At 72.1% G+C, this 112,867-nt stretch carries 104 protein-coding genes and 2 pseudogenes (1 of these 106 cut by a window edge); 61 read left to right on the top strand and 45 right to left on the bottom strand.

Annotated features, from left to right (window positions below; genetic code table 11):
* Positions 1 to 1,122 carry the 5' portion of a hypothetical protein gene (locus tag ACFW48_RS23365; RefSeq protein ID WP_386317518.1) on the bottom strand. It extends 159 nt beyond the left edge of the window, so the window shows 1,122 of its 1,281 coding nt (coding positions 1–1,122); it begins with the start codon at positions 1,120 to 1,122; the stop codon falls past the left edge of the window.
* A 677-nt stretch (positions 1,123 to 1,799) separates the two neighbouring features.
* On the opposite strand from ACFW48_RS23365, the pseudogene ACFW48_RS23360 reads away from it, so the two are divergent.
* Positions 1,800 to 2,021 (top strand): annotated as a pseudogene (locus tag ACFW48_RS23360) (hypothetical protein); the annotation flags it as partial.
* 745 nt (positions 2,022 to 2,766) lie between these two features.
* On the opposite strand, the gene ACFW48_RS23355 reads toward ACFW48_RS23360, so the two are convergent.
* Positions 2,767 to 3,588 carry an alpha/beta fold hydrolase gene (locus tag ACFW48_RS23355; RefSeq protein WP_386317516.1) on the bottom strand — a complete coding sequence of 274 codons (822 nt, stop codon included), beginning with the start codon at positions 3,586 to 3,588 and terminating at the stop codon, positions 2,767 to 2,769.
* 411 nt (positions 3,589 to 3,999) lie between these two features.
* Here ACFW48_RS23355 and ACFW48_RS23350 point away from each other — a divergent pair, with 411 nt between their 5' ends.
* Both ACFW48_RS23350 and ACFW48_RS23345 read left to right on the top strand, forming a co-directional pair.
* Positions 4,000 to 4,905: a glycosyltransferase gene (locus ACFW48_RS23350; protein WP_310872015.1), complete on the top strand. Its 906-nt coding sequence runs from the start codon at positions 4,000 to 4,002 to the stop codon at positions 4,903 to 4,905.
* A 283-nt stretch (positions 4,906 to 5,188) separates the two neighbouring features.
* Positions 5,189 to 8,431 (top strand): BTAD domain-containing putative transcriptional regulator, encoded by a 3,243-nt coding sequence (locus ACFW48_RS23345; protein WP_386317514.1) that lies wholly within the window; start codon positions 5,189 to 5,191, stop codon positions 8,429 to 8,431.
* A gap of 66 nt (positions 8,432 to 8,497) precedes the next feature.
* On the opposite strand, the gene ACFW48_RS23340 is transcribed toward ACFW48_RS23345, so the two are convergent.
* The 3 genes from ACFW48_RS23340 to ACFW48_RS23330 all read right to left on the bottom strand — a co-directional run bounded on the left by ACFW48_RS23340 (position 8,498) and on the right by ACFW48_RS23330 (position 11,715).
* Positions 8,498 to 10,189 (bottom strand): bifunctional 3'-5' exonuclease/DNA polymerase, encoded by a 1,692-nt coding sequence (locus ACFW48_RS23340; RefSeq protein ID WP_386317513.1) that lies wholly within the window; start codon positions 10,187 to 10,189, stop codon positions 8,498 to 8,500.
* A gap of 51 nt (positions 10,190 to 10,240) precedes the next feature.
* Positions 10,241 to 11,002 (bottom strand): Clp protease N-terminal domain-containing protein, encoded by a 762-nt coding sequence (locus ACFW48_RS23335; RefSeq protein WP_386317511.1) that lies wholly within the window; start codon positions 11,000 to 11,002, stop codon positions 10,241 to 10,243.
* A gap of 80 nt (positions 11,003 to 11,082) precedes the next feature.
* Positions 11,083 to 11,715: a LysE family translocator gene (locus ACFW48_RS23330; RefSeq protein ID WP_386317509.1), complete on the bottom strand. Its 633-nt coding sequence runs from the start codon at positions 11,713 to 11,715 to the stop codon at positions 11,083 to 11,085.
* Between the two features lie 85 nt (positions 11,716 to 11,800).
* Between ACFW48_RS23330 and ACFW48_RS23325 the strand changes: the two genes are divergently transcribed.
* Positions 11,801 to 12,967 carry a DUF2786 domain-containing protein gene (locus ACFW48_RS23325; RefSeq protein WP_386317507.1) on the top strand — a complete coding sequence of 389 codons (1,167 nt, stop codon included), beginning with the start codon at positions 11,801 to 11,803 and terminating at the stop codon, positions 12,965 to 12,967.
* A 36-nt stretch (positions 12,968 to 13,003) separates the two neighbouring features.
* Here ACFW48_RS23325 and ACFW48_RS23320 read toward each other — a convergent pair whose 3' ends face one another.
* The 3 genes from ACFW48_RS23320 to rpmB all read right to left on the bottom strand — a co-directional run bounded on the left by ACFW48_RS23320 (position 13,004) and on the right by rpmB (position 14,264).
* Positions 13,004 to 13,480 (bottom strand): hypothetical protein, encoded by a 477-nt coding sequence (locus ACFW48_RS23320; protein WP_386317505.1) that lies wholly within the window; start codon positions 13,478 to 13,480, stop codon positions 13,004 to 13,006.
* A 217-nt stretch (positions 13,481 to 13,697) separates the two neighbouring features.
* The gene (gene rpsN, locus ACFW48_RS23315; RefSeq protein WP_386317503.1) at positions 13,698 to 14,003 is read right to left on the bottom strand and encodes a 30S ribosomal protein S14; all 306 of its coding nucleotides are present in this window, start codon (positions 14,001 to 14,003) and stop codon (positions 13,698 to 13,700) included.
* A 24-nt stretch (positions 14,004 to 14,027) separates the two neighbouring features.
* Positions 14,028 to 14,264, bottom strand: coding sequence for a 50S ribosomal protein L28 (gene rpmB / locus ACFW48_RS23310; protein WP_375921829.1), 237 nt, complete (start codon positions 14,262 to 14,264; stop codon positions 14,028 to 14,030).
* Between the two features lie 71 nt (positions 14,265 to 14,335).
* On the opposite strand from rpmB, the gene rpmG reads away from it, so the two are divergent.
* The 5 genes from rpmG (at position 14,336) to ACFW48_RS23285 (ending at position 16,743) form a co-directional block, all read left to right on the top strand.
* A complete protein-coding gene (gene rpmG, locus ACFW48_RS23305; RefSeq protein WP_044382365.1) occupies positions 14,336 to 14,500 on the top strand; it encodes a 50S ribosomal protein L33 in 165 nt (54 codons plus the stop codon).
* Between the two features lie 7 nt (positions 14,501 to 14,507).
* Complete coding sequence (locus ACFW48_RS23300; protein ID WP_055418647.1) at positions 14,508 to 14,762, top strand: type B 50S ribosomal protein L31; 255 nt, start codon at positions 14,508 to 14,510, stop codon at positions 14,760 to 14,762.
* Positions 14,759 to 15,967, top strand: a complete 1,209-nt coding sequence (locus ACFW48_RS23295) for a CobW family GTP-binding protein (protein WP_386317502.1) — start codon at positions 14,759 to 14,761, stop codon at positions 15,965 to 15,967. Before ACFW48_RS23300 ends, ACFW48_RS23295 begins: the two co-directional genes overlap by 4 nt.
* Positions 15,968 to 15,971: 4 nt before the next feature.
* Positions 15,972 to 16,205, top strand: a complete 234-nt coding sequence (rpsR, locus tag ACFW48_RS23290; protein WP_210962616.1) for a 30S ribosomal protein S18 — start codon at positions 15,972 to 15,974, stop codon at positions 16,203 to 16,205.
* A 295-nt stretch (positions 16,206 to 16,500) separates the two neighbouring features.
* Positions 16,501 to 16,743: a DUF397 domain-containing protein gene (locus ACFW48_RS23285; protein ID WP_386317501.1), complete on the top strand. Its 243-nt coding sequence runs from the start codon at positions 16,501 to 16,503 to the stop codon at positions 16,741 to 16,743.
* A gap of 62 nt (positions 16,744 to 16,805) precedes the next feature.
* Here the strand turns inward: ACFW48_RS23285 and ACFW48_RS23280 are convergent, their stop codons facing one another.
* Entirely contained in the window at positions 16,806 to 17,330 is a 525-nt protein-coding gene (locus ACFW48_RS23280) for an ATP-binding protein (RefSeq protein WP_386317499.1), read from the bottom strand.
* Between the two features lie 355 nt (positions 17,331 to 17,685).
* Here ACFW48_RS23280 and ACFW48_RS23275 point away from each other — a divergent pair, with 355 nt between their 5' ends.
* The 5 genes from ACFW48_RS23275 to ACFW48_RS23255 all read left to right on the top strand — a co-directional run bounded on the left by ACFW48_RS23275 (position 17,686) and on the right by ACFW48_RS23255 (position 22,547).
* Positions 17,686 to 18,510: a helix-turn-helix domain-containing protein gene (locus tag ACFW48_RS23275; protein WP_386317727.1), complete on the top strand. Its 825-nt coding sequence runs from the start codon at positions 17,686 to 17,688 to the stop codon at positions 18,508 to 18,510.
* Positions 18,511 to 18,585: 75 nt separating this feature from the next.
* Positions 18,586 to 20,046 (top strand): aldehyde dehydrogenase family protein, encoded by a 1,461-nt coding sequence (locus ACFW48_RS23270; RefSeq protein ID WP_386317497.1) that lies wholly within the window; start codon positions 18,586 to 18,588, stop codon positions 20,044 to 20,046.
* Positions 20,047 to 20,077: 31 nt separating this feature from the next.
* Positions 20,078 to 20,719: a PadR family transcriptional regulator gene (locus ACFW48_RS23265; RefSeq protein ID WP_386317496.1), complete on the top strand. Its 642-nt coding sequence runs from the start codon at positions 20,078 to 20,080 to the stop codon at positions 20,717 to 20,719.
* A gap of 92 nt (positions 20,720 to 20,811) precedes the next feature.
* Positions 20,812 to 21,753 carry an ATP-binding cassette domain-containing protein gene (locus ACFW48_RS23260; RefSeq protein WP_386317494.1) on the top strand — a complete coding sequence of 314 codons (942 nt, stop codon included), beginning with the start codon at positions 20,812 to 20,814 and terminating at the stop codon, positions 21,751 to 21,753.
* Positions 21,754 to 21,818: 65 nt separating this feature from the next.
* Positions 21,819 to 22,547, top strand: coding sequence for an ABC transporter permease (locus ACFW48_RS23255; RefSeq protein ID WP_386317725.1), 729 nt, complete (start codon positions 21,819 to 21,821; stop codon positions 22,545 to 22,547).
* Between the two features lie 19 nt (positions 22,548 to 22,566).
* On the opposite strand, the gene ACFW48_RS23250 is transcribed toward ACFW48_RS23255, so the two are convergent.
* Positions 22,567 to 23,994, bottom strand: coding sequence for a glutamate decarboxylase (locus ACFW48_RS23250; RefSeq protein WP_386317492.1), 1,428 nt, complete (start codon positions 23,992 to 23,994; stop codon positions 22,567 to 22,569).
* Positions 23,995 to 24,093: 99 nt separating this feature from the next.
* On the opposite strand from ACFW48_RS23250, the gene ACFW48_RS23245 reads away from it, so the two are divergent.
* The gene (locus ACFW48_RS23245) at positions 24,094 to 24,855 is read left to right on the top strand and encodes a MerR family transcriptional regulator (protein ID WP_386317490.1); all 762 of its coding nucleotides are present in this window, start codon (positions 24,094 to 24,096) and stop codon (positions 24,853 to 24,855) included.
* Positions 24,856 to 24,876: 21 nt separating this feature from the next.
* Here the strand turns inward: ACFW48_RS23245 and ACFW48_RS23240 are convergent, their stop codons facing one another.
* A complete protein-coding gene (locus ACFW48_RS23240) occupies positions 24,877 to 25,242 on the bottom strand; it encodes a YbjQ family protein (protein WP_055418637.1) in 366 nt (121 codons plus the stop codon).
* 136 nt (positions 25,243 to 25,378) lie between these two features.
* Between ACFW48_RS23240 and ACFW48_RS23235 the strand changes: the two genes are divergently transcribed.
* Positions 25,379 to 26,260: a DedA family protein gene (locus ACFW48_RS23235; RefSeq protein ID WP_386317489.1), complete on the top strand. Its 882-nt coding sequence runs from the start codon at positions 25,379 to 25,381 to the stop codon at positions 26,258 to 26,260.
* Between the two features lie 26 nt (positions 26,261 to 26,286).
* On the opposite strand, the gene ACFW48_RS23230 is transcribed toward ACFW48_RS23235, so the two are convergent.
* Entirely contained in the window at positions 26,287 to 27,996 is a 1,710-nt protein-coding gene (locus ACFW48_RS23230) for a threonine/serine exporter family protein (protein ID WP_386317487.1), read from the bottom strand.
* A gap of 123 nt (positions 27,997 to 28,119) precedes the next feature.
* Positions 28,120 to 28,611 carry an inorganic diphosphatase gene (locus ACFW48_RS23225; protein ID WP_003975424.1) on the bottom strand — a complete coding sequence of 164 codons (492 nt, stop codon included), beginning with the start codon at positions 28,609 to 28,611 and terminating at the stop codon, positions 28,120 to 28,122.
* 79 nt (positions 28,612 to 28,690) lie between these two features.
* On the opposite strand from ACFW48_RS23225, the gene dacB reads away from it, so the two are divergent.
* From dacB to folE, 6 genes are all read left to right on the top strand, one after another.
* The gene (dacB, locus tag ACFW48_RS23220) at positions 28,691 to 30,295 is read left to right on the top strand and encodes a D-alanyl-D-alanine carboxypeptidase/D-alanyl-D-alanine-endopeptidase (RefSeq protein WP_386317486.1); all 1,605 of its coding nucleotides are present in this window, start codon (positions 28,691 to 28,693) and stop codon (positions 30,293 to 30,295) included.
* Positions 30,296 to 30,703: 408 nt separating this feature from the next.
* Positions 30,704 to 31,831, top strand: a complete 1,128-nt coding sequence (locus ACFW48_RS23215) for a zinc-dependent metalloprotease (protein WP_386317484.1) — start codon at positions 30,704 to 30,706, stop codon at positions 31,829 to 31,831.
* A 192-nt stretch (positions 31,832 to 32,023) separates the two neighbouring features.
* Complete coding sequence (gene tilS, locus ACFW48_RS23210; protein ID WP_386317482.1) at positions 32,024 to 33,082, top strand: tRNA lysidine(34) synthetase TilS; 1,059 nt, start codon at positions 32,024 to 32,026, stop codon at positions 33,080 to 33,082.
* A gap of 95 nt (positions 33,083 to 33,177) precedes the next feature.
* Positions 33,178 to 33,717, top strand: a complete 540-nt coding sequence (hpt, locus tag ACFW48_RS23205; protein WP_238696629.1) for a hypoxanthine phosphoribosyltransferase — start codon at positions 33,178 to 33,180, stop codon at positions 33,715 to 33,717.
* Positions 33,718 to 33,912: 195 nt separating this feature from the next.
* Positions 33,913 to 35,952, top strand: coding sequence for an ATP-dependent zinc metalloprotease FtsH (gene ftsH / locus ACFW48_RS23200; protein WP_386317722.1), 2,040 nt, complete (start codon positions 33,913 to 33,915; stop codon positions 35,950 to 35,952).
* A 70-nt stretch (positions 35,953 to 36,022) separates the two neighbouring features.
* Positions 36,023 to 36,628 (top strand): GTP cyclohydrolase I FolE, encoded by a 606-nt coding sequence (gene folE / locus ACFW48_RS23195; protein ID WP_310871992.1) that lies wholly within the window; start codon positions 36,023 to 36,025, stop codon positions 36,626 to 36,628.
* A 55-nt stretch (positions 36,629 to 36,683) separates the two neighbouring features.
* Here folE and ACFW48_RS23190 read toward each other — a convergent pair whose 3' ends face one another.
* The 6 genes from ACFW48_RS23190 to ACFW48_RS23165 form a co-directional block, all read right to left on the bottom strand.
* Complete coding sequence (locus tag ACFW48_RS23190; RefSeq protein ID WP_386317481.1) at positions 36,684 to 37,172, bottom strand: DUF3180 domain-containing protein; 489 nt, start codon at positions 37,170 to 37,172, stop codon at positions 36,684 to 36,686.
* Between the two features lie 60 nt (positions 37,173 to 37,232).
* Positions 37,233 to 37,844, bottom strand: a complete 612-nt coding sequence (folK, locus tag ACFW48_RS23185; protein WP_386317479.1) for a 2-amino-4-hydroxy-6-hydroxymethyldihydropteridine diphosphokinase — start codon at positions 37,842 to 37,844, stop codon at positions 37,233 to 37,235.
* Complete coding sequence (folB, locus tag ACFW48_RS23180) at positions 37,841 to 38,200, bottom strand: dihydroneopterin aldolase (protein WP_386317477.1); 360 nt, start codon at positions 38,198 to 38,200, stop codon at positions 37,841 to 37,843. Before folB ends, folK begins: the two co-directional genes overlap by 4 nt.
* 236 nt (positions 38,201 to 38,436) lie before the next feature.
* A complete protein-coding gene (locus ACFW48_RS23175; protein ID WP_386317475.1) occupies positions 38,437 to 38,940 on the bottom strand; it encodes a nuclear transport factor 2 family protein in 504 nt (167 codons plus the stop codon).
* Positions 38,937 to 39,827: a dihydropteroate synthase gene (gene folP / locus ACFW48_RS23170; RefSeq protein WP_386317473.1), complete on the bottom strand. Its 891-nt coding sequence runs from the start codon at positions 39,825 to 39,827 to the stop codon at positions 38,937 to 38,939. The genes ACFW48_RS23175 and folP overlap by 4 nt, the downstream gene beginning before the upstream one ends.
* 108 nt (positions 39,828 to 39,935) lie before the next feature.
* A complete protein-coding gene (locus tag ACFW48_RS23165) occupies positions 39,936 to 41,747 on the bottom strand; it encodes a phosphatidylglycerol lysyltransferase domain-containing protein (RefSeq protein WP_386317471.1) in 1,812 nt (603 codons plus the stop codon).
* A 217-nt stretch (positions 41,748 to 41,964) separates the two neighbouring features.
* Here ACFW48_RS23165 and ACFW48_RS23160 point away from each other — a divergent pair, with 217 nt between their 5' ends.
* Positions 41,965 to 43,113, top strand: a complete 1,149-nt coding sequence (locus ACFW48_RS23160) for an alpha/beta hydrolase (protein ID WP_386317469.1) — start codon at positions 41,965 to 41,967, stop codon at positions 43,111 to 43,113.
* 144 nt (positions 43,114 to 43,257) lie between these two features.
* A complete protein-coding gene (locus ACFW48_RS23155) occupies positions 43,258 to 44,574 on the top strand; it encodes a hypothetical protein (protein ID WP_386317467.1) in 1,317 nt (438 codons plus the stop codon).
* A 36-nt stretch (positions 44,575 to 44,610) separates the two neighbouring features.
* On the opposite strand, the gene ACFW48_RS23150 is transcribed toward ACFW48_RS23155, so the two are convergent.
* A complete protein-coding gene (locus tag ACFW48_RS23150; RefSeq protein ID WP_386317720.1) occupies positions 44,611 to 45,885 on the bottom strand; it encodes a PH domain-containing protein in 1,275 nt (424 codons plus the stop codon).
* Between the two features lie 248 nt (positions 45,886 to 46,133).
* Positions 46,134 to 46,664, bottom strand: a complete 531-nt coding sequence (locus ACFW48_RS23145) for a PH domain-containing protein (RefSeq protein WP_386317466.1) — start codon at positions 46,662 to 46,664, stop codon at positions 46,134 to 46,136.
* A 31-nt stretch (positions 46,665 to 46,695) separates the two neighbouring features.
* Here ACFW48_RS23145 and ACFW48_RS23140 point away from each other — a divergent pair, with 31 nt between their 5' ends.
* Positions 46,696 to 47,847 carry an NADH-quinone oxidoreductase subunit D gene (locus ACFW48_RS23140; protein ID WP_386317464.1) on the top strand — a complete coding sequence of 384 codons (1,152 nt, stop codon included), beginning with the start codon at positions 46,696 to 46,698 and terminating at the stop codon, positions 47,845 to 47,847.
* On the opposite strand, the gene ACFW48_RS23135 is transcribed toward ACFW48_RS23140, so the two are convergent.
* Complete coding sequence (locus tag ACFW48_RS23135) at positions 47,812 to 48,924, bottom strand: SAM-dependent methyltransferase (protein ID WP_386317462.1); 1,113 nt, start codon at positions 48,922 to 48,924, stop codon at positions 47,812 to 47,814. The two genes, ACFW48_RS23140 and ACFW48_RS23135, sit on opposite strands and share 36 nt — an antisense overlap.
* 118 nt (positions 48,925 to 49,042) lie before the next feature.
* Here ACFW48_RS23135 and ACFW48_RS23130 point away from each other — a divergent pair, with 118 nt between their 5' ends.
* Complete coding sequence (locus ACFW48_RS23130) at positions 49,043 to 50,245, top strand: sensor histidine kinase (protein ID WP_386317460.1); 1,203 nt, start codon at positions 49,043 to 49,045, stop codon at positions 50,243 to 50,245.
* 61 nt (positions 50,246 to 50,306) lie between these two features.
* Positions 50,307 to 50,981 carry a response regulator gene (locus ACFW48_RS23125; RefSeq protein ID WP_386317458.1) on the top strand — a complete coding sequence of 225 codons (675 nt, stop codon included), beginning with the start codon at positions 50,307 to 50,309 and terminating at the stop codon, positions 50,979 to 50,981.
* A gap of 134 nt (positions 50,982 to 51,115) precedes the next feature.
* Here the strand turns inward: ACFW48_RS23125 and ACFW48_RS23120 are convergent, their stop codons facing one another.
* The gene (locus tag ACFW48_RS23120) at positions 51,116 to 52,222 is read right to left on the bottom strand and encodes a DUF5937 family protein (RefSeq protein WP_386317456.1); all 1,107 of its coding nucleotides are present in this window, start codon (positions 52,220 to 52,222) and stop codon (positions 51,116 to 51,118) included.
* A 161-nt stretch (positions 52,223 to 52,383) separates the two neighbouring features.
* Here ACFW48_RS23120 and ACFW48_RS23115 point away from each other — a divergent pair, with 161 nt between their 5' ends.
* Positions 52,384 to 52,599, top strand: a complete 216-nt coding sequence (locus ACFW48_RS23115; protein WP_386317454.1) for a hypothetical protein — start codon at positions 52,384 to 52,386, stop codon at positions 52,597 to 52,599.
* Positions 52,600 to 52,624: 25 nt separating this feature from the next.
* Here ACFW48_RS23115 and ACFW48_RS23110 read toward each other — a convergent pair whose 3' ends face one another.
* The gene (locus ACFW48_RS23110; RefSeq protein WP_386317452.1) at positions 52,625 to 53,779 is read right to left on the bottom strand and encodes a threonine aldolase family protein; all 1,155 of its coding nucleotides are present in this window, start codon (positions 53,777 to 53,779) and stop codon (positions 52,625 to 52,627) included.
* Positions 53,780 to 54,051: 272 nt separating this feature from the next.
* Here ACFW48_RS23110 and ACFW48_RS23105 point away from each other — a divergent pair, with 272 nt between their 5' ends.
* The 10 genes from ACFW48_RS23105 (at position 54,052) to ACFW48_RS23060 (ending at position 62,559) form a co-directional block, all read left to right on the top strand.
* Positions 54,052 to 55,053: a Rossmann-like and DUF2520 domain-containing protein gene (locus ACFW48_RS23105; RefSeq protein ID WP_386317450.1), complete on the top strand. Its 1,002-nt coding sequence runs from the start codon at positions 54,052 to 54,054 to the stop codon at positions 55,051 to 55,053.
* Positions 55,050 to 56,051: a pantoate--beta-alanine ligase gene (gene panC / locus ACFW48_RS23100; protein ID WP_386317449.1), complete on the top strand. Its 1,002-nt coding sequence runs from the start codon at positions 55,050 to 55,052 to the stop codon at positions 56,049 to 56,051. The genes ACFW48_RS23105 and panC overlap by 4 nt, the downstream gene beginning before the upstream one ends.
* Entirely contained in the window at positions 56,048 to 57,781 is a 1,734-nt protein-coding gene (locus tag ACFW48_RS23095) for an L-aspartate oxidase (protein WP_386317447.1), read from the top strand. Before panC ends, ACFW48_RS23095 begins: the two co-directional genes overlap by 4 nt.
* A 5-nt stretch (positions 57,782 to 57,786) precedes the next feature.
* On the top strand, positions 57,787 to 58,767 hold the full coding sequence (gene nadC, locus ACFW48_RS23090) for a carboxylating nicotinate-nucleotide diphosphorylase (protein WP_386317718.1): 981 nt from the start codon (positions 57,787 to 57,789) through the stop codon (positions 58,765 to 58,767).
* Between the two features lie 5 nt (positions 58,768 to 58,772).
* A complete protein-coding gene (locus ACFW48_RS23085; RefSeq protein WP_121748364.1) occupies positions 58,773 to 59,570 on the top strand; it encodes a type III pantothenate kinase in 798 nt (265 codons plus the stop codon).
* Positions 59,571 to 60,032: 462 nt separating this feature from the next.
* Complete coding sequence (locus ACFW48_RS23080) at positions 60,033 to 60,647, top strand: hypothetical protein (RefSeq protein WP_386317445.1); 615 nt, start codon at positions 60,033 to 60,035, stop codon at positions 60,645 to 60,647.
* A gap of 23 nt (positions 60,648 to 60,670) precedes the next feature.
* Entirely contained in the window at positions 60,671 to 60,850 is a 180-nt protein-coding gene (locus ACFW48_RS23075) for a hypothetical protein (protein WP_055418607.1), read from the top strand.
* A gap of 176 nt (positions 60,851 to 61,026) precedes the next feature.
* Positions 61,027 to 61,437, top strand: a complete 411-nt coding sequence (locus ACFW48_RS23070; RefSeq protein ID WP_386317443.1) for a BlaI/MecI/CopY family transcriptional regulator — start codon at positions 61,027 to 61,029, stop codon at positions 61,435 to 61,437.
* Positions 61,438 to 61,446: 9 nt separating this feature from the next.
* Complete coding sequence (locus ACFW48_RS23065; protein ID WP_121748368.1) at positions 61,447 to 61,956, top strand: amino-acid N-acetyltransferase; 510 nt, start codon at positions 61,447 to 61,449, stop codon at positions 61,954 to 61,956.
* Between the two features lie 267 nt (positions 61,957 to 62,223).
* Positions 62,224 to 62,559: an Lsr2 family protein gene (locus ACFW48_RS23060; RefSeq protein WP_310871971.1), complete on the top strand. Its 336-nt coding sequence runs from the start codon at positions 62,224 to 62,226 to the stop codon at positions 62,557 to 62,559.
* A 38-nt stretch (positions 62,560 to 62,597) separates the two neighbouring features.
* Here the strand turns inward: ACFW48_RS23060 and ACFW48_RS23055 are convergent, their stop codons facing one another.
* Positions 62,598 to 63,329, bottom strand: a complete 732-nt coding sequence (locus ACFW48_RS23055) for an SCO3374 family protein (protein ID WP_386317441.1) — start codon at positions 63,327 to 63,329, stop codon at positions 62,598 to 62,600.
* Positions 63,330 to 63,759: 430 nt separating this feature from the next.
* Between ACFW48_RS23055 and ACFW48_RS23050 the strand changes: the two genes are divergently transcribed.
* On the top strand, positions 63,760 to 66,285 hold the full coding sequence (locus ACFW48_RS23050) for an ATP-dependent Clp protease ATP-binding subunit (protein WP_386317439.1): 2,526 nt from the start codon (positions 63,760 to 63,762) through the stop codon (positions 66,283 to 66,285).
* Between the two features lie 76 nt (positions 66,286 to 66,361).
* On the opposite strand, the gene ACFW48_RS23045 is transcribed toward ACFW48_RS23050, so the two are convergent.
* The 4 genes from ACFW48_RS23045 to ACFW48_RS23030 all read right to left on the bottom strand — a co-directional run bounded on the left by ACFW48_RS23045 (position 66,362) and on the right by ACFW48_RS23030 (position 75,422).
* A complete protein-coding gene (locus ACFW48_RS23045) occupies positions 66,362 to 69,391 on the bottom strand; it encodes an NACHT domain-containing protein (RefSeq protein WP_386317437.1) in 3,030 nt (1,009 codons plus the stop codon).
* A gap of 43 nt (positions 69,392 to 69,434) precedes the next feature.
* The gene (locus tag ACFW48_RS23040) at positions 69,435 to 70,103 is read right to left on the bottom strand and encodes an HAD family acid phosphatase (RefSeq protein WP_386317435.1); all 669 of its coding nucleotides are present in this window, start codon (positions 70,101 to 70,103) and stop codon (positions 69,435 to 69,437) included.
* A gap of 135 nt (positions 70,104 to 70,238) precedes the next feature.
* Positions 70,239 to 72,818 carry an NACHT domain-containing protein gene (locus tag ACFW48_RS23035; protein WP_386317433.1) on the bottom strand — a complete coding sequence of 860 codons (2,580 nt, stop codon included), beginning with the start codon at positions 72,816 to 72,818 and terminating at the stop codon, positions 70,239 to 70,241.
* Positions 72,819 to 72,827: 9 nt separating this feature from the next.
* Positions 72,828 to 75,422, bottom strand: coding sequence for an NACHT domain-containing protein (locus ACFW48_RS23030; protein ID WP_386317432.1), 2,595 nt, complete (start codon positions 75,420 to 75,422; stop codon positions 72,828 to 72,830).
* A 399-nt stretch (positions 75,423 to 75,821) separates the two neighbouring features.
* Between ACFW48_RS23030 and ACFW48_RS23025 the strand changes: the two genes are divergently transcribed.
* Entirely contained in the window at positions 75,822 to 76,499 is a 678-nt protein-coding gene (locus tag ACFW48_RS23025) for a M23 family metallopeptidase (RefSeq protein ID WP_386317430.1), read from the top strand.
* A 9-nt stretch (positions 76,500 to 76,508) separates the two neighbouring features.
* On the opposite strand, the gene ACFW48_RS23020 is transcribed toward ACFW48_RS23025, so the two are convergent.
* Entirely contained in the window at positions 76,509 to 77,108 is a 600-nt protein-coding gene (locus ACFW48_RS23020; RefSeq protein ID WP_386317428.1) for a TetR/AcrR family transcriptional regulator, read from the bottom strand.
* Positions 77,109 to 77,256: 148 nt separating this feature from the next.
* On the opposite strand from ACFW48_RS23020, the gene ACFW48_RS23015 reads away from it, so the two are divergent.
* The gene (locus tag ACFW48_RS23015; protein WP_386317427.1) at positions 77,257 to 78,918 is read left to right on the top strand and encodes an MDR family MFS transporter; all 1,662 of its coding nucleotides are present in this window, start codon (positions 77,257 to 77,259) and stop codon (positions 78,916 to 78,918) included.
* A gap of 64 nt (positions 78,919 to 78,982) precedes the next feature.
* Here the strand turns inward: ACFW48_RS23015 and ACFW48_RS23010 are convergent, their stop codons facing one another.
* On the bottom strand, positions 78,983 to 79,756 hold the full coding sequence (locus ACFW48_RS23010; RefSeq protein WP_386317425.1) for an SAM-dependent methyltransferase: 774 nt from the start codon (positions 79,754 to 79,756) through the stop codon (positions 78,983 to 78,985).
* A gap of 104 nt (positions 79,757 to 79,860) precedes the next feature.
* On the opposite strand from ACFW48_RS23010, the gene ACFW48_RS23005 reads away from it, so the two are divergent.
* The gene (locus ACFW48_RS23005) at positions 79,861 to 80,382 is read left to right on the top strand and encodes a hypothetical protein (RefSeq protein ID WP_386317423.1); all 522 of its coding nucleotides are present in this window, start codon (positions 79,861 to 79,863) and stop codon (positions 80,380 to 80,382) included.
* An 8-nt stretch (positions 80,383 to 80,390) separates the two neighbouring features.
* On the opposite strand, the gene ACFW48_RS23000 is transcribed toward ACFW48_RS23005, so the two are convergent.
* Entirely contained in the window at positions 80,391 to 80,831 is a 441-nt protein-coding gene (locus tag ACFW48_RS23000; RefSeq protein ID WP_386317422.1) for an ATP-binding protein, read from the bottom strand.
* 95 nt (positions 80,832 to 80,926) lie between these two features.
* On the opposite strand from ACFW48_RS23000, the gene ACFW48_RS22995 reads away from it, so the two are divergent.
* Positions 80,927 to 81,775: a helix-turn-helix domain-containing protein gene (locus ACFW48_RS22995; RefSeq protein ID WP_386317420.1), complete on the top strand. Its 849-nt coding sequence runs from the start codon at positions 80,927 to 80,929 to the stop codon at positions 81,773 to 81,775.
* Positions 81,735 to 82,004, top strand: a complete 270-nt coding sequence (locus ACFW48_RS22990) for a DUF397 domain-containing protein (RefSeq protein WP_386317418.1) — start codon at positions 81,735 to 81,737, stop codon at positions 82,002 to 82,004. Before ACFW48_RS22995 ends, ACFW48_RS22990 begins: the two co-directional genes overlap by 41 nt.
* A gap of 17 nt (positions 82,005 to 82,021) precedes the next feature.
* Here the strand turns inward: ACFW48_RS22990 and ACFW48_RS22985 are convergent, their stop codons facing one another.
* Positions 82,022 to 82,495 (bottom strand): hypothetical protein, encoded by a 474-nt coding sequence (locus ACFW48_RS22985; protein WP_386317416.1) that lies wholly within the window; start codon positions 82,493 to 82,495, stop codon positions 82,022 to 82,024.
* 81 nt (positions 82,496 to 82,576) lie between these two features.
* Between ACFW48_RS22985 and ACFW48_RS22980 the strand changes: the two are divergent.
* Positions 82,577 to 82,678, top strand: a pseudogene (locus ACFW48_RS22980) (AraC family transcriptional regulator); the annotation flags it as partial.
* A gap of 61 nt (positions 82,679 to 82,739) precedes the next feature.
* Here ACFW48_RS22980 and cseC read toward each other — a convergent pair.
* The 5 genes from cseC to ACFW48_RS22955 all read right to left on the bottom strand — a co-directional run bounded on the left by cseC (position 82,740) and on the right by ACFW48_RS22955 (position 87,455).
* A complete protein-coding gene (gene cseC / locus ACFW48_RS22975) occupies positions 82,740 to 84,095 on the bottom strand; it encodes a two-component system sensor histidine kinase CseC (protein ID WP_386317414.1) in 1,356 nt (451 codons plus the stop codon).
* Between the two features lie 24 nt (positions 84,096 to 84,119).
* Positions 84,120 to 84,824, bottom strand: a complete 705-nt coding sequence (cseB, locus tag ACFW48_RS22970; protein ID WP_386317412.1) for a two-component system response regulator CseB — start codon at positions 84,822 to 84,824, stop codon at positions 84,120 to 84,122.
* Between the two features lie 202 nt (positions 84,825 to 85,026).
* A complete protein-coding gene (locus ACFW48_RS22965; protein ID WP_386317410.1) occupies positions 85,027 to 85,698 on the bottom strand; it encodes a hypothetical protein in 672 nt (223 codons plus the stop codon).
* A complete protein-coding gene (locus tag ACFW48_RS22960) occupies positions 85,686 to 86,225 on the bottom strand; it encodes a SigE family RNA polymerase sigma factor (RefSeq protein WP_386317408.1) in 540 nt (179 codons plus the stop codon). Before ACFW48_RS22960 ends, ACFW48_RS22965 begins: the two co-directional genes overlap by 13 nt.
* 234 nt (positions 86,226 to 86,459) lie before the next feature.
* Positions 86,460 to 87,455, bottom strand: a complete 996-nt coding sequence (locus ACFW48_RS22955) for an A/G-specific adenine glycosylase (protein ID WP_386317407.1) — start codon at positions 87,453 to 87,455, stop codon at positions 86,460 to 86,462.
* A 119-nt stretch (positions 87,456 to 87,574) separates the two neighbouring features.
* On the opposite strand from ACFW48_RS22955, the gene ACFW48_RS22950 reads away from it, so the two are divergent.
* Together ACFW48_RS22950 and ACFW48_RS22945 are read left to right on the top strand one after the other, a co-directional pair.
* The gene (locus tag ACFW48_RS22950; RefSeq protein WP_386317405.1) at positions 87,575 to 89,239 is read left to right on the top strand and encodes a histidine kinase; all 1,665 of its coding nucleotides are present in this window, start codon (positions 87,575 to 87,577) and stop codon (positions 89,237 to 89,239) included.
* Positions 89,236 to 89,907 (top strand): response regulator, encoded by a 672-nt coding sequence (locus ACFW48_RS22945; protein ID WP_386317403.1) that lies wholly within the window; start codon positions 89,236 to 89,238, stop codon positions 89,905 to 89,907. Before ACFW48_RS22950 ends, ACFW48_RS22945 begins: the two co-directional genes overlap by 4 nt.
* A 4-nt stretch (positions 89,908 to 89,911) precedes the next feature.
* Here ACFW48_RS22945 and ACFW48_RS22940 read toward each other — a convergent pair whose 3' ends face one another.
* Entirely contained in the window at positions 89,912 to 90,571 is a 660-nt protein-coding gene (locus ACFW48_RS22940; protein ID WP_386317401.1) for a phosphatase PAP2 family protein, read from the bottom strand.
* Positions 90,572 to 90,746: 175 nt separating this feature from the next.
* On the opposite strand from ACFW48_RS22940, the gene ACFW48_RS22935 reads away from it, so the two are divergent.
* A complete protein-coding gene (locus ACFW48_RS22935) occupies positions 90,747 to 91,592 on the top strand; it encodes a hypothetical protein (RefSeq protein ID WP_386317399.1) in 846 nt (281 codons plus the stop codon).
* A 78-nt stretch (positions 91,593 to 91,670) separates the two neighbouring features.
* On the opposite strand, the gene disA is transcribed toward ACFW48_RS22935, so the two are convergent.
* Positions 91,671 to 92,795 (bottom strand): DNA integrity scanning diadenylate cyclase DisA, encoded by a 1,125-nt coding sequence (gene disA / locus ACFW48_RS22930; RefSeq protein ID WP_121748391.1) that lies wholly within the window; start codon positions 92,793 to 92,795, stop codon positions 91,671 to 91,673.
* Positions 92,796 to 92,876: 81 nt separating this feature from the next.
* On the bottom strand, positions 92,877 to 94,286 hold the full coding sequence (gene radA, locus ACFW48_RS22925) for a DNA repair protein RadA (RefSeq protein WP_386317397.1): 1,410 nt from the start codon (positions 94,284 to 94,286) through the stop codon (positions 92,877 to 92,879).
* A 235-nt stretch (positions 94,287 to 94,521) separates the two neighbouring features.
* Between radA and ACFW48_RS22920 the strand changes: the two genes are divergently transcribed.
* Complete coding sequence (locus ACFW48_RS22920) at positions 94,522 to 96,342, top strand: hypothetical protein (protein WP_386317395.1); 1,821 nt, start codon at positions 94,522 to 94,524, stop codon at positions 96,340 to 96,342.
* 7 nt (positions 96,343 to 96,349) lie between these two features.
* Here ACFW48_RS22920 and ACFW48_RS22915 read toward each other — a convergent pair whose 3' ends face one another.
* Complete coding sequence (locus ACFW48_RS22915) at positions 96,350 to 97,162, bottom strand: hypothetical protein (RefSeq protein WP_386317393.1); 813 nt, start codon at positions 97,160 to 97,162, stop codon at positions 96,350 to 96,352.
* Positions 97,163 to 97,233: 71 nt separating this feature from the next.
* Here ACFW48_RS22915 and ACFW48_RS22910 point away from each other — a divergent pair, with 71 nt between their 5' ends.
* The 4 genes from ACFW48_RS22910 (at position 97,234) to ilvD (ending at position 101,792) form a co-directional block, all read left to right on the top strand.
* A complete protein-coding gene (locus ACFW48_RS22910; protein WP_386317391.1) occupies positions 97,234 to 98,166 on the top strand; it encodes a Ppx/GppA family phosphatase in 933 nt (310 codons plus the stop codon).
* A 152-nt stretch (positions 98,167 to 98,318) separates the two neighbouring features.
* Positions 98,319 to 99,176, top strand: coding sequence for a sugar phosphate isomerase/epimerase family protein (locus ACFW48_RS22905; protein WP_386317389.1), 858 nt, complete (start codon positions 98,319 to 98,321; stop codon positions 99,174 to 99,176).
* Entirely contained in the window at positions 99,173 to 99,784 is a 612-nt protein-coding gene (locus ACFW48_RS22900; RefSeq protein WP_310871949.1) for a TetR family transcriptional regulator, read from the top strand. Before ACFW48_RS22905 ends, ACFW48_RS22900 begins: the two co-directional genes overlap by 4 nt.
* 154 nt (positions 99,785 to 99,938) lie before the next feature.
* On the top strand, positions 99,939 to 101,792 hold the full coding sequence (ilvD, locus tag ACFW48_RS22895) for a dihydroxy-acid dehydratase (RefSeq protein ID WP_386317387.1): 1,854 nt from the start codon (positions 99,939 to 99,941) through the stop codon (positions 101,790 to 101,792).
* Positions 101,793 to 101,816: 24 nt separating this feature from the next.
* Here the strand turns inward: ilvD and ACFW48_RS22890 are convergent, their stop codons facing one another.
* On the bottom strand, positions 101,817 to 103,952 hold the full coding sequence (locus ACFW48_RS22890; RefSeq protein ID WP_386317386.1) for a serine/threonine-protein kinase: 2,136 nt from the start codon (positions 103,950 to 103,952) through the stop codon (positions 101,817 to 101,819).
* Positions 103,953 to 104,153: 201 nt separating this feature from the next.
* Here ACFW48_RS22890 and ACFW48_RS22885 point away from each other — a divergent pair, with 201 nt between their 5' ends.
* The 7 genes from ACFW48_RS22885 (at position 104,154) to proC (ending at position 109,495) form a co-directional block, all read left to right on the top strand.
* On the top strand, positions 104,154 to 104,495 hold the full coding sequence (locus ACFW48_RS22885; RefSeq protein WP_386317384.1) for an SH3 domain-containing protein: 342 nt from the start codon (positions 104,154 to 104,156) through the stop codon (positions 104,493 to 104,495).
* 150 nt (positions 104,496 to 104,645) lie between these two features.
* Positions 104,646 to 105,305 carry a DUF4232 domain-containing protein gene (locus tag ACFW48_RS22880; protein WP_386317382.1) on the top strand — a complete coding sequence of 220 codons (660 nt, stop codon included), beginning with the start codon at positions 104,646 to 104,648 and terminating at the stop codon, positions 105,303 to 105,305.
* A gap of 80 nt (positions 105,306 to 105,385) precedes the next feature.
* Positions 105,386 to 105,889 (top strand): EamA/RhaT family transporter, encoded by a 504-nt coding sequence (locus ACFW48_RS22875; RefSeq protein WP_386317380.1) that lies wholly within the window; start codon positions 105,386 to 105,388, stop codon positions 105,887 to 105,889.
* Between the two features lie 178 nt (positions 105,890 to 106,067).
* The gene (locus ACFW48_RS22870; protein ID WP_386317378.1) at positions 106,068 to 106,910 is read left to right on the top strand and encodes a class I SAM-dependent methyltransferase; all 843 of its coding nucleotides are present in this window, start codon (positions 106,068 to 106,070) and stop codon (positions 106,908 to 106,910) included.
* A 32-nt stretch (positions 106,911 to 106,942) separates the two neighbouring features.
* A complete protein-coding gene (locus tag ACFW48_RS22865; RefSeq protein WP_386317376.1) occupies positions 106,943 to 107,755 on the top strand; it encodes an ABC transporter ATP-binding protein in 813 nt (270 codons plus the stop codon).
* A complete protein-coding gene (locus ACFW48_RS22860; RefSeq protein WP_386317374.1) occupies positions 107,752 to 108,549 on the top strand; it encodes an ABC transporter permease in 798 nt (265 codons plus the stop codon). Before ACFW48_RS22865 ends, ACFW48_RS22860 begins: the two co-directional genes overlap by 4 nt.
* 133 nt (positions 108,550 to 108,682) lie before the next feature.
* The gene (gene proC, locus ACFW48_RS22855) at positions 108,683 to 109,495 is read left to right on the top strand and encodes a pyrroline-5-carboxylate reductase (RefSeq protein WP_386317372.1); all 813 of its coding nucleotides are present in this window, start codon (positions 108,683 to 108,685) and stop codon (positions 109,493 to 109,495) included.
* Between the two features lie 72 nt (positions 109,496 to 109,567).
* Here proC and ACFW48_RS22850 read toward each other — a convergent pair whose 3' ends face one another.
* A complete protein-coding gene (locus ACFW48_RS22850) occupies positions 109,568 to 110,152 on the bottom strand; it encodes a cysteine hydrolase family protein (protein WP_386317370.1) in 585 nt (194 codons plus the stop codon).
* A gap of 75 nt (positions 110,153 to 110,227) precedes the next feature.
* Here ACFW48_RS22850 and ACFW48_RS22845 point away from each other — a divergent pair, with 75 nt between their 5' ends.
* On the top strand, positions 110,228 to 111,211 hold the full coding sequence (locus ACFW48_RS22845) for a GlxA family transcriptional regulator (protein ID WP_386317368.1): 984 nt from the start codon (positions 110,228 to 110,230) through the stop codon (positions 111,209 to 111,211).
* On the opposite strand, the gene trpS is transcribed toward ACFW48_RS22845, so the two are convergent.
* The gene (trpS, locus tag ACFW48_RS22840) at positions 111,166 to 112,176 is read right to left on the bottom strand and encodes a tryptophan--tRNA ligase (protein ID WP_386317366.1); all 1,011 of its coding nucleotides are present in this window, start codon (positions 112,174 to 112,176) and stop codon (positions 111,166 to 111,168) included. The genes ACFW48_RS22845 and trpS overlap by 46 nt on opposite strands.
* Between the last annotated feature and the right edge of the window lie 691 nt (positions 112,177 to 112,867).

Genomic DNA, 112,867 nt, shown 5'->3' with positions numbered 1-112,867 from the left:
GCCCGCTGGCCGCGTCAGTCCACTACGAGTCAGGACGAGGAGCTGCTTCTCCTCGGCCGCGGCGACGCCATTCAGCCGTTGCACCTCCGAAGTGGACATGCTTCGGGCGGAGTTGTGCCAGGCGATGTGGCGCGAATGTGAGACAAGCGGAGAACTGGAATCGCCCCATTCGACGTCAGCGAGGCCGAATGCCCGGAGCTGGCTCTCTACCCGGCGTACGAGAAGGTCTGGGGGAAGTTCCTGCGGGGCGGCCCGCTCGCCCGCGGAATGGGTGGTTGGCAGGAGTTCTTCCAGCAGGTCAGGGGTGCGCACGCCATCAGGAGCAGCGCGGAACGGAGGAGCGTCAACCGGACTCCACGGGTCGTGGCACTCCCAGCTCGACTCCCTGGTGAGCTCACACGCCAAGTAGGCAATCGCATTAGGCGATACGTCGACGAGGTCGGCGACATCGGGGAGCTTGCCGATACCCTGAGGATCGCCGGCGCCCAGAGGGTCTGCGAGCCGAGCCCACTGCCGTTCACGCGGATCGTAGATGTCAGCCCGCCAGCCGAGGGTCTTGTGGTGGGAGGCGCGGTAGGCGAAGTCGCCGTAGGTGGCGTCGAGGTAGGACCGTGTCCCGGTCCTGGCGATCCCTACTCTCGGATCCCACCATCCATCGGCGTGGTGGTAGAGGAAATAGTGGTTCTTGCCCACAACGTTGTGCACCACCGCGCCGTTGGCGGTCAACTTGTCTGCCAGCTGGACGATCGGCGTGACTTCCGCTTCTCCCCACCTCCAGGGGGACGCGACAGAGCGTCCCTGGACGTGCGCAGATGCGGCGGCGTGCAGGGTATCCACCAGGTTCTCGTCGGACATCCCGTTGAGGGGCAGGATGATCGGCCGACTGCTGATGCCCGGGGCTGTCACGGCCCAGACGTGGATCCCCCCGATCTTCGTGATGGCGAGGAGAGCGCCTTGAGTGTCTCCCAGGTCGATCTTGACGTAATGAGGTGGGATGTCCGGGACCGAGACCGTCGACGTGAGGTCAGGGTGTCTCATTCTGAGGAGGTCGGCCAGGCTCCTGAACTTCAAGTACATGCCGAATGAGGCGACTACGTCGCCGGGCGGGAACTGCAAGGACATCCCCCGGGAGATTCGCAACCACGTTGATTCGTACGGAGATCATGTCACGAGGGCCCTCATGGGGCCCGGGGCAGGGAGATGACTTGTGGGTGCATTGTCGTGCTGATCGCCCATCCCGCGAGAGAACGACGGGCCACCCGTACAACTGTTGGTCCCAGTGGCCCCCGACAGCGCCGGGTGCTCGCGGGAGCGGCTGATCGAACTTGCCGCCGGCGGGACACAGACTTCGACAGGGCCGGTCTGGCTCAGATGCTGGCCGGTGTCGGTAGATTCAGCCATCAGCTGTTCCTGGCATACGGGGTGGATCAGGTCCGGGTTGACGGCGTCCGCGCGCAGTTCGAGGTCTGGCGACAATCACTTCTGAGCCCGGACTCGGAGGGCGCGCGTGCGGCAGGGTCCCGTGCTTCACCCTCACAGCGATCAGGGCCCCCGGATTCAACTGCGCGTTCCGGTCAAGTACCCCCGGTGGCTTGCGCGTCCAGCCGGAACCTCCGAGCCTTGGGGCCCCGGCGTCGCCGGGTCTGCTTTGCGGCAGACGATCACAATCGGTTGCGACCACTCGTACGGGTGAATCTCTTGTTCTGGGAGGTTCTTTCCGAGTGCCTATGGATGACGCTGGTGATCGGCCAGGGGGCGTAAGAGGCTGCGGTATCGATCCGTGTCATGGGGAGGGTGCGGTGACAGAGCGACTCGGGGCGAGCGGCGGTGCGGCCCTCACCCGTGAGGACCTGGTGGCCTTGCCACCTACGGTGGATCTACAGACAGCGAACAGAGTCCTCTCAATAGGGAGGTCTACCGGCTACGGTCTGGCGAAGCGGGGTGAGTATCCGTGCAAGGTGCTGAAACTCGGCAACGCCTACCGGGTAGTGACCGCCGACCTCCAGCGTTTGGTGGGGGTCGAAGACACACCGCAGGAACCGGCGCTCGCGGCACCGCCGTCGGACCGGGGGAAGGCCGCCAGCGGGTATGAAACAAGAACACGACGTTGCTGCTGTCACTGCAGTTGCTGTTCCCTGCGGGACGCGTAGGGGTGCCACGCCCTCAGTGCTGCCTTGTAGGTTTGCAACAGCCAGTGCGGCGAACAGGCGAAGGTAGCACCACTCGTAAGCGAGACGCTTGTGGCGGGCCGCCCAGTGGCCGGAGTCACCCCTACCGGTGGACGGCCGGTGGACAGACGCCTTTGGACAGCGCAACACGAGGTGGCGCGGGACAACTTGCTGCACATGCTCTGACCAGCTCAAACGCTACTTCGCAGCACAGTTTGGCAGCGGTCGGCACAAGCCTTCTCGGTCTCGTAATGCGTAGGTCTCGGGTTCGAATCCCGAAGGCGGCTCGGATCAACCCCAGGACTCACTCGCCGTGACCTGGGGTTTTTCTATTTCGTGACCAAGGGTGCCGATGGGGGCTTCGGCTTGGTCGTTTCAGCCCAGCCGCCGTCGCCAACCTGCGCCAGGCGAGCGGCTTCGACGCCGGACGCCGAGCAACTCCTCTGCCAGCGGGAGGCGGGCCCGTCCGGCTCCGCCGGGCAGTGAGTCCCGCGGCCCGCCCCCGCACAAGGGGAAGCGGCAGGGAAAGCGGCACTGGACTCGCCTGTGCCTTCGGACCGGACCCCCGCTCAGCCGAAGACCTCGCGCGCACCGCAGCTCAGGCCGCGGGAAAATCGGCTGCCAGGCAGGCCAACAGCCGGCCCGGCGCGTCTTCCTGGAGAAGGTGGCCGGCGCCCTCGATCCAGTGCAGCTCCGCGTGCGGAACGCGTTCGTGCAGCCACTCGGCGTACTTCGGAGGAAGAATGCGGTCCTCGCGGCCCCAGACGAGCCGCACCGGCAGCGACATACCGGCCAGCAGGTGCTCGTACGCGACGGTGTCCGCCTGCCTGATCTGGCTGTATTGACGGTAGAACGCCGCTTGCCCCGAGTCCCCCCGCCACGGTGCGAGGAACGCGTCGAGAACTCCCGGCCGGAAGCCGACGTGCGTGGCGTGCCGCAGGTGGCTGGCGACCAGCGCTTCGTGCGCGTACCCCGGAAGCTTTTGGAAGACCTCCTCGTGGTCCAGGAAGAGCTGGAAGAGTCCTCGCTCCCACTCGCCACCGCTCACCGCGTCGAAGAGGGTCAGATCCCGGTAGCTCTTCTCCTCCAACAGCAAGGTCCGAAGCGCCACCGCCCCGCCGATGTCGTGGGCGACAACGCTGGGGCGGGACAGCTCCCAGTGGTCGAGGAGCCGGGCGAAGTTTCTCGCGTGAGCCGCCAGGCTGAGGTCCTGGCCCTCGCGCTGGTCCGACTGGCCGAAGCCGAGATGGTCGAAAAAGTAGACCTTGCGGGTACGGGCGAGGGCCGGAGCGATGTCCCGCCAAAGAAAGGAAGAGTACGGCGTGCCGTGCACCAGCACGATCGGGTCTCCGCTGCCCAAAGTCCCCCACCGCACCACCCCTTCAGGCGTCTCAAATTCCTCGCCAAGTGGCCAGTCCATCACTGGACTCCTCTCCTGCCTCATGAACAACACCTTCCACTTATTGGCGTTCGGAGAATGGATGTGACGCCAAGTCGGTTCTGAGGCCGGCTGGACCGGGCGGCATGCTGTGCCCGACAGCATGCCGCTGACCAGTGGGAACAGGTCGTGGCGGCCCCGCCCGGCACCCGCCGTCACGATCTTGCGAGCCCTCGTCATGCGTAGGTCTCGGATTCGGGTCTCCAAGGCGGCTCCACACGAAACCCGTAGGTCAGGTACCTGATCTGTGGGTTCCTTGGTTCTCCGTACCAGTGACCGTGGCCACACGGCCAGTGCGGCGAACCGCGGGGCCACGGGCGGGCGTACGCCCGGGATCACGGTCGTGAACGGCTAGCATCGCGCACACGTTGTCGGCCGGAACGAGGTGAGGGCATGGGCGAGCACACGGGTGGACCGAGGATCGCCGTCGCCGTGGTGACCATGGGGAACCGGCCCGCCGAGGTCGACGCCCTGCTGGAGTCCGTGGCCAAGCAGGACGTTCCGCCCGCGCGGATCGTGATCGTCGGCAACGGCTGCCCGCTGCCCGAGTTCGCCGCGCGGCTGTCGCTGCCCGGCGAGGTCACGCCGATCGAGGTCGACGAGAACCTGGGCTGTCCCGGCGGGCGGAACGTGGCGCTCGCGCGATTGCGGGAGTTCGGCGACACCGACGTGGTCGTGGAGCTGGACGACGACGGGCTCCTCGTGGACGCCGATGTGCTGCGTCGGGTGGGGGAGCTGTTCGCCGCCGACGACCGGCTCGGCATCGTCGGCTTCCGGATCGCCGACGAGCACGGCGAGACACAGCAGCGGCACGTCCCCCGGGTCGGCGCCTCCGACCCCATGCGGGGCGGGTACGTCACCGGGTTCCTCGGCGGCGGGCACGCGCTGCGGTCGGCGATGCTCGACGAGGTCGGCGACTGGCCCGCCGAGTTCTTCTTCGCGCACGAGGAGACCGACCTGGCCTGGCGCGCGGCCGACGCCGGGTGGCGTATCCTCTACGCCCCCGAACTGCTGCTCCAGCACCCGAAGACCTCGCCCGCCCGGCACGCCGTCTACTTCCGCGTCAACGCCCGCAACCGGGTCTGGCTCGCCCGCCGCCGGCTGCCACTGCCGCTGATCCCCGTCCACCTCGGCGTGTGGATGCTGCTCACGCTGGCGCGCAACCGGTCGCTCGGCGGGCTGCGGGCCTGGTTCGGCGGGTTCGCGGAGGGTCTGCGCAAGCCCGCGGGGGAGCGGCGGCCGATGCGCTGGCGCACGGTGGGGCGGCTCACCCGGCTGGGACGGCCGCCCGTCATCTGAGCAGGACGAGAGCCCCGGTCGTTCACCTCTGACGAACGGGGCCCTCATACGTCCCCGGACCCGGCCGCGGCGGCGACACTCCCCCGAGCTACGCGTTCTACGCGCGCACCCCCGGGCCAGATCCGATGATGTGATCACATCAGATCTTGCCAACGGATCGCTAACATGTGGCCAACGGTTCTCCGTTGACGAGGGGTCGCCGTGACGGAGGCGGCCGTGGCGGAGGCGACCGGGACGGAGGCGGCCGTGGCGGAAAGTCGCCGTGAGGAAGGTGGTAGGGGGCGTGAAGCGGTACCGCCTGCGGTTCGGACTACTGGGACCACCGGTCCTGTACGCCGCCGACGCCGGCGTCCCGCTGGGCGACGCCGCTCCTGTCCCCGCACCCATCCCCGTCGCCAGTCCCAAGGCCCGGGCCCTGCTCGCCGCGCTGCTGCTGGAGGCGGGGCGGTCCGTGTCCGTCGAGTCGCTCGAGGACGCGCTGTGGGGCGGTGCACCGCCGGTGTCCGCGCGGGCCTCGCTGCACAATCACGTGACCCGGCTGCGGCGGCTGATCGACGAGCCCGGCCGGCTGCACACCGTACCGTCCGGCTACCTCCTGCGGGTCGAGGAGGGCGAGGTGGACGTGCACGTCTTCGAGGCCGCCGCGAGTGAGGCGCGCGCCGCGCACGCCGTCGGCGACTGGGCGCGGGTCGTGCGCTCGGGCTCGGCCGCACTGGCGCTGTGGCGGGGCGCGCCGCTCGCCGGGCTGCCGGCCGAGGTGGGCGGGTACGCGTTCGCCCAGCGGCTCCAGGAGACGCGGCTCCTGCTCACCGAGTGGTGCTACGACGCCGAACTGTCCCTCGGCGGCGCGCGGCTGGAGAGCCTCGTACCGGAGCTGTCGGCGCTCACCGTCGAGCATCCGCTGCGGGAGGCGTACCACCGTCAGCTCATGCTGGCCCTGCATCGCACCGGACGGCGGGCGGAGGCGCTGGCCGTCCACCGCGATCTGCGCGCCCGCCTCGCCGAGGACCTCGGCATCGAGCCGGGCCCTGCCGTGCGGGCGGCGCACGTGGAGGTGCTGCGGGGGGCGGCCGCGCCGCCGAGCGAGGCCGCGCAGAGCCCGGCGTCGCGCAGCGCCGCGCCACGGAACTCGCGGAGCGCCGCAACACACAGTGCCGGGACAGAGAACGCACGGAATGCCGCGCCGCAGAACTCACGGAATCCCGCACCACAGAACGCCGCCTCCCGCGATGCCGCCCCTCGCGGCCCCGCCCCCCGCACCCCCGTACCGCGCGTCGACGTCCCGCCCGTCCGTCCGGTCCCGGAGCAGGCGGCCTCCCCTCCGCGTCCGGCACAACTGCCCGCCGCGCCACCACACTTCATCGGCCGCGGCACCGTACGGGGGGATCTGGTCCGCGCCCTCGCCCCTGGCTCGCATCCCCGCGTAGCCGTCGTCAGCGGTATGGCCGGTGTCGGCAAGACCGCCCTCGCGCTCCATGTCTCGCATGGGATGAAGGAACGTTTCCCCGATGGGCAGCTCTACCTCAACCTGCACGGCGCCACCCCCGGAATGTCCCCGCTGACCCAGGAACAGGCGCTCACCGCACTGCTCCGCGACCTCGGCGCCGATCCCCGACTCGTCCCAGAACGGAACGACGCCGCAGCCGCGTTGCTGCGCTCGCTGCTCGCGCCGACACGTACGCTCATGCTCCTGGACGACGCCGAGAACGCCGCGCAGGTACGTCCGCTGCTGCCGGCCGGCCCCGGCTGCGCGGTGATCGTCACCAGCCGGTCGCCGCTCACCGCACTCGACGGCGCCCACCGCTTCCCGCTCGCGCCGCTGTCCGGGGCGGAGAGCGCGGCGCTGCTGCGGGTGGCGTCCGGGCGCGACAGCCCGTACGGACCCGACGCCGGCCATCCCCTCGTCGAGCTCACCGGCCGTCTTCCCCTGGCCCTGCGTGTCGTCGCCGCCCGCCTGGCCGCCCGGCGTGCCCTCACCCCCGATGCGCTCGCCGGCCAACTGGCCGCCACCGAAGGGCGGCTGAACCACCTGGAGTACGACGACCTGAGTGTGCGGCGTTCCCTCGCCGTCGCCCACGACGCGCTCGCCGCCTCCGACCGCGAGACCGACCGGGACGCGGCCCTCACACTGCGCCGCATCGGCGCCCTCGATCTGCCCGCGTACGGCGCAGCGCTGCTCGCCCGTCTCATGGGCGTCGACGAGGGCCGCGCCGAGGCCGCCCTCGACCGCCTCGTCGACGTGGCCCTGCTGGAGGAGACCGCGTACGGCCGCTACGCCCCCCACGACCTGGTGCGCGAGTTCGCCCGGGAGATCGCCCGCGGCGACGACAGTACGGATGACGTCGCCGCGATCACCCTGCGCTGGTACGCCGCCGTCGCCGAGCGCGTCCTCACCGCGATCGTCGAACCCGGTATCGACCAGGACGACCGCCGCCGCCCCACCGCCGCACAGCCTCCCGAGCACGCGACGGAGGTCGCCTCGGTCCCGCCCTTCGCCCGCTCCGAGGACGCCTTCGCCTGGGGGGACCTGGAGTCGGAGAACGTCGTCGCCCTCGTCGAGCGCCACGGCGGCGGCGGTGGCGGCGGCGGTCATGGCGGGGAAGGTGGCGGGGGAGGTGGTGATGGCGGGGTCCGTCATCTCGCCGTTCTCCTCCGGCTCCTCTTTCCCTACGCCCAGCGCAGCGGCCGGGTCGCCGAGATGGAGGTACTGGGCCGGGGCGCCCTCGACCTCGCCCGGCTCCACGGTGACGAGGCCGCCGAGGCCTACGCGCTGGGCGACCTCGCGGGCCTGCACTTCCTGACCGGCCGGCTCAGTGACGCGCTCGCGCTCAACGACCGTTCGCTGGCGGTCTGGCGGCGGCTCGGCACGGTCAGCCGGATCCGCCGCTGCCTCAACAACCGTGGCCTGCTCCTCGAAAACCTCGGCCGACACGACGAGTCGGCCGAGGCGCTGCGTCAGAGTCTCGCGTACTCACAGCGGCTGAACGACCCGTGGGGCGAGGCGATCACCCACAGCCATCTCGGCAATCTCTACGAGCACACCGACCCACGGGCGGCGATCGAGCAGCACCGGCGTTCGCTCGCCATCGGCGACGAGATCGGCAACGTCATCGTGCAGCACTCGGCGCACTGCAACATCGGCTATGCCCACCTCACGCTCGGCGAACCGGCCGCCGCCGCATCGCACTTCGAGGAGAGCATGCGCATCCTGGGCGGGCACGGTGACTGGCACGGCGAGTCCCAGACGAGGCTCGGCCTCGTCCGTGCCCTGCGCCTGCTGGGCCGTACCGAACGGGCCGCGGACGAGTGCGCGGAGCTGCTCCGCCGCGCCGACGCCCGCGCCGACCGCTACACCGGCGGTCTCGCCCGGCACCAGCAGGGGCTGCTGCTGCGGGAGCGGGGGCGCGACCGGGAGGCGTACGAGCAGTGGCGGGCGGCGCTGGCGGCGCTGGACGGGACGGATGCGAAGACGGTGGCGGGGGAGTTGCGGGAGCTACTGGCCGACGCCACCCCCACCGACTGTTGAGACGCACCGACTGGTTGAGTCGCACCGACTGTTGAGACGAACCGGCTGATGAGACGCATCGTCTGATCACTTGGCGTCCGCGTAGCACTCCACCACCGCCGTCGTGAACGGGAACCGCACCGGCGTCCGGCCGAACGTCAGCCGTCCCGCCAGCTCCGCCGCTTCCCGGATCGCCGCGACGACGGCGTCCGCCTCCTCCTCGGGGCAGTGCACGATCACCTCGTCGTGCTGGAAGAAGACCAGCTCCGCCGACTTGTCCGCACAGGCCTGCCGCAGCGCGGCGAGCAGCAGCAGGGCCCAGTCGGCGGCGCTGCCCTGGACGACGAAGTTGCGGGCGAAGCGGCCTCGCGCGCGGGCGTTGGTGGAGGCGTAGCCGGGCACCCACTCCTGCGCCTGGCCCGGCGCGTCGGAGGGGTCGTCCTGCGGCAGACCCGCCTCCTCGGCACCGTCGGCCGCCCCGGCCGCCGGTGGGCAGGTGCGCCCCAGCCAGGTCCGCACGAGCCGCCCCTCCTCGCCCGCGCGTGCCGCGTCGTCGACGTACGCGACCGCCCGGGGGAAGCGGCGTCTGAGCGCGGCGAGGTTCTTCAGGCCGTCGCCGGAGGTCTGGCCGTAGACCGCGCCGAGGACGGCGAGTTTGGCCTGGGCGCGGTCGCCGGAGAAGGCGCGGTCGGACACCGACTGGTAGAGGTCGGTCTCGCGGCCGGCCACCTCCATCAGGCCGGGGTCACGGGAGATCGCCGCCAGCACGCGGGGCTCCATCTGGTCGGCGTCGGCGACGACCAGCCGCCAGCCCGGGTCGGCGACGACGGCCCGCCGGATCACCTTGGGTATCTGCAGTCCGCCCCCGCCGTTGGTCACCCAGCGTCCGGTGACGGTGCCGCCGGCCAGGAACTCGGGGCGGAACCGTCCGTCGCGCACCCAGTCCTGGAGCCAGGACCAGCCGTGGGCGACCCAGATCCGGTACAGCTTCTTGTACTCGATCAGCGGTTTCACGGCCGGATGGTCGACCGACTCGATCTCCCACCGGCGGGTGGAGCCGACCTTGATCCCGGCCCGCGCGAACGCCTTGACCACGTCGGCGGGCAGATCGGGCCGCACCCGGCGCCCGAACGCCGCGGACACCTCCTCGGCCAGCTCGGCCAGGCGGCGCGGCTCGCCCCCTCCCGCGTACCGCTCGCCGAGCAGGTCGTGCAGTACCTCCCGGTGCACGTCGGCCCGCCAGGGCAGCCCGGAGCGGTTCATCTCGGCGGCGACCAGCATCCCCGCCGACTCGGCGGCCGTCAGCAGCCGCATCCGGTCGGGGTGTGCGGACCGGTCGTGGCGGCGCTGCTGCTCGGCGTAGACGGCGAGCAGGTCGTCCAGCGGCAGGTGGACGGCCTGGGGCTCGAAGAGCGGGGACTGCGCCCCGGGCTCGGCGGAGCGCTGTGGCGGGTCGGGCGGTACCGGGTCGCCGCGCAGCCTGGCCAGGGCCGCCGCGGCCGAGCGCGGTTCCCCGTACCGGCCCTCGTGGCCGAGCAGGAGGGTTTCGGCGGCCTCCACGTCGTAGCACCGCTCCACCCGCACCCCCGCGGCGAGCAGGCGCGGAGCGGTCTCGGCGGTGGACCGCCACACCCAGCGCGCGACGTCCGGCCTGCTCCGCACGGCCTCGGCGAGGCCGGCCTCCCGCCGCACCGGTCCGGCGGGCAGCCCGTCGGGGCCGAGGGGAGCGACCTCCACGCCACCGTCCTCGGCCTCGGCGAGTGCCCACCGGTCGGCCATGTCGCGAGTGTCGCAGGAGGGACTGACAACGCCCCCTCGGCGGGCCGGGCCTCAGCCCTCTCCCCGCCCGGGCTCCGTCTCCTCGGTCTTCCCGGTGACCTCGATGAACTCCGCCAGCACCTCGGTGACGTACCGCTCGGTGGCCTCCTTGTCGAGTCCGAGCCCGCTGAGTACGCCCTCGCCGTGCTCGTGCTCCAGCAGGGCGAGCAGGATGTGCTCGGTGCCGATGTAGTTGTGGCCGAGGCGCAGGGCCTCGCGGAAGGTGAGTTCGAGGACCTTCTTGGCCGCGGGGCCGTAGGGCACCAGCTCGGGAACCTCCGCGGCGCCGGGCGGGAGGGCCGCGGTCGCCGCCGCGCGGACCGCGTCGAGGGTCACGCCCTGGGCGGCGATCGCCTTGGCGGAGAGGCTCTCGCGTTCGGTGAGCAGGCCGAGGACGAGGTGCTCGGGCACGCCCTCGGCGTTGCCCGCGGTCTTGGCGGCGTTGTGGGCGGCCATCACGGCGTTGCGCGCGCGGGGCGTGTAGCGGCTGAAGCCCTGGCTCGCGTCCAGGTCGGCCGACTCCTTGGGCACGAAGCGCTTCTGCGCCGCCTGCCGGGTGACGCCCATGCTCTTGCCGATGTCCGTCCAGGACGCGCCCGAACGCCGGGCCTGGTCCACGAAGTGGCCGATGAGGTGATCGGCCACCTCACCGAGATGCTCGCCGGCGATGACGGCGTCCTGGAGCTGTTCGAGGGGCTCCGGGTGCACCTTCTTGATCGCGGTGATGAGTTCGTCGAGTCGTACGGATGACGTGATGCTCGGGTTCGTCGTCATGTGTCAACCGTAGGTTGCGCTGGGAGAGGGTGTCAACCGTTGGTTGACAGTCGTCTTCAGTTTTCTCGACGGGCCTCCGGCTACTTCGGCGACGCCACCACCAGCCGCACCGCAAGCCCCGTGAACACCGTCCCGGAGACGATGTTCAACCAGCGGTTCACCCGGGTGCTGCGCCCGAGGAGGCCCGCCAGCCGCCCGGACAGCAGCCCGACGAAGCCGTCCCACAGGAAGCCCATCACCACGAGGGTGCCGCCGAGCAGCAGCAACTGGCCGGGGACGTGCCCGAGCGAGGGGTCGACGAACTGCGGCAGGAACGCCACGTTGAAGAGGATCACCTTGGGATTGAGCAGGTTGGTGATCGCGCCCTGCCAGAAGGCCCGCCGCATTCCCGCGCCCCGGGGCGCCGCGTCGTCCCCACCGGGCACCGAACGGTCCCGGAAGGCCTTCACCGCCAGGTACAGCAGGTAGGCGGCACCCGCCCAGCGCAGTACGTGGTACAGCGTCGGCAGCGTCGTGAACAGGGCCGACAGCCCGAGCGCCGCGGCGACCGCGTGCACCAGCATCGCGCAGGCCACCCCGAACGCGGCCATCACCCCCGCCGTGGGGCCGCCCCGCCCGCCCATCGCCACGATGAACATCATGTCGGGCCCCGGGGTGACGCACAGCGCGAAGGCGGCGACGAGGAACGCCGCGTAGAGAGTCATGTCCACCATGCGCGCCATGCTCGACGCCGGGCGGTACGGCCTCGGCCGAATTCCACGGAGTGAGACGGGCCGGGGGCCGTGGCACCATCGCCGGGTGAGTACGCCCCGCACCGTCGACCGTGCCTTCGAGACCGCCCTGTACGACGCCGCAGACGACGCCCTCGACACCGCCGCCTCGCTGCTCGCCGCCGACCCGGCGGCGGACGCGGAACTCGCCCGGCGCGGGGCGGAGTTCGTCGCTGCGGCCTGGCGGCGCGGCTGGCAGCCCGCCGACCTCGTACGGATCGTGCGGCGCGAGCTGGGCGACGTCCACGTACGGCTGGTGGCGGCACTGATCCGGGCCCAGGCGCCGTACGACCGCCCGCGCGGCCCCCGTTGGACCGCGCAGCTCGACGACATGCCGGACCAGGCGCCGCCCCGCACCGACCGCTTCTCGCACGCCACCGCCGTACTGGAGCTGTACCGCCTGCTGCTGCGCCTGCCCACGCTCGAGCCCCTGGAGCCGGGGGAGCCGGGGACGGCGGGCGTGCCGGGCGCCACGGGTGAGGCGTCCCGTCGGGAGAACCGGCCGGAGTCCCGCGCCCTCGCCCGCATCCGCGCGCTGCTCGCCAAGGCGGAGGCGACCGGGTATCCGGAGGAGGCGGAGGCGCTCAGTGCCAAGGCGCAGGAGCTGATGGCCCGGCACAGCATCGACAAGGCGCTGCTGTCGGCCCACGCGCCCTCGCCCGACGCCCCGGGGGCCTGCCGGATCGGGGTGGAGCCGCCGTACGAGCAGGCCAAGGCGGTGCTGCTGGACGCGGTGGCCGACGCGAACCACTGCCGGGCCGTGTGGAACGAACCCCTCGGCTTCTCCACCGTCGTCGGCTTCGAGGCCGACCTGGAGGCGGTCGAACTCCTCTACACCTCCCTGCTGGTGCAGGCCGAGGCCGCGATGACGAAGGCGGAGGCCGCGCAGCGCGCCGGCGGGCGCAAGCGCACCAAGACCTTCCGTCAGTCGTTCCTCGCCGCCTACGCCCACCGCGCGGGCGCCCGGCTCCGGGCGGCGACGGACGCGGCCACCGCCGAGTCCGGCACGACGACGGACGTGGACCTCCTGCCGGTCCTCGCCTCCCGAGAGGTCGCGGTCACGGACCGTATGGAGCGCATGTTCCCGGAGACGACGACGACCCGACTGCGCGGCGCCGGCGACGCGGCGGGCTGGACGGAGGGCACCCGCGCGGCGGACGACGCCCGGGTCGACCGCCGACGGCCACTGGCGTAGCCGCCGCCCCGCACTGCGCGGGGCCAGGGGCGCGGGTCAGGAGCCGAGGCCGGCCGTCGGCAGTCCGGGCGGCAGCGACCCGCCCTCCGACTTGGTGTACGCCTCCTCGCCGAGGCCGCCCTGCCACGTCACCTTGAGGGATGTCCCGTCGACCGACTCGACGGTGCCGGTGGCCCGGTCGTCGCTGCCGTCGGTGCACTTCAGACGGATCGTCCGGGTGCCGGAGTCCTCGCCCGTGGTGCCGCTGCACACGGTCCCGCCCGTGGCGAAGAGGGCGGCCTTGTCGCCGGTGACCATCAGCGCGACGGCCTGGCCGTCGGTGGTGGCCAGCCAGCTGCCCTCCAGTTCACCCGCGGGCGCGGACGGTGATCCGCCGCTGCCGCCGCCGGGGCCCGCGCTCGCGGAGGCGCTGGGCGCGGCCGAGGACTTGTCCCCGCCCGAGCCGCCGTCGTCGGAGTCGCCGCCGTCGGTGCACGCGGTCAGCGCCAGTGCGCCCACCAGCCCGACGGCCACGGCCGCGGCCCGCGCGGACCGCCGCGCCGTCCACCCGCGCGGCCCGCGCGCACCCGCGGCCGTACTCGTCGCGTCCGCGGTGCTCGCCGTACTCTCCGCAGTCGCAGTCGCAGTCGCAGTCGCAGTCGCAGTCGCAGTCACCAGTGTCACCGGAAGCTCCAAGCTGTAGCCGGACGGCCGGGTCGGCCCCAAGACAGCCGCAAGCTACCAGGACGACCTACCAGGACGACTTGCGAACTCCCGGCAGATGTCCGGCGTGTGCCTGCTCACGCAGGTTCACCCGGGACAGTCCGAAGACGCGGAAGTAGCCGCGTGGGCGCCCGTCGACCTGGTCGCGGTTGCGCACGCGCGTGGGGCTCGCGTCGCGAGGTTGCCGGCGCAGTTCCCGCTGGGCGGCGAGCCGTTCGGCCTCCGTGGAGGACGGCCGGCGGACGATCTCCTTCAACTCGGCCCGGCGCGCGGCGTACCGCGCGACGGTCTCCTGGCGCTGCTCGTTCTTCGCGATCTTGCTCTTCTTCGCCATCGGCTCCTCAGCCCCTCAGTCCTCTTAGACCTTCACCCCGCGCGCGCGGATGCGCGCCACGGCCGCCTCGACGCCGATCGCGTCGACCGTCTTGATCGCCTTCGTGCTCAGCCGCAGCCGTACGTGCCGGCTCTCGCTCGGCAGCCAGTAGCGCTTGGTCTGGATGTTGGGGTCGAAGCGGCGGGAGGTCCGCCGGTGGGAGTGGGAGATGCGGTTGCCGAAGCCGGGTCGGGTGCCGGTCAGCATGCAGTGGGCGGACACGGTGACGTACCTCTCCTTCGGACCGGACGGTCCTAGCTGTTAATGGAATTCATTTTCAGTAAGATACCAGCATGGCACGCAACGAACTCCGTCCGGTCATCAAACTCCGGTCCACCGCCGGGACCGGCTTCACCTACGTCACCCGCAAGAACCGCCGCAACGACCCGGACCGGCTGACCCTGCGCAAGTACGACCCGGTCGCCGGTCGTCACGTCGACTTCCGAGAGGAGCGCTGACCCCGCCATGCGCAAGGGAATCCACCCCGAGTACCGCCCGGTCGTCTTCCGCGACCGCGCCGCGGACTACGCCTTCCTCACCCGCTCGACCATGACCAGCGAGCGCACCATCGAGTGGGAGGACGGCCACACCTACCCGGTCGTCGACGTCGAGATCTCGAACGTCAGCCACCCCTTCTACACCGGCACCGCCCGCGTCCTGGACACGGCCGGCCGCGTGGAGCGCTTCGAGCGGCGGTACGGAAAGCGGGACGGGGCATGAGCGGGCCGGACCACCCGGACCACCCCGGCCGCCCGGCCCTGCCGGTGGTGATCGTCGGCGGGCTGCACGCCGACGCCCGCAGGGCGGCCGTGGCGCGGCTGCTGGCCGACGTGCCCGGCAGCGTCGTCCTCCACCACGACCTGGCGACGGCCGCGGCGGGCACGGTCGTCCGTACCGTCCGGGACGCCACCGGCGTCCTGTCCGCCGGTGAGGCGCCGCTGGTCAACGACTGCGCCTGCTGCGCCCTGCGCGAGGACCTCGTCCCCGAGCTGGAGCGGCTCGCGGACGCCGGAGGCACCCCGCTGGCGGTCGTCGAGCTGTGGGACTCCGTCGAGCCCAAGGCCATGGCGGAGGTGGTGACGGCCGGCGGCTTCACCGTCACCGGCGTGATCACCGCCGTCGACCCGGCACTGGTGCTGCCGTACCTCGGCAACGGCGACGACCTCGCCGAGGGCGGCCTCGCCGCCGCGGCCACCGACCAGCGCACCGTCGCCGACACCTTCGCGCGCCAGCTGGAGTACGCCCCCGTGCTCGCCCTCGCCGACTCCCTCCCCGGCGCCCCGGAGGCCGACGAGGAGGACCGCGAGCTGCTGGCCCAGCTCCATCCGACGGCCCGCCGGGTCCCGATCGGCCACGGCGACTGCCCGGCGGGCACACCCGCCGCACCCTCGGAGCTGGCGCGGGCCGCCCTCGCCGGCTTCGACGTGGAGGCCGCGGCGGCGGCCCAGCACCCGGCCTGCGCCCTGCTGCCTGCCGAGGCCGACGCGCACGGCGTCGCCACGCTCGTCTGGCACCGGCGCCGCCCCTTCCACCCGGAGCGGCTGTACGCGGCGCTGGAGGACCTGACCTGTGCCGCCGCCCGCAGCCGGGGCCGGTTCTGGCTCGCCGGCAAGACGGACACGCTGCTGCACTGGGACGCCGCGGGCGGAGCCCTGTGCGTGGAGAGCGCGGGGCCCTGGCTCGCGTCGCTGCCCGACGCCGCCTGGGAACTGGTACCGCCGGTGCGCCGCGCCGCCGCCGCGCTGGACTGGCACCCCGAGCACGGCGACCGCTGCCAGCACCTGGTCTTCACGTCCCCCGGCCTCGACCGCGACGGCCTGGCACGGCTCCTGGAGTCCTGCCTGCTGACCGACGCCGAGTACGCCGCGGGGCAGGCCGCCTGGGAGCGGCTGCCGCCCGCATTCGACACCCTCCTGGAGGTCTGACCCCATGCCACGCAAGAGCGACCGCAAGCCCGCCGGGAAGCGGCCCAACCCCCTGGACCAGGCCGGAGTGACGTACATCGACTACAAGGACACCGACCTGTTGCGGAAGTTCGTCTCCGACCGAGGCAAGATCCGCAGCCGCCGCGTCACCCGTGTGACGTCCCAGCAGCAGCGGCAGCTGGCCAGGGCGATCAAGAACGCGCGCGAGATGGCACTGCTGCCGTACGGCACGCGCTGACGCCTGACCCGCGCGCACCGGGGGCCCGCTCACCGTGAGCGGGCCCCCGGTGTTGTTGCATGTTGTCGCATGTTCTTGGAATCCGGGGGCATACGCGGGAACGACTTCTCGGGAGCGGGCGTCAAAGAGGGCAAGGGCTTTCGGGTAAAGCGGCCGTCAAGGCTGTAACCACGGGAACACCGCGCGTGCACGTGCATTTGCTCGTGCATCTGCACGTTGAACAGGGTTATGATCCGGATCAGTTGACCACTGCATCAATGGCCACATCAGCCAGTGCACCACCGGGGAGCGACCTGTGGACCACGACGTGTACAACGGCATGGCCGCCACGCAGTTGCACGACGTGGCCTGGCAGAAGAGCCGGCACAGCAACTCGCAGGGATCCTGCGTGGAGTTCGCGCGGTTGCCCGACGGCGGCGTGGCGGTGCGCAACTCCCGCTTCCCCGACGGCCCCGCGCTCGTCTACACCCGCGCCGAGATCGAGGCCATGCTGCTGGGCGTCAAGGACGGCGAGTTCGACCACCTGATCACGAGCTGACACGCGTAGACGCGAGCTGACACGCGTAGAACCGCGGCGCGGGCGGGCGTCGCGGCTCGTCGTCACTCGTAGGTGGGCCGGTCCGTCATGTCGTCGGGCTTCTGGAGCCGGAACAGCGCCCAGACCACCTTGCCGTTGAGCGTCCCGGCGAGCGGGTGCCAGCCCCAGCTGTCGCTGAAGGAGTCGACGAGGAACAGGCCCCGGCCCGACTCCGCCGAGAAGTCGTCCGTCTCGCGGGCCACCGGACTGTCGTGGCTGGGGTCGCGCACCGCGCACACCAGGCGCTCGGTCCAGCGCATCAGATGCAGCCGGACCGGGCCGTTCTGCTCGCCGTGTCGCGGCGTGTCGGCCGGCAGCGCGTGCCGCAGGGCGTTGGTGACGAGTTCGGAGACCACCAGGCAGACATCGTCGAAACGGTCACCCGTGTCCCAGCCGTCGAGCGTTCTGCGGGTGAATCTCCGGGCCTCGCGCACCGCTTCGTAACGCGGCGGCAGGGCGCAGGAGGCGGCGTTGGACACGGCCGCGGGGTCGAGTGGCGGAAGGCCCTGCCGTAACGGCTCGAGCATGGTCGATCCATTCGTCCCCATGCGAGGCACTCCCGGGAATTCGCGGTCGTAGCGATGCGGCGCGGTGGTGCGGGACCATGTTTTCGGATGCGTACCGCAGATGCAAGGGCAGATGCACGTGCACGTGACCGAAATAGGCCTGCCCGTACCGCTTGTTGGTCAATTTTTCCGTCATCTTCGCCCCCTCTTCATCTCGCGGGGCGGCCACTTCCTGGCCGCTCCGCGCATGATCCCGAGCGTTTCCTTTGGCTCGATTCCGTTTCCGTAACCGGACGAGTACTGCTCGGAGTGTTTTAGTGGCAGACTTCGGCCCCTGAAGACGGTTGGGGAGGCGGCGAACGTGAGCGCGGGAGAGCCCGGATCGGTGGTGCGGCGCATGCTGCTCGGATCACAACTCAGGCGACTGCGTGAGACGCGGGGGATCACGCGAGAGGCGGCGGGCTACTCGATCCGCGCCTCGGAGTCGAAGATCAGCCGGATGGAGTTGGGCCGGGTGAGCTTCAAGACGAGGGACGTCGAGGATCTGCTGACGCTGTACGGCATCACGGACGAGCAGGAGCGCGCCTCCCTGCTGTCCCTGGCCAAGGAGGCCAACGTCGCCGGCTGGTGGCACAGCTATTCCGACGTACTGCCCAGCTGGTTCCCCACCTACGTGGGCCTGGAGGGCGCCGCCTCGCTGCTCCGGGTCTACGAGGTCCAGTTCGTGCACGGCCTGCTGCAGACCGAGGAGTACGCCCGCGCGGTCGTCCGGCGCGGCATGAAGGGCGCCGGCGAGGCGGACGTCGAGCGGCGGGTGGCGCTGCGCCTGGAGCGGCAGAAGCACCTCGTCGCCGAGAACGCGCCCGAGTTCCACATCGTCCTGGACGAGGCCGCGCTGCGCCGCCCGTACGGCGACCGCGAGGTGATGCGCGGGCAGCTCCAGCACCTCATCGAGATGTCCGAACACCCCAACGTGCGGCTGCAGATCATGCCGTTCGGCTTCGGCGGGCACTCCGGCGAGAGTGGCGCGTTCACGATCCTCAGCTTCCCCGAGTCCGACCTGTCGGACGTCGTCTACCTGGAGCAGCTGACGAGCGCGCTGTACCTCGACAAGCACGAGGACGTCACCCAGTACGAGACGGCGCTGAAGGAACTCCAGCAGGACAGCCCGGGCCCGGACGAGAGCCGGGACCTTCTGCGGGGACTCCTCCAACTCTCCTGAAACGTAAGTACGATGACGCTCGATCAGGCGGCTCGCTCGCGGCGGCTGCGGCAGCTAAGGGGATTGAGGGATCACATGTCGTCGTACTTCACCGACCTCGCCCAGCAGTACATCGACGGCGAGTGGCGCCCGGGCACCGGTTCCTGGGACATCATCGACTTCAACCCGTACGACAACGAGAAGCTGGCCTCGGTCACGATAGCCACGGTCGAGGAGGTCGACGCCGCGTACCGGGCCGCCGAGCGCGCGCAGAAGCAGTGGGCGGCGACGAACCCGTACGCGCGCCGCGCGGTGTTCGAGAAGGTGCTGCGCCTCGTGGAGGACCGCGAGGCGGAGATCAGCGAGGCGATCATCGCCGAGCTGGGCGGCACCCGCCTGAAGGCCGCCTTCGAGCTGCACCTCGCCAAGGAGTTCCTGCGCGAGGCGGTCCACCTGTCGCTGCGCCCCGAGGGCCGGATCATCCCCTCGCCGGTCGACGGCAAGGAGAACCGCGTCTACCGGGTGCCGGTCGGTGTCGTGGGCGTCATCAGCCCCTTCAACTTCCCCTTCCTCCTCTCCCTGAAGTCGGTCGCCCCGGCCCTCGCCCTCGGCAACGGCGTCGTCCTCAAGCCGCACCAGAACACGCCGATCGTCGGCGGCACCCTGATCGCGAAGCTCTTCGAGGACGCCGGCCTGCCCGGCGGCCTGCTGAACGTGGTCGTCACCGACATCGCGGAGATAGGCGACGCCTTCCTGGAGCACCCGGTCCCGAAGGTGATCTCCTTCACCGGATCCGACAAGGTCGGCCGCCACGTGGCCACCGTCTGCGCCGCGAACTTCAAGCGCTCGGTCCTCGAACTCGGTGGCAACAGCGCCCTGGTGGTCCTCGACGACGCCGACGTCGACTACGCGGTCGACGCCGCGGTCTTCAGCCGCTTCGTCCACCAGGGCCAGGTCTGCATGGCCGCCAACCGCGTCCTGGTCGACCGCTCGGTGGCCGACGAGTTCACCGAGAAGTTCGTCGCCAAGGTCAGGACCCTCAAGGCCGGCGACCCGCGCGACCCGTCGACCGTCATCGGCCCGGTGATCAACTCCTCGCAGGCGGACGCCATATCGGGCGTCGTCGAGCAGGCCGTCGCCGAGGGCGCCACGGCCCTGGTGCGCGGCACCGTCACGGACAACCTCGTCGAGCCCTCCGTCCTGACCGGCCTGCCCGCCGACTCCGCCCTGCTCCAGCAGGAGGTCTTCGGCCCGGTCGCCTTCCTCGTCCCGTTCGACGGCGAGGAGGAGGCCGTGCGCCTCGTCAACGACACCCCGTACGGCCTGAGCGGCGCCGTGCACACCGGGAACATCGAGCGTGGCGTCGACTTCGCCAAGCGGATCGACACCGGCATGTTCCACGTGAACGACGGGACCGTGCACGACGAGCCGATCGTGCCCTTCGGCGGCGAGAAGCACTCCGGCATCGGCCGCCTCAACGGCGACACCATGCTGGACGCCTTCACCACCCAGAAGTGGATCTCGGTGCAGCACGGCCGGAGCGGGTTCCCCTTCTAGTCCGGACCCCGGGTCGGCCTAGGCTGGACCCATGTCAGTGATCCGTCTCCTGGTGCTCGGCGCGGTCCGCCAGCACGGGCGGGCCCATGGCTACCAGGTGCGCAACGACCTGGAGTACTGGGGCGCGCACGAGTGGTCCAACGCCAAGCCCGGCTCGATCTACCACGCGCTGAAGCAGATGGCCAAGCAGGGCCTGCTGCACGCGCACGAGATCGCCCCGTCGACCGCCGGCGGCCCGCCGCGCACCGAGTACGAGATCACGGAGAAGGGGACCGAGGAGTTCTTCGGCCTCCTGCGCGCGTCCCTGACCGCCTACGACCAGAAGCCGGACGTGCTCTCCGCCGGGCTCGGCCTGATGGTCGACCTCGAACGCGACGAGGTGCTGGCGCTGCTGGAGGAGCGGATCCGGGCCATCCAGAAGTGGCGCAGGTCCGTCACCGAGTACTACACGCCCGAGGAGGGCCCCGGGCAGCTCGGCCATATCGGCGAGATCATGAACCTCTGGGTGCACTCCGCCGACGCCGGCGCCGAGTGGACCCGCGCGCTGATCGGGCGCATCCGGGGCGGGGCGTATACGTTCGCCGGGGAGGGCGAGCCGTTCGTCGGCGTCCTGGGTGAGGGCGAGGAGAACCCGTTCGGTGCGGGGGAACCGCATCCCGGAGATCAAGACTGAAGCGTCGGATCGATTAATCAAGTTTGACTAACTGTCTCGGTGGGCATACGCTCCTCCGCTGGTAGTCAAGTTTGACTAATGGAGGAGTCCCAGTGACCGACACGGCGATCACCGTCGAAGGGGCACGCAAGAAATACGGCAGCAAGGACGCGCTGGACGGACTCGACCTCACGGTCACGCGCGGCACGGTGCACGGCGTACTGGGCCCGAACGGCGCGGGCAAGACGACGCTGGTCCGGATCCTGTCCACCCTCCTGCGTCCCGACGCGGGCCGGGTCGAGGTGGCCGGACACGACGTCCTCACCCAGGCGTACGCCGTACGGCTGCGCATCGGCCTGCTCGGCCAGCACGCGGCGCTCGACGAGGAACTCGGCGGCCGGCAGAACCTGGAGATGTTCGGCCGCCTCCACCACCTTGGCGCCCGACGGGCACGCGCGCGTGCCGACGAACTGCTCGCCCGCTTCGACCTCGCCGACACCGGGCGCAAACCGGTCGGTGCCTACAGCGGCGGTATGCGGCGCCGCCTGGACCTCGCCGCGTCCCTGATCACCGAACCGGAGGTGCTCTTCCTGGACGAACCGACCACCGGCCTCGACCCGCGCGGCCGCGCCGAGGTGTGGGACTCGGTCCGCTCCCTGGTCGACGGCGGTACGACGGTCCTGCTCACCACCCAGTACCTGGAGGAGGCCGACCAGCTCGCCGACCGCATCTCGGTCGTCGACGCCGGCCGGGTCGTCGCCGACGGCACCGCGGACGAACTGAAGGCCGCCACCGGCGGCGACCGCGTCGACGTCGTCCTGCGCGACGCCGGACAACTGACCGCCGCGGCGGCCCTGCTGCCCCTCACCGGCGTCCGCGTCGACCCCGACCGCCGGCTGCTCAGCGCGCCGGTCACCGACCGCATGGCGGCGCTCTCCGGCGTCGTACGGGCGCTGGAGGTGGCCGGTGTGGAGGCGGAGGACGTGGCCCTGCGCCGCCCGACCCTGGACGAGGTGTTCCTGCACCTCACCGACCGCACCAAGGAGGCCGTGTGAGTACGAGCACCGTCACGAACACCGTCACGAGCACCGCGACGTACGCCCTGACCGACTCCTGGACCATGACCCGCCGGGAACTGGCCCGCTGGGCGCGGCAGCCGGTCGCGGTGGTCGTCAATCTGGTCTTCCCGGTGATGCTGCTGCTGATGTTCGGCTACCTGGTCGGCGGCGGCCGGGGCGTCAGCGGCGACTACCTCGACTACCTGATGCCCGGGATGCTGGCCCTCACCATGGCCTTCGGCCTGGAGGGCACGATGGTCGCCGTCACCCGGGACGTCGACAAGGGCGTCGTCGACCGCTTCCGTTCCCTGCCGATGGCCAACGGAGCGGTGCTGGTGGGCCGTTCGGCCGCCGACATGCTCCAGTCGGCGCTCGGCCTCACGGTGCTGATCGCCGTAGGGTACGCGCTCGGCTGGCGGGCGCAGGGCGGCCCCGGCGCCTTCCTGGGGGCGGTGGGCCTGCTGCTGCTCTTCCGGTTCGCGATGCTGTGGATCGGCATCTTCCTGGCGCTGGTGGCCGGAAAGCCGGAGCTGGTCCAGGCGGTGCAGATCCTGGTCTGGCCGGTCGGCTTCCTCTCCAACGCCTTCGCCACGCCGGAGGCCATGCCCGGCTGGCTCGGCACGGTCGTCCAGTACAACCCCATGTCCCAGACCGCCACGGCCGTACGCGACCTGTTCGGCGGCCCCGGCGGCGAGCCCGGCCACGTCTGGGCGGCCGTCGCCTGGCCGCTGGCCCTGCTCGCGGTGTTCTTCCCACTGGCGGTACGGCGGTTCGCGCGCCTCAGCCGCTGAGAGGGGGCTCGGGCGAGCCCTAGTGGTGGAAAGCGGTCGCCGCGCCCTTGTCACCGGTCAGCGGGCGCGGCTGCCGGCGCAGGGCGGGCAGCAGCCGCTCCAACTCCTCCACCAGCAGGTCGGCCATGTCGGCCGAGAAGCCGTTGCGGCACACCACGCGCAGCACGGACAGGTCCTCGCGGTGCGGCGGGAAGGTGTACGCGGGCACCAGCCAGCCGCCCTCCCGCAGCCGCCGGGAGACGTCGAACACGTCGTACGCCGTCACGTCGTCGGCCGTCGTGAAGGCGAACACCGGCAGCTGGTCGCCGCGCGTGAGCAGCCGGAAGTCGCCGAGCGCCGCCACCCGCGCGGCGAGCCCCCGCGCGATGTCCCGCGAGGCCTGCTGCACCGCCCGGTAGCCCTCGCGGCCCAGCCGCAGGAAGGTGTAGTACTGCGCGACCACCTGAGCGCCGGGCCGGGAGAAGTTCAGCGCGAAGGTCGGCATGTCGCCGCCCAGGTAGTTGACCCGGAAGACCAGCTCCTCGGGCAGCGCGTCCGTGTCCCGCCACAGCGCCCAGCCGACGCCGGGGTAGACGAGGCCGTACTTGTGCCCCGAGGTGTTGATGGAGGCGACCCTCGGCAGCCGGAAGTCCCACACCAGGTCCTCGTCGAGGAAGGGCGCGACCATGGCACCGGAGGCCCCGTCGACGTGCACCGGGACGTCCAGACCGGTCCGTTCCTGGAGCGCGTCCAGGGCCGCGCACAGGTCGGCGACCGGCTCGTAGGACCCGTCGAAGGTGGAGCCGAGGATGCCGACGACCCCGATGGTGTTCTCGTCGCACAGCTCGGCGGCGGCCTGCGGGTCGAGGTGGAAGCGGTCGCCCTCCATCGGCACCTGCCGGGCCTCGACCTCCCAGAAGTTGCAGAACTTGTCCCAGCAGACCTGGACGTTCACGCCCATGACGAGATTGGGCCGCACATCCTTCGCCGGGTACCGGTCGGCGTTGCGGAGCGCCCACCGCCGCTTCAGCGCCATCCCGGCCAGCATGCACGCCTCGCTCGATCCGGTCGTCGAACAGCCCACCACCGCCGACGGGTCGGGCGCGTGCCACAGGTCGGCGAGCATCGCCACGCAGCGCCGCTCCAGCTCGGCGGTGCGCGGATACTCGTCCTTGTCGATCATGTTCTTGTCCCGGCACTCGCTCATCAGCACCCCGGCCTGCGGCTCCATCCAGGTGGTGACGAAGGTGGCCAGGTTCAGCCGCGCGTTGCCGTCCAGCATCAGCTCGTCGTGGACCAGCCGGTACGCCGTCTCCGGGGGCAGCGGGGAGTCGGGGAGCCGGTGGACCGGCGGCGCCTCGGTCATGCCGCCGAGCGGGTTCGTAGCGCCGTGGAACGGGTTGACGGCGAGCCGGCGCCGGTCACGGTCGTCGTCGTGGGACGCGTGGGGGCCCTGGTGCAGTGGCATGCAGTCGACGGTAGGTCCGGGGCCCGGACCCCGCACTCGGGCTTGCACCTCACGTCACGTGAGGCGGCAGCGTGGAGGGCGTCAGAGGAAGGAGCGGAAGTGAGCTACTCCGTAGGACAGGTCGCCGGCTTCGCCGGAGTGACGGTGCGCACCCTGCACCACTACGACGACATCGGCCTGCTCGTACCCAGCGAGCGCAGCCACGCGGGCCACCGGCGCTACAGCGACGCCGACCTCGACCGGCTGCAGCAGATCCTGTTCTACCGGGAGCTGGGCTTCCCGCTCGACGAGGTCGCCGCCCTGCTCGATGACCCGGCCGCGGACCCGCGCGCGCACCTGCGCCGCCAGCACGAGCTGCTGACCGCCCGGATCGAGAAGCTGGAGAAGATGGCGGCGGCCGTGGAGCAGGCCATGGAGGCACGCAGCATGGGCATCAACCTCACGCCCGAGGAGAAGTTCGAGGTCTTCGGCGACTTCGACCCCGACCAGTACCAGGAGGAGGTCCGGGAACGCTGGGGCGACACCGACGCCTACCGCCAGTCGCGGCAGAAGACCGCCTCGTACACCAAGGAGGACTGGCAGCGCGTCCAGAACGAGGCCGACGAGCTGACCCGGCGCTTCGTCGCCCTGATGGAGGCCGGTGAGCCCGCCGACTCCGAGGCGGCCATGGACGCCGCCGAGGACCACCGGCAGGGGATCGCCCGCAACCACTACGACTGCGGGTACGAGATGCACACCTGCCTGGGCGAGATGTACGTATCGGACGAACGTTTCACGCGAAACATCGACGCCGCGGGGCCGGGCCTCGCCGCCTACATGCGCGACGCGATCCTCGCGAACGCCGCCCGGCACACCCCCTGAGCGGTGGTCGTGGCCCGGGTCTCACTCCCGGGCCACGACCACCGCCGTCCCGTACGCGCACACCTCGGTGCCCACGTCCGCCGCCTCCGTCACGTCGAAGCGGAACGCCAGCACCGCGTTGGCCCCACGCGCGCGTGCCTGCTCGACGAGGCGGTCCATGGCCTGGTTGCGGGTCTCGACCAGCGTCTTGGTGAGACCGCGCAGCTCACCGCCGATCATCGACTTCAGTCCGGCACCGATCTGGCTCCCCAGGTGCCGGGAGCGCACGGTCAGTCCGAAAACCTCCCCCAGCACTTCCTGCACGCGATGGCCCGGCAGGTCGTTCGTGGTCACGACGAGCACCTCGGGCTGAGGACCCTGTCCGCCGCCGTATTCTTCAATACCCATGGTTCTCAGGTTTCCCCGGGGGACGTCACAGTGCACCCCCAGGACTCCCGTGGAACCTGGAACGCCACGGCTGCGTTATACGTTTGGGCAGCCAGGTCCCAGCCCGCCTCCCCCCAGCAGCAGGAGCCACAATCCCGTGACCACCCTTGCGCTCGGCCCCGAGTGGCTCAGCCCGGACTATCTGATCGAGACCTTCGCTCTGCCCGGCATCCTGCTCATCGTCTTCGCCGAGTCCGGCCTCTTCGCGTTCCTGCCCGGCGACTCGCTGCTGTTCACCGCGGGCCTCTTCGTCGCCCAGGGCGAGTACATCAGCCAGCCGCTGTGGCTGGTGTGCACCCTGATCGTGCTGGCCGCCGTCATCGGCGACCAAGTGGGCTACATGATCGGCAAGTTCCTCGGTCCCAAGCTCTTCAATCGCCCCAACTCCAAGCTCTTCAAACAGGAGAACCTGGACAAGGCCCACGAGTTCATGGAGAAGTACGGTCCCAAGGCGATCGTCCTGGCCCGCTTCGTGCCGATCGTGCGCACCTTCGCCCCCATCGTGGCGGGCGCCGGCCGCATGAAGTACCGCACCTTCCTGACGTACAACATCGTCGGCGGCGTGGCCTGGGGCTCGGGCGTCACCCTCGCGGGCTACTGGCTCGGCCAGATCGAGTTCATCCGGACCAACGTCGAGCCGATCCTCGTCCTGATCGTCGTGCTCTCCGTCGTCCCGATCGCCATCGAGTACCTCCGCGAACGCGGCAAGAAGAAGCGCGCCGCCGCCGAGCCGCAGCCGACGCCGGTGCGGCAGCAGTACCAGCAGCCCCCGTACCCGGTCATGGACGACGCCACGACCCAGCTCCGCAGGGTGGACCCGTACCCGCCCCAGCCGCAGCAGCAGTCGTACGACCAGAGTTACGGCAACCAGCCCTACGGCCAGCAGCAGCCGTACGCGCAGCAGTACCCGCAGGGACACGGTCAGCAGCCGTACGGCGACCAGCAGGGCGGGCAGTCCCCCTACAACCAGGGGTACTGAGGTTCCTTGCCCGTAGGCACCCGACGCTAGAACCCCCGCGTCCGCTTCGCCGCCCGGCGCCCCGCCGCACTCGCGGCGCCGGGCACCTTCAGGAACAGCCGCGAGATCTCCCCACCGAGGTTCACCCCGATGGCGATGGCCATGGCGAGCGCCACGGCCGTCGACAGGGACACGAGCCCCTTGTCGACCTCGCTCTGCGCGATCGCCAGCAGCCCGAAGTACGTCGCCGAACCGGGCAGCAGCGGCCCGATCGCCGCGGTCGTGTACGGCAGCGCCGAAGCGAACCGGTACCGGGACATCAGCTGCCCGAACAGGCCCACCAGCCCCGCCGCGGCGGCCGTGGACGCCACCGGCGAGATGTCACCGGCGATGTGCATCGCGCCGTACACGCTCCAGGCGACGCCCCCGTTGAGGGTGACCGCCAGCACGGTGGATCGTTCCTGCTGGAGCAGGATCGCGAAGGCCAGCGACAGCAGCATCGACGCGCCGATCTGGACGAGCGGCTCGTCGCCCGTGCCCAGCTGGGCGTCCGGATTGAGCTTGGCGCCCAGCTGGACGCCGAAGTACAGCACGATCAGCACCCCGGCGACGATGCTGACGAAGAAGTACATGACCTCCAGCAGACGTGCCGACGCGGTGATGTAGAAGCCGGTCAGCCCGTCCTGCACCCCCGCCACCAGCGCCCGCCCCGGAAGCAGCGCGAACAGGCCACCGGTGATGACCGCCGACGCCTTCACGTCGACGTGGACCAGCGTCAGCGCGATACCCATCGCGGCCGGCGGCATCGCGGCCACCGCGAACTGGTAGAACTCCGGCAGCCCGCGCCCGGCGCACAGCCAGGCCAGCCGGTCGCCGAGCATCGAGCCCAGCATGGCCGCGACGAAAACGGTCAGCCCACCGCCGACGAGCACGGATGCCGCGCCCGCGAGCAGCCCGCTCGCCGTGGTCAGCACCCAGGTGGGGTACGGGTGCCGGTTGCGGCGCATCTCCGCGAGGCGGCGGTAGGCCTCCTCCAGGGAGATGTTCGTGTCCGGGTCGCTGAGGTCGTCCACGAGGTGGAAGACGGCCGCGAGCCGCGTGTAGTCGGTGCCCCGGCGGCGGACCGTCCGCGAGGCCGTGACCGGGTCCTCGACCAGGGACGGCTGGTGGGAGATCGACAGCAGGGTGAAGGTGACGTTCGGCTCGCAGCGGTCCAGGCCGTAGGACCGGCAGACGGCGAACATCGCCGCCTCCACGTCCTCGGCGCCCTCACCGCCCGCCAGCAGCAGCTCCCCGATACGCAGGGTCAGGTCGAGCACGCGCGGGACGGCGGGGCCGGTGTCGTCGTCGTGCCGCTGCGCCGTCTCGGGCGCGGGCCGCTCGGCCACCGGCATGCGCAGCATCGCGCGCATCCGGTCCTGCCAGGGCACGTCCGTCAGGCTCACCGCCGGGAAGCCGCTCGCCGGGGTGAAGGTGGTCGGTGCGGTCCACGCGCTGTACGTGCTCGGTGTGGTGAACGCCGACCCCTCGACGTCCGCGGGCGGGGCGGACGGCACGTCCAGTCCCTCCGGCAGTGAGAACTCCGAGGTCGTCTCGGACTCCGTGCCTGCGTTCCGCGGGACGGCCAGGCCCTGCGGGATCTCGAACTCGGACGTCGTCGACGACTCGCCGTCGATCGGCGCCGCCACTGAGCCGGGCGGCCGGAAGGCACTGTGGGCCTCGTCCGACTGCGGCTTGCGGTCCTCCGCCTCTATCACCTGCGCAACGCTCCCTGGTCCGTACACACCCTCCTGCCTGTAGCCCTCAGTATGCGCAGCCAAACGTGAACGGGCCGCACGCGTCACGCGTGCGGCCCGTTACGGCAGCGGCCTGATCAGTGATCAGTGACCGCCCTGGTCCTTGAAGCGCTTGTAGGACCGCTCGATCTCGGCCTCGGCCTCGGTGCGGCCCACCCAGTCGGCGCCCTCGACGGACTTGCCGGGCTCCAGGTCCTTGTAGACCTCGAAGAAGTGCTGGATCTCCAGGCGGTCGAACTCCGACACGTGGTGGATGTCACGCAGGTGCTCCACGCGCGGGTCGGTCGACGGCACGCACAGCAGCTTGTCGTCGCCGCCGGCCTCGTCCGTCATCCGGAACATGCCGATCGCGCGGCAGCGGATGAGGCAGCCCGGGAAGGTCGGCTCGTCCAGGATGACCAGCGCGTCCAGCGGGTCGCCGTCCTCGCCGAGGGTGTTCTCGACGAAGCCGTAGTCGGTCGGGTAGGCGGTCGAGGTGAAGAGGCGGCGGTCCAGGCGGATACGACCGGTCTCGTGGTCCACCTCGTACTTGTTCCGCGAACCCTTCGGGATCTCGATCGTGACGTCGAACTCCACCGGACGCTCCTCCATGATCAGCACATAGTTCTGGTGATTAAGTGTCCCTCACGCAGGTGTGTGATCGCGAAAGGGGCTGGTGATAGTGCCAGAGCTGAGGCCTTGGCGGGCCGCGAGACCGCACGTGGTGCGCGCCGCGGGCGCCGTACGTCCGCGTCTGGCACGCGCCGCGCGGGCCGCGAAACCGCGGGTCGCGCGGTTCGCGCGGGCCACGACACCGCAGCTCGCCCGGGTCACGAGGCCGAAGACCTGGCAGTACACCGCCGGTGCCGCCACCGCCGGGCTGGCTCTCGCCGCCGGTGTGGTGACCGCCGCCGGCCCCTGGGACTCCACGGGTCAGCGTACGGCCGAGCGGGACCGGGCCGTCGCCCTGGAGCGCACGGGTGGCGTAGATCACGGCCGCGGATCCGGGGGGTCCGGTACGACGTCCGGGGCTCCCCGCCCCGCGCCCAGTGCCGACTCCGTCCTGGCGGGACTCGGCGACGCCTCCGGCGGAGTACCGGGCGGGGCCAAGGCGGCGCCGGGCGCCAGGGCACTCGCGGACGTCCTCGGGCCCCTCCTCGACGACCCGGCGCTCGGTACCCGCCGAGGGGCGGCCGTCGTCGACCTCACCACCGGCAAGCGGCTGTACGGCCTCGGCACCGACGCGCCCCTCACCCCTGCCTCCACCACCAAGATCGCCACCGCCGTCGCCGCCCTCACCGCCCTCGGCCCCGACCACCGCCTCACCACCCGCACCGCCCTGGAGGCCGACACCGGCGAACTCGTCCTGGTCGGCGGCGGCGATCCCACCCTCACCGCGCGCGAGGACGCCCGCGGCCTCGCGAGCCTGCGCACCCTCGCCGGGAAGACCGCCACCGCCCTGAAGAAGCGGGACGTGCGCAAGGTGACGCTGTCCTACGACACGACGCTCTACGCCGGTACGGAGATGCACCCGATCGGGGTCAACGAGAACCTCGCCCGCGTCACCGCCCTGATGGCCGACGAGGCCCGCACGGACGACTCGACCAGCGGCCCCGCCCCGCGCGTGCCCGACCCGGCCGCCGACGCCGCCCGCGCCTTCGCCGGCTTCCTGAAGCGGCACGGCATCACCGCGTCGCCCCCCGGCCCCTCCAAGGCGACCGACCGCGCCGACACCCTCGCCACCGTCTCCTCGCCCCCGCTGGCGTCCCTGGTCGAGCGGATGCTGACCAACAGCGACAACGACCTCGCCGAGGCACTCGCCCGCCACACCGCCCTGGCGACCGGCGAGGCCGCCGACTTCGACGGGGTCTCCGCCGCCGTTCCGGCCCGCCTGAAGCAGCTGGGCCTGCCGGTGCGCGGCACCCGCTTCCACGACGGCAGCGGCCTGGACCGCACCGACCGGATCACCGCCGACCTGCTCACCGCCCTGCTGGCCAAGGCCGCCGACCCGGACCGGCCCGAGCTCCGCCCCGTCCTCACCGGCCTCCCCGTCGCCGGCTTCACCGGCACGCTGACCAGCCGCTACACGGACGGCGCGGCCGGCCTCGTACGCGCCAAGACGGGCACCCTGACGGGCGTCAACACCCTCGCCGGCACCATGGTCACCGAAGAGGGCCGCCTCCTGGGCTTCGCCTTCCTGGCCTCCGAGACGACGGACGCGTGGTCGGCCCAGAGCGCCTTGGACCGCTTGGCGACGACCCTGGCATCCGGGCCCGCCTAGGGCCTGTCTGACAATTCCCGCCTGCCTCGCGACGCCATGCACGCGCTCTCGCCGCACCGGGCGCAGAGCCAAGTACATCCAGTACGAGGCTCTACGCCCGGCACTCCCCCAGCCTCCGGCCGGGGGGACCCCCAGAGCACGCACCTGACGCCGCGAGGCTGCCCTTCGGGCGACGACGCGAATTGTCAGACAGGCCCTGGCTGCGGGCAGTCGTGCCTCCCCCAGTGCCTGAACGGCCTGGGAGGTACCCCCAGGGGCGGCACGGGTGGGCGGTGGGGGCACCTCCCGCTCGAGCGAAGCCGAGAGTGGGGGAGGCACCCCGCAACGCCGGGCCGCGCACCCCCCGGCCCGCACCCCACCGCCCGCCACAGCCTGCCCCCAGCGCCAGCGCTCACGTACCGTTGACGCATGACGAGCATCGGCGCATCTTCCGGCATGGTCGACTGGAATCTCGCGGTGGCGACCGCGACCCGGCTCGTACGGCCGGGCCCCGAAGTGAGCCGCGACGAGGCCAGGGCCGTCGTCGCGGAACTTCGCCGCCATGCCAAAGTCTCGGAGGAACACGTCCGGGGCTTCACTCGTATGGCCACCGAGGAGGCCCACGACACCCCCGTCCTCGTCGTCGACCGCCCCGGCTGGGCCCGGGCGAACGTCGCCGGGTTCCGGGAGATCCTCAAGCCCCTGCTGGAGAAGATGCAGGAGCGGCGCGGCAACAGCGCGGGCAACGCGGTCCTCGGCGCCGTCGGCGGCAAGGTCACCGGCGTGGAGCTGGGCATGCTGCTGTCGTTCCTGTCCTCGCGCGTCCTCGGCCAGTACGAGACCTTCGCCCCGGCCACCCGCGAACTCCCCGCCGGTGCGAACGGCGGCGGCCGGCTGCTGCTCGTCGCGCCGAACATCGTGCACGTGGAGCGGGAACTCGACGTCGAGCCCCACGACTTCCGCCTGTGGGTCTGCCTGCACGAGGAGACGCACCGCACGCAGTTCACGGCGGTGCCCTGGCTGCGCGACCACCTGGAGGGCGAAATCCAGTCGTTCCTCGCGGAGACCGACGTCGACCCCATGACCGTGCTGGAGCGGGTCCGCGAGGCCGCCCAGACGCTCGCCGGGGGCCGCCCCGAGGCCGAGGAGGACGACGGCGGCCGGTCGCTGGTGGAGCTGGTGCAGACTCCGGCCCAGCGGGAGGTCCTCGGCCGGCTCACCGCCGTGATGTCCCTCCTGGAGGGCCACGCCGACTTCGTGATGGACGGCGTCGGCCCGGCGGTCGTGCCGAGCGTCGGGGAGATCCGCGAGAAGTTCCAGCAGCGCCGTGCCAAGGGTGCCTCCCGCCTCGACCTGGCGCTGCGCAAGCTGCTCGGCCTGGACGCCAAGCTCCGCCAGTACCGGGACGGCGAACGCTTCGTACGGGCCGTCGTCGACGAGTGCGGCATGGACGGCTTCAACCGCGTCTGGACCTCGCCCAACACCCTCCCCACCAAGTCGGAGATCGCCAAACCGGCGGACTGGATCGCGCGGGTGCACCGCAAGCCGGAGTCGTGAGCCCCGCGGGCGGGGCGTGAACGAATCCGGCCGACGGCAGTCGAACGCCCCTCCAATCACCCGTCCGAGGGACCGTGAGCCCTCGACAGGCGTGCGATGCTCGGGGAACGGCCCGTTTCTGTCACCATCTACACACTCTGAGTGACCGAATCTCGGGCTCACCCCCCGACAACTTCATGAAGGGCACCGGACATGGGTCCCCATCCTGCGGTCGCGGCGATACGCCTGGCGGTCCGCCGCGTCCTCCACGACATCCTCACCGAACTGAACACCACGGCCGGCGTCCCCGCCGCGACGGCCGCCGACCGCGTGCCGGACCGCGAGGCCGGACTCCCGGCGTCTCCCCTCGTGCTCGTGGCCTGCTCCGGCGGCGCCGACTCCATGGCACTCGCCTCCGCCCTCGCCTTCGAGGCTCCCCGGCTCGGTATCCGCGCCGGCGGCGTCACCGTCGACCACGGCCTGCAGAACGGCTCGGACCTGCGCGCCGAAGAGGTCGTCCTGCGCCTGCGCGAACTCGGCCTGGACCCCGTCGAGGCCACCGCCGTGACCGTCGGCCGCGGGGGCGGGCCCGAAGCCGCCGCCCGCGACGCCCGCTATGCCGCCCTGGACGCCGCCGCGGCCCGCCACGGCGCCGCCGCCGTCCTGCTCGGCCACACCCGCGACGACCAGGCCGAGACCGTCCTGCTGGGCCTCGCCCGCGGCTCCGGCATCCGCTCCCTGTCGGGCATGGCCGCGGTCTCGGGGGCCGACGGCCGTTACCGCCGCCCCTTCCTCCAGGTCGACCGGCAGACCGCCCGCAAGGCCTGCATGGTCCAGTCCCTGCCCGTCTGGGACGACCCGCACAACGCCGACCCGGCGTACACCCGCTCCCGGCTGCGCCACGAGGGCCTGCCCGCCCTGGAGAAGGCGCTCGGCAAGGGCGTCGTCGAGGCCCTCGCCCGTACGGCGCAACTCTCCCGGGACGACGCCGACGCCCTCGACACCTGGGCCCGCCAGGCCGAGGCCGGCGTCCGCGACGCGCGGGGCATGCTGGAGTGCGCCAAGCTCTACGCCCTCCCGCCCGCCGTACGCCGCAGGATCCTGCGCCGCGCCGCCATCGAGGCCGGTGCCCCCGCGGGTGCGCTGTTCGCCCGCCACATCGAGGAAATCGACCGGCTGATCACCGGCTGGCGCGGTCAGGGGGCCATCAACCTCCCCGGCAAAGTCGTAGCCCAGCGGCAGGGTGGCAGACTGGTGATTCGGCAAGGCTGAATCCGGACCCTCCCACCGATCCGCGTACGGATCGCCGGGGTGCTCCGGAGTGGCCGGTGGGACGACCGAAAGTGATGCGGGTGGACGCGAACGACATGGGTGCCGACCTCGAGAAGGTACTCATCACCAAGGAAGAGATCGACGCGAAGCTGGCCGAGCTGGCCGCGAAGATCGACGCGGAGTACGCGGGCAAGGACCTGCTCATCGTCGGCGTCCTCAAGGGCGCCGTGATGGTCATGGCCGACCTCGCCCGGTCGCTGTCCACCCCTGTCACGATGGACTGGATGGCGGTGTCCTCGTACGGCGCGGGCACCCAGTCCTCCGGCGTGGTGCGGATCCTCAAGGACCTCGACACCGACATCAAGGGCAGGCACGTCCTGATCGTCGAGGACATCATCGACTCCGGCCTGACCCTGTCCTGGCTGATCTCCAACCTCGGCTCGCGCGAGCCCGCCTCCCTCAAGGTGTGCACGCTGCTGCGCAAGCCGGACGCCGCGAAGGTCGCCATCGACGTGGAGTGGGTCGGTTTCGACATCCCCAACGAGTTCGTCGTCGGCTACGGCCTCGACTACGCCGAGAAGTACCGCAACCTCCCGTTCGTCGGTACGCTCGCGCCCCACGTCTACGGCGGCTGACACGGCCTCGTAGCGGGCCCCACGGCGTTTCGGGGGGTGACCGGGAACCCCGGAGGCCCCCGCGCCGTTGGAGCATGCAGACGGGAAGCCAGCGGTCCCGTGCGGCTGAGGGCCGCCGGGCTGGGGTACCGTCAGAAGAACTGTCTTATCAAACTCACTATGGCAGGAGGGACGGGGCGGCACCGCTCCGTGTGGATGGACGTGAAGCGATACTTCCGTGGGCCAATCATGTGGATCGTGCTGGCCGTCCTTGCCGTGGTCGTGTTGATGCAGGTCGTCGGCTCGTCCGGCGGCTACAAGACGGTGGACACTGGCCAGGTCGTCCAGGCGATCAACGACAACAGGGTCGAGTCGGCCAAGCTGACCACCGGCGACGAGCAGAACATCAAGGTTCAGCTCAAGGACGGCGAAAAGGTCGAGGGCAGCTCGAAGATCCAGGCGAGCTACATCGGCGACCAGGGCGTGACCCTCGCCAGCACGCTGCAGAACAAGTACCAGGACAAGCAGATCCCCGACGGCTACACGGTGTCGCCGTCGAAGCAGAACCCGTTCGTCGGGCTCCTGATCACCCTGCTTCCGTTCGTCCTCATCGTGGTCATCTTCCTGTTCCTGATGAACCAGATGCAGGGCGGCGGCTCCCGCGTCATGAACTTCGGCAAGTCCAAGGCGAAGCTCATCACCAAGGACACCCCGAAGACGACGTTCTCGGACGTCGCCGGTTCGGACGAGGCCGTCGAGGAGCTCCACGAGATCAAGGAGTTCCTCCAGGAACCGGCCAAGTTCCAGGCCGTCGGCGCCAAGATCCCCAAGGGCGTGCTGCTGTACGGCCCGCCCGGCACCGGCAAGACCCTGCTCGCGCGTGCCGTCGCGGGCGAGGCGGGCGTGCCGTTCTACTCGATCTCCGGTTCCGACTTCGTCGAGATGTTCGTCGGTGTCGGTGCCTCCCGAGTCCGCGACCTGTTCGAGCAGGCCAAGGCGAACGCGCCCGCCATCGTCTTCGTCGACGAGATCGACGCGGTCGGCCGCCACCGCGGCGCCGGCCTCGGCGGCGGTCACGACGAGCGTGAGCAGACCCTGAACCAGCTGCTCGTCGAGATGGACGGCTTCGACGTGAAGGGCGGCGTGATCCTCATCGCCGCCACGAACCGGCCCGACATCCTCGACCCGGCGCTGCTGCGCCCCGGCCGTTTCGACCGGCAGATCGCCGTCGACCGTCCGGACATGCAGGGCCGTCTGGAGATCCTCAAGGTTCACCAGAAGGGCAAGCCGGTCGCTCCCGACGTCGACCTGTCGGCCGTCGCCCGCCGTACGCCCGGCATGACCGGTGCCGATCTGGCCAACGTGCTGAACGAGGCCGCCCTGCTGACGGCCCGCAGCGACCAGAAGCTGATCGACAACCACATGCTGGACGAGGCGATCGACCGTGTGGTCGCGGGCCCGCAGAAGCGGACCCGGATCATGTCGGACAAGGAGAAGAAGATCACCGCGTACCACGAGGGCGGTCACGCCCTGGTCGCGGCGGCCTCACCGAACTCCGATCCGGTCCACAAGATCACGATCCTGTCGAGAGGCCGGGCCCTCGGTTACACGATGGTGCTCCCGGACGAGGACAAGTACTCGACCACGCGCAACGAGATGCTCGACCAGCTCGCCTACATGCTGGGCGGCCGCGCGGCCGAGGAACTGGTCTTCCACGACCCGACGACGGGTGCCGCCAACGACATCGAGAAGGCCACCAGCGTGGCCCGCGCGATGGTCACTCAGTACGGCATGACCGAGCGTCTCGGCGCGATCAAGTTCGGCGGCGACAACAGCGAGCCGTTCCTGGGCCGTGAGATGGCTCACCAGCGCGACTACTCGGAAGAGGTCGCCGCGCTGGTCGACGAAGAGGTCAAGAAGCTCATCGAGACGGCGCACAACGAGGCCTGGGAGATCCTGGTCGAGAACCGCGACGTCCTCGACAACCTCGTCCTCGCCCTGCTGGAGAAGGAGACGCTCGGCAAGGAGGAGATCGCCGAGGTCTTCGCCCAGATCGTCAAGCGCCCGGCCCGGCCCGCCTGGACCGGCTCCTCCCGCCGCACGCCCTCGACCCGTCCGCCGGTGCTCTCCCCGAAGGAGCTCGCCCTGACGAACGGAGCGAACGGCGCGCCGGCGGCGATCTCCACCGCCAAGAGCACCACGCCGGAGCCGGCCCCGGCTCCGGAACGAGCCCCGGAGGACCGCCCGGAGAGCTGACCCAGCCACTCCCGGCGGCCCCACCAGGCCCGGAATGTATGCCGACCGCAGGACAGGAACGAGGCACCAGATGACCGACCCCGTGACGCTGGACGGCGAGGGCCAGATCGGCGAGTTCGACGAGAAGCGGGCCGAGAACGCCGTACGCGAACTGCTGATCGCGGTCGGCGAGGACCCGGACCGCGAGGGTCTGAGGGAGACGCCGGCGCGCGTGGCGCGGGCGTACAAGGAGATTTTCGCCGGGCTGTGGCAGGAGCCCGGGGACGTGCTGACGACGACGTTCGACCTCGGGCACGACGAGATGGTCCTGGTGAAGGACATCGAGGTGTTCTCGACCTGTGAGCATCACCTGGTGCCGTTCCGCGGCGTGGCGCACGTCGGCTACATCCCGTCCACCAACGGAAAGATCACCGGTCTGTCCAAGCTGGCGCGTCTCGTGGACGTCTACGCCCGCCGCCCGCAGGTGCAGGAACGTCTCACCACGCAGATCGCGGACTCCCTGATGGAGATCCTGGAGCCGCGCGGCGTGATCGTCGTCGTGGAGTGCGAGCACATGTGCATGTCGATGCGCGGCATTCGCAAGCCCGGCGCGAAGACCCTGACGTCGGCGGTGCGCGGACAGCTGCGTGACGTCGCCACGCGCAACGAGGCGATGAGCCTGATAATGGCGCGCTGACGCCGTCGGCGCCGATGCCCGGCGGATACCACGCGGGCGTCGGCGCGGCGGCGGGTCAGGCCGCCGTGGCCGCGCCCGGGTGGTCGTCGTCCTCGTCCTCCGGGAGCTTGCAGACGCGCTCCAGGAAGATCGCGGCCGCTATCACGCCGATGCCCGCCACGACCGAGAAGCCGGCGTAGATGGCCTGGTCGCGGCGGGCCGGGATGTCGAGGTACTCCAGCAGGAAGGCGCCCGTGCCGCCGTACATACCGGCGACGAGGGCGGCCACCAGGGCGCTGGCCTGGCCGAAGACGACCGCACGGGCCGCCATCATCGGGTCGACGCCCTTGGCGTCCGGGACGCGGTCCCGCTGGGCCTTCAGGCGCGCGCGGATCGACAGGGCCGTCGCCAGCAGGATCACGGCGATCAGCGCGAGAACCACGGGGGCGGCCAGGGGGACGCTCGGGAGAGTCCCGATCGAGTTCCACAGACGGGCGCCCGCCCAGGACAGGATCCCGGCCACGACGAACACGCCGGCCAGCACCCTGATGCGCAACTCTTTCACGGTCTCCCGGTGTCCCTTCGGTTCCCCTGCGTGGTCGTCCGACCCTGTCGACCTTAACGACTACTCGGGCAGCCGGAGTTCCAGATCGGCGCGGGGCGCGACGCCGTCCCTGGTGACGGAGTCCAGGAGGTCGGCGACCGGGCCGTGTCCCGGCAGCTGGGCCCCGGGGTCCACGTCGTGCCAGGGGGCGAGCACGAAGGCGCGTTCGTGGGCGCGCGGGTGGGGCAGGGTGAGCTGCGGATCGTCGGAGACGACCTCGGCGTAGGCGACGATGTCGACGTCGAGGGTGCGCGGGCCCCAGCGCTCGTCGCGGACGCGGTGGAAGGCCTCCTCCACGGCGTGCGCCCGCTCCAGCAGGGAGGACGGGGGCAGGGTGGTCTTGAGGATCACGACCGCGTTGAAGTACGACGGCTGGCTGTCGGGGTCGACGCCCCACGGTTCCGTCTCGTACACCGGCGAGACCCCTTTGACCCGCACGCCCGGGGTGTCCTCCAGGGCGTCGATGGCGCCCTGGAGGGTCTCCAGGCGGTTGCCGAGGTTGGCGCCGAGGGCGATCACCGCGCGCTTGGGGTTGGACAGCGTGGTGTCGGCGGCGTCGACCTGCTCGATGACGGAGGCCGGCACCGGCTGTACGGTCGGGTCGCTGGGACCCTTGGTGAAGGGGGCGCTCATACACGGCTCCGGGTGATGGTGACGGTCACGTCGTCGAAGGGGACGGTGATCGGAGCGTCCGGCTTGTGGACGCGGACCTCGACCTCCTCGACCCCTTCGTGTTTCAGGCAGACCTGGGCGATGCGCTCGGCGAGCGTCTCGACCAGGTTGACGGGCTCGCCCTCGACCACGGCCACGACCTCCTCGGCCACGATGCCGTAGTGCACGGTCTTCGCCAGGTCGTCGTCGGCCGCGGCCGGTCGGGTGTCCAGGCCAAGGACGATGTCCACGAGGAAGGTCTGGCCGTCCTCGCGCTCCTTGGGGAACACACCGTGGTGCCCGCGGGCCCTCAGGCCGCGCAGCGCGACACGATCCACGCGAATCACTCCTGCAGTCGTCGGTCTCGGCCGGTCCGTACCACGTGCGGGTGGTACGCCGACCTCAGTCGAATCTACCCGCGGACACCGACAGTGCCGGGCCACGGGGGGTGTGGGGCCGGGTGGAGGCCAGGAGGTTTCACCGTGCGTTCTCCCTGGCGGTCCCGGTGGATCACGGGCTGGTAGCCGCCCATACCCGCCGGTCCGTGATTCCAACCACTTCTTGGTTCCCTCGGTCAGGAAGGAGTGGCCTCACCCTCCTCGTCCTCCGTCTCGGCCATCACGGGGGAGGCGTGGTGCGACCAGAGTTTCCAGCCGGAGGGCGTGCGCCGGAACGCGTTGGTGGCGACCACGAGCTGGCCCACGAGCGGACCGAGCTCGTCGCCGCCCTCGGGGGCGGGACCGCCGCTGAGGATGTTCTCGGTGCAGGTCACCAGGGCGGTGTCCCCGGTCACGGAGACGTGCACGTCGGTGAGGAAGAACTGGATGTAGTCGGTGTTCGCCATGATCAGCGCGTAGGAGCGGAGGACCTCGCCGCGGCCGGTGAGCACCGGCCAGCCGGGGTGCACGCAGGAGACCACGCCGGCGTCGGCCGGGTCGTGGTACGACTCGTCGACGCCCAGGTCGGACGGGGTGAGCCAGAACTCGGACACCTTCTCGAAATCGCCCTGCTCCAGCGCCTCGTAGAAGGCGGTGTTGGCGGCCTCGACCTGCTCCACGTCGATGTGCGGCGCGTTCACCGGGCTCCTTCCGGGCCGCTGCCCGCCGTCCGGGCCCCTTCGACGGCGCGCGCGACCCGTACGGCGTCGGCGGTGGCGCGCACCTCGTGCACGCGTACGGCCCACGCGCCGGCGTGCGCCGCGAGTGCGGAGACGGCGGCGGTGGCCGCGTCGCGCTCGCGTGCGGGCGGCGGGGCGGCCCCCGGTCCGGCGAGGACCCGCCCGAGGAACCGCTTGCGGGAGGCGGCGACGAGCAGCGGGTGGCCGAGGCCGTGGAGGCGGTCGAGGTGGGCCAGCAGCACCAGGTCGTGCTCGGCGTCCTTGGAGAAGCCGAGGCCGGGGTCGACGACGACGCGGTCGGGCGAGACGCCGCCCTCGACGACCGCCTCCACGCGCGCGTGCAGCTCGTCCACGACCTCGGCGACGACGTCCTCGTAGGTGCCCCTGACGTTGCCGCCCTCCAGGAGGCCGCGCCAGTGCATGACGACGAAGGGGGCGGCGGCATCGGCGACGACCGGGATCATCCGGGGGTCGGCGAGGCCGCCGCTGACGTCGTTGACGAGGGCGGCGCCCGCCGCGAGGGCCTGTTCGGCGACCGAGGCGCGCATCGTGTCGACGGAGATCGTGACGCCCTCGGAGGCCAGGCCGCGCACGACCGGGACCACCCGCCTCAGCTCCTCGTCCTCGTCCACGCGGGTCGCGCCGGGACGGGTGGACTCGCCGCCGACGTCCACCAGGTCGGCGCCCTCGGCGACCAGGTCGAGGCCGTGCTTGATGGCGGCCGTGGTGTCGAAGAAGCGACCGCCGTCGGAGAAGGAGTCGGGGGTCACGTTGACGACCCCCATGACCGCGCAGCGGTCCCATGCGGTCAGTCCCGCCAGGTGGCGGCGGCCGGTCTGCTTGCTCATGTGTTCAGCGTAGGCCCCGCAGGTGGTGGCCTTCCCGTGCGGCCCGGCAAAGCCCCGGCCCGGGCGCCCCGGCCCGGTCCGGCCCGTCCGAGCCGAGGACACGGCCCCTCACGCCGTCCGGGCGTCCTGCTCCACCACCCGGTGGGTGCACGGGCGGCGCGTGGTGGTGCGGCGGCGCAGGAAGCGGGGGAGGGGCGGGGCGAGGGTGACGAAGCCCTCGGCCTGCATGGCGGCGAAGCCGATGCGGGGGAGGTCGGCGGAGGCGCGGTAGACCACGAAACGGGGCTCCCACCGGGGGCGGAACTTGGCGTTGAACTTGTACAGGGACTCGATCTGGAACCACCGGGAGAGGAACACCAGCAGTCCGCGCCAGGCACGCAGCACCGGCCCCGCGCCGATCTTCTCGCCCCGGGCGAGCGCCGCGCGGAACATGGCGAAGTTCAGCGAGACCCGCGCGATGCCGAGCTTCGGGGCGGCCTGGAGCGCGGCCACGATCAGCAGCTCGTTCATGCCGGGGTCGGCCGAGCGGTCGCGGCGCATCAGGTCGAGCGACACCCCGTCGGTGCCCCACGGCACGAAGTGCAGGATCGCCTTCAGGTCGCCGTACTCGCCGGGCTCGGCGTCCTGCTTGTGCGCGGTGGCTATCAGGCAGTCCCCGTCGGAGGGGTCGCCGATGCGGCCCAGAGCCATGGAGAAGCCCCGCTCGGTGTCGGTGCCGCGCCAGTCGTCGGCGGCCCGGCGGACGCGGTCCAGTTCGGCGTCGCCGAGGTCAGCCACGCGCCGTACCCGGGTCTCGTAACCGGCGCGCTCGATGCGCTTGACCATCTGGCGCACGTTGCGCATCGCGCGGCCGGCGAGGGAGAAATCCGCGACATCCACCACCGCCTCGTCGCCCAGTTCGAGGGCGTCGAGCCCGGTCTCGCGGGTCCACACCTCGCCGCCGGTCTCGGAGCAGCCCATGACGGCGGGCGTCCAGGAGTGGGCGCGCGCCTCGTCCATGAAGCGTTCGATGGCGCCGGGCCAGGCCTCGACGTCGCCGATCGGGTCGCCGCTGGCCAGCATCACGCCGGAGACGACGCGGTAGGTGACGGCGGCCTTGCCGCTGGGGGAGAAGACGACGGCCTTGTCCCGGCGCAGCGCGAAGTGGCCGAGGGAGTCCCGGCCGCCGTGCCTGGCCAGCAGGGCGCGCAGGCGGGCCTCGTCGTCCTCGGTGAGGCGGGCGGCGGGGTGTTCGGGGCGGAAGGCCAGGTAGATGGTGGTGATGGCGGTGAGCAGGCCGAGGGCGCCGAGGGAGAACGCGACCGTCCAGGAGGTGTTGCCCCAGTAGTCGACCGGGCCCTCGACGCCGAACAGGCCGTACAGGACGTGGGTGATGCGGTCGGCCAGGCTCGGGTCGCCGATCATGCGGTGCGGGTGGGCGTTGACGACGACGAGGCCGAGGGCGAGGGAACCGGCGCCCATGAGTACGAAGTTGGCGAGCGCCCGCCACCGGCTGCGCGGGTCGGGCAGCGCCGTGAACTGGTCCCGGTGCCGCAGCAGGGGGAGGAGCAGTGCGAGGGAGATCAGCACCCCGACGAGGGAGTGCCGGTAGGTGAACTGCGCGACGGCGCCGAGCGGCAGCAGGGCCACGGCCGCCCGCCACGCCCGGCGCTTACGGCGCTTGAGTCCGTGGGCGAGCAGCAGCAACAGCACCCCGGCGCTGAGCGAGAGCGCCGCCGCGAACGGGCCGAACGCGCCGGGCAGTACCTCGGCGAGGGCGTGCATACGGCTGTGCCGGAACCGCGGGAAGACGCCGGCGGCGATGTCCAGCAGGCCCACGAGCGCGCAGGCGCGGCCGACGAGGAGGGGCACGGTCTCCGGGCGAGGGCCGCGCAGCACCCGGCGTACGCTCGTGGGTTTCGTCGGAACCCCACCCGACATTTCCTCATCTGTCCTGACAGACATCGCACCCGTAGTTCTGCGAGAGACCTTGGATCCGGGCCCGTTTCGGGCATCCGGCGACATTGCGCCCTCTAGGACGGTGTCTTGGCGGGAGAGGTTCATTCCCCCCGTCGGAAACCCCGGAGGGTGCGCAGGGGCGGTGGTCCGGACGGACGGCCCGAACGGACGCATGGAAAGCACAGGCAGGTAGCAACGCATGGGTCTCACAAGCAACAAGGTGCTGGCGCTGGCGGTCCTGTCCGGCGTGCTGCTGTTCGTCGGCACGGTGTGGCTGTGGCCGCGGCTGGCCCGGCGGAGCGTGCGGGCCGTCCTCGGGCGGGTGGGGCTGCTGTTCGCCACCCAGGTGGCGGTCTTCGCCGCGGTGGGACTGGTGGCCAACCAGTCCTTCGGGTTCTACGGCAGCTGGGCCGACCTGTTCGGCCGGGAGAACGGCCAGGGCGTGGTCGTCGACCACTCGGCCGACGAGGCCGGCGGTCCGCTCCAGGTCGTCGGCGACCGGCGGGCCGGCCGGGCGGGCGGGGCGCGGCCGGAGGTCGGCGGCCGGATCCAGGAGATACAGGTGGTCGGCCGTACGACGCGGATCGCGTCGGCCGCGTACGTGTATCTGCCGCCGGAGTACTTCCAGGCGCGGCACCGCGCCCGTACGTTCCCCGCGGCCGTCGTCCTGACCGGCTATCCGGGGACGGCCTCGGCGCTGGTGGACAAGCTCCACTACCCGCGGACGGCGCTCGACCTGGCCAAGGCGGGCCGGATGCGGCCGATGATCCTGGTGATGCTGCGGCCCACGGTGGCGCCGCCGCGTGACACGGAGTGCGTGGACGTCCCGGGCGGCCCGCAGACGGAGTCGTTCTTCGCCAAGGACCTGCCCGAGGCCGTGAGCGCCCACTACCGCGTGGACCGCGGGCCGGGCGGCTGGGGCATCGTCGGCAACTCGACCGGCGGTTACTGCGCCCTGAAGCTCGCCATGCACCATCCCGAGGTGTACGGCGCGGGGGCCGGGCTCTCCGCCTACTACGACGCGCCCAGCGATCCCACCACGGGCGACCTCTTCCAGGGCGACGAGGGGCGGAAGAACCGGGCCGACCTGTGGTGGTACCTCAAGAACATGCCCGCGCCCGACACTTCACTGCTCGTCACCAGCAGCAGGTCCGGCGAGACGAACTACAAGGACACGCTGAAGTTCATTGAGCGGGTGAAGGACAGGAAGCCGACGCGGATCTCTTCGATCATCCTGGAAAGCGGCGGCCACAACTTCAATACGTGGCGGCGCGAGATTCCCGCGACCCTGGAGTGGCTCAGCGAGCGGCTCGACGGGCGGCCCGGTGGACGGCCCGACGGGCGATGACGGGCGGCCGCTGGAAATGATCTTGAAGTAATTCGCCCGCTGTTGGGCATGTGGATTCCTGATGTCGTGTGAAAGCGCCGGAGATGGCTGTGTTTTTACGGGGCGGGGCGCCAAGATTCGCCTACGCGCGGTAAGTTTCTGGCCATGCCACGTGGACGTCACCGCCATTCCCCGCCCTTGCACAGGCTGCTTCCTCCGTCGGCGATCGCCGGCGTCTCCGTCGTCTGTGCCGTCGGCCCCTGGGTGTTCAGCGAAGCGATGATCCTGCGCTCACTGGCCGCGGCCGCCGCGGTGACGGCCGTCGTCGGCGCGGTCGTCATGCGTCACTGGGACGCGCAGGCGGGCAGGCGCGTCGCCGACCTCACGCGCGCGCGTGCGAGCGACGAGTGGCGTTACGAGGAACGGGTCGCCGAACTGGAGTCCGACCTGGAGGAGTCGCGCGAGCTGCGCGTGAAGCTGGAGCACCGGCTGCGGGCGAAGCGCACGGAGCTGGCGGGACTGCGCAACGAGCACGCCGCCCTGCTGCGGCGCTACGCCACGGCGGAGACCGAGCGGGCCACCGCGCTGGAGGGCCGCCGCCTGCTGGAGATAGAGGCCGTGCCGCAGGCACCCGCGCTGCCGGCGGCACGGTCGGCGCCGGTGCAGGAGACGCCCGCCGAGGACACCTCGGCCACTGAGGAGACCGCCGGGGAGATCAACGAGGAGATCACCAAGGAGGCCCCCGAGACCACCGAGGCGGCCGAGGAGGCCCCCGCCGTGTTCTCTCCCGAGGGCTCCCGGCTGTTCCTGCGGGCGAGCGCGGCACTGGCGCGCTTCGACGAGGACCGGCCGGCGGCTCCGGACGGTGGCGACCGTGACGGCGGCGGTGACTCCGACGGCGGCGGCGACGACGGGGACGGCGGCGGCAACGGCGGGGACGGCGGCGGCGAGAGCGCGGAGGCGGCCGAGGCCGCGCGGGAGGACGAGGCGCAGGGGCAGGGGCAGTCCGAGGCGGTCGACGGGCACGAGCGCACCGTCGCCGCCTCCCCGACGACTCAGCCCGATCAGCCCGATCAGCCCGATCAGGCCGATCAGCCGGATCAGTCCGGCGAGCGGCCCGCGCAGCCCACCCAGGCCACCCGGCAGACCGCCGGCCACTTCACGGTGCCGACCGCGGTGGCCGTCGCACCGACGGCTCCCGCGCGGCGTCCGAGGGTCGAGGGCGGCTTCGACTTCTTCGGCACGAAGAACGCCGAGTCCGAGGACGGGGCGCCGTCGTCCGAGGCCCTGGAGGCCGTCCAGAACGAGGACCTCGCCGACGTGGTCGGCCAGGAGGCCCTCGCCCTGCACAAGGCCGAGACGGAGGCCGCGTTCAAGCCGGCCGGCGAGGAGTCCCGGGGTGTGGGCCAGGTGATCGACCTGACGGCCCACGACGAGACCGAGCAGATCGACGTACAGCAGCTGCGCAGCGCGGTGTCCTGACGCCGGCCGGCACCGTTCGGCGCAGCCGGCGGGGTCTCAGGCCATCCACCGGTCCGGCAGTGCGTCCCGCCGCCCGGTACGGGAGCGCTCCGCCTGCGCCCGCAGCAGCTCCACCGCCTCGTCCGCGTCGCGCAGCCGCGCGGTCACGGTCTTGTTCGCGCCCGTGTCCACCCGTACGTCGGCCAGCCGCAGCGCCCGCTGCCACGGCCCCTGCGTGCGCCGGACGCTCTGCACCTTGGCGTGCGGCACCAGCGCCAGGCTGCGGCGCAGCAGTCCGTACCGGGCGGCGAAGACCGCGTCGGTGACGGCGAGTCCGTAGCCGCGCCACCACAGCGGCCGGCAACGCGCGGCCCGCCGCGGCGGGCGCGACAGCACCGCGTCCGTCGGCACGGTCACCCCGGGCAGCACGCGCGCGACGACCGACTCGGCGATCTCGCGCGGGGCGACCGGCAGCAGCACGGAGTTCGACGACCCGGCCACGTCCAGCTCCACCCGCACCCACCCGCGCCGCCGCCACAGCACCGGCTCCACGATCCGCACGGTCTGCACCCGGCCCGGCGGCACGGTCTCGTGGGCGCGGTCCAGCAGCCCGTGGTCGAGGCGGAGCCCGTCCGGGGACTCGGCCACCGTCCAGTCGTACTCCCCGACGAACCGGCCCGCGCTGCTCGCGCCCGCGGCGCCCAGCAGGGGCAGGGCGGTCGCCAGCACCGTCCACAGGTTGTGGGTGGCCAGCCACAGCAGCGTCGGCACGACGACGGCGGCGATCAGCGTGCCCCAGGTCGCGCCGGTCAGCAGCAGCGAGACGGCGAGGACGCCGGGCGGCACGCGCAGCAGCTGCCGGGAGGGTGCCTCGCCGACCTCGTGCGCGGTCTCGGGCGCGAGCCCGGCCGCGCGCGCGAGCAGCTCGGCCCGCAGCGCGCGTGCCTCGTCGGCGCCCAGGAAGGCCAGTTCGTCCTTCTTGCCGGTGCCTATGACGTCGAGTTTCAGCTTGGCGACCCCCGCGACGCGGGCGAGCAGCGGCTGGGTGACGTCGACGGCCTGGATCCGTTCGAGCCGGATGTGCGCGGTGCGCCGGAACAGCAGTCCGGTACGGATGCGCAGCTCGGTGTCGGTCACCGCGAAGTGGGTGAACCACCAGGTCAGGAAGCCGTAGAGGGCGGCGGCCGGGATCAGCACGGCGATCCCGACCAGCAGCGTGGTCGTGGTCAGCCGCGACAACTGGCGCTGCGCCTGGTCGGGGTCGTGCACGGCCCACCCGACGATCACGGCGACCGGCGCCCAGGCCCGCCGCAACGGTGTGATCGGATGCAACCGCCGCTCGACGACACCGTTTCCGGGCCCGGCCGCGCGGCCCTCTGTGCCTCTGGCGCCGGATGCTGGCTCGGTCGCGTGGCGCTCTGTGCCCTTGGTGTCGGCCCTTGCCCCGGTCGTGTGGTCTTCTGCGGCGTTCGTGCCGGCTCCTGCCCCGGACGCATGGCCCTCTACGACGTCCGCGCCGCCCTCTGCGACGTCCGCGCCGTCGCCCGCCCCCGGCAGGCCGCCCTCGGCCCCGGGGGTCGTCACAGCCCCGCCGATCGGGCCTCGCCCAGCTCGGTGAGCCGGTCGCGGAGGCGTTCCGCCTCGGTCGGGACGAGGCCCGGGATGGTCGCGTCGGTCGCCGCGGCGGCCGTGTGGAGCTGCACACTGGCCAGGCCGAAGTGGCGCTCGACCGGACCCGAGGTCACCTCGACCAGCTGCATCCGTCCGTACGGGACGACGGTCTCCTCCCGCCACAGCACGCCCCGGCTGATCAGCAGGTCGTCGGCGCGCTCGGCGTACCGCCAGGAACGCCAGTTGCGCTCCAGCATCACCCAGCCCCACACCAGCAGGGCCGCCGGCAGCAGTGCCAGGGCCGCCCAGAAGGCGCCCAGGAACAGTCCGGGCAACAGACCCGCGGCGAGCGTCAGCAGTCCCAGCCACACCACCAGCAACAACCGCCGCATGCGTAGCAGTCCCGGCGGCAGGCCGGTCCACACCGGCTGGTCCCGCACCGGCTCCGTCGGCTCCGTCGCCCCCGCCGTGCCCGTGTCGTCAGGGCTCCCCGTCTCCATGGGGCCAGCGTACGTAGGGGACACTGTGCGCATGACTCCTACGACGGAGACCATGGTCGGTGTCGGCGGTGCCGCGGAGAGCACCGACATGGTGCTCAACATCGGGCCCCAGCATCCGTCCACGCACGGCGTGCTGCGGCTGCGGCTCGTCCTGGACGGTGAGCGCATCACGAGCGCGGAACCCGTGATCGGCTACATGCACCGCGGCGCAGAGAAGCTGTTCGAGGCCCGTGACTACCGTCAGATCATCGTGCTCGCCAACCGCCACGACTGGCTGTCGGCGTTCTCCAACGAGCTGGGTGTGGTCCTCGCCGTGGAGCGGATGCTCGGCATGGAGGTCCCCACGCGCGCGGTGTGGACGCGGACGCTGCTCGCGGAGCTGAACCGCGTCCTCAACCACCTGATGTTCCTGGGGTCGTACCCGTTGGAGCTGGGCGGCATCACCCCGGTCTTCTACGCCTTCCGGGAGCGGGAGGTCCTCCAGAACGTCATGGAGGAGGTCTCCGGCGGTCGCATGCACTACATGTTCAACCGCGTCGGCGGCCTCAAGGAGGACCTGCCGGCGGGCTGGCACACGCGCGCGCGTGCCGCCGTCGCCGCCGTGCGCTCCCGCATGGACGTCTTCGACGACCTGGTGCTCGGCAACGAGATCTTCCGGGGGCGTACGCGCGGGGTGGGCGCCCTGTCGCCCGAGGCCGTGCACGCCTACGGCGTCAGCGGCCCGATCGCCCGCGCCTCCGGCGTCGACTTCGACCTGCGCCGCGACGAGCCGTACCTCGCCTACGGCGAACTCCAGGACACCCTGAAGGTCGTCACCCGCACCGACGGCGACTGCCTCGCCCGCTTCGAGTGCCTCCTGGAGCAGACCCACAACGCCCTCGACCTCGCCGACGCCTGCCTGGACCGCCTGGCCGAGGTGGCGCCCGGGCCGATCAACCAGCGGCTCCCGAAGGTGCTGAAGGCGCCCGAGGGCCACACGTACGCCTGGACCGAGAACCCGCTCGGCATCAACGGCTACTACCTGGTCAGCAAGGGTGAGAAGACCCCGTACCGGCTGAAGCTGCGCTCGGCCTCGTACAACAACATCCAGGCGCTGACGGAGTTGTTGCCCGGGACGCTGGTCTCGGACATGGTGGCGATCCTGGGGTCACTCTTCTTCGTGGTCGGGGACATCGACAAGTAGCGCGGCGGCGTCGACGGACCCCACCGGCTGGAGCAGCCACACGAAGTCGCCCAGCCCGCCGCGCGCGAGGAGTTCCGCGGCCTCCGAGGCGCCCGCGAGGGCGCGTACGTACGCCGCCGGGTCGGTGGAGGCCAACGCGAGCGGGGGGCGCGCGCCCGTGACACCCAGGGCGCGCAGGGCATCACGCTGGGGGCGCAGAAGAGCACCCGGGGGCGTGCGCTCCGGAGCGCACCTCGCCGCGTGGGCCGCCGCGCACGCGTCCAGCGCCACATGCGCGGTGATGTCGCACGACCCGTCCGGCACCGGCGGCGTCTCCCGCCCCTTCCGGAAGCCGGTGAGCGTCCCGAACGGCGGGCGGGCGTCCCTGGTGTGCGCGTAGTCGGCGGCCACGGCCAGCCCGCCCAGCCCTCCGTCCAGGGCCGCCACGGCGGACGCCCAGGCGGCGTCCCGGGGGAGCCCGATCTCGGCCCGCAACCCCTCCCGCGCCCCTTCCTCCCCGGCCAGCGGCCACCACCGCGCCAGCCACTCGGCCTCCGCCCCGTCCAACGGCTCGCCGAGCCGTTCGGCCCCGTCGTCCCGCACGAGCACCCGCCGCGCCACGCCCGCGGAGTCCACCTCCGCCACCTCCACCGGGACGTTGTCGAGCCACTCGTTGGCGAACAGCAGTCCCGTCACCCCGCCGCCCGGCGGCTCGGCGAGCCACTCGATCCGGTGGTCCAGCCCCTCGGGGCGGCCGGCCACCTCGACGGCGTACGCGCGCGTGCGGGCGGCCACGTCGGCGGGCAGCGCGGCCAGCACCCCGGTGACCAACTCGCCCCGTCCGGCCGCCATGTCGACGAAGTCCAACGATGAGGGCCGCCCCAGCGCCTCGTCGACCCGGCACAGCAGCCGCGCCACGGCCCCGGCGAACAGTGGCGACGCGTGCACGGACGTCCGGAAGTGCCCGGCAGGCCCCTCCTCGGACCCGCGGTAGAAACCGGCCGGTCCGTAGAGGGCGTCCTGCGTCGCTTCCCTCCAGCCCCGCCAGTTCCGTCGTACCCCTGAAGTCCCTCTGGCCCCTATTGTCCCTCGCGTCACAGGGCCAGGCTAGGCGCACAGGAGAACGGAGCCTCCACCTTGCGGAGTATGCGCGGGCGATACGGATCGGCCCTCCGGTTGACCCCTGCACCTATCACCCTTCCCTACGCTGGGTTACGTGCAGCGCCTCTACGATTTCCTCCGCAGACACCCGATCGGGGTCGACTGTTTCTGGGCCCTCGCCCTGCTCGGTATCTCCCTCATGTCCATGGCTCCGCAGGAGGAGGCCCGGGGGACGGACACGACGGCGCTGATCGTTCCCTTCGTCCTGCTGCTCTGCGTGGTGATCGCGCTGCGCAGGCTGATGCTGGAGAAGATGCTGCTGCTGGCCGTCGCCCTGGGCCTTGGGCAGCTGGTGCTGGACGTGCCGGCCATGCCGGCCGACTTCGCCTTCCTGGTGATCGTCTACACCGTGGCCGCGACCGGCGCCCGCTGGGCATCCCGGACCGCGCTGGCCATGGGGCTGTGCGCCGCCCCCGTCGCCCAGCTGCGCTGGCCGATGGAGGACGCGGGCATAGGGGGCAACATCGCCATAACGGTCTTCCAGGCGGTGCCCTTCGCCCTCGCCTGGGTGCTCGGCGACTCCATCCGCACCCGCCGCGCCTACTTCGCGCAGCTGGAGGAACGGGCCGCGCGGCTGGAGAAGGAGCGCGAGGCGCAGGCCAAGGTCGCGGTCGCCGCCGAACGCGCCCGGATCGCGCGCGAGCTGCACGACGTCGTGGCGCACAACGTCTCCGTGATGGTGGTGCAGGCCGACGGCGCCGCCTACGTCCTGGACGCCGCCCCCGACCAGGCGAAGAAGGCGCTGGAGACCATCTCCTCCACCGGCCGCCAGGCCCTCGCGGAGATGCGCCGCCTGCTCGGCGTGCTGCGCACCGGGGAGCACCAGGAGGTCGGCGAGTACGTCCCGCAGCCCGACGTCCGGCAGATCGAGGACCTCGTCGAGGAATGCCGCGGCTCCGGGCTGCCCGTCGACTTCACGGTCGAGGGCACCCCGCGCGAGCTGCCCAGCGGTGTCGAGCTCACCGCGTACCGGATCGTGCAGGAGGCGCTGACCAACACGCGCAAGCACGGCGGCCCCAACGCGGGCGCGAGCGTGCGCCTGGTCTACTTCGACGACGGGCTAGGGCTGCTCATCGAGGACGACGGCAAGGGCGCCCCGCACGAGCTGTACGAGGAGGGCGGCTTCGACGGCCAGGGCCACGGCCTGATCGGCATGCGCGAGCGGGTCGGCATGGTCGGCGGCACCCTGGACGCCGGACCGCGGCTGGGCGGAGGATTCCGCATCAGTGCGCTGCTGCCGCTGAAACCCGCACACTGACACCCGCGCCCATACGCACGTACCGCGTTTACACCTGTAAGCCTGTAAGGAAGAGGCACCGATGGCGATCCGCGTAATGCTCGTCGACGACCAGGTGCTGCTGCGCACCGGGTTCCGGATGGTGCTGGCGGCCCAGCCGGACATGGAGGTCGTCGCGGAGGCGGGAGACGGCGTGGAGGCCCTCCAGGTGCTGCGTTCGACCGCCGTGGACGTCGTCCTGATGGACGTCCGCATGCCCAAGCTCGACGGTGTCGAGACCACCAGCCGGATCTGCGTGGACCCGAACGCGCCGAAGGTGCTGATCCTGACCACCTTCGACCTCGACGAGTACGCCTTCTCCGCGCTGAAGGCGGGCGCCTCCGGCTTCATGCTCAAGGACGTGCCGCCGGGCGAGCTGCTCGCCGCGATCCGCTCCGTGCACAGCGGCGACGCGGTGGTCGCCCCCTCGACCACGCGCCGGCTCCTGGACCGGTTCGCGCCGATGCTGCCGGCCACCGGTCAGGAGCCCCGGCACAAGGAACTCCAGCGGCTCACCGAGCGAGAGCGCGAGGTGATGGTGCTGGTGGCGCAGGGCCTGTCCAACGGGGAGATCGCGGCCCGGCTCGTGCTGTCGGAGGCGACCGTGAAGACGCACGTGGGCCGCATCCTGACCAAGCTGGGCCTGCGGGACCGGGTGCAGGTGGTGGTCCTCGCCTACGAGACCGGGCTGGTGCGGGCGGGCGGGGGACAGGGCTGACGACCCTCGCGGCGGGCACCGCGTCGGTAGGGTCCGCGCCGGCTCCCGTGGGTCAACGGCCCTTCGGGGGCGGCAGGACACAGACAGGGGTCGGGATCCGCCACCTCCGGTTCGACTGACCGCCAGCACGGCGGCTACCGGAGTATGCCCTCCAGGAAGTCGCTGCCCAGCCGGGCCACCACCGTCACGTCCAGCTGGTGCAGGACGTACCGCCCGCGGCGGCGGGTGGTGATCAGGCCGGCCTTCTTCAGGACGCCCAGGTGACGGGATATCTCCGGGGCCGTCATGCCGTGCGCCTGGGCCAGTTCGCTCGTGGTGTACGCGCTGCGGGCCAGATGGCGGCAGATCCGCATCCGCACGGGGTGGGACAGCGCGGTCATCCGCAACGTGAGCTGCTCGACCGACGGCGGCGAGGCCAGCTCGGGGGAGCCGACGGGGTAGTGCAGCACCGGCTGCCAGTCGTGCCGGTGCAGGACCATCAGATGCGGCCAGCCCAGACTCGTCGGGACGAGCAGGAGCCCGCCGTCCGCCGTCGCCGAACGGCCGTCGCCCAGCTTGTCGACCGTGATCCGCGCGGCGCTCTCGTCCAGCGTGACCGCCGGGGACACGGCGGCCAGCGCCTCGGCGAGGCCCTTGCGGTGCAGCAGGTCCGTCTTGTGGCGGGCGTCCGCCGCGAGCTGGTGGCGCAGCCGCGACCAGGCCTCCGCGAAGAACGCCTCGTCGCAGTCCTGCGCGAACTGCCGAAGCCAGCGGCGGATCAGCGGCGGATCGGCCAGCAGCCGCTCGCTGAAACGGAGCTGTTGCGGTCCGCGTGCGGCGGCCAGGTCCAGAGCGCGCCGGCGCACCTCGGCGTCCGCGAGCGCGGAGGCCCCACCGCTGCTGTACGGCAGGGCGCAGGTGAACTCCAGTGCCGCGTCCACGAACTGATCGTCGGACAGCTTGTCGAGCAGGTCCAGGTCCTCGGCGAGGGTGGCGCCGGGCAGCGTGCTGCGGCCCGGCACGCCGGCGAACGGCATGAACAGGTCCGAGAAGGTCGTCCGCCACAGGAAGTCGGCCTCGCACATCCGGTCGGCCAGATGCGAGTCGAGCCGGGCGGTCACCCCCGTCGCCCAGCCCTGCAGGCCCGGGTGGTGCCCCGGCTCGGACAGCGCGTGCAGCGCCATGCCCAACTCGGCCAGGGGCGAGGGCACGACGGCGATCCTCTCCGGCCGCAGCCCCGCGATGTCGATGCGCACGCTCATGCCCTCATGGTGCACCCCGCCACCGACAACGCCGCCGTCGATTGACTGCCGCCGTCAATCGGCGCGACCGCGGAGCCCTACCGGAGCAGTCTGGAGTCACCGGGGCAGCCGCGGAGCCCGTTCCCGCTTCCACCTCTACGTCTCCTGAGAAGGCGATCCCCATGAGCATCACGCAGCAGTACCTCCTCGACACCTACCGTGCCCGGCAGCTCGGCGAGCCCGCGCCGCCCGCGCCCGGCACCCACGACCGGCAGGTCGTGCGCGAGTGGCACGACCGCCGCCGGTTCCGAGCCGTGCTCGCCGGCCGCCCGGCGCGCGGCCGCGTGCGGCGCGCCCTGCGCCGGTGGTGGTCCCTGTGGCCGCGGGCTCTCGGCTGACGCGGGCGGCCGGGCGCGCCGCCGCTCAGCCGGTCAGCCGGGCCGCGAAGTCGGCGACCGCCGCCTTCACCTCGTCGGCCGTCCAGTCCAGGCCCGCCTGATCCACCCCGACCTCGGTGACGGCGAGCCCCGGTCCGGGCGTGCCCCAGCCCCGGGAGAAGAGCAGGATCCCCGTCTCCTCGCCCTGCCGCACCGCGGCCTCGCCGACGACATCGGCGTCGTACGGCAGCCAGACCTGAAACTCCTGGGTGTGCGGCTCCTCGGGGTGCACCCGCGCCCACGGCAGCCCGGCCGCCGCGAAGCCCTCCCGCAGCGCGGCGGCCACCACGCGCGCGTGGGCCACGTGCTCCGGCAGCCTGGGCAGCTCGCGCTCCAGGCCGGCCAGGGCCGACAGCGCCGTGGGGAACTGCTGGAACACCGCGCCGCCGTACCGGTGGCGCCAGGCCTTCGCCTCCTCGATCAGCGTCCGGGGGCCGGCCAGGGCGGCGCCGCCGTAGCCCTTGAGGGACTTGTAGAACGAGACGTACACGCTGTCCGCCAGGCCCGCGATCTCGGCCAGTGGACGGCCGAAGTGGACGGTGGACTCCCACAGGCGGGCCCCGTCGAAGTGGACCACCGCGTCGCGCTCCCGCGCGGCCTCGACGACCCCGGTGAGCTCCTCCCAGGTGGGCAGTACGAAACCGGCCTCCCTGAGCGGCAGCTCCAGCATCAGCGCCCCGAACGGCTCGTCGAAGTCGCGCACCTCGTCGGCGGTCGGCAACCGGGGCTCGCTGGTCACCCGCACCGGGCGCAGCCCGCTGACCCGGCTGAAGGCGTCGCGCTCGTGCATCAAGGGATGGCTGAGCCCGTGCAGGGCGACGACCGGGTTGCCGGTGCGGCCCGCCCAGCAGCGCAGGGCCACCTGCTGGGCCATGGTGCCGGTCGGGAAGAAGGCCGCGGCCTCGGTGCCGAGCAGGGCGGCGACCTTCTCCTCCAGGGCCGCCACGATGCCGTTGCCGTACACGTCGGACGGCTCGTCGAGGTCGTACAGCTCGGCGGCCCCGTCCAGCAGGGCGAGCCGCTCGCGCAGGGTGGTCGTGAACCCCGGGCCGATGAGTACGCGCCGGGCGTCGCGGTGGGCGGCCACGCGCCGCTCCCGGAGCCGCCGGCCGCGCTCCTCCGCCGATTCCGTCGGTTCCATCGGGTCTACTGATCCTGCCGATCCTGCCGATTCCGCTTGTCCTGCCGCCGTATCGCTCATGCCGGGATCATGCCGCGCGGACGTCGGCGCGGGCACCCGGGTTTCCCCACGGGTTCCGTCACGCGTTTCCACGCGCGCGTGAGAGTGTGCCCCGTCGCCGCACGGAAACCCACAGCCTGTGGACAACCGAACGTCCCCCGAACCAATCGCGTTAACATGACGAGAAATCGTCCGGTACCCCGAGCGGACTGGAACGGGAAGGCCGCCGTCGCGTGAACACAACCCCACAGCCAGACCCCAGGGACCGCCCCGCGCGTCTCACCGTAGGCGTCGTCGGCGCCGGACGCGTGGGCCCCGCGCTTGCCGCGTCCCTCCAGCTCGCCGGGCACCGCCCGGTGGCCGTCTCCGGTGTCTCCGACGCCTCCAGACGGCGTGCCGCGGCGCTGCTCCCCGACGTGCCGCTCATGCGGCCCGCCGAGGTCCTCGAGCGCGCCGAGCTGGTCCTGCTGACGGTCCCCGACGACGCCCTGCCCGGCCTGGTGACCGGGCTCGCCGAGACCGGCGCGGTGCGACCGGGCCAGCTGCTCGTGCACACCTCCGGGCGGTACGGCGCGAGGGTCCTGGACCCCGCGCTGCGGGCCGGCGCCCTGCCGCTGGCCCTGCACCCGGCGATGACCTTCACCGGCACCCCCGTGGACGTCCAGCGCCTGGCCGGCTGTTCCTTCGGCGTCACCGCGCCCGAGGAGCTGCGGCTGGCCGCCGAGGCCCTGGTCATCGAGATGGGCGGCGAGCCGGAGTGGATCGCCGAGGACAAGCGCCCGCTGTACCACGCCGCGCTCGCCCTCGGCGCCAACCACCTGGTCACCCTGGTCGCCCAGTCCATGGAGCTGCTGCGCACGGCCGGCGTCGAGGCCCCCGACCGGATGCTCGGCCCGCTGCTGGGCGCCTCCCTCGACAACGCCCTGCGCTCCGGCGACGCGGCCCTCACCGGCCCCGTCGCGCGTGGGGACGCGGGCACGGTCGCCGCGCACATCGTGGAACTGCGCGCACACGCCCCGCAGGCCGTCGCCGGCTACCTGGCCATGGCCCGCGCGACCGCCGACCGGGCCCTGGACCACGGGCTGCTGAAAGCCGAACTGGCGGAGGACCTGCTCGGAGTACTCGCCGACGGCACGGACGGCACCAACGGCACGGGCAGCACCGACCGCACGGACGGCACCGACCCCGCGGACGGCACCGACGGCACCGACGGCACCGAGGGAGACGCCCGATGACCACCGCCCCGCCCGCCCTGCTGCGCACCGCCGACGAGCTGCACGCGCGCGTGCGGCACGGCCGCCGGGCCGTCGTGATGACCATGGGCGCCCTGCACGAGGGCCACGCCACCCTGGTCCGCACGGCCCGCGCCCTCGCCGGCCCGGACGGCGAGGTCGTCGTCACCGTCTTCGTCAACCCCCTGCAATTCGGTGCCGGCGAGGACCTCGACCGCTATCCGCGCACCCTGGACGCCGACCTGGGGATCGCCGGGCGGGCGGGCGCGGACGCCGTCTTCGCCCCCGCCGTCGACGAGGTCTACCCGGGCGGCGAACCCCAGGTGCGCGTCACGGCCGGCCCCATGGGCGAACGCCTGGAGGGCGCCTCCCGCCCCGGCCACTTCGACGGCATGCTCACCGTCGTCGCCAAGCTGCTCCACCTCACCCGCCCCGACCTGGCCCTCTACGGCCAGAAGGACGCCCAGCAGCTCGCCCTGATCCGCCGCATGGTCCGCGACCTGAACTTCGGCGTGGAGATCGTCGGCGTCCCCACGGTGCGCGAGGAGGACGGCCTGGCCCTGTCCAGCCGCAACCGCTACCTCTCGACCCGGGAGCGCCGCACCGCCCTCGCGCTCTCCCAGGCCCTGTTCGCCGGCCTCGACCGGCACGCGGCCCAGGAGGCGCTGCGCGCGCGGGCCCGCGAGGTGCCCGCCACCCACGCGCGTGCCGAGGCGCTCAGCGCCCTGGGTGAGTCCCGCGCGGCGGCCGACGCCCACGCCGTCGCCACATCCGTTCCCGGTAGCGCCACGGCCGTCCGGGCCGCCGCCCACCTGGTACTGGACGACGCGGCCCGCGCCAATCCGCCGCTGGAGCTGGACTACCTCGCCCTGGTCGACCCGTCCGACTTCACCGAGATCGGCGACGACCACACCGGCGAGGCCGTCCTCGCCGTCGCCGCCCGGGTCGGCGCGACCCGGCTGATCGACAACGTCCCCCTCACCTTCGGAGCCGCCTCGTGACCAGCACAGGCATACGACTGCACGCACCCGCACCCGGCTGGGCCATCGCCGCGGACGTGGTGGTCGTCGGCTCCGGCGTCGCCGGCCTCACCGCCGCCCTGCGCTGCGAGGCGGCCGGCCTGCGCACGGTCGTCGTCACCAAGGCCCGCCTGGACGACGGATCCACCCGCTGGGCCCAGGGCGGCATCGCGGCGGCCCTCGGCGAGGGTGACACCCCCGAGCAGCACCTGGACGACACCCTGGTCGCCGGCGCGGGGCTGTGCGACCAGGAGGCGGTCCGCATCCTGGTCACCGAGGGCCCCGACGCCGTACGCCGCCTCATCGCGACCGGCGCGCACTTCGACGAGTCCACCGAGGGCGGCCTGGCCCTCACCCGCGAGGGCGGCCACCACCGCCGCCGCATCGCCCACGCGGGCGGCGACGCCACGGGCGCGGAGATCTCCCGGGCCCTGGTCGAGGCGGTCCGCGCACGCGGCATCCGCACCGTCGAGAACGCCCTCGTCCTCGACCTCCTCACGGACGCCGAGGGCCGCACCGCCGGCGTCACCCTGCACGTCATGGGCGAGGGCCAGCACGACGGCGTCGGAGCGGTCCACGCCCCCGCCGTCGTCCTCGCCACCGGCGGCATGGGCCAGGTCTTCTCGGCGACGACGAACCCCTCCGTCTCCACGGGCGACGGCGTCGCGCTCGCCCTCCGCGCGGGCGCCGAGGTGAGCGACCTCGAATTCGTCCAGTTCCACCCCACCGTCCTCTTCCTCGGTCCGGACGCCGAGGGCCAGCAGCCCCTGGTCTCGGAGGCGGTACGGGGCGAGGGCGCCCACCTGGTGGACGCCGACGGCGTGCGCTTCATGCGGGGACAGCACGAACTCGCGGAACTCGCCCCCCGGGACATCGTCGCCAAGGGCATCACGCGCCGCATGCAGGAGCGGGACGCCGAGCACATGTACCTGGACGCGCGCCACTTCGGCGCGGCGATGTGGGAGCACCGCTTCCCCACGATCCTCGCCGCCTGCCGCGCGCACGGCATCGACCCGGTCACCGAGCCGATCCCGGTCGCCCCGGCCGCCCACTACGCCTCCGGCGGCGTCCGCACCGACGCCCACGGCCGTACGACGGTCCCCGGCCTGTACGCGTGCGGCGAGGTCGCCTGCACGGGTGTGCACGGCGCCAACCGCCTGGCCTCCAACTCACTCCTGGAGGGCCTGGTCTACGCCGAGCGCATCGCCGCGGACATAGCCGCCGGCCACGCGGACGGCACCCTCCACGCGCGCGTACCCGCACCTCTCCAGCAGCCCGCTCACCCGGCGCACCCGCTCCTCCCGCCCGAGTCCCGCCTGACCATCCAGCGGATCATGACCGACGGCGCCGGCGTCCTGCGCTCGGCCGACTCCCTCACGCGGGCGGCGGACCAGCTGCTCCACCTCCACACCGAGGCCCGCGAAGCCCTGCACGAGAACGGCAAGACGTCCGAGCCGGGCGTGGACACCTGGGAGGCCACCAACCTCCTCTGCGTGGCCCGCGTCCTGGTGGCCGCGGCGGCGCAGCGCGAGGAGACCCGCGGCTGCCACTGGCGCGAGGACCACGCGGACCGCGACGACACCACGTGGCGCCGCCACATCGTCGTACGCCTGAATCCGGACCGATCCCTCGCCGTGCACACCACGGACACGCCAGAATTCCCCCCGACCACCCACGGCCCCCAGCCGGCGCAGCGTCCCCAGGAGCAGTGACAGCAGTGAACACCCCCGACCTTCCCCTCGCCTCCACCGGAGGCTGCGGCGACGGCTGCGCCTGCGGCGCGGACACCGACGAAGACGCCTTCATGGAGTGCGGCCTCGACCCCGCGCTCGCGGCCCTGATGCTGGACTCCGGCCTCGACCCCGTGGAGGTCGAGGACCTCGCGAACCTCGCCATCCAGGAGGACCTGGCGGGCGGCGCGGACGTGACGACGGTCGCGACCATCCCCGAGGACGCCGTGGCCACCGCCGACTTCACCGCGCGCGAGGCGGGCGTGGTGGCCGGCCTCAGAGTCGCCGAGGCGGTGATGTCGGTCGTCTGCACGGACGAGTTCGAGGTGGAACGCCACGTCGAGGACGGCGACCGCGTCGAAGCCGGCCAGAAGCTCCTCTCCGTCACCACCCGCACCCGCGACATCCTCACCGCCGAGCGCAGCGCGCTGAACCTCCTGTGCCGCCTGTCGGGCATCGCGACGGCCACGCGCGCGTGGGCGGACGTCCTGGAGGGCACGAAGGCGAAGGTCCGGGACACCCGCAAGACGACCCCCGGGCTGCGCTCCCTCGAAAAGTTCGCGGTCCGCTGCGGCGGTGGCGTCAACCACCGCATGTCCCTCTCGGACGCCGCCCTGGTCAAGGACAACCACGTGGTGGCCGCCGGCGGCGTGGCAGCGGCCTTCCAGGCCGTCCGCGAGCGCTTCCCCGACGTCCCCATCGAGGTCGAGGTCGACACCCTGCACCAGCTCCGCGAGGTCGTGGACGCGGGCGCGGACCTGATCCTCCTGGACAACTTCACCCCGGACGAGTGCGAGGAAGCGGTGGCCCTGGTCGCCGGCCGAGCCGCCCTGGAGGCCTCGGGCCGCCTGACCCTCACCAACGCCAAGGCGTACGCGGCCACGGGCGTCGACTACCTGGCCGTGGGCGCCCTCACCCACAGCTCCCCGATCCTGGACATCGGCCTGGACCTGCGAGCGGCGGAGTAGATCCCATGCTGCTGACGATCGACGTAGGCAACACCCACACCGTCCTGGGCCTCTTCGACGGCGAGGACATCGTCGAACACTGGCGCATCTCCACCGACTCACGCCGCACGGCCGACGAGCTGGCGGTCCTTCTCCAGGGCCTGATGGGCATGCACCCGCTCCTCGGCGACGAACTGGGCGACGGGATCGACGGCATCGCCATCTGCGCGACGGTCCCCTCGGTCCTGCACGAACTGCGCGAGGTCACCCGCCGCTACTACGGCGACGTCCCCGCGGTCCTGGTCGAACCGGGCGTCAAGACGGGCGTCCCGATCCTCACCGACCACCCCAAGGAGGTCGGCGCCGACCGCATCATCAACGCGGTCGCGGCCGTCGAGCTGTACGGCGGCCCGGCGATCGTCGTGGACTTCGGCACGGCGACGACGTTCGACGCGGTCAGCGCGCGCGGGGAGTACATCGGCGGAGTCATCGCCCCCGGCATCGAGATCTCGGTCGAGGCCCTCGGCGTCAAGGGCGCCCAGCTCCGCAAGATCGAGGTGGCCCGGCCGCGGAGCGTGATCGGCAAGAACACGGTCGAGGCGATGCAGTCCGGCATCGTGTACGGCTTCGCCGGCCAGGTCGACGGGGTCGTCAACCGCATGGCCCGCGAGCTGGCCGACGACCCCGACGAGGTCACGGTCATCGCGACGGGCGGGCTGGCGCCGATGGTCCTCGGCGAGTCCTCGGTGATCGACGAACACGAGCCGTGGCTGACGCTGATGGGGCTCCGCCTGGTGTACGAGCGGAACGTGTCCCGCATGTAGCAGTCGGCGAGGGTGTGGGCGGCGGGGTGAGCGACGCGGCCCGGCGCTTGCGGGGAGCCCGGCGTGGGTGCGGGCGCGGGGTGGGTGCGCGGCCCGGCGCTACGGGGTGCCGCCGCGCCCACCCGTGCCGCCCCGGCGGCACGACTGCCCGCAGCTGCGGCGACTGCCCGCAGCGGCGGCGCCGCGGGCGGAGAGCCGCGTACGGCGAGAAGGGACGTGTCGGGGGGTGTCCGCCCGCAGCGGTTGGCGCGTCAACGCCGGCACTTCCGCGGCCGACCGATTCCGCGCCGTTCCGAGGACGGACACCCCCCGGCACGGCCCGACCCACAACAAAACAGAACGCGCTACCCGCACCCCCACCCAACCCGCACAGGCCGCCGCAGGCACCCGCATACGAGTGGCCCACCACGCCACACCCGCCCCCTATGCCGAGTTTGTCTGATTAGCGCGTATCGTCGCCGCATGCCCACGCCCTACGGATCCCGCGGCGGCATGGCGTTCGGTGCTCAGGAGCTGCGTGTGCTCCGGCGCGCCCTCGCCCTCGCCCTGAACCCCAGCCCCGTCTCGGCGGAGGAGGCCCAGGACTGTCTCCGCCTCGCAGAGTCGCTCGACGAGACGATGCGGGAGAGTGCCCGGCTGCGCGCCTTCCTGGTGGCCGACCTCGCCCGGTACCGCGCCGCGCTCCCCGGCACCGCCACCGGCTACCTCGCGCTCCTGGACGAGGCGCTGAGCGCCGGGCACCGCCCGGGCGCGGACGACCTCGCCGCCCTCGGAGCCCTGCGCGGCAACCCCGCCGCGGCCGCCCTCCTGTCCCGCTGCGGGTCGACGGCGGCCACGGCGGCCACGACGGCCCGCGCGGCCACAGTCGTCCTCCCGGCCGCGCGTACCCGCCTCCACGCTCTCCCCGGCGGCCAGCAGCCCGACAAGAAACCCGCACAGAAGCCCGCCCAGAAACCGGCCCCCCACCCCGCCCCGGCCACCCCGAAGCGCCCCGTCCCCACCCCGGGCGAGGTCTTCCCGCGCCGCAGGCCGGCCCCGCCCGCCCCCGGCTCCCGGCACCACCTCGCGGCCGGCTGACACGGCCTGGCTACCCTGGATCCATGGACTACGTCTCCGCGCTCCTGCCCCCGGCCGTCATGGCCGTGTTCTTCATCGGCGTGATCAGGGTGATCGTGAAGACCCAGGGCGGCGCCAACAAGGCCAAGGAGGACGCGGCGGTCGACGCCGCCCTCGCGCGAGCGGAGGGCGCCCGCCAGACCCCCGCCCACCCCGAGGCCTGACCGAGCCCCGGACCGCCTCCGGCACCACCGCCACCACCGCCCACCAGGCACCGCCACACCCGCGTACGACCCCCCGCGCCCACCGCGAGGAGTCGTACGCCCTTTTTGTGCCCATTTGCTCGCAAAATCGCACGTCCGGCACGCCATCGCCCAGATCTCCCACTATCGTGCAGAGCGTGCCTCGCCCATTGGGAGAACTCGAAGACGCTGTCATGACGAGGGTGTGGAAGTGGAACCGCCCCGTGACCGTTCGAGAAGTCCTGGAAGATCTGCAACAGGAACGGTCCATCGCGTACACCACGGTGATGACCGTTTTGGACAATCTCCATCAGAAGGGCTGGGTGCGTCGCGAGTCGGAAGGCCGGGCCTATCGATATGAGGCGGTCTCCACCCGCGCCGCCTACGCCGCCGCGCTGATGAACGACGCATGGTCCCAGAGTGACAACCCCACCGCCGCCCTCATCGCCTTCTTCGGCATGATGAGCGAGGAACAGCGCGAGGCGCTCAGAGACGCCATCCGCATCGTGCAGGGACCGGAAACCCCCGCGCCCAACCCCGGCTCGGTACCGGACGCGGGCGAGCGATAGCGTCCCCACATGTCAAAAGCCATCACCGTCCGGCGGGCCCGCACCAGCGATGTCCCCGACGTACGCCGGCTCCTCGACACGTACGTCCGTGACCGCATCCTGCTCGACAAAGCGATGGTGACGCTTTACGAGAGCATCCAGGAGTTCTGGGTCGCGGAACGGGACGACAACGCCGAGGTGGTCGGCTGCGGCGCCCTGCACGTGATGTGGGAAGACCTCGCGGAAGTGCGGACTCTCGCGGTGAAGCCGGGCCTGAAGGGCTACGGCGTCGGTCACCGGCTGCTGGAGAAGTTGGTGGAGACGGCACGCTGGCTCGGTGTTCGCCGCGTATTCTGCCTGACCTTCGAAGTGGACTTCTTCGGCAAGCACGGCTTCGTGGAGATCGGGGAGACGCCCGTCGACACCGATGTCTACGCGGAGCTGCTGCGTTCCTATGACGAGGGCGTAGCGGAGTTCCTGGGTCTCGAACGAGTGAAACCGAACACCTTGGGCAACAGCCGGATGCTTCTGCATCTGTGATCGTCGGGCAACGGCAGGCATCCGTAGCTCTCCACAGCCCTTCGCCAGGTTTATTCCACCGACGGACCGTTCCCGGGGTTCCCTATGTCCGAAACGCGCATCTTTTCGGCCCGGAGGCGGGCTGCCGGTCTCCGTCGAGGGTTTGTGTTTTTCCGGCAAAAGCGGTTTGCTTTCCGACGTACTGCAGTACTGCATATAACAAGGGGCGGCGATACGGCGGACGCCGACGGATCTCCGGCCCTCAAGTTATCGATGAAAGGAAATCCGGTGGCACAGAAGGTTCAGGTCCTTCTTGTCGATGACCTCGACGGTGGCGAGGCAGACGAGACCGTGACGTTCGCGCTGGACGGCAAGACGTACGAGATCGATCTCACCACCGCCAATGCGGACAAGCTCCGTGGGCTTCTCGATCCTTACCTGAAGGGCGGTCGTCGTACCGGGGGCCGTGCTTCGGGCGGACGCGGCAAGGCGCGCGCTTCCTCCGGCGGCAGCCAGGACACCGCGGCGATCCGCGCGTGGGCGAAGGAGAACGGCTACGAGGTCAACGACCGCGGCCGTGTTCCCGCGATGATTCGCGAGGCGTACGAGAAGGCCAACGGCTGATCACCCGACCCGCGCCACGTACTCCGCCCCGAACACCTTCAGAGCGTCACCCGCTGGAACGGGGAGGACGGGGAGGACGGCGAGGGCAGGGAGAGTCGGACCCGGTGGCACTGAGTCGCCAGCGTCTGGACCAGTCGCGCGAGATCGGGGGCGGTTCCAGCGCCCCCCATGGCCGACAGTGTCGGCAGCGAGGCCTCGACCTCGCACCCCGGCTCCGGGGCGCGCAGCCAGACGGCGGCGCCCTGCAGGCCGTCGCGACCCGGGGGGCGCGGCGGCAGGCCGGCCGAGCCCGGTTCGGGAGCCAGGGGCGCCTCCATGAGGCCGCCCGCGCCGACCGCCGTCAGGTCGAGCGGCAGCGAGCCCCACTCCAGCCACTCCAGCAGCCCGGGCATCTCCTCCGCGCCGCCCGCCGCCACGAGCAGCAGCATCCGCTCGCCCCGGACGGCCACCGGAAAGCCGGGTCGCCGCGGGGCCGGACCGGGCTGCCGGAGCAGCCCGAGCCGCTCCAGTGCCGCGTGGCCGGCCTCGGCCGGGACGTCCAGTACGTCGAAGCGGACGCCCACGCGGAGCCGTACCGGGGCGCCGGGGGCCGTCGGCCAGCCGAGCACGCTCTCGTACCACCACCGCACCCGCTCCCACGTGCCGCCCGCTTCGAGCGGCCGGCGGGGGAACGGCACCGCGGGGGCAGTGGGTGCCGCCGGTGCGGAGGGATGGGCAGGGGCTGTCCGGGCCGAGGGGACCGGAGGGACCGGGGGCGAGGCGCCGACCATGCCAAGTGCAACAGCCGGAAGAGCGCTCAGGTTACGCTGGGTTGCGCGGTGAATGCGCTGAGTGTCGAAAGAGGGGGCGTGCGGGGGTGCGGGGAGGCGCAAGGTTGTTCGCCCGTAGCGGAGGGAACCGGGGCGCGCGGCATGGAGTGTCAGTCCCAGCGGGTAAGACATCCCTAGTGGGAGGGGGCGACACGCGGATTGGGCCGTCTCACGTTCGCCATCGGCGTACTGGCGAGTGGGGTAAGTGCCTGGCCTGCGGGAACATCGTCTCGCACCATCGGGTTGTGGCAGATGTCGGCGTCAGGGGTCAGGAGGCCATCGACGGTGTCGGCAGTTGGAATGAGCGGTCCCCGCTTGCGGGACTAAGCTGCGGAAGGACAGGGAGGGGAAGTTCCCCTTACTGCCTGACCGCTCTGAGGAGCGATTAACGATGTTCGAGAGGTTCACCGACCGCGCGCGGCGGGTTGTCGTCCTGGCTCAGGAAGAAGCCCGGATGCTCAACCACAACTACATCGGCACCGAGCACATCCTCCTGGGCCTGATCCACGAGGGTGAGGGTGTCGCCGCCAAGGCCCTTGAGAGCCTCGGGATTTCGCTCGAGGCGGTCCGCCAGCAGGTGGAGGAGATCATCGGGCAGGGCCAGCAGGCCCCGTCGGGTCACATTCCCTTCACCCCCCGTGCCAAGAAGGTTCTGGAGCTTTCGCTCCGCGAGGCCCTCCAGCTGGGCCACAACTACATCGGCACGGAGCACATCCTGCTCGGCCTGATCCGTGAGGGCGAGGGCGTCGCCGCCCAGGTCCTGGTCAAGCTGGGCGCAGATCTGAACCGGGTGCGGCAGCAGGTCATCCAGCTGCTCTCCGGTTACCAGGGCAAGGAGACCGCCACCGCCGGCGGTCCTGCGGAGGGCACACCCTCCACGTCCCTGGTCCTCGACCAGTTCGGCCGGAACCTCACCCAGGCCGCTCGTGAGTCCAAGCTCGACCCGGTCATCGGGCGCGAGAAGGAGATCGAGCGGGTCATGCAGGTGCTGTCCCGCCGTACCAAGAACAACCCGGTGCTGATCGGTGAGCCCGGCGTCGGCAAGACCGCCGTCGTCGAGGGCCTCGCGCAGGCCATCGTCAAGGGCGAGGTGCCCGAGACCCTCAAGGACAAGCACCTCTACACCCTGGACCTCGGCGCGCTGGTGGCCGGCTCCCGCTACCGCGGTGACTTCGAGGAGCGCCTGAAGAAGGTGCTCAAGGAGATCCGCACCCGCGGCGACATCATCCTGTTCATCGACGAGCTGCACACACTGGTCGGTGCGGGTGCCGCCGAGGGCGCCATCGACGCCGCGAGCATCCTCAAGCCGATGCTGGCCCGCGGTGAGCTGCAGACCATCGGTGCGACCACGCTGGACGAGTACCGCAAGCACCTGGAGAAGGACGCGGCCCTCGAGCGCCGCTTCCAGCCGATCCAGGTCGCGGAGCCGTCGCTGCCGCACACGATCGAGATCCTCAAGGGTCTCCGTGACCGGTACGAGGCGCACCACCGTGTCTCCATCACGGACGAGGCCCTGGTCCAGGCGGCGACGCTCGCCGACCGCTACATCTCGGACCGCTTCCTGCCGGACAAGGCGATCGACCTGATCGACGAGGCCGGTTCCCGGATGCGCATCCGCCGGATGACCGCGCCGCCGGACCTGCGCGAGTTCGACGAGAAGATCGCCGGCGTCCGCCGCGACAAGGAGTCCGCGATCGACTCGCAGGACTTCGAGAAGGCCGCCTCCCTCCGCGACAAGGAGAAGCAGCTCCTGGCCGCCAAGGCCAAGCGGGAGAAGGAGTGGAAGGCCGGCGACATGGACGTCGTCGCCGAGGTCGACGGCGAGCTGATCGCCGAGGTCCTCGCCACGGCGACCGGCATCCCGGTCTTCAAGCTCACGGAGGAGGAGTCGTCCCGCCTGCTGCGCATGGAGGACGAGCTCCACAAGCGGGTCATCGGCCAGGTCGACGCCGTCAAGGCGCTGTCCAAGGCGATCCGCCGTACCCGTGCCGGCCTGAAGGACCCGAAGCGTCCCGGTGGCTCGTTCATCTTCGCCGGTCCGTCCGGTGTCGGTAAGACCGAGCTGTCCAAGGCGCTCGCGGAGTTCCTCTTCGGTGACGAGGACGCGCTGATCTCCCTCGACATGTCGGAGTTCAGCGAGAAGCACACGGTGTCGCGTCTCTTCGGTTCGCCCCCCGGTTACGTGGGCTACGAGGAGGGCGGCCAGCTGACGGAGAAGGTGCGCCGCAAGCCGTTCTCGGTCGTCCTCTTCGACGAGGTCGAGAAGGCCCACCCGGACATCTTCAACTCGCTGCTGCAGATCCTGGAGGACGGTCGCCTGACCGACTCCCAGGGCCGGGTCGTGGACTTCAAGAACACGGTCATCATCATGACGACCAACCTCGGCACCCGGGACATCTCCAAGGGCTTCAACCTCGGCTTCGCGGCCTCGGGCGACAAGAAGACCAACTACGAGCGCATGAAGAACAAGGTCCAGGACGAGCTGAAGCAGCACTTCCGGCCCGAGTTCCTCAACCGCGTCGACGACGTGGTCGTCTTCCCGCAGCTCAGCCAGGAGGACATCCTGCGGATCGTCGACCTGATGATCGACAAGGTCGACGAGCGCCTCAAGGACCGGGACATGGGCATCGAGCTCTCCCAGTCCGCCAAGGAGCTGCTGTCCAGGAAGGGCTACGACCCGGTGCTGGGCGCGCGTCCGCTGCGTCGCACGATCCAGCGCGAGGTCGAGGACACGCTGTCGGAGAAGATCCTCTTCGGCGAGCTGCGCCCCGGCCACATCGTGGTCGTGGACACCGAGGGCGAGGGCGACGCCCAGATCTTCACCTTCCGGGGTGAGGAGAAGTCGGCGCTCCCCGACGTCCCGCCGATCGAGCAGGCGGCCGGCGGTGCCGGGCCGAACCTGAGCAAGGAGGCGTAGCCCTCCGGGGTGAGCCTGGAAAGGGGCTGCCCGGGACTTCGGTCCCGGGCAGCCCCTTTCGTCGTGTCGGCGTCCCTCACTCCAGAGTCACGTCGGCGTCGGGGAAGCGGGCAGCGACCTGTTCGGTGTCCAACGGGGCGCCGGAGGCGGAGCTGAGGAGGACGGTGCGCACGTTCGGGAATCGGGCCGCGAGCATCGACAGGTCCTCGTCTCCCGTACAGTCGATGAGACTGAGGTCGAGGACGCCAGGGAGGGGCGGCACGGGCCCGATGCCGTCCGGGAAGAGGGAGCCGTGCAGCAGCAGGACATTGAGCTGAGGCAGACGTTGGATCTCCGCCCAGTCCTCAGTGGTGAGCGGCGCGGTCGGAGCCAGGTACAGGGCGCGAAGCGTCTCCCAGTGCGCCAGTCCCCGCAGACCGGTGTCGATGGTGGCGTCGTCGCCGAGGTGGAGGTACTGCAGAAGTGCCTCCGTGGGAAGGGCGTCGGTCAGCCGGGCGCCGGGGAGCCGGTCCGCCACCGACAGCTGAACCAGCGAGGAGAGTTCCGAGAGCCCGGAGAGATCGGCGGCCTGGGTGACCAGGAGCCCCGTGAGCGACAGCCGTGCCAACTGCTCCAGGTGTCGGGCCGACGGGCAGTTGACCAGGAGCACCCGCAGGGCGGTGAAGGCCGCCAGCTCGCCCAGCTCGGTCACTTCCGGGTTCGCGATGAGCTGCAGCGAGGTCACTGCCCCCAAGTCCGCCGCGGAACCGATGATGTCGACCATGCGGTGCGCCCCGCGCAACGTGAGCTGAGTCCACGGCGCCATCGTGGCGGCCGCCTCACGCTGGGCCGGTGACCCGCACGTCAGGAAGAGGTCCGTCCGGTCGAGGTGGTCCAGCACCTCCGTCGCGTACTCCCGCGCCTCGAACCGGTCCCACGTCCCCACCAGCTGCCGTCGGACATCGAGCGCCGGATGTTCCCGGAACCGGCGCAGCACGGCGAGCGCCCCGCCCGGTTCACGTTCGGCGAGGAGCGAGGCCGTCACCGTGACCCCGTGCGCCTCCGCGTCCGTGAGTCCTTCCGGCCCCGGCAGCAGCTCCAGGACCAGTGGCCCCGCCTCCGCCAACGCCTTCGCGTCCTCCTTCGACCCCGGCGGGATCAGCGCCCCCGCCCGCGCCTCCACCTCCGCCCGCACCGCCGGATCCAGGGCGGTCGCGTGCTCCAGGCAGGCCAGCGCCAGCAAGGTCAGCCGGGGGGTGTCCGCCGCCAGAAGCCGGCGCAGCAGCACCGCCCGCTCGCCGGGCCGGGCGTGGGCCACGGCCATGCGGATCACGTCCTCCCACTGGGTGTCGTCCGCACGGCCCGCGATGACGTCGAGGTGGCCCTCCTCGACCGCGTACCGCGCGCCCAGGTAGTCCTGGAAGGTGCGGTGGACGAAGTCCAGGGTCCCTTCCCCGGGCCGCCGGAGCAGTCCGCTGCGCAATACCAGCGCCCGCAGGACCGTCACCGCGTCACCCTGCCCCGCCGCCGAGGCGACCGACGGCAGCGCGCGCTCCACGATCCCCTCGGCCGTGGCGAGGTCCATCTCCGTGCGCCCGCTCAGCACCAGCGCGTACGCCAGCCGCTGGAGCAGTTCCAGCTGCGCCTCCTCGCTCAGCTCAACCGCATCCATGCCCCGCTCCCGGTCCCGGCGGGCGAGCAGCATCGTGAGGGCGGCGTCGTACAGCTCCTTGCGTCCCGTGGGGAGGTAGCCCCGTCGTTCCCGGTGCAGGGCGCAGATCAGGCCGCACATCAGCGGGTTGGTGGCGAGGCGGGCCAGGTCGCGCTTGGTGCGCAGGGCGTCCAGCAGTTTCCCCTCGTACTCGGGCGCCTGGGCGGCCGCGTGCCAGCGCTGTACGAAGGTCGCGACGTCGTCCTGGCGCATCGGCGTGAGTGCCAGTTCCCGGAAGCCCTCGGCGGCCAGCCAGTCGGGGCGTACGGCGGTGGGGCGGGAGGTGAGCAGCCAGCGGTTGCCGGGGAAGGCGCGGATGAGGGCGAGCAGCCAGTCGCGGGTGCGGTGCCGTTCGGCGGCGGGGATCTCGTCCAGGCCGTCGACGAGGACCAGGCCCCGGCCGGCCGTGAGGACGCGCTCGGCCCAGCCCTCGGGTGGAGTGAGCGGGCAGCCCACGGCGGTGAGGAAGGCCGCCGGGGCGGGGAGGGTGCCCGCACGGATCAGGGTGCGCAGCGGCAGGACGTACGGGACCCGGTCGCCGTCCCGGGTGGCGGTCACCGCCAGCCACTGCACGAGGGTCGTCTTGCCGGAGCCGGCGTCGCCGCGCAGCAGCACGCGGTCGTGGGTGAGGAGGGCGTCCTCGGCGGACAGGCGGACGGTGCGTTCCGGTTCGGTGTGCTCTCCCGGGAGGGCGGCACGCTCCTCGGTGCCGGTCGCCTCCAGGCTCAGGTAGGCGACCTCCAGGGGCCACCTCTCCGGGGAGTCGCGCAGGTCGATGCCGTAGATGGTGATGTGGTTGTACTGCTCGGCCGCGTACGGCAGGTATCGGCGCTCGAAGGCGGTGTCCCGGGCGTCCGGGCGTGGCGTGCGGGTGATCAGCTCGTCGACCTTGGCGATCAGCTCGGCCTGGCCGCGGGTCTGGGCCACCAGGGTGCGGGCGACGAAGGTGGAGCGTCGGGTGAAGAACTCCAGGATGTGCAGGCAGGCCCATTCCGTCGCGGAGTCGAGGAAGTAGCAGGCGTCGGCGGACAGGACGCCGAAGGCGCCGTCCCCCCGGTACTGCAACTGCTTGGCCAGCTCCCGGTGCCCCAGCCGCACCGCCTGTACGTCGTCCATGTCCAGGTCGCCCAAGGCGAGCAGCCGCGTGGCCAAGGCGTCGGCGACGGCGGTCTCCTCGTCGCGCGGGAAGGGCGGCTCGCCGGGGGAGTCCAGGGACGCCCCGACCAGCCGCCCCGCGAGCCTGCGCACCTCCTTCTCGCCGAGCGTGCGCTGCTCGCCCCGGAACGCCACGAGGTGGGTCAGCCGGACCGGCCGGTCGACCAGTCCGGCGCCGGGGCCGCCCGTCGCGAAGAGCTTCTTCACCAGCGGGGCGACCAGGCTGGACGCCAACTTCCCGCCGAGTACCGCCGGTTCCATGCGCCACCCCCGTGGTTGTTCGACGGGGGGAGCCTATCGGGCGTCAGGACAGCTGGCCGTCGTAGTCCGGGAGCTTGAAGGTCCTCTCGGCGTGGCCGCCGGACAGGTCGGTGGCGCTGTTGCCGATGTTCGCGATGATCGTGTAGCCCTTCGACTCGATCTCGGCGCGCTGTTCGGTCTTGTACTCGGCGACGTCCCGGAACAGGTCGAGGAAGCCGCGGACGTGGAGACCGGAGGACTCGTAGCCGGCGCGGGCGAGGTTCCACTCGGTGGGCGCCTCGATGATGCCCGGGCGGGCGGTCACGAAGAACAGGGCGACGCCGTGCTCCTGGGCGTACTGGGCGGCCTCCAGGACCGGCCGGTTGGCGGGCTGCGGGTAGCTGAAGCCGAAGTCGGTCTCCAGGGAGGTGTTGTCGATGTCGAGGACGATCGCCTGCTTCTCGCCGGGGGCGGCGTCGGCGATCCGCTCCTTCAGGTAGGGCAGGGCCTTGTCCATCACGGCCCGGCAGTCCTTCTGCCAGGTGTCGTAGTCGACGTCCGCCGCCGCAGCGGTCGCGGTCGCCGTGGCGCGCGGCGTCTGGGCCGGGGCGGCGACGGCCGGTGCGACCGTCGCGGTGAGCGCCGCCGCGGTGACGGCGGCCGTGCCCGCGGCGCGCCTCCAGGTACGCCGGGACTGGCGGGCCTGTCTGTTCTGTCCGGTCTGTTCGGTCATGGGGGGTTGGGGTCCTCTCATGCCTGCGCGGGTGCCTGACGGCAACAAAGTTGTCGCGTGCATGCTTGCCCCAACAAGTGGCTGCACGGCAACGATTGGGTTACTGAGTAGTAGTCACCTGGCCCGAGCCCGGCCTCACGCCGTGATCTCCACCCCGTCCGGCACGTTCCGCACCCGCGGCAGCCGGGGGTTGACCCGCAGTACCCGCAGCCGGGGGAAGCCGGACAGCCAGGAGACGTCCGTGTCGGGCAGCTCCGCGTTGAGCCAGAGGTGGGTCAGCTGCTCGGGTGCCAGGCCCGCCAGCAGCTCCTCGGCGCGCATCACGCCGGCCACCTGGATGCGCGGGCGCCCGCCGAGTTCGCGCAGCGCCGCCAGTTCGGTGGTGTCGGCGACGGGGAAGTAGAGGCCGTCCGGGTCCAGGTGGGCGATGATCTCGTGGGCGTACCGCTCGGTGTCGAAGTGCCGCCAGCCCCGGGCGAGTTCGGTGCGGACCGGCAGGGCGGAGCGGGACCGGAGGCGGGCCAGGTAGTCGATGGCGGCGTCGTCCTGGACGCGGGTGGCGGTGATGGCGAGCAGCAGTGCCTGCCGGTCGTCGGGGACCTGCCCCGGGTCGGGCAGCAGCTCCAGGACGATGGGGCCGACCCAGCCCAGCCCGCGGGCGGCCGGCTCGGTGGTGGGGCGCACCAGGTTCTTCGTACGGTCGTGGACGAGCCGCTGGACGGCCGGGTCGAGTTCGGTGACGTGCTCCAGACAGGCCGCGGCCATCAGCCGGCGGTGGTTGATCTGCGGGCGGCGCAGTCCGGGCGCCGCCGCGAGCAGCCGCTCCAGGAACTGGGAGCACTCTTCGGGGCGGGCGTGGGCGGCGGCCATACGGATGACCTCCTCCCATTCGGACTGGTGGGCGTGGTCCACCAGCGTGGGGAACCGTCCGCGCGCCACGATCTCCTTGGCGGCCAGATAGTCCTGGAAGGTGCGGTGGACGAAGTCGACCGACTCGCCCGAGCGTTCGCGCAGCAGGCCGGTGCGGTGCAGCAGATGGCGGAAGATCTTCGCGCCGTCCCCCTGCGCTCGGGCGGCGGGCATGGCGGGCAGCGCGGCGTCCAGGATGCCGACCGCCCGCTCGCGCGTCAGCTCGGACGCGTCCTCCTCCAGCATCGCGTGGGCCAGCTTCTGCAGCAGCCGCTCCCGGGTGCTCTGCTGGAGCCGCACGTCGTCGGCGTACAGCACGTCCCGCTCGGGGTCGCGGCGCTGGAGCAGCATCTCCAGGGCGGCGTCGTACAGCTCCTTGCGGCCGCTGGGGAGGGAGCCGGCGCGGTCTCGGTTCAGGGCGCATATCAGGCCGCACATCAGGGGGTTGGTGGCGAGCTGGCGCAGCTCGCGGTAGATCCGCACGGAGTGCAGCAGCCGCTGCTCGTACTCGTCCAGCGCCCCCCGTTCCCGCTCCCGCGGCCCCGGTGACCTGCTCTGCTCGTCCAGCCGGGCCGCCGAGTGCCAGTCCCGGATGAACCGCGTCACCTGGTCCCGCGACATCGGGGCGAGGGACAGCTCGACGAAGTCCTCCTCGGCCAGCCCGCCCCCCGAGAGCCAGCCGTCCGACACGGCGGAGGGCCGGGAGGTGACCAGGCAGGCGTTGCCGGAGAAGACGCGCAGCAGCCGGCGGAGCCGGTCGCGCAGCTCGCCGCGCGTCTTCTCCGGCGCCTCGTCGATGCCGTCGACCAGCAGAAGGGCACGGCCCGCGAGCAGGGTGCGCACCACCCACCCCTCCGGCGCCCGGTCGGCCAGCGGGTGCCGGACCGCGTGCAGGAAGTCGTCCGGCGCCGGAAAGCCCTCGCGGGCGAAGCGGCGTACGGGCAGGACGAAGGGGACCCGGGAGCCCTGGCGGGCGGCGGCCACGGCCAGCCACTGGACCAGCGTGGTCTTGCCGGAGCCCGCGCCGCCGCGCAGCAGCACGCGTTCGTGGTCCTCCAGGGCGCGGTCCGCGAGCAGGACGGTGCGCTGCTCGTCCTCCGCGCCGCCCACGCCGCCGCTGCGCTCCTCCGCCTCCAGGCTCAGGTAGGTCTCCTCCAGCGGCCAACGGTCCGGAGCGTTGGGGAAGTCCACGCCGACGATGGTCAGCCAGCCGTGCCGCCGGGCCACCCACTGGGCGTACTCGGCCTCGAACGCCGCGTCCTCCTCGGACCGTTCGGGCTGCCGGGCCGCCGCCTCCGCGTCGCCCAGGTCGACCAGCTGGGCGATCCGGCCGGCCCGCCCCGCCAGGTGGCGCTGGAGGTAGGGGGAGCGCCGCACCAGGTGGTGCAGGACGTGCAGGCACACGGACACCAGCAGCGCGTCGTGGAACCAGGCGGCGTCCGGCGACAGTTCCCGGTCCGCGCCCTGCACCGCGCCCCGCAGCCGCCGCGCGTAGTCCTGCGGGCCGAGCCGTACCGCGTCGGCGTCGGTGATGTCGACCTCGGCGACCGCGAGGAGGGTGCGGGCCAGGACATCGACGACCGGGGCCAGTTCGGCGGTGGGCGCGGCGTGCCGCTCGGCCGCGAGGTGGACCAGGTCGGCGGCGGTGCGGTGGACGTCGTCCGGGGTGGCGGACGCGTCCCGGCCGTGCCAGGTGACGAGGCCGGGGACCGGTTCGGAGAACACGGGCGGCCGGACGGGCTCGCGGAAGAGTCTGCGGACGAGAGGGGCGGCCAGGTCGGACGGCGTGCGGACGACGGAATCCATGGATGTGGGTTACCCCTGGTGGTGGGTGTGGGACGGCTGTTGGGAAGGTCCCCGGGCGAATTCCATGCCGGTCGGCAGCTCCTGGGCCACGGCCGTGTCCACGTCACCGGCCACGTGGACCGTTTCCAGAGCGGGGAACGCCGACAGCCAGGCCAGGCCCTCGACCGGATGCGGAGCCTCCAGCGCCAGGTACGTGAGGCGCTCCGGCACGATCAGTTCGGTCAGGTCCTCGACCCGGTACGCCCCGCGGACCACGATCTGCTCCCAGCCGCCCATCGAGCGCAGCGTGCGGAGGTCGTCGGGCGTGGACACCTGCACGGGCCACTGTTCGGGCAGGTGGGCGAGGATCTCGCGGGCGTACTGTTCCCGGTCGAAGCGGTGCCAGGAGTCGGCCAGGATTACCTGGACGTCCCGCCCGGGGTGGGTCCGGAAGCGGGTCAGGAAGTGCAGTGCCGCCTCGCTGCCCACCTCGACGGCCGTGCCGACCACGATGGCAGCGGTGATGTCGTCGGTCTCCTCCGGGCCGGGGAGCAGCCCGAGCACCAGGTCGCCGCCCCGGCGCGCGACCTCGCTGCCGAGCTCGAAGGTGGCCGGCGGGACGAGGGCGGCCAGGTGTTCCTCCACCCGCTTCCGTACCCCGGGGTCCACCTCCGCCGCGTACCGCAGTCCGGCCGCCGCCAGCAGCGTGCCGCGCGGGGTGCCCAGCTCGGTCAGCCGGCGCAGCATCCGTTCCGCCTCCTTCGGCCGGGCATGCGCGAGGCCGAGCAGGATGACGTCCTCCCAGGCGTCGTCGCCGGCGTGGTCGACCAGCAGGTCGAAGTCCATCTCCTGCACGGCCAGCCGGGCACCGAGGTAGTCCTGGAAGGTGCGGTGGAGGAAGTCCGCCCGCCCCTCGGCGGGCTCGCGCAGCAGTCCGGAGCGCAGCAGCAGCGCGTGGTAGACCTCCTCGTCGCCGGTGCCGGTCAGGTTCAGCGCGGGCAGCGCACGGCCGATGATCTGCAGGGCCTCGGCGCGGTCCATCTCCTGGCGGCCGTTGCGGATCAGCCACCACGCCAGCTTCTGCAGCAGCTGCACCTGGACCGCGTACGGCAGTCGCGTCCCGTCGGGATCGTGCAGCTCCCGTTCCCGGTCCCGGCGCTCCAGGAGCATGGTCAGGGCGGCCTCGTAGAGGGACCTGCGGTCCTGGGGCAGGAAGCCGCGCCGGTCGCGGTGCAGGGCGCACAGCATGCCGCACATGAGCGGATTGGTGGCCAGCCGGTTCAGTTCGGACGTGGTCCGCACGGACCCCAGCAGCGACTCGCCGACCGACTCCGCCACCCCGGCCGCGCGGTGCCAGCGCCGTACGAAGGTGGCGATGTCGTCCTGGGACATCCGGGCGAGCACGCGCTCACCGAAGCCCTCCGCGGCCAGCCAGTCCTCCGGTACGGCCGAGGGGCGGGAGGTGACCAGCCACAGGTTCCCGGGGAAGGCCCGCACCAGCTCGCGCAGCCAGCGCCGGGCGGCGGCGCGGCGGTCGCCGGCGATCTCGTCGATGCCGTCGACCAGCAGCACCCCGCGCCGGGCCCGCAGGACGCGCTCCACCCATCCCGGCGGCTGCTCCCCGGCGACGGGACAGCCGACCGCCCGCAGGAAGTCGCCGGGAAAGGGCAGCTCGGCCCCCGGCCGGACGATCCGGCGCATCGGCAGCACGAACGGCACGCGTCCGATGAGGTGGGTCAGCCCGTGGTCGTAGGCGCGTCCGGCCGCCGTCACCGCGAGCCACTGCACCAGGGTGGTCTTGCCGGAGCCGGCGACGCCGCGCAGGAACACCTGGTCCTGGCCGGCGAGCACCTGCTCGGCGGCCACGGTCAGGTACTCGGCGTCCCGGCGGCCCGCCCGCCCTGCCGCCTGCGGCCGGGTCGCCTCCAGGCTCAGGTACGCCGTGTCCAGCGGCCACTCGCGGGTCCCGGCGTCCAGCCCGTAGATGGTGAGCGTGCCGTACCGATCGGCGATGTGACCGGCGTAACGCTCCTCGAACCCGGCGTCCTCGGCCGACTGGGACGGCAGGCGTTCCAGGAGTACGTCGACGGCCTGGACCAGCCGGGCCAGCTGCTGGGTCTGGACGGTCTGCTGGCGGGCGACGTAGGTGGAGCGCTGGGTGAGGAAGTTCAGGATGTGCAGCGAGGCGGTGTGCAGCAGCCGCTCGTACAGCAGCAGGCCGCCCTCGCCCAGGCCGTACGGGGACAGCGGCACGTTCGTACGCAGCTCGCGGGCGAAGCGGTCCGGTCCGAGCCCGACGGCCTCGTAGTCCTCGATGGTGATCTCGCCGAGCCGGGCGAGGGTGCGGGCCAGGGCGTCCTTGACGGCCGTCGCCTCGGTGGCGTCGACGGGCCGCTCCCGCGGTCCGGCCGCCGCGAGCGCCCTGCGGACCAGCTCTCCGGCGACCTTGTCGACGTCCCTGGGCGTGACGCTCCGCTTCTCGCTCCGGAAGGACACCAGCGCCGATATCCGCACCGGCCGGTCGACGAGCCCGGCCCCCGGCCCGTCCCGGACGAAGAGCCTGCGGACGAGTGGAGCGACCGCGCTGGACGCGACACGGGCCCCGAGTGCTGTGACGTCGACCATGTTCCGAGCCTAGGCGAACGCCCTTGAGCCGGGGGCGGGTTAGCCGGGACGGGAGTAGCCCCCGTCACATTCACCGGCCCTTCGATCATGGCCGCCGGTGACATGCCGCACAGGCGATTCGGCCTGTACTACGAGGAATAGTGGAAGCCGCAAGAACTACGAAAACGGACACATCGGACCAGAGTGGTGGTCGGTTTCCGGGGCTCTGAGCTGGTTTTGTCCAGAATGAGGGCTCTGTCGAGACTCGTGAAGTTTCGTGCTGAAGTACTAAATAACGTCGTAGGTCACACCTTTGTGCGGTTCGGGCCCGCCGGGTTACCAAGGTGGAGCCCGCCCGACGAGCGCCCTGTGCGTCCCGCCGGAGGGGCTTTCCTCTGCACCCGTCCCCATGAGGTTCGAATGTTCTCGCGTGTCACGTCCCGTTCTTCCCGTACGACCATCCGCACCCGCGCCGCGGTGATGGCCGCAGGCATCGGAGCCTCGGTCGCACTGGGAGCCGGGGTCGCGGCCGCCACCGGCACCACGGCGGCTTCCAGCACCTCCACCGCCGCGAGCGCCGTCGAGGCCCAGGCCGCGGCGCAGGCCAAGGCGGCGAAGGCCGAGAAGGCCGGCGCGAAGACCGTCGCCGCCAAGAAGACGGCCACCAAGAAGAAGGCCGCCTCCTGGGTGGACCCGGTCAAGAAGTACAAGCTCACCGCGAGCTTCGCCCAGAACGGCGGCATGTGGGCCTCCAAGCACAGCGGCCAGGACTTCGCCGTGCCGATCGGCACCAACGTCGTCGCCGCGCACGGCGGCACCGTCGTCAAGGCCGGCGGCAACGGCGCCGGTGACGGCCCCGCCTACGGCAACGCGATCGTGATCAAGCACGGCAACGGCACGTACTCCCAGTACGCGCACCTGTCCAAGATCAACGTGAAGGCCGGCCAGATCGTGAAGACCGGCCAGTCCATCGCCAAGTCCGGCAACACCGGCAACTCCAGCGGTCCGCACCTGCACTTCGAGATCCGTACGACCCCGAACTACGGCTCGGCCGTCGACCCGGTCTCCTTCCTGCGCTCCAAGGGCGTGACCGTCTGAGGAGCAGGGCTACGCGCCTGATGAGCCCCGGTGTGCCTGGGTGACCAGATCGGTGGCGACCTCGAGAACAGCCGCGCGCTGTTCCTCGGGGTCGCCCTCGAGGTCGCTGAGGACGAACATCCCGGCGTGCAGCGTGAACAGCGCACTGACACAGCGGACCTGGTCGACCAGGTCCGCTTCCGGGTCGATGAGGCTGTCGCGCAGGCCGAGCATGCGGGTCTTGAACATCTCGCCGATGCGCAGGTCCCGCACCGTCGCCTGGTTCTCCTGCATGAAGCGGAACAGTGGTGCCGCGCCCGCCAGCGCCTCGCTGTAGCGGCGGATGATCTCCTGTTTGGTCTCCAGGGTGTGCGGCTGCTCACGCGCCCACGCGATCAGGTCCTCCATGGGCCGTGAGAGATCCCCGAAGATGCTGACCAGGATCTCTTCCTTGGTCTTGAAGTGGTAGTAGAGCGCGGCCTTGGTGACGTCCAGGCTCTCGGCGATCTCGCGCAGCGAGGTCTTCTCGTACCCCTGCTCGGCGAAAAGTTCGAGTGCCACGTCCTGGATGCGCTGGCGGGTGTCCCCGCGGCGTCGCTGCTGCTTGGTGCCGTCCATCGTGCCGCCCATCCTCCTACGCGCCGCCTGTTCCACGCACTTTCCGAAAAACTTACTTGACGACCGGCTAGTTACGCGTCTAGCTTCCCGAGTGTAGTCAACTTGCCGGGCGGCAAGTAAGCAGGCGAGCGGAACAGCGGTGGCTGGGGGAGTGGGAGCGATGACGGACACACCAGGAGCAGGGACGGACGCGCCGGGCGGGCAAGCCGGCGACACCGGCGGCGGCAAGCAGCCGAAGAGCGTGCGGGTGGTCCTGCTCGCGCTCATGATCGCGATGATGCTCGCGATGCTCGACAACATGATCATCGGCACCGCGATGCCGACGATCGTGGGCGAGCTGGGCGGCCTGGAGCACCTTTCCTGGGTCGTCACCGCCTACACCCTCGCGACCGCGGCCTCCACCCCGCTCTGGGGCAAGATCGGCGACATGTACGGGCGCAAGGGCTCGTTCATGACGTCGATCGTGATCTTCCTGATCGGCTCGGCGCTCAGCGGCATGGCCCAGGACATGGGCCAGCTCATCGGCTTCCGCGCCGTCCAGGGCCTCGGCGCCGGCGGTCTGATGGTCGGCGTCATGGCCATCATCGGCGACCTGATACCGCCGCGGGAGCGCGGCAAGTACCAGGGCATGATGGCCGGCGTCATGGCGCTGGCGATGATCGGCGGACCGCTGGTCGGCGGCACCATCACCGACCACTGGGGCTGGCGCTGGTCCTTCTACATCAACATCCCGCTCGGCGCGGTCGCGCTGGTCGCCGTCAGCGCCGTACTGCACCTGCCGAAGAAGCGCAGCCAGGCGCGCATCGACTACCTGGGCGCCGCGCTGCTGACCGTCGGCATCACCGCCATCGTGCTCGTCACCACCTGGGGCGGCACCGAGTACGCCTGGACCTCCGCGCGGATCATGGAGCTGATCGGCATCGGCGTCGCCGCGCTGGTCGGGTTCACGTTCTGGCAGACCCGGGCCGCCGAGCCGATCATGCCGCTGCACATCTTCCGCAGCCGCAACTTCACGCTGATGTCCCTCATCGGCTTCATCGTCGGCTTCGTGATGTTCGGCGCCACCCTCTTCCTGCCGCTGTACCAGCAGGCGGTGCAGGGCGCGTCCGCCACCAACTCCGGGCTGCTGCTCCTGCCGATGCTGGGCGCGATGCTCGTCACGTCGATCGTCGCCGGGCGGGTCACCACCAGCACCGGGCGCTACAAGATCTTCCCGGTGGTCGGCGGCGCCCTGATGACCGTCGGGCTGTACCTGTTGTCGATGATGGACACCGACACCAGCCGCTTCACCTCCGGGGTGTACATGGCCGTCGTCGGTCTCGGCATGGGCTGCCTGATGCAGATCACCATGCTGGTGGCGCAGAACAGCGTGGAGATGAAGGACATGGGCGTCGCGTCCTCGTCCACCACCCTCTTCCGCACCCTCGGCTCCTCCTTCGGCGTGGCGATCATGGGCGCGCTCTTCAACCACCGGGTGCAGGACGTCATGGCGGAGAAGGCCGGGGCGCTGGGCTCCGAGGTCACCGAGCAGTCGGCGCAGCTGGACGCGGCGAGCCTGGCCGAGCTGCCGGAGGCGGCGCGCGTGGCGTACCAGGACGCGGTCTCCTCCGGCACCCACGGCGCGTTCCTGCTCGGCGCCCTGGTGGCGGTGGTCGCCCTGGTCGCGGCGTTCTTCGTCAAGGAGGTCCCGCTGAAGGGGGCGGGCCCGAAGGCGGCCGACGCCCCGGCCGACGGCGACGGCGACACGGCGGCGGCGAAGGCACCGGTGACCGGCGGCGACGACACGGCCGCGGCGAAGGCGCCGGTGACCGAGGCGGTGTGACGCCTGCCTGTCACAAGAGCCTCCGGGCGGCCCCGGCCACCCGGAGGCCTTCGTCGTGGGCCCCTCACCTCCTGCGCGCGGTGACCAGGGCGAAGGAAAGGAACTCCCCGCCGTCGGTGGTGAGCATGTCGATGACGGCCTGGTCGTCCGCGCTCCGGCCGCCCGCCCGGTGCCCGGCCCCCGCCCGGGCCCACAGCAGCCAGTCCCGCCAGGCGTCCTGCTGCAACCGCGCGGAGGTGACGTCCACCAGCTCGGTGATCCCCCACTGGAAGCGCCACCACTCGGCGGTGTGCCAGGCCATCGCCTCCCACCCGACCACGTCCTTGATGTGCGGCGGAATGGCCCCCAGCTCGCGCACCTCCCGCGTCAGGGCGGGCGTCGCCATACCCAACTGCCCACCGGGACGCAGGAACCGGACGAGATACGGCAGGTAGCTGTCCGCCGTCCCGAAGTACTCGAACGCGTCGACGCTTACGACGGCGTCGAAGCTCTCCTCCTCGAACGGCAGGGCGTGCGCCTCCGCCCGCACCGCCGTCACCCGGTCGCCGACCCCCGCCCCGGCGAAGACGGCCGCGGCCTCCTCCGGGGCGATCCACCAGTCGGCCGCGACGACCTCGGCGCCGTACTCACGGGCCAGGAACACCGAGGTCGCACCCTTGCCGGAGCCGAGGTCGAGTATCCGCATCCCCGGTCGCAGATCGAGATCCCGGGCGAGGTCCTCCAGCAGCCACAGGGGATTGGGGCCCATGTCGAGGCCGAGCAGCCAGGCTGGGTCGTAGCGGGAGGAGCGCGGATAGCGGTCGGGGCGTACGAGATCACTCACAGAAGTCACGACCATGGACCCAAGCGGATCGCCCTGCCGGGCACAACCGGGTTTCGCCGGCCCGGTGGCTAGGGAGGTGGCTGCGGAGACGCCGGGAGGGCGGAAACCGGGGGCGTGGCATGGATGGAAACAGCGGAGGAGACGGCGGAAGACCTCTCCGACGGGCGGAGCTGATCGGCGCCGCCGGGACCGCGGTCCTTCCGGTCGCCGCGGTCGTCCTGGTGGGCGTGAAAGCCTCGTTGCCCTGGTGGGCGGTGGCCGGTCCGGCCGTGCTGACGGCCGGGCTCGCGGGCTGGGCCGGGGTGCGGACCGTCCGGCGGCGCGCCGTGCGCGACGAGGCCCTGGAGCCGGGCGAGAAGGTCCTCGGCACCTACACCGTCCGGCCTCCCTACCGCGAGCACACACCGCCCGCAGCGCACGAGGGCCCGCAGTACCAGCTCCTGGTGACCAGCCACGGCCTGCAACTGTGGGAGCGTTCCGCACTGCTGTGGCGCCACCCATGGCCGGAGCTGCGCGTACTCGTCGACGGCCCGCGCCTGCGCGTCCACCACGAGGGACACGAGGCCGGGATCATGCTGCTGGAGCCGGCGGGCGCCGCCCAGGAGGTACGCCTCGTCGCCGCACGCCACGCGGCGGGCTGAGGGTTCGGTCACGGAGGCGGCGCCGACGGAACCGCGCGGCTGACGCACTCGAACCACACCGTCTTGCCCTGCCCGTCGGCGTACGGCGTGACGCCCCACCGGTCGGCCACCGTCCCGACGATCACGAGCCCGCGCCCGCCCTCGCCCAGCGCGTCGGCTGCCACCGGCACAGGCAGCTTCGGGCAGCCGTCGGCGACCTCCACGCGCACTCCACCGGGGTACAGCAGGAAGCACACCCGGCAGCGGCGGCCGGGCACGTGCCGTACGACGTTGGCCACCAGCTCCGTGAGCGCCAGCTCGGCGGCGTCGGCCACGTCCCGCAGGCCCGAGCGGACGAGGTACAGCCGCAGTACGCGGCGCAGATGACGGGCCGAGTGCGCGCCCATGGCGAACTCGGCGTGGTACTGGCTCTCAACGTCCGCCGCCTGCGGACCGGTTGCATGATTCACATCACAAGGCTGCGACGCACTGCGTACGCTCGACTACGCACAGGAACGAACGCCGTGAGGTGTTGCCGTCCGCAGTCCCGGAGTGAGGTGCCGCAGTGGCCAACATCCAGTCCCTCGACCCGACCGCTTCCCCGCTCGACTACTACGGCTGGGAACTGCGCCGCCAGCGCGAGGCGCACGGCCTCCGGCAGGGCCAGCTCGGCGAGATCATCTTCTGTACCGGTTCACTGGTCGGCCAGATCGAGACCACGAAGAAGGTCCCGACGCGGGACTTCTCCGAGCGGGTGGACGCCGCGCTGGGCACGGACGGTTTGTTCTCGCGGCTGATCGGGCTGGTGCTGCGCAGCCAACTCCCCACGTGGTTTCAGCCGTACGCAGAGATGGAGGCGAAGGCGGCGTACATCTCGACGTATCAGGCGCAGTTGGTCTACGGGCTGTTGCAGACGGAGGAGTACGCGCGGGCGGTGCTCGCCACTGGCATGCCGGACGACTTGGAAGGCCTGCTGGCCGCCCGGATGGAACGCCAGCGCATTCTGGAGCGTGAACAGCCGCCGCTGGCCTGGGTGGTGCTGGACGAGGCGGTATTGCACCGGCCGATCGGTGGGCGCGAGGTCATGCGGCGGCAACTGGCCCGGCTGTTGGAGTTCGCCGGTCACCGGTGGATGCATGTGCAGGTGCTGCCGAACGAGGCGGGGGCACACGCCAGCCTCGCTGGTTCATTCACCACCATGCGCTTCGACGACAACCCGGACATCGTCTACACCGAGGACATCATCTCCGGCCACATGACGGCCAATCCGGAGACCATCAGGGAAGCCGCTCTCCGTTACGCTCGCTTGCAGGCTGCCGCCCTCTCCGTGGAGGATTCGGCGGAACTGATCATGCGGGTGATGGAGGAACGCTATGGACACGGCTCCCAGCTTGAGGAACACCCAGTGGCGTAAGTCCAGTTACAGCGGGAACACCGGCGGCGAATGCGTCGAGTGCACCGTCACCGGCGGCGCCGCCTGGCGCACCTCCTCGTACAGCGGCCCCAACGGCGGCGACTGCGTCGAGGTAGCTGACAACTGCCCCACCGGTGCCGTCCCCGTGCGCGACAGCAAGAATCCGTCCGGCCCGGTCGTCACCGTCGGGGCCGGTGCCTGGCAGGCGTTCGTCGGCGGTCTGCGCTAGCGCCGCCGCCGCGCTGGTCACTCCTCCAGGGCGGCCTGCCGGGCAAGGAACTCCTCGAACGCCGCCTTCTGCTTCGGGTCCATGAAGCCCTGGCGGACATTGCGGGCCGTCTCCTCCAGCCAGTGCGCCTCGCCCGGGTCCAGGAGCTCGGCGACCACCACGCCGTCGCGGGCGACCGCCGTGCGTCCTCCGACGCGACGGCGGTAGAGCGTGAAGGCGCCGTACTCCGCCGGATGAGCCAGCTCCGGCTCCTCCCTCTCCTCCGGCCCGGCCCGGTCGGCGGCGACCCTCGGCGGGTAGGCGGCGGGAGCCCAGTGCTCCCACAGCGCCAGCGTCGCCGCGGGCACGAGCACCGCGTGTTCCGAAGGCCGGCCTCCCTCCCACACGAACGTGACCGTGACGGGCTCACCGACGGCCTCGGCCAACCCAAGCACCCGCTCCACCTCGTCGTTGACCGGGTAACTCACCTCTGCGTCGATCCGTATCCCCATGGCGCCCCAGGCTACGGACGGCCTCTGACACCGCCCGCGCCTCCACCGGCCACCGTCAGTGCCCCGTGCCACCATCGGCGTATGGACAAGCTGCGGCAGTTGCGGCCGGCGAAGGACGCCATGGACCGGGACTGGGCCGCGCACGCGGGGTACTCCCGGTATCACTTCCTGCGCGCCTTCAAGAGGCGTACCGTGTCCGGTTCCTCCGGGAGCCGCAGGAACGCCCGTACGGCATGGGACCAACCTAGGACCGGCCCGGAGAGCCGCTCTTGGCGCGGTCCGGCAGCATCGGGTAGCTCCCGGTGTTCGTCGGTGCGTGCTCCGGCAGCCACAGCACGGCGACCGCGCCCTCGGCCGGTACGTGCTCCGGGGCGCCGGCGGGCCGTACGTTGCGGAAGGTGAGCCGGGCGCCCAGTACCCGCGCCTGACCGGCCGCGATGGTCAGGCCCAGACCGTGCCCGCGGCCCGCCCGGTCCGTGCTGCCGGTGCGGAAGCGGCTCGGGCCCTCGGCGAGGAGGGCCTCGGGGAAGCCCGGCCCGTGGTCGCGGACCCGGATCACCCGGCCCTCGACGCTGACCTCGACGGGGGGCCGGCCGTGCCGTGCCGCGTTGGCGAGCAGGTTGATCAGCACGCGCTCCAGGCGTCGCGGGTCGGTGGTGACCTCCGACTCGTGGATCACCCGCACCTCCACGTCCGGGTCCTTGGCCGCCACCCGCCGGGACACGAAGTCGCCCAGCATGATGTCCTGCAGCTCGGCCCGCTCCGAGGCCCCGTCGAGCCGGGCCACCTCCAGGACGTCCTCGACCAGCGTCCGCATCGCCTTCGCGCGGTCGAGGACCAGCTCGGTCGGGCGGCCCGGCGGCAGCAGCTCGGCGGCGGTGAGCAGGCCGGTCACCGGGGTGCGCAGCTCGTGCGCGATGTCCGCGGTGACCCGGCGCTCGGCATCCAGCCGCTTCTGCAAGGCGTCCGCCATCGCGTCCACGGCGCTCGCGAGGTCGTCGGTCTCGTCCCGGACGACCCCGCCGATGGCGTCCCTCACGCGGACGTCCGGCTCGCCGTTGGCGACCTGGTGCGCGGCGGCGGCGGCCTTGCGCAGCCGGCGCGACAGCTGGCCGCCGATGAGCACGCCGAGCGCGCTGCCACCGAGGACGACCGCGATGGAGCCGATGACCAGGGCCTGGTCGAGGTCCTTGAGGATGTCCGCGCTGCGGTCGGTGAACCCGGAGTGCAGGGACATCACGTGCCCGTCCTTGAGCGGCACGGCGGCCCAGATGTCCGTCACCCCGTCGGCCCGCTCGGAGACGTACGTCGCCCGCCGCCCGTTCTCGACCTTGCGGCGCAGCTCCGCGGGCAGCTCGGGGTCGTCGATCTTGGCGTTCGGGAAGTTCTGCCGTCCGGACAGCTCGTAGTTGCGCTGGGCGATCAGGACCCGGTCGTCCGCGAGGTCACGCGCGTTGTCCAGCATCGACACCCGGGCCGCGTTGTGCACGACCAGGCTCAGCACGACCGCCACCAGCGCGCCGACCAGCGCGATGGCCGCGCTGAGCTTCCAGCGCAGCCCGGTACGGATGCTCAGCCTCGTACGGAAGAACCCCCGCATGTCCCTGTATCCCCGAATCCCCGCTCAGGCCTTCAGCTTGTAGCCGAAGCCGCGGACCGTCTCGATACGGTCCTGACCGATCTTGGTACGCAGTCGCTGCACATGGACGTCGACGACGCGGGTGTCACCGCCCCAGCCGTAGTCCCACACGCGCTCCAGGAGCTTGTCGCGCGAGAGCACCGTGCCCGGCGCGGAGGAGAACTCCAGCAGCAGCCGCATCTCGGTCGGGGTGAGCGCCACCGGCCGCCCGGCCCGGCGCACCTCCATGCCGTCGGTGTCGACCTCCAGCTCGCCGAAGGCGAGCACGCCCCCGGTGTCGGCGGCGGCCCCCGCGTCCCCCCGGTCGCCGCCGCCCGCGTGCCCGAAGCGGCGCAGCACCGCGCGGATCCGGGCGACCAGCACGGCTCCGTCGAACGGCTTGGTGACGTAGTCGTCGGCGCCGGCCTCCAGCCCCAGTACGACGTCGATGGAGTCCGCCCGCGCGGACAGCATGATCACCGGCACGGTGGACTCGTCCCGGATCCGGCGGCACAGGCTGACGCCGTCCAGACCGGGGAGCATGACGTCGAGGAGCGCGATGTCGGGGCGGTCCGCCCGGAACGCCTCCAGGCCCGACAGCCCGTCGGGCATCGCGGTGACCGCGAAGCCGTCCCGCTCCAGGGCGAGCTGGGTGGCCTCGCGGATGACGTCGTCGTCCTCGACGAACAGGACGTGGGTCTGGTCTGCCATCCGGGTGCTCTCAGTCCTCGTGTGCGGTCACTCGGTAGACGCGGGGGGCGTGCGCCGCGTTCATTTCTCCGCCGGGGTTCACGTCTCCGCCGCGGTTCATGTCTCCGCCGGTGTTCATGTGTCCATCGGGGTCCTCATGTCTCCATCGGTCCGAGTGGCCCGATCGGTTCACGCGGCCCGACCGGTTCTCTCGCCGCGCGCGTCAGCTGTCCGGTTCCGGGACAGGGGTCGGCACGTTCCCGGCGGCGTTGCTGTAGTCGTTGTGGGTGCGGAACTCCTCGGCGAACCGGCCCGAGGCCCAGCGGTACGTGATCACGTTCTCGCCGGACGGACTGGACACCGGGTCGCCCTTCTCGTACACCTGCTTGGTCACCACCAGGTCGCCGCGGTCGATCTCCGCGTAGACCGGCGGCTCCTCGGCCCTGAACACATTCTGGTACGCGCCGTCCTCCTCGCGGTACACGTAACTGCCCACACCGACCGCGTCACCGCACGTCAGCACGTTGACGACGACGTCCTCGGCCGATCCCGACCCTCCGGTCAGCGTCCCGTACGACACGTCGACGGGGTACTCGTCGGCGACGCACGGCTTCAGCTCGCGCTTGACCTCCGCGGAGACCTTGGGGTCGGCCTTGACGAGCCGGACCGCGTCCACGCGGTCGGGAACCTCGGAGGGGGAGGCCGCGGGCGAGGAGGAGGCGGCGCCCGCCACCGCGTCCGCGTGGGCCGGCCCCTCGTCACGGGCGCCGGTGCCGCCCGCGCCGCAGCCGGAGAGGGAAAGGCCGAGGGCGACGAGCACGGCCACCGCCGTACTCGCCGCCTGCGTACTCCTCCGGGCGCCCCCGGATGATCGACCGACGGTCAGGCCGCGCAACGCTCCCGCTCCTCACGCTCCAGCGCCCGTGCGTCCAGATCGCGGGCGACCAGCTCCTCGCGGAGCCGGGCGAGCGCCCGGTGCAGCGTGCTCTTGACCGTTCCCGCCGACATGCCGAGGGCGGCGGCGGTCTCCTCCGTTGACATCTGCTCCCAGTGTCGCAGCACCACGACGCTGCGCTGCTTCGGGGCGAGCACCTTCATGACGTCCATCAGCAGGGCGCGGTCCGCGTGCTGCTCGGTGGAGTCGTCCACGCACGACTCCGGGAGCTGCTCGGTCGGCACTTCCTCCAGCTTCCGCGCCCGCCACCACTCGGTACGGGTGTTGATCATCACCCGGCGCAGGTAGGCGTCGGCCAGCCGCTTGTCCTCGATGGTCTCCCAGCGGCGGTACGTGCGCACCAGCGCGGTCTGCAGCAGGTCCTGGGCGTCGATGGGGTCCGGGACCAGGCGCCGGGCGCTGCGCAGCAGCGCGTCCTGCCGGGTACGGACGTACTCCTCGAACTCGAGCACCTCGCCCATGGTCAACCGCCTTCCGATCCGTAGCCCTGCTGTGCCTGCGGGGCACGAAAACGAAGGTAGGGAAGCGTTGTCACGGCGCTGTGCGAAGCAGCCTGCGGGGGGCCCTCGGCTGTCCGTCGGTTGTGTAACGGACGTCGGAACCGGCTTGAACGACAGCCCACTTGGCACCGACAACAGGTGATTCGTCCGATATGTGAGCTGTCACGGAAGCACCCGCCACCGCTGTGCTCCGGTTGTACGTCAGCTCAGCGGCAGCCGGTACAGCCCGTCCGCCAGCGGCTCCACCAGACCGTCGGCGACGAGGCCGTCCAGGGCCCGTGCGCGCTGGACCGGTTCGTGCCACACCTGGTCGAGAGCCGCCTGCGGCACCGGCCCGTGCGCCTCCCGCAGCACCGCGAGCAGCCGGCCGCGCACCTGCCGGTCGGTACCCGCGTACGTCTGGCCGCGCCGTGGCGGCCCGTCGTGCGCGGGCTTGCCGGCCAGCCGCCAGGCGCACTGGGCCGCGATCGGACAGCGGTGGCACGACTCGTTCTTCGCCGTGCAGACGAGCGCGCCCAGCTCCATGGAGGCGGCCGCCCAGCGGGCCGCGTCCGCCTCGTCGTCCGGCAGCAGTGCCCGCGCCAGCTTCCGCTCGGCGGCGGTGGTGGCGTTCGGCGGGTACTGCGCACCAGTGACCGCGCGGGCGAACACCCGGCGGACGTTGGTGTCCAGTACGGCGTGCCGCTGGCCGTAGGCGAAGGAGGCGACCGCGGCGGCCGTGTACTCGCCGATGCCGGGCAGCGCCAGCAGCTGGGCGTGGTCCGCCGGTACGTCGCCGCCGTGCCGTTCCGTTATGGCCGCGGCGGCGCCGTGCAGGCGCAGGGCGCGGCGCGGGTAGCCGAGCCGGCCCCAGGCGCGGACGGCCTCGCCGGGCGCCTCCGCGGCGAGGTCGGCGGGGCGCGGCCAGCGGGCCAGCCACTGCTCGTAGACGGGCAGGACGCGGCTCACCGGCGTCTGCTGGAGCATGAACTCACTGACCATCACGCCCCACGCGCCGGCCTCCGGGCGCCGCCACGGCAGATCGCGGGCGTGCTCGTCGAACCAGTTGATGACGGGGGCGTGCAGCGGCACACCGGACGCGGCCCGCTCACCGACCGGGACGGCGGCGGACGCCGGGGCACCGGAGGCGGCGGCGGAGGCCGGCGTCGCGGCGGGGTCGGAGGGGCCGTTGTGCGAGGGCTTCGTGGGCGCAGTCATGACCCTCCGATCCTGCCACGGGAGGACCACCGCGCGGGCGCACCGCCACCCGGTATCGGCCACGACCCCTGACGATCGACAGGGGCGCCGCCCCGCCGCCCGCTTGTAGCGTCGGCCCCGTGAACGGAACCCGCCCGGCCGACGCCGCCGGGGTCGGCGGTGGGCGCGTCGGCCGGGGCGTCGGGCCCGCCCGCCTCGCCGCCCTCGGCAGCGGCGCTCTCCTCTGGGCCGCCCTATCCCTCCCCGCGGTCACCGCGGACCGGCTCGGGATGAACGAGCCGCGGCCCCTGTGGCAGCAGCTGGCCGGCCTGGCAGTGCTCGCCGCGGCCGTCGCGCTCTCCCGGCGGCAGCCGCTCGCCGCCTTCGCGCTGACGGCGGGCCTGAGCCTCGCCGCGACCCCGGCTCTGTTCAGCGTCTCCTACGGCCCCGCCCTCGGTGTCTTCGCCCTGCTGCTCGGCCTGCGCGCGCCGCGGCCGCGGCCCGCGGTGGCCGGCTTCGTCGGTGCCGGCGTCGCCGGCACGGCGCGGATCGCGCTGGTCGGAGTCGACCCGGCGCCCGAGTGGCTGGTCCTGACGACCGGCACGCTGCTCTTCGGCTGCGTCTTCCCCTGGCTCGGCGGACGCTACTGGCGGCAGAGCCGGGCGCTCGCCGAGGCCGGCTGGCTCAGGGCCGCCCGGCTGGAGGACGAACAGCGGCACGCCGAGGAACGGGCCAGACTGCGCGAACGGGCCCGGATCGCCCAGGACATGCACGACTCCCTCGGCCACGAACTGAGCCTGCTCGCCCTGCGCGCCGCCGCCCTCCAGGTCGCACCGGGCCTCGCCGCCGGCCACCGTGCCGCCGCGGCCGACCTGCGCGGCGCCGCCGCCGACGCCACCGACCGCCTGCACCGCATCATCGGCGTACTGCGCGAGGTGTCCGTCGACGACGAACCCGCCCCGCTGGCCCCGGCGGGCGAGAGCGTCGAGGACCTCGTCGCCCGGGCCGCCGCATCGGGCCTCCCCGTCCGCTGGGAACCGCGGAACGAGGCCACCACCCCGGCCCCGGAACCCGGCGGCATCGCGGAACGCCTGCTGCACCGGGTGGTGCGCGAGGCCCTGACCAACGCGGCCCGGCACGCGCCGGGCGCCCCCGTCGTCGTAGCGGTCACCGGGCAGGCCCGCGGCACGACGGTCACCGTCACCAACGGACCGGCCGCCCAGGAGGCGTCCCCTTCGTCGGGCGGTTCGGGCCTGCTCGGGCTGCGCGCCGCCGTCGCCTCGGTCGGCGGCGACTTCAGCGCGGGGCCGTACGGAGAGGGCTTCCGCGTCCGGGCGCACGTCCCCGCACAGCGGACACCCGCCCCCGCCGCCCGGCCCGCCGCCCCCTCGGCGCCCTTCGCCCGCGCCCGCCGCCGCGTCGCCCTCGGCCTGGGCGCCGCCGCCGGTGCGGGCGTCGTCCTGGTCGGCGCCGCCTTCGGCTGGTACGCGTACACCGAGACGCACTCGGTGCTCAGCCCCGCCGCGTACGCGGAACTGCGCCCGGGCACGCCGTACGACGCGGTCGCCCCCGTACTGCCGGACCGCGCGGTCAACGACCCGCCCGTCGAACGCGCCCCGGCGCCCCCGAAGGACGCCGACTGCCGCTACTACCGGTCGAGCGGTGAACTCCTCGTCTCCGTCGACCACTTCCGGCTCTGCTTCGACGAGGAGGGGCGCCTGGCCGCCAAGGACGTCATCCCCCGCGCCGGACCGTCCGGCGAGGGACGCGAGCCATACGAGCGACACGAGGAGTCCGCACGGTGATCCGGGTACTGCTGGCCGACGACGAGGCGATGGTGCGGGCCGGCGTGTGCGCCATCCTGGCGAGCGGCGGGGAGAGCGAGGTCGTCGCCGAGGCGGGGGACGGCCGCGATGCGGTCGAACTGGCCCGTGCCCACCGCCCCGACGTCGCCCTGCTGGACATCCGCATGCCCCGCCTGGACGGACTCGCGGCCGCGCGGGAGATCGTGCGGACCGTCCCCGGCACGGCCGTCGCCATGCTGACCACCTTCTCCGAACAGTCCTACGTGGCCCAGGCCCTGGCCGGCGGTGCCACCGGCTTCCTGCTCAAGTCCGGGGACCCCTACGAACTGATGGCGGGCGTACGGGCCGTGGCCGAGGGCGCCGCCTTCCTTTCCCCGAAGGTCGCCCGGTACGTCGTCGAGGACCTCGGCAGGGGCGGTGGTGGCGGCCGGCTCGCCCGCGAGGAACACGCCCGCGCGCGCGTGGCGCGCCTCAGCCCCCGCGAACGCGAGGTGCTCGGCCTCGTCGGCGCCGGCCTGTCCAATCCGGAGATCGCCGCCCGGCTGCATCTCGTCGAAGGCACGGTGAAGGCGTACGTGAGCGCGGTCCTGGACCGGCTCGGGGTACGCAACCGGGTCCAGGCCGCGATCGTCGCGTACGAGGCGGGACTGGTCGAGCCGGACGCCTGAACGCCTACGCGCCTCGACGCCGCCGGTGCGAGGTGACGTACGCGGCGCCGGGAGCGGCGGCCGGGCCCGGCCCGGTCAGCCACCGCACCGCGGGCGCCGACGACGCGCGCATCGCCTCGGCCAGCCGCGTCGCCGGACGCCTGCCCAGGAGTACGGCCGTGGCGGCGACGGCGGCGCCGAGCAGCAGCCCGGCGGTGACGTCGTGCGGGTAGTGCACGCCGACGAAGACCCGGGAGAAGGCCATCAGCAGGGCGAGCGGGGCCGTGACCCGGATGACCGCCCGCCGGACCAGGGCCAGGGCGACGGCCGAAGCGCCCGCTATCGTCGCGTGGTTGCTCGGGAAGGACCAGTCACCGGTCGGTGGGCATGCGGCCAGGGACGGCACCGCTTCGGCGACCGCCCGGCACGGACGCTCCTGTGTGAAACCGGACTTGAGCAGCTCACTGCACACATACGCCACAGCCGTGGCCACGGGTGCGAGGACCGCTGTCGCGAACGCCTTTGGGCTGCCGTGGCGCGACCGCCACCAGGCGACGGCGAACAGCGCGCCGAACACCAGGATTCCCGCTTCCGTCCACACCTCCGCCGCGTGCTGGACCCATGTCGGGGTGTCGTGGGCGAAGTCGGTGATGTCGCGGTACAGCTCGTCGTCCTCGAAGGTCATGCTCACGGACGGTAGGCGGCCGGGTGATTCGGTCACACCCTGCGATCGACATGTGCGGCACCTGACGATCGACAGGGGGTCCGGAGCGGTCTCCGGAATGATGATCCGTAAAAGTTGCGGCCCTGAACGGCGGGTGGGACAAGGGAACGCGCCGATCTCTCGTACAGTTTGCGCCGTGGGATCTCTGCGCAATCCGGTCGGGCCGCTTCCCTCCTCCATCTACTGGCGACGGAGGGCCGTACTGCTGTCCCTGTTCGCCCTGTTGGCGCTGTTGATCACGTGGATCGTGGTCGCCGGCGGCGGTGGCGGCGGCAATGGCCGCGAGGACGGCGCGAACGGCAAGAATCCGGCGCCCTCGATCACCCCGGGGCCCTCGGGTTCCGGGCCGGCGATCAGTGAGGCGCCGGGCGGGCGCGACGAGTCGGGGAGCGGGGACTCCAGCGGTTCTGGGTCGGATTCGAGTTCGGGCTCCGACGGCGACGGGTCCGGTTCCGGCGACGGGTCCGGTGGCGGCGGCGACGGGTCCGGTGGGTCCGGCAGTGCCGGCGGAGGCGGTTCCGCGGGCGGGGCCGCGACCGGTGTCGGCACGGACGACGCGCTGCCGGGTGGTTCGAGCCTTCCCAACTGCGCCCCGGGCGCGGTGAAGTTGAGCCTGCGCAGTGTCCGCAACAACTACACGCCCGGTCAGACCCCCACCTTCGAACTGACCGCGCGGAACACCTCCGGCAGCGACTGCAAGGTCGATCTCGGCCCGAAGCACGCGGTGTTGACGATCACGCCGGCCGAGGGCGACGACGCGTACTGGTCCTCCGACGACTGCGTCAAGGGCGCGGGGAGTCTGCGGTACCGGGTGGCCGCCGGCAGCGGCATCGCCTACACCGTGAAGTGGGACCGCAAGCCGAGCGCCCCCGAGTGCGGGACGCCTCCGGCGGGGTCCGCCAAGGCGGGGACGTACCTGGTGGAGGCCAAGGTGGCCGGGTTCGAGAAGGTGCGGACGTCGTTCGTGCTGAAGAGCGACTGAGCCCCCGACGAGGGCCCGGCGCCGGCGCGGCCCCGGCCGCGCCGACTCAGCCAGTCCTCAGACGTACCGCTCCAGTCCTCAGACGTACCGCTCCAGGATCGACGACTCCGCAAGCCGCGACAGACCCTCTCGCACGCTGCGCGCACGCGCCTCGCCGACGCCGTCCACCGTCTGGAGGTCGTCCACGCTGGCGGCGAGCAGCTTCTGCAGGCCGCCGAAGTGCTCCACCAGCCGGTCGATGATCGCGCCGGGCAGCCGCGGGACCTTCGCCAGCAGCCGGAAGCCGCGCGGCGACACCGCGGAGTCCAGGGTCTCCGGAGATCCGGTGTAGCCCAACGCTCGGGCCACCGTGGACAGTTCGAGCAGCTCGGCGTGGCTGAGCTTGTCCAGCTCGGCGAGCGCCTCCTCGACCGTGCGGGAGCGCTTGGCGGTCGGCTCGGGCACGTAGTCCCGCACGACCAGCTCGCGCTCGGGCTCCACGCCGGCGATCAACTCGTCCAGCTGGAGCGCCAGCAGCCGCCCGTCCGTGCCCAGCTCCACCACGTACTCGGCGATCTCGGTCGCGATGCGGCGCACCATCTCCAGCCGCTGGGCGACCGCGGAGACGTCCCGGACGGTGACCAGGTCCTCGATCTCCAGCGCCGACAGCGTGCCCGCGACCTCGTCGAGGCGGAGCTTGTAGCGCTCCAGGGTCGCCAGGGCCTGGTTGGCACGGGACAGGATCGCCGCGGAGTCCTCCAGCACGCGCCGCTGGCCGTCGACGTAGAGCGCGATCAGCCGCATCGACTGCGACACGGAGACGACGGGGAAGCCGACCTGCTTGCTGACCCGGTCCGCCGTACGGTGCCGGGTGCCCGTCTCCTCGGTGGGGATGGTCGGGTCCGGAAGCAGCTGCACGCCGGCCCGCAGGATCTTGGACAGGTCCGAGGACAGCACGATGCCGCCGTCGAGCTTGCACAGCTCGCGCAGCCGGGTCGCGGTGAACTCGACGTCCAGTACGAAACCGCCGGTGCACATCGACTCGACGGTCTTGTCGGAGCCCAGCACCATCAGGCCGCCGGTATTGCCGCGAAGGACCCGCTCCAGGCCGTCCCGAAGGAGCGTGCCGGGCGCCACCGCGCTCAGCGAGGCGCGCATCAGGCCATCGGCACCGGCACTCCCACCGGACTTTCCGGGAGCTGCTGCCCGGTCGTTGGCTGCCACTGCACTCCTCCGGTCGCAGGTTCTTCAGGCGCTCCCCTGTCGCACACTCGGTCGTACGGACGGGCGAGACCAGGGCAAAGTCTACCGGCGGTCCTCGTCCTCCCGTGGGGCCTCTCGCCGACGCGAGCGCGGAAGCACCCGCAGGGCGTCCCCTATGTCCGCGACTTCCAGGACCTTCATGCCGTCGGGGACCCTGCCCGGGTCGGTCGGCACCAGGGCGTGCGTGAAGCCCAGGCGGTGCGCCTCGGAGAGCCTGCGCTGCACGCCAGTGACCCGTCTCACCTCACCGGCGAGGCCGACCTCGCCGATCGCGACGAGGTTCTTGGGCAGCGGGGTGTCGCTGGCGGCCGAGGCGAGGGCGAGCGCGACGGCGAGGTCGGCGGCCGGTTCGGACAGCTTCACACCACCGACCGTCGCGCTGTAGATATCCCTTTTGCCCAGGGCGCTGATGCGGCCGCGCTGCTCCAGGACGGCCAGCATCATGGACACGCGGGAGGTCTCCAGACCGGAGGTGGTGCGCCGGGGGGACGGAATCTGGGAGTCGACGGTCAACGCCTGCACCTCGGCCACCAGCGGGCGGCGGCCTTCCAGGGTGACGGTCAGGCAGGTGCCGGGCACGGGCTCCGCGCGGCGGGTGAGGAACAGTCCGCTGGGGTCGGTCAGGCCGGTGATGCCCTCGTCGTGCAGCTCGAAGCAGCCGACCTCGTCGGTGGTGCCGTACCGGTTCTTGACGCCGCGCACCAGGCGCAGGCGGGCGTGCCGGTCGCCCTCGAAATGAAGCACGACGTCCACGAGGTGCTCCAGCAGCCGCGGGCCGGCGATGGCCCCGTCCTTCGTGACATGACCCACCAGCAGGGTGGACATGCCGCGGTCCTTGGAGGCGCGGATCAGCGCGCCCGCCACCTCCCGCACCTGCGCCATGCCGCCGGGGGCGCCGTCGATCTCGGGGGAGGCCACCGTCTGCACGGAGTCCAGGATCAGCAGGGAGGGCTTGACCGCGTCCAGATGCCCCAGCACCGCCGCGAGGTCGGTCTCGGCGGCGAGGTACAGATGGTCGTCGATCGCCTTGATGCGGTCGGCGCGCAGCCGCACCTGGCTCGCCGACTCCTCACCCGTGACATAGAGGGTCTTGTGCTCCTCGCTCGCCGCCTTGGCCGCCACGTCCAGCAGCAGCGTGGACTTGCCGACGCCGGGCTCGCCCGCGACGAGCACCACGGCGCCGGGCACCAGTCCGCCGCCGAGCACCCGGTCCAGCTCGGGCACGCCGGTCGAGCGGGCGGTCGCCTGACGGCCGTCGACCTGGCCGATGGGCAGCGCGGAGGTGGTGACGCGCCCCGGCGTCGTCGTACGGACCGCGGGGGCGCCGTACTCCTCGACCGTGCCCCAGGCCTGGCACTCGGGGCAGCGGCCGAGCCACTTGGCCGTCTGCCAGCCGCACTCGGTGCAGCGGTAGGACGGCCGTTCCTTGGTGGACTTCGCACGGGCAGCCATGCACGAACCGTAACCGCCCCCACTGACAACCCGTGCCGCCCCTCCGGCACCCCGAACGGACCATCCGGCTCCCTGAACGGACCGCCCGGCTCCCCGAACGGACCACCCGGCACCCTGAACCGGCCACGGAACTCCGGCTTCCTGTCCCCTTATGAGGGATCGTTTCACCCGTACGGATTAAAAGGGCCCAATGCGCCAGTTCGCGCCACCCATAGCCCCCTACGGTCGCCGAGTGATGAGGAGCAGTCCGGAGACCACGACCCGCACGACCGGCGCTCACCGGGCGCACCGGGAAGCGCGTGACCGCACCGCGGCGCGCACGCTGGCGCAGCGGCCGCCCGCGCGCTACGACGCGTATCTGGACGGCCTGTTCACGTACTGCCTGTCCGTGCTCTGCGACCACGACGCCGCGACCGAAGCCCTGGGTGACGTCCTGGCGCTCGCCGAGCGCCGCGGCCACCGCGGCCCGGGGGCCGCCGGGGACCGCAGGGCGTGGATGTACGCGCTGGCCCGCTGGGCCTGTCTGCGCAAGCTGGCCGAGGCCAAGCAGAAACGTCCGAGCAGTCACGCGGCGGGCCGCCCCCACGCCGTCCGGCAGCGCACCGCACAGCAGCAGCCCGCGCCCCTGTCACCACCCACCGCGCACGACGGACGCGACGGACGCGACGGGTACGACGGGAACGACGGGTACGACGACGGGTACGACGAGGAACAGCAGCGCCACCGCCGCGAACTCGCCCTCCTCGCCTGGCCGGAGGCCGCCGGCACCACCCCGGAGCAGCGCGAGGCGCTCGAACTCGCCGTGCGCCACCACCTCACCGCCCACGAGGTCGCCGCCGTCCTCGGCATGGACCTGGCCACCGCCCGTGAGCTGCTCGCCTCCGCCGCCTGCGAGGTCGAGCGCACCCGCGCCGCCCTCGCCGTCGTCGAGACCGGCACCTGCCCGGGCGTCGCCCGCCTCACCGGCGACAACCAGTACGTCCTGAGCGCCGCCCTGCGCCGCGAGCTGGTCCGGCACGTCGACGACTGCCCGCGCTGCCGCCGTACCGCGGAGCGCGCGATCCCGGGCCGCTGGCCCGGCACGAGCGTGACGCCCGCCGAGCTGCCCGTCCTGGAGGCACCCCGCGCGGCGCTGCACGTCGCCATGGCGCACCTCCCGCGCGCGCGGGGCGCGGCACCCCGCTTCGACCGGCGCGGCTTCCCGATGGACCCCAAGGACCGCGCGGCCCGGCGCGACCGCCTGCGCGCGCGTGCCGTCACCACGACCGTCGTGGCCACCGTCGTCGCCGCCCCCGTGCTCGCCCTGTGGGCGGCCTACCGCGGCACCCCGGTGGTCGAGGGCGAGGACGGCCGCTCGGCCAGTGCCAGCGAGGCGCAGGAGCCCGACGGCCCGGACGGCGAGTCCGCGGGCGGCGGCCACGGCTACGAGAACGCCGGCAACGCGGGCACCACCCCCGGCACCCGCTTCGGCAGGAACGGCAAGGCCGACGTCTCCGTGGAGGTCGTCAGCGTCTCCGGCGCGGGCGAGAAGGGCGCCGGCCGCCTGGGCGTCACGGCCGGCCACGACGGCGACACCACGCTCGTCACCCTGACCGCGACCGGCGACGCACCGGTGCGCTGGTCCGCGTCCACCGGGGCCTCCTGGCTGTACCTGAGCCAGTCGTCGGGCACCCTCGACCCCGGCGAGACGCTGACGATCAAGGTGTACGTCGACCACCTGCGGGAACCGTCGGGCCACTGGAGCGCACGGGTGGCCGTCTCACCCGCCGGCGCCGTCGTCTCCATCGAGGGCTACGGCACCGCGCCCAGCCCTTCCCACCCGGGACCGCGCCCCAGTACCCCCGACGACTCCCCGCCCCCGTCCGACCCCGGCCCGGACCCGGATCCGTCCCCGTCGACCTCGGCGCCTCCCGACCCGTCACCCACGGACGACCCGTCGCCCACGTCGCCCGACCCGGACCCGACACCCACCGAGGACCCGTCGCCCACCGGCGGCACGGGCGGCTCGTCACCGCCGCCCGGCGAGGGCGGCGACCCGAGCCCGTCCACCTCGTAGGACGGGTTCAGCGGGCGGGGTCCGCCGGGTGCGGCGCCACCAGCGGCAACTGCGAGGCCAGCCGCTCCTCGCACAGCTCGACCAGCCGGTCGTAGCCCGCCTTGCCCATCAGCTCGATCAGCTCCGGCCGGTACGAGACGTACACCGGGTCGCCCGCGCCGTGCGCCGAGGTCGCCGAGGTGCACCACCAGTGCAGGTCGTGCCCGCCCGGGCCCCAGCCGCGCCGGTCGTACTCACCGATCGACACCTGCAGCACGCGGGTGTCGTCGGGCCGGTCGATCCACTCGTACGTCCGCCGGACCGGTAGCTGCCAGCACACGTCCGGCTTGGTCTCCAGCGGTTCCCGGCCCTCCTTCAGGGCCAGGATGTGCAGCGAGCAGCCCGCGCCCCCGGCGAAGCCGGGCCGGTTCTGGAAGATGCACGAGCCCTGGAAGGGCCGGGTCTGCCGGGAGCCCTCGTCGTCCTCGGAGGTCCAGCCGTCCCGCGTGCCCTCGGCGTGGTGCTGCCAGACGTCCGGCGTGAGCCGCGCCACGTGCTCGGCGACCCGCTTCTCGTCGTCCTCGTCGGAGAAGTGGGCGCCCAGCGAGCAGCACCCGTCGTCCGCGCGGCCCGCCTGGATGCCCTGGCAGCCGCTGCCGAAGATGCAGTTCCAGCGGGAGGTCAGCCATGTCAGATCGCACCGGAAGACCTGCTCGTCGTCCGCCGGATCCGGAAACTCCACCCACGCGCGCGCGAAGTCGAGGCCCTTCTCGTCGCCCATTTTGTGCTTCTTGTCCTTCTTGGTCGACTTTTCGTCCTTCGCCTTTTTCGTCTTTGGCACGGCTCCAGGGTAAGTCGCCCGGGCCGGATGCCGGCACCACCGCACTCCCCGCTGGCAGTAGCGTTCCGTACATGAGACTCGGTGTCCTCGACGTGGGTTCGAACACGGTGCATCTGCTGGTGGTGGACGCGCACCCGGGCGCGCGCCCGCTGCCCGCCCACTCGCACAAGGCGGAACTGCGCCTCGCCCAGCTCCTCGACGAGGACGGCGCGGTCGGCCCCGACGGTGTCGACCGGCTGGTCGCCGTCGTCCGGGAGGCGCTCCAGGCCGCCGAGGACAAGGGCGTCGAGGACCTCCTGCCGTTCGCCACCTCCGCCGTGCGCGAGGCGAGCAACGCCGACGACGTCCTCGCGCGCGTGCGGGAGGAGACCGGCGTCGAGCTGGCGGTCCTCAGCGGCGCGGAGGAGGCCCGGCTCACCTTCCTCGCCGTCCGCCGCTGGTTCGGCTGGTCCGCGGGCAAGCTGCTGGTCCTCGACATCGGCGGCGGCTCCCTGGAGATCGCCTACGGCATCGACGAGGAGCCCGACACCGCCGTGTCGCTGCCGCTCGGCGCGGGCCGGCTGACCGCCGCCCGGCTGCCCGGCGACCCGCCCCACCCGGACGACGTCCGGGCGCTGCGCCGCCACGTCCGCACCGAGATCGCCCGCACGGTCGGCGACTTCAGCCGCTTCGGCGCCCCCGACCACGTGGTCGCCACCTCCAAGACCTTCCGGCAGCTGGCCCGCATCGCCGGTGCCGCCCGCTCCGCCGAGGGCCTCTACGTCCAGCGCGAGCTGAAGCGGGCCTCCCTGGAGGCCTGGGTGCCCCGCCTGGCCGCCATGACCACCGCCGAGCGCGCCGAGCTCCCCGGCGTCTCCGAGGGCCGCGCGAACCAGCTCCTGGCGGGCGCCCTGGTCGCCGAGGCCGCGATGGACCTCTTCCACGTGGAGAGCCTGGAAATCTGCCCGTGGGCGCTCAGGGAGGGAGTCATCCTCCGGCGCCTCGACCACATGGGCCCGGTGTAGCGCCCCAAAGGGGCGTGGGGCTGTATCGATGTGCGGCTCCGCCGCGCGGGCGCGAGCGACCACGGACCGCCCCGCACCCGCCGTACGTCAATCACCACAACGGCGAAAGGGCACCCGGCACCCACCCAGCGCCACCCCGTAACCTGACCCCCGTGGCAAAACCAAGGGACGTAGTCCGCATCCCGGATGCGAAGGTCGCCCTGTCGACGGCTTCCGTCTACCCGGAGTCGACCGCGACGGCCTTCGAGATCGCCGCACGCCTCGGTTACGACGGAGTCGAGGTCATGGTGTGGACGGACCCCGTCAGCCAGGACATCGACGCGCTGCGCAGACTCAGCGACTACCACCGCATGCCGATCCTGGCCGTGCACGCGCCCTGTCTGCTCATCACCCAGCGCGTCTGGTCCACCGACCCCTGGGTCAAGCTCCAGCGCGCCCGCGCCGCCGCCGAGAAACTCGGCGCGAGCGCCGTGGTGGTCCACCCCCCGTTCCGCTGGCAGCGGCAGTACGCCCGTGACTTCGTGAGCGGAATCTGGCGGATGGCGGACGAGACCGACGTCCGGTTCGCCGTCGAGAACATGTATCCCTGGCGCTACCGCGACCGCGAGATGCAGGCGTACGCCCCCGACTGGGACGTGACGAAGGAGGACTACCGTCACTTCACGATCGATCTCAGCCACGCCGCCACGTCCCGCACCGACAGCCTCGACATGATCGACCGCATGGGCGACCGCCTCGGCCACGTCCACCTCGCCGACGGCAAGGGCTCCGCCAAGGACGAGCACCTCGTCCCCGGCCGCGGCAACCAGCCCTGCGCCGAGGTACTGGAGCGCCTCGCGCACAACGGCTTCGACGGTCACGTCGTCATCGAGGTCAACACCCGTCGCGCGATGTCCAGCGCCGAACGTGAGGCCGATCTCGCCGAGGCACTGGCCTTCACCCGCCTGCACCTGGCGTCGGCGGACGCACCGGGCTCGGCGGGCTCGGCGACGAAGGCGCGCCGGCGGTGAGCGACGCGGGCGGGGGGACCCGCCGCCGCGGCCGCCCACCGCGCACGGAGTCCGCCGGCACCCGCGACCGCATCCTCACCGCGGCCCGCGAGGAGTTCTCCGAGCGTGGCTACGAGAAGACGTCCGTACGCGGCATCGCCAAGACGGCGGGCGTGGACCCGGCACTGGTGCACCACTACTTCGGCACCAAGGAGCAGGTCTTCGAAGCGGCCATCGAGGTCGCCTTCGCACCGGTCCTCGGAGCCCCCGAGGCGATCGGCGACGGCCCCCTCGACGGCGTCGGAGAGCGGCTCACCCGCTTCTTCTTCGGCCTCTGGGAGAACCCGGCCACCCGTACTCCACTGCTGGCCATCGTCCGCTCCGCCCTGAACAACGAGACCGCCGCCGCCGTCTTCCGCCGCCTGATCGCCGCCCAGCTGCTGCGCCGCATCGCGGCCCGGCTCGACCTGCCGGACGCGGAGCTGCGCGCCGAGCTGGCGGCCGCGCAGCTGGTGGGGTGCGCGGTGCTGCGTTACGTGATCAAGGCGGAGCCGCTGGCCTCGGCGGACCCGGAGCGGATCATCGCCCGCCTGGCACCGGTCGTACAGGGCCACCTCACCGGTCCCTGAGACGACCTCCCGGGCGTCCCGCCAAGCGTCCCGCAGGCGCCCCGCACGCGTCGTGGCGAGACGCGCATCCCGCATTGCGGACACCCTGTCCCGGCCCCTGGATGACCGGCGTACGCTCGACGGCAGTCATAACTCTCCGAAGGAGCGAGCGACGATGCCCGAACTGAGGTCCCGCACAGTCACCCACGGCCGCAACATGGCGGGCGCCCGCGCCCTTATGCGTGCCTCCGGTGTACCCGGCGCGGACATCGGGCGGAAGCCGATCATCGCGGTCGCCAACAGCTTCACGGAGTTCGTGCCGGGCCACACCCACCTCGCCCCGGTCGGCCGGATCGTCAGCGAGGCGGTCGTCGCCGCCGGCGGCATCCCACGCGAGTTCAACACGATCGCCGTCGACGACGGCATCGCCATGGGCCACGGCGGCATGCTGTACAGCCTTCCCTCCCGCGACCTGATCGCGGACAGCGTGGAGTACATGGTCGAGGCCCACTGCGCCGACGCCCTGATCTGCATCTCCAACTGCGACAAGATCACCCCGGGCATGCTCAACGCGGCGCTCCGCCTGAACATCCCGACGGTCTTCGTCTCCGGCGGCCCCATGGAGTCCGGCCGCGCCACCCTGGTCGACGGCACGGTCCGCACCCTGGACCTGGTCGACGCGATGTCGGAGGCGGTCAACGACAAGATCTCCGACGCGGACATCCTCCGGATCGAGGAGAACGCCTGTCCCACCTGCGGCTCCTGCTCCGGCATGTTCACCGCCAACTCGATGAACTGCCTGACCGAGGCCATCGGCCTCTCCCTCCCCGGCAACGGCTCGGTCCTGGCCACCCACACCGCCCGCAAGGCGCTCTACGAGAACGCCGCCCACACGGTGCTGGACCTGACCCGCCGCTACTACGAGCAGGACGACGACACGGTCCTGCCCCGCAACATCGCCACCGCCGCGGCCTTCGGGAACGCCATGGCCCTCGACATCGCCATGGGCGGCTCGACCAACACGATCCTGCACCTGCTGGCCGCCGCCCAGGAGGCGGAGGTCCCCTTCGGCCTCACGGAGATGGACGCCCTCTCGCGCCGCGTCCCCTGCCTGGCCAAGGTCGCGCCCAACGTCGCCAAGGACCGTACGTACTACATGGAGGACGTGCACCGCGCCGGCGGCATCCCCGCCCTCCTCGGCGAACTGCACCGCGCGGGCCTGCTCGACGAGGACGTGCACTCCGTCCACAGCCCGTCCCTGGCCGACTGGCTGAAGACCTGGGACGTCCGCGGCGGCTCCCCGTCCCCGGAGGCGGTGGAGCTGTGGCACGCGGCCCCGGGCTGCGTCCGTTCCGCCGAGGCCTTCTCCCAGTCCGAGCGCTGGGACTCCCTGGACATGGACGCCGAGGGCGGCTGCATCCACTCCGCGGAGCACGCCTACTCCAAGGACGGCGGCCTCGCGGTCCTGCGCGGCAACCTGGCGGTCGACGGCTGCGTCGTGAAGACGGCCGGCGTCGACGAGTCCATCTGGACCTTCGAGGGCCCGGCGGTCGTCTGCGAGTCGCAGGAGGAGGCCGTCGAGAAGATCCTCACCCAGCAGGTCAAGGAGGGCGACGTCGTCGTCATCCGCTACGAGGGCCCCAAGGGCGGCCCCGGCATGCAGGAGATGCTCTACCCGACCTCGTACCTGAAGGGCCGCGGCCTGGGCAAGGCCTGCGCCCTGGTCACCGACGGGCGCTTCTCCGGCGGCACCTCGGGCCTGTCCATCGGCCACGCCTCGCCCGAGGCGGCGGCCGGTGGCACCATCGCCCTCGTCGAGGACGGCGACCGCGTCCGCATCGACATCCCGAACCGCTCCATCGAGCTGCTGGTCGACGACGCCGAGCTGGCCCGCCGCGAGCAGGCCCTGGGCGGCGTGTACGCCCCGAAGAACCGCGACCGCAAGGTCTCCGCGGCCCTGAAGGCCTACGCCGCGATGGCGACCAGCGCGGACAAGGGCGCGGTGCGCGACGTGTCCAAGCTGGGCTGACGCCGCCACGTCCGCCCGACGGGGCTACCAGGCGGCGGGGTCCCGCCCCGCCACCCCGAACACGGTCCCGTCGGGCGCCCCGGCGTAGACGTGCCCGCCCGCGAGCACGGGCCGGGGCAGCGACGCCGGGACGCGGTCGGAGTCGGCGCCGAGCCGCGGCCGGGTCTGACCGAGGAGCCTGCCCTCGCGGGCGTCGACGCCGAGGAGCCGCCCGTCGGGCGCGGTGACGTACACGTGCCGGCCGTCGGAGACGGGTGCCGAACCCCGGCTCACGCCCGTCTCCAGCCGCCACTCCTGCTTCCCCGCCGCCATGTCGACGGCCACCAGCGAGCCGCCCGTTCCCATGAGGTAGACGATGTCCCTGTGCACGCCGACCGCCGCCTGCTCGACCGGCACCGGCAGGTCCGCCCGGCGGGTCTCCCCGGTGGCGGGCGTGTAGCGGACCACGGCCTTCGCGTCGCCGTGGGTCGCCCCTTCGGGGACGAGGTACACGGACCCGTCCGCCGCCCCCACGAGCGCCAGCGTTCCCTCCAGCTCCGTCTCCCACCGCACGTCCCCGCTCGCCGGGTCCACCGCGGTGACCCGGGTGCGGTTCCCGTCCGCGGACTGGCTCGTCGCGTACGCCGCCGGCCGCCGCTCCCCGGCGAACGAGGTGAAGTACGGCACGGACTGCCCGGGGATCCGGTGCGCCCACCGGGTCCGCCCCGAGGTGCTGTCCACGCCGGTGACCATCCCGTCGGCGCGGGTGAGCAGGAGCATGTCGCCGACGCACCGCAGTCCGTCGTACGCGGGCATGTCCTCCTGCCACGCCGGCTCGCCCGTGGCGGGGTCGAGTGCCTCCAGCGGGCCCAGCAGACCGACCTCGGGCTGCACGAGCCCGCCCGACACGACCGGCGGTTCGCTCCGCACGGACTCCTCGACGGCGTGCCGCCACAGGATGCCGCCGTCGGCCGGATCGACGGCGAAGACCAGGCCGGGCCGCCCGCACAGCAGCCGCCGCGCCGCGTACGAGCACTGGGGCATGCCACCGCCCTTTCCGGCGGGCGTCGCCTCCCACGCGCCGAAGCCGTCCGGCGCGCTCCGGACGGCGCTTGCCTTCCGGGTCGGCTCGGCGCTGCCGCCGCCCCACACCTGGGCCGAGACCAGCCCGCCGACCACGGCCAGGCAGAGCGCCCCGGCCAGCGACACCGTCCGTCCGCCGAGCCGCCGCGCGGGCCGCTTCCCGACGGCGTCGACCCCGGCCGCGCCCTGCGCCCGCGCGTCGTCCGTCTCCTCGGCCCCGTCGCCCCCCTGCGGCCGCTGTGCCGGTACGAACACCTGCGTGTCGTACGCCGCCGCCACCGACCGCAGCTCCCGCATCAACTCGTCCGGCGTGGGCCGCTCGTCCGGCTCCTTGGCGAGACACCGCAGCACCAGCGGCGCGAGCGTCTCCGGTACGCCGGTCAGGTCGGGCTCGTCGTGCACGACCTGGTAGGCGACGACGTACGGGCTGTCGGAGTCGAACGGCCCGCGTCCGGTCGCCGCGTGCACCATGAGCGACCCGAGCGCGAAGACGTCGGCCGCGGGGCCCACCTCCCGGGGCCGCCGGAACTGCTCGGGCGCCATGAACGGCGGAGTGCCGATCAGCTTCCCCGTCTCCGTCCGCAGCTCACTGTCCTTCGGCCGGGAAATGCCGAAGTCGATGACCTTCGGCCCGTCCTCGGCCAGCAGCACGTTGCTCGGCTTCAGGTCCCGGTGCACGACCCCGACCCGGTGGATGTCGCGCAGCGCCTCCGCGAGCCCGGCCATCAGCCGACGCGACTGGTCCGGGTCCATGGGCCCGTTCCGCTTGACCTCCTCGGAGAGGGTCGGACCCGGGATGTACAGGGTGGCCATCCAGGGCCGTCCGCCATCAGGATCGGCGTCGACCACCGGCGCCGTGAAGGCCCCGCTGACCCGCCGCGCAGCGGCCACCTCCTGCCGGAACCGCCCTCTGAACTCGGGGTCCAAGGCGTACCGGGCATGCACGACCTTCACCGCGACCCGCATCCCGGAGGTGCTCCGGGCCAGGTGCACCACGCCCATGCCACCCGAGCCGAGACATGACTCCAGACGGTAGTGACCGGCGTACTCCGGAAGTTCCGCTTCCGCGCCCGCTCCGGCGTTCCGCTGCGACGCCATGGAACCACCCCCGTGCTGTTCGTTCGCGCGCGCGACGTTCGGAGCCTAGTCGATGGGGCGTACGGGACCGAGGCGGCTTGCTAGCCTCCGTGTGCGAGTGACGAACTGGTGTTTCGTGGCTTGTTTCAGCGTGTTCCAGCTTGTTCCACGGGAATCAAGGCCACCCACGACACTCGTGGGGTCGGACGGGGGAGGTTTTTCATGTCTGTCGACCAGATCACGGACGTCGAGGGCGGGGACGAGGGGACGACCGCGGACGCGCCGTCGGCGGCCGTCACCACGGCGGCGGCCACGGCCGTGCGCTCCTACCCGGTCGCACCGGGCTACCGGCTGAACGTCCGCAGCGGCCCCGGCACCAACTACTCCGTCGTCCGGGCCCTGCCCGAGGGCGCCAGGGTCCAGATCAACTGCCAGACACCGGGCACCCGGGTCTCGGGCCCGTACGGCACCTCGAACATCTGGGACAACATCGGCGGCGGCCAGTACGTCTCCGACGCGTACATCCGCACCGGCAGCGACGGGTACGTGGCCCCTCGCTGCTGACGTTGTAACAGGGCTGTCCTGAAGGCGTATCAGGAGGCTGCCGAGAGGAACGGCGTGCCGGGCCGAGCGGCTCTTGGTGGTCGGAAACGCCCGCTCGCACCGTTGGGTACGGGCGGGCCGGCACGCCAACCGACTCTGAGGTAGACAACGATGCGCGTTCGCAAGCTGACCATCGCCGCCATGGCCCTCGCCGCCGGTCTCTCGCTCACGGCCTGCCAGAACGACGACGACGGCACGGACCGGAGCGCCGCCCCGCCGACCGCCTCGACCGCGTCCTCCTCGACCGGCGGCTCGGGTTCGACCGGCTCGGACCAGCAGGGCGGCACCGACTCCGAAGGGAAGACCCCCGACGGCACCGGCGGCACCGACGGAACCGACGAGGCCGGCAAAGCCGCCGAGTGCCGCACCGACGAGCTGGAGATCACGGCGACCGACGCCACGATCGGCGGCGACGACAGGGGCACCGTCGCGGTGGACCTGAAGAACGGCGGCGGCCGGGACTGCTCGCTCGCGGGCTACGCGGGCGTCGACCTGAAGACGAACTCCGGCACCCTGTCCGCCGAGCGCACGGGTGAGCCGGCCCCCTCGGTCGTCCTCGCGGACGGGGACACGGTGACCTTCGGCATCAGCTACCCGATCAACGACTCGGGCGGTTCCGGCGTCCGCGTCACGGGCCTGGTGGTGACCCCGCCGGACGAGACGAAGTCGGTCACCCTCGACTGGCCGGGCGGCGCCACGCTGCCCGTCACGGACGGCTCCGGCACCCCGGTGCAGGTCGGCCCGCTCGGCAGCGCCGGCCAGGGCGGCTGACGCACCCCACGCCCCACGAGTTCCGTCCGGTGTGCCGGGCCCGCCCGGGGCCCGCGCCGCACCGGCGCCATAATCGACCCGTGAGCGCAGAGAACGGTAAGAACGGCATCCCGGACGTCCCCGCGGGCCCCCGCCCCGAGCCCCTCCGGTTCTACGGCACGACCTGGGTGCACCACGACAACGGCTACACCGCCCGCCGGGTGGGCCTCGCCGTCGGCTCCCTCGCCGCGGCGGTCGCCGCCTGCTTCGTGCTCCGCGTCGCCTACCAGGGCCTCCAGATCGCCGACATCGGCGGCTTCGTCTCGCTGCTGATGATCGTGATGTTCGCGATCTGCAGCGCCCTGGCCTTCCGCCACACCTGGTCCGGCTTCACCGGCCGTCCCGACCCCGACCGTCAGGCATCCATGCGCGGCCTGCTCGCCATCGGCTTCGTCGGCTCCCTCCTCGCCTACTTCCTCCGCACCTTCACCGAGGCCCCGGGCGAGAAACTGCACCGCGCGGAGTACGAGAAGGCGCGCGAGGAGTACGAGAAGCGCACCACCCGCCGCTCGGGCAACCCGACGAAGAAGCGCCGCCGGAAGTAGCGGAGAGCCCGGAAGCAAGAGCCCGGAAGCAAGAGTCCGGAGCGAGAGCCCCGAAGCAGGACGGCAGCCCCGGAGCACGACGGGAGCCCCGGAGCAGGACGGGAGCCCGGCCGCTCCCTTCCGCGGCGCTCCAGGAAACCCCCTACGCCCCGCCGCCCCACCCGGCCACCATGGCCGTATGACGACACCGCCGACCCCGGACGACACAGCCGCTCCAGCCACTTCCGCGCAGGCCACCCACACCGCCCGCGCCCACTCCTTCAACGCCGCCGCGGCCCAGTACGCCGCCAACCGCCCCTCCTACCCGCCCGCCCTCTTCGACACGATCGAGGAGCTGGTCGGCCGCCCCCTGGCCGGCACCCGCGTCGTGGACATCGGCGCCGGTACGGGCATCGCCACCGCCCGCCTGCACGCACGCGGCGCCGATGTGATCGCCGTCGAGCCCGGCGCCGGCATGGCCGCCGAGTTCCGGCGCACGCTCCCCGGCGTGCCGGTGGTCCGGGGCAACGGCAACACCCTCCCCCTCGCCGACCACTGCGCCGACCTCCTCACCTACGCCCAGGCCTGGCACTGGACCGACCCTGACCGGGCCGTCCCGGAGGCGCTGCGCGTGCTGCGTCCGGGCGGTGCGCTCGCGCTGTGGTGGAACACCAGCGCTCTCGATGTGCCGTGGATCGCGGCGGCCGCCGAGCGCGCCGACCGGCACTTCGGGCTGGACATATCCGCCGAGCAGCGAAACCTCGACGCCCGCGTCGCCGACCCCGCCGGCCGCCTCGACTTCACCCACCGCGACATCCGCTGGAGCCGCCGCGTCCCCCTCGCCACCCACCTGGCCAACCTCGGCAGCCACTCGGTCTTCCTGACCGACACCGAGGAACGCCGCTCGGCCTTCCTGACCGAGGAGCGCCGGCACCTCCTGACCGTCTTCCCGGAGGGAATCGTCGAGGAGACGTACGACGTCCGCCTCCTGCTCGCAACGACCCCAGCGATTCCGGCGACCCCAACGACTCCGACGGCTTGACGCGTCCCCCACCCGGGAGGAGTATTCATCACATGATGAATTACTCCTCCCCGCCACCCGAAGGACAAGCAGGCGCCCCCGCCCCACCCGCCGTCCGCGCCGAAGACCTCACCGTCGTACGCGGCCCCCGCACCGTCCTGCGCGCCCTCGACTTCACCGTCCCGCGCGGCCGGATCACCGGCCTCCTCGGCCCCTCCGGCTGCGGCAAGTCCACCCTCATGCGAGCGATCGCCGGCACCCAGGCCAAGGTCACCGGCACCCTGGACGTCCTCGGCCACCCCGCCGGCCACCCCACCCTCCGCACCCGCATCGGCTACGTCACCCAGGCCCCGTCCGTCTTCGACGACCTGACCGTCCGCCAGAACCTCGACTACTTCGCCGAGGTCCTCGCCCCCGGCCGCGCGGCCTCCGCCCGCCGCCACGAGAACGTCACCCAGGCCATCGCCGACGTCGACCTCACCACCCACGCCGACGCCCTGGCCGGCAACCTCTCCGGCGGCCAGCGCAGCCGCGTCTCCCTCGCCGTGGCCCTCCTCGGCGCCCCCGAGTTGCTCGTCCTCGACGAACCGACGGTCGGCCTGGACCCCGTCCTGCGCCGCGACCTGTGGGCCCTGTTCCACTCCATCGCCGCCGAGCGCGGCGCCACCCTCCTCGTCTCCTCCCACGTCATGGACGAGGCCGAGCGCTGCCACCGCCTCCTCCTGATGCGCGAGGGCGAGGTCCTCGCCGACGACACCCCCGACGCCCTGCGCACCCGCACCGGCTCCGAAACGGTCGAGGAGGCCTTCCTGCACCTGGTCGACGAGGCGGCGGCGACGGCCCGCACGAAGGAGACCACCACATGACCACTCCCACGGCCCCCACCACCACCGCGACCCTGGACCCGGCCCCCACCCACGCCCTGAGCCTCTCCCGCACCACAGCCACCGCGACCCGCGTCCTGCGCCAGCTGAGCCACGACCCCCGCACCATCGCGCTGCTGATGCTGATCCCCTGCGTGATGCTGTTCCTGCTGCGCTACGTCTTCGACGGCAGCCCGCGCACCTTCGACAACATCGGCGCCTCGCTCCTCGGGATCTTCCCGCTGATCACGATGTTCCTGGTCACGTCCATCGCGACCCTGCGCGAGCGCACCTCGGGCACCCTCGAACGCCTCCTCGCCATGCCCCTGGGCAAGGGCGACCTCATCGCCGGCTACGCCCTCGCCTTCGGAGCCCTCGCCATCGTCCAGTCGGCCCTCGCGACCGGCCTGGCGGTCTGGTTCCTCGGCCTCGACGTGACGGGCAGCCCCTGGCTCCTCCTCCTGGTCGCGCTGCTCGACGCCCTCCTCGGCACCGCGCTCGGCCTCTTCGTCTCGGCCTTCGCGGCCTCCGAGTTCCAGGCGGTGCAGTTCATGCCGGCCGTGATCTTCCCCCAGCTCCTCCTCTGCGGCCTGTTCACCCCGCGCGACAAGATGCACCCGGCCCTGGAGGCCGTCTCCGACGTCCTGCCCATGTCCTACGCGGTCGACGGCATGAACGAGGTCCTGCGCCACACCGACATGACCGCCGCCTTCGTACGGGACGCCCTGATCGTCGCGGGCTGCGCACTCCTGGTCCTGGCCCTGGGCGCCGCCACCCTCAAACGCCGGACGGCATAACCGCGCCCACCGGCACACCCGCCCCACCGGCATCCCGCCCACCGGACGCCCCGACCCCACCCACCCCCAGGATGCGAGGATGGCGACGACGGACGACGCACCCGAGACAGGGCACCGGAGGGCACCGAAAGCCATGACCCAGAAAGTCGCAGTCCTCGGCACCGGCAAGATCGGCGAAGCCCTGCTCAGCGGAATGATCGGAGCCGGCTGGGCGCCCGCCGACCTCATGGTCACCGCCCGCCGCCAGGAACGGGCCGACGAGCTCCGCGCCCGCCACGGAGTCACCCCGGTCACCAACGCCGAGGCCGCCAAGTCCGCCGACACCCTGATCCTCACGGTCAAGCCGCAGGACATGGGCACCCTCCTCGACGAACTCGCCCCGCACGTCCCCGCCGACCGCCTGGTCATCAGCGGCGCCGCGGGCATCCCGACCGCCTTCTTCGAGGAGCGCCTCGCCCCCGGCACCCCGGTGGTCCGCGTCATGACGAACACCCCCGCCCTCGTCGACGAGGCCATGTCCGTCATCTCCGCCGGCACCCACGCCACCGCCGACCACCTCACGCACACCGAGGAGATCTTCGGCGCCGTCGGCAAGACCCTCCGCGTCCCCGAGTCCCAGCAGGACGCCTGCACCGCCCTCTCCGGCTCCGGCCCGGCGTACTTCTTCTACCTGGTCGAGGCCATGACCGACGCCGGCATCCTCCTCGGCCTGCCCCGCGACAAGGCCCACGACCTGATCGTCCAGTCCGCGATCGGCGCCGCGAAAATGCTCCGCGACAGCGGCGAACACCCGGTCAAGCTCCGCGAGAACGTCACGTCCCCCGCCGGCACCACCATCAACGCCATCCGCGAACTGGAGAACCACGGCGTCCGCGCCGCCCTCATCGCCGCCCTGGAGGCCGCCCGAGACCGCAGCCGCGAACTCGCCTCCGGCACCAAGGACTGACAAGGCCGGACAAGGACGGCCGGGACGGACGAGGACCGACAGAGCGCACCCCCGCGGTCCCGGGAGCGGGGCTCACTTCGCCGCTGCCACCACATCCTCCGTCGCCACCACCGTCGCGAACCCGCCGCCGTGCAGCGACACCGCCGACGCCCGCGCCAGCTCGTCCGCGCTCTGCCGCCAGCCGAAGGGACCCTCCAGACCGAAGGTGTACGTCGCGTCGAACGCGACGACGACCTCGTACCCGAGGTTCCCACCCATCCGTGCCGTCGTCTCGACGCACATGTTCGTCTGGATCCCGGCCAGCACGATCTGCGAGATCCCCGCCTCCCGCAGCCACGCTCCCAGGTCGGGCGTCCCGAGGAACGCCGAGTTCACGCTCTTCGTGACCAGCAGCTCCGCCCCGCCCCCCTTCCCGCGTCGCCCCTCCACGTACTCCTTGAACCCGTTGCCCTCGTACCCCGTCCGCAACGGCGACCCGGGCTTGACCGAGTCGTGCCGTACGTAGACGACCGGCCGCCCGGTCGACTGCCACACGTCGATGAGGGCGGCGATGTTGTCGTCCGCCGCCGGATTGTTCCGGGCCCCCCAGAAGTCGACCTCCTCGAAGCCCTTCTGCACGTCCACGACCACCAGTGCTGCGTTCTCAGCGATGTCCATGCCCTCGATCGTGCCGCCCGGCAGCACCGAGCCCCAGAGGTACAGAAGCCAGCGATCGATGTTTTACTGCCACCCATGGCAGCCCCGTACCGCGTCGCCCTCGTCGCCTTCCCGGGCATCCGGGCCTTCGACGTCTCCGTCATCACCGAGGTCTGGGGCACCGACCGCACCGACCGCGGCGCCCCCGCCTTCGACCTGCGCCGTGTCGCCGCCGACGGCACCACCACCGTCCCCATGCGCGGCGGCCTCGCCCTCCACCCCGACCGCACCCTCGACTGGCTGGAGGGCGCCGACCTGGTCCTGATCCCCGGCCTCGACGACCACCTCACCCCGGCCCCCGCCCCGGTCCTCGACGCCCTCCGCCACGCCCACGCCCGCGGCACCACCGTCGCGGCCCTGTGCGGCGGCGCCTTCACCCTCGCCCAGGCCGGCCTGCTCGACGGCCGCCGAGCCATCACCCACTGGCGACTGACCGATCTCCTGCGAACCCACCACCGCCGCGTCACCGTCGTCCCCGACGCCCTCTTCATCGAGGACGACAACATCTGGACCGCCGCCGGCACGGCCGCCGGCATCGACCTCTGCCTCCACCTGGTCCGCCTGGCCCACGGCGCCGAAGCCGCCGCCACCATCGCCCGCTCGATGGTCACGGCCCCCTTCCGCACCGGCACCCAGGCCCAGTTCATCGAGCACCCCACACCCCGGGCCGCCCGGGACACCGACGCCCTCGCCGCCGTCCGCGAACACGCCCTGCGCCACCTTCACGAGCCGCTGACGATCGCCGGCCTGGCCGCCCGCGCCGGCATGTCCCCCCGCTCCTTCGCCCGCCACTTCACCGCGGCCACCGGTACGACCCCACTCCGCTGGCTCCTGGACCAGCGCATCGCCGCGGCCCAGAAGCTCCTCGAACGCACCGACCTGCCCATGCCCGAGGTCGCCCGCCGGTCCGGCTTCGGCAGCGAGGTCACGATGCGCCAGCACTTCGCATCGCGCCTCGCCACCAGCCCCCGCGCCTACCGGGCCGCGTTCACGGGAGGCAGCAACCCGATCGCCCGGTAAGCGGCGTCCACGGTCGGCCGAGCCATGGCCCGGGCCTTCTCCGCGCCCTCCCGGAGCACACCCTCCACATACCCGAGGTCCGCGCACAGCTCCTTGTGCCGCTGCTGCACGGGCCGCAGCACTTCGACGACGGCCTCCGCGGTGTCCTTCTTCAACGCGCCGTACGAGTCGTACCCACCCGCCAGCTCCGCCGGCTCCCCGCCCGTGCAGGCGGCGAGAACCTCCAGCAGGTTCGCGAGCCCCGGCCGCGCCTCCCGGTCGTACACGACCTCGCGTCCGCTGTCGGTCACGGCCCGCATGACCTTCTTCCGCACCACGTCCGGCTCATCCAGCAGATAGACGATCCCCGGCCCGACGTCGTCGCTCTTCCCCATCTTCGACGTCGGCTCCTGCAGGTTCATCACCCGAGCCGCCACGACCGGATTGGTGGCCCGGGGCACCACGAAGGTGTGCCCGTACCGCTGGTTGAACCGCACCGCGAGATCCCGCGCCAGCTCCACGTGCTGCGTCTGGTCGTTCCCGACCGGCACGTCGTCCGTCCCGTACGCCAGGATGTCGGCCGCCATCAGCACGGGATACGTCAGCAGCGACAGCCGCACACTCCCGCCCCGCTCCCGCTCCCGCGCGGCCTTCTCCTTGTACTGGATCATCCGCCGCATCTCCCCGTCGGTGGCGACGCACTCCAGTACGTACGACAACCGGGCGTGCTCGTCCACGTGACTCTGCACGAACACGGTGCACAGCTCCGGATCCAACCCCGCCGCCAGCAGCAACGAGGCCGCCTGCCTACTGAGTCTGCGCACCCGCGCCGGATCGTGGTCCACGGTCAGCGCGTGCAGATCGACCACGCAGAACAGGGCGTCCGACCGGTGCTGGTCCTCGGCGGCCCACTGCCGCATGGCTCCCAGATAGTTCCCCAGCGTCAGATGCCCGGTCGGCTTGACCCCACTGAAGACCCGTGTCATCTCTCCACCTCCTGGTCAGGGCCGCCGCCACCCGCCGGCCGCCCCTCCTGGAGGGAGATACGAGAACGGCCGCCGAAGCGGCGGCCGTTGAGTGCATACGTGAGCACGGCCGCCGTCAGGCGGCCCACCAGAGCCCGGTACACGTACGCGTCATCACGCCCCCACCGTACGCGTGCGGAGGCCGTCCGGCCCGGCATTTGACACGCTCGACCCGCGCTCGTAGTGTTCTCCGAGTTGTCCGACGTGAGCGCCGACTCCGGTCGGTCCCCGGACAGCGATTCCGCAAGTACCAACCACTCCTCGACGAGCAGTCGCGCTGTCGGCGTCGTCGTATTGTCGGTGCGCGTATTTACGGAATGAGGAATCCACGTCCACCAGGACGCGGCCCCCGATTAGCTCGGGAGCCGGGAATCCGCTAAAGTCTCACTCCGTCGGAACGGCCCAACAGCCGCGAAGACAACCCTCTCTGACGGGGAATCAGAGCCCGAAAGGATCTGATAGAGTCGGAGCCGCCGGAAAGGGAAACGCGAAAGCGGGAACCTGGAAAGCACCGAGGAAATCGGATCGGAAAGATCTGATAGAGTCGGAAACGCAAGACCGAAGGGAAGCGCCCGGAGGAAAGCCTGAGAGAGTCTCTCGGGTGAGTACAAAGGAAGCGTCCGTTCCTTGAGAACTCAACAGCGTGCCAAAA

Origin of the sequence: Streptomyces sp. NPDC058812, assembly GCF_042744565.1 — a bacterium.
In the GTDB taxonomy this organism is placed as follows: Bacteria; Actinomycetota; Actinomycetes; order Streptomycetales; family Streptomycetaceae; genus Streptomyces; species Streptomyces thinghirensis.
The sequence above is the reverse complement of the archived record's forward strand: the minus strand, read 5'-3'. Positions and strand labels throughout refer to the sequence as shown.

Coding starts and splice junctions, on each gene's coding strand:
- ACFW48_RS23355 (WP_386317516.1), bottom strand. CDS start 3,588: ATGGACTGGCCACTTGGCGAGGAATTTGAGACGCCTGAAGGGGTGGTG.
- ACFW48_RS23350 (WP_310872015.1), top strand. CDS start 4,000: ATGGGCGAGCACACGGGTGGACCGAGGATCGCCGTCGCCGTGGTGACC.
- ACFW48_RS23340 (WP_386317513.1), bottom strand. CDS start 10,189: ATGGCCGACCGGTGGGCACTCGCCGAGGCCGAGGACGGTGGCGTGGAG.
- ACFW48_RS23335 (WP_386317511.1), bottom strand. CDS start 11,002: ATGACGACGAACCCGAGCATCACGTCATCCGTACGACTCGACGAACTC.
- ACFW48_RS23330 (WP_386317509.1), bottom strand. CDS start 11,715: ATGGTGGACATGACTCTCTACGCGGCGTTCCTCGTCGCCGCCTTCGCG.
- rpsN (WP_386317503.1), bottom strand. CDS start 14,003: ATGGCGAAGAAGAGCAAGATCGCGAAGAACGAGCAGCGCCAGGAGACC.
- rpmG (WP_044382365.1), top strand. CDS start 14,336: ATGGCACGCAACGAACTCCGTCCGGTCATCAAACTCCGGTCCACCGCC.
- ACFW48_RS23300 (WP_055418647.1), top strand. CDS start 14,508: ATGCGCAAGGGAATCCACCCCGAGTACCGCCCGGTCGTCTTCCGCGAC.
- ACFW48_RS23295 (WP_386317502.1), top strand. CDS start 14,759: ATGAGCGGGCCGGACCACCCGGACCACCCCGGCCGCCCGGCCCTGCCG.
- rpsR (WP_210962616.1), top strand. CDS start 15,972: ATGCCACGCAAGAGCGACCGCAAGCCCGCCGGGAAGCGGCCCAACCCC.
- ACFW48_RS23280 (WP_386317499.1), bottom strand. CDS start 17,330: ATGGGGACGAATGGATCGACCATGCTCGAGCCGTTACGGCAGGGCCTT.
- ACFW48_RS23275 (WP_386317727.1), top strand. CDS start 17,686: ATGCTGCTCGGATCACAACTCAGGCGACTGCGTGAGACGCGGGGGATC.
- ACFW48_RS23270 (WP_386317497.1), top strand. CDS start 18,586: ATGTCGTCGTACTTCACCGACCTCGCCCAGCAGTACATCGACGGCGAG.
- ACFW48_RS23265 (WP_386317496.1), top strand. CDS start 20,078: ATGTCAGTGATCCGTCTCCTGGTGCTCGGCGCGGTCCGCCAGCACGGG.
- ACFW48_RS23255 (WP_386317725.1), top strand. CDS start 21,819: ATGACCCGCCGGGAACTGGCCCGCTGGGCGCGGCAGCCGGTCGCGGTG.
- ACFW48_RS23250 (WP_386317492.1), bottom strand. CDS start 23,994: ATGCCACTGCACCAGGGCCCCCACGCGTCCCACGACGACGACCGTGAC.
- ACFW48_RS23240 (WP_055418637.1), bottom strand. CDS start 25,242: ATGGGTATTGAAGAATACGGCGGCGGACAGGGTCCTCAGCCCGAGGTG.
- ACFW48_RS23215 (WP_386317484.1), top strand. CDS start 30,704: ATGACGAGCATCGGCGCATCTTCCGGCATGGTCGACTGGAATCTCGCG.
- tilS (WP_386317482.1), top strand. CDS start 32,024: ATGGGTCCCCATCCTGCGGTCGCGGCGATACGCCTGGCGGTCCGCCGC.
- hpt (WP_238696629.1), top strand. CDS start 33,178: ATGGGTGCCGACCTCGAGAAGGTACTCATCACCAAGGAAGAGATCGAC.
- ftsH (WP_386317722.1), top strand. CDS start 33,913: ATGGACGTGAAGCGATACTTCCGTGGGCCAATCATGTGGATCGTGCTG.
- folE (WP_310871992.1), top strand. CDS start 36,023: ATGACCGACCCCGTGACGCTGGACGGCGAGGGCCAGATCGGCGAGTTC.
- folK (WP_386317479.1), bottom strand. CDS start 37,844: ATGAGCGCCCCCTTCACCAAGGGTCCCAGCGACCCGACCGTACAGCCG.
- folP (WP_386317473.1), bottom strand. CDS start 39,827: ATGAGCAAGCAGACCGGCCGCCGCCACCTGGCGGGACTGACCGCATGG.
- ACFW48_RS23165 (WP_386317471.1), bottom strand. CDS start 41,747: ATGTCGGGTGGGGTTCCGACGAAACCCACGAGCGTACGCCGGGTGCTG.
- ACFW48_RS23160 (WP_386317469.1), top strand. CDS start 41,965: ATGGGTCTCACAAGCAACAAGGTGCTGGCGCTGGCGGTCCTGTCCGGC.
- ACFW48_RS23155 (WP_386317467.1), top strand. CDS start 43,258: ATGCCACGTGGACGTCACCGCCATTCCCCGCCCTTGCACAGGCTGCTT.
- ACFW48_RS23145 (WP_386317466.1), bottom strand. CDS start 46,664: ATGGAGACGGGGAGCCCTGACGACACGGGCACGGCGGGGGCGACGGAG.
- ACFW48_RS23140 (WP_386317464.1), top strand. CDS start 46,696: ATGACTCCTACGACGGAGACCATGGTCGGTGTCGGCGGTGCCGCGGAG.
- ACFW48_RS23125 (WP_386317458.1), top strand. CDS start 50,307: ATGGCGATCCGCGTAATGCTCGTCGACGACCAGGTGCTGCTGCGCACC.
- ACFW48_RS23120 (WP_386317456.1), bottom strand. CDS start 52,222: ATGAGCGTGCGCATCGACATCGCGGGGCTGCGGCCGGAGAGGATCGCC.
- ACFW48_RS23115 (WP_386317454.1), top strand. CDS start 52,384: ATGAGCATCACGCAGCAGTACCTCCTCGACACCTACCGTGCCCGGCAG.
- ACFW48_RS23110 (WP_386317452.1), bottom strand. CDS start 53,779: ATGGAACCGACGGAATCGGCGGAGGAGCGCGGCCGGCGGCTCCGGGAG.
- panC (WP_386317449.1), top strand. CDS start 55,050: ATGACCACCGCCCCGCCCGCCCTGCTGCGCACCGCCGACGAGCTGCAC.
- ACFW48_RS23085 (WP_121748364.1), top strand. CDS start 58,773: ATGCTGCTGACGATCGACGTAGGCAACACCCACACCGTCCTGGGCCTC.
- ACFW48_RS23080 (WP_386317445.1), top strand. CDS start 60,033: ATGCCCACGCCCTACGGATCCCGCGGCGGCATGGCGTTCGGTGCTCAG.
- ACFW48_RS23075 (WP_055418607.1), top strand. CDS start 60,671: ATGGACTACGTCTCCGCGCTCCTGCCCCCGGCCGTCATGGCCGTGTTC.
- ACFW48_RS23065 (WP_121748368.1), top strand. CDS start 61,447: ATGTCAAAAGCCATCACCGTCCGGCGGGCCCGCACCAGCGATGTCCCC.
- ACFW48_RS23055 (WP_386317441.1), bottom strand. CDS start 63,329: ATGGTCGGCGCCTCGCCCCCGGTCCCTCCGGTCCCCTCGGCCCGGACA.
- ACFW48_RS23050 (WP_386317439.1), top strand. CDS start 63,760: ATGTTCGAGAGGTTCACCGACCGCGCGCGGCGGGTTGTCGTCCTGGCT.
- ACFW48_RS23045 (WP_386317437.1), bottom strand. CDS start 69,391: ATGGAACCGGCGGTACTCGGCGGGAAGTTGGCGTCCAGCCTGGTCGCC.
- ACFW48_RS23040 (WP_386317435.1), bottom strand. CDS start 70,103: ATGACCGAACAGACCGGACAGAACAGACAGGCCCGCCAGTCCCGGCGT.
- ACFW48_RS23035 (WP_386317433.1), bottom strand. CDS start 72,818: ATGGATTCCGTCGTCCGCACGCCGTCCGACCTGGCCGCCCCTCTCGTC.
- ACFW48_RS23030 (WP_386317432.1), bottom strand. CDS start 75,422: ATGGTCGACGTCACAGCACTCGGGGCCCGTGTCGCGTCCAGCGCGGTC.
- ACFW48_RS23025 (WP_386317430.1), top strand. CDS start 75,822: ATGTTCTCGCGTGTCACGTCCCGTTCTTCCCGTACGACCATCCGCACC.
- ACFW48_RS23020 (WP_386317428.1), bottom strand. CDS start 77,108: ATGGGCGGCACGATGGACGGCACCAAGCAGCAGCGACGCCGCGGGGAC.
- ACFW48_RS23015 (WP_386317427.1), top strand. CDS start 77,257: ATGACGGACACACCAGGAGCAGGGACGGACGCGCCGGGCGGGCAAGCC.
- ACFW48_RS23010 (WP_386317425.1), bottom strand. CDS start 79,756: ATGGTCGTGACTTCTGTGAGTGATCTCGTACGCCCCGACCGCTATCCG.
- ACFW48_RS23005 (WP_386317423.1), top strand. CDS start 79,861: ATGGATGGAAACAGCGGAGGAGACGGCGGAAGACCTCTCCGACGGGCG.
- ACFW48_RS22990 (WP_386317418.1), top strand. CDS start 81,735: ATGGACACGGCTCCCAGCTTGAGGAACACCCAGTGGCGTAAGTCCAGT.
- ACFW48_RS22985 (WP_386317416.1), bottom strand. CDS start 82,495: ATGGGGATACGGATCGACGCAGAGGTGAGTTACCCGGTCAACGACGAG.
- cseC (WP_386317414.1), bottom strand. CDS start 84,095: ATGCGGGGGTTCTTCCGTACGAGGCTGAGCATCCGTACCGGGCTGCGC.
- cseB (WP_386317412.1), bottom strand. CDS start 84,824: ATGGCAGACCAGACCCACGTCCTGTTCGTCGAGGACGACGACGTCATC.
- ACFW48_RS22955 (WP_386317407.1), bottom strand. CDS start 87,455: ATGACTGCGCCCACGAAGCCCTCGCACAACGGCCCCTCCGACCCCGCC.
- ACFW48_RS22940 (WP_386317401.1), bottom strand. CDS start 90,571: ATGACCTTCGAGGACGACGAGCTGTACCGCGACATCACCGACTTCGCC.
- radA (WP_386317397.1), bottom strand. CDS start 94,286: ATGGCTGCCCGTGCGAAGTCCACCAAGGAACGGCCGTCCTACCGCTGC.
- ACFW48_RS22920 (WP_386317395.1), top strand. CDS start 94,522: ATGAGGAGCAGTCCGGAGACCACGACCCGCACGACCGGCGCTCACCGG.
- ACFW48_RS22910 (WP_386317391.1), top strand. CDS start 97,234: ATGAGACTCGGTGTCCTCGACGTGGGTTCGAACACGGTGCATCTGCTG.
- ilvD (WP_386317387.1), top strand. CDS start 99,939: ATGCCCGAACTGAGGTCCCGCACAGTCACCCACGGCCGCAACATGGCG.
- ACFW48_RS22890 (WP_386317386.1), bottom strand. CDS start 103,952: ATGGCGTCGCAGCGGAACGCCGGAGCGGGCGCGGAAGCGGAACTTCCG.
- ACFW48_RS22885 (WP_386317384.1), top strand. CDS start 104,154: ATGTCTGTCGACCAGATCACGGACGTCGAGGGCGGGGACGAGGGGACG.
- ACFW48_RS22880 (WP_386317382.1), top strand. CDS start 104,646: ATGCGCGTTCGCAAGCTGACCATCGCCGCCATGGCCCTCGCCGCCGGT.
- ACFW48_RS22870 (WP_386317378.1), top strand. CDS start 106,068: ATGACGACACCGCCGACCCCGGACGACACAGCCGCTCCAGCCACTTCC.
- ACFW48_RS22865 (WP_386317376.1), top strand. CDS start 106,943: ATGATGAATTACTCCTCCCCGCCACCCGAAGGACAAGCAGGCGCCCCC.
- ACFW48_RS22860 (WP_386317374.1), top strand. CDS start 107,752: ATGACCACTCCCACGGCCCCCACCACCACCGCGACCCTGGACCCGGCC.
- proC (WP_386317372.1), top strand. CDS start 108,683: ATGACCCAGAAAGTCGCAGTCCTCGGCACCGGCAAGATCGGCGAAGCC.
- ACFW48_RS22850 (WP_386317370.1), bottom strand. CDS start 110,152: ATGGACATCGCTGAGAACGCAGCACTGGTGGTCGTGGACGTGCAGAAG.
- ACFW48_RS22845 (WP_386317368.1), top strand. CDS start 110,228: ATGGCAGCCCCGTACCGCGTCGCCCTCGTCGCCTTCCCGGGCATCCGG.
- trpS (WP_386317366.1), bottom strand. CDS start 112,176: ATGACACGGGTCTTCAGTGGGGTCAAGCCGACCGGGCATCTGACGCTG.